The following is a 115,343-nucleotide window of genomic DNA, read 5'->3' as shown; positions in this document are numbered from 1 at the left end:
AGAGGTGGTGCCGGGCAGCCTGTTCGTCGCCTTCGTCGGCGAGCGCGCCGACGGCCACGACTACGCGCGGGCGGTTGTCGAGGCCGGCGCCGTCGCCGTACTGGCCTCCCGGCCCGTCGGGGTGCCCGCGATCGTCGTCGAGGACGTCCAGTCCGCCCTCGGCGCCCTCGCCCGCCACGTCGTACGGAGCCTCGGCGCGACCCTCGTGGCGCTGACCGGCTCCGCCGGCAAGACCAGCACCAAGGACCTCATCGCCCAGGTGCTGCGGCGCAAGGCGCCGACCGTGTTCACGCCCGGCTCGCTCAACAACGAGATCGGGCTGCCGCTGACCGCGCTCAGCGCCACCGACGAAACCCGTTTCCTCGTACTGGAGATGGGCGCCCGCGGCATCGGGCACATCCGCTACCTCGCCGGCCTCACCCCGCCGCGGATCGGCCTGGTGCTCAACGTCGGCTCCGCCCACATCGGCGAGTTCGGCGGCCGCGAGCAGATCGCCCAGGCCAAGGGCGAACTCGTGGAGGCCCTGCCGGAGGACGGCGCGGCGATCCTCAACGCCGACGACCCGCTGGTGCGGGCCATGGCCTCCCGTACCAAGGCGAAGGTGGTCCTTTTCGGAGAGTCGGCCGAAGCGGACGTACGCGCCGAGAACGTGCGACTCACGGACAGCGGACAGCCCGCGTTCAGGCTTCACACACCCTCCGGTGCAAGCGATGTGACCATGCGCCTGTACGGTGAGCATCACGTGTCGAACGCGCTCGCCGCGGCCGCCGTCGCCCATGAGCTGGGCATGTCCGCGCAGGAGATCGCCACCGCGCTCTCCGAGGCGGGCTCCCTCTCCCGCTGGCGCATGGAGGTCACGGAGCGCCCGGACGGCGTGACCATCGTCAACGACGCCTACAACGCCAACCCCGAGTCCATGCGGGCCGCCCTCAGGGCGCTCGCGGCCATGGGCAGGGGGCGCCGTACGTGGGCGGTGCTCGGCAAGATGGCCGAGCTGGGGGACGAGGCGCTCGCCGAGCACGACGCCGTCGGACGGCTCGCCGTCCGGCTCAACGTCAGCAAGCTCGTCGCGGTCGGGGGACTTGAGGCCTCCTGGCTGCAACTGGGCGCATATAACGAGGGTTCGTGGGGTGAGGAGTCGGTGCACGTGTCCGACGCACAGGCGGCGGTCGACCTGTTGCGCAGCGAGTTGCGCCCGGGGGACGTCGTGCTCGTGAAGGCGTCCCGTTCGGTGGGGCTCGAGGGTGTCGCCCAGGCGCTGCTCGAGACCGGTGCCGAGGGTGAGGTTGCCGCCCGATGATGAAGCAGATCCTGTTCTCAGGAGTCATTGGCCTCTTCCTGACGCTGGTCGGCACCCCGCTGCTGATCAAACTCCTCGCCCGCAAGGGCTACGGCCAGTACATCCGTGACGACGGCCCGCGCGAGCACGCCAGCAAGCGCGGTACGCCGACCATGGGCGGCATCGCCTTCATCCTGGCGACGATCGCCGCGTACTTCCTGAGCAAGCTCATCACCGGCTACCCCCCCACCTACTCCGGACTGCTGGTCCTCGGCCTGATGTTCGGCATGGGCCTGGTCGGCTTCCTGGACGACTACATCAAGATCGTCAAGCGGCGTTCGCTGGGTCTGCGGGCCAAGGCGAAGATGGCCGGCCAGCTCATCGTCGGCATCGGCTTCGCGGTGCTGTCGCTGATGTTCGCCGACGCGCGCGGCAACACCCCGGCGTCCACGAAGCTGTCGTTCATCACCGACTTCGGCTGGAGCATCGGCCCGGTGCTGTTCGTCGTCTGGGCGCTGTTCATGATCCTGGCGATGTCCAACGGCGTGAACCTCACCGACGGTCTGGACGGTCTGGCCACCGGCGCCTCCGTGCTCGTCTTCGGCGCCTACACGTTCATCGGCGTCTGGCAGTTCCAGGAGTCCTGCGCCAACGCGACGACGCTGACCAACCCGGGCGCCTGCTACGAGGTGCGCGACCCGCTGGACCTCGCCGTGGTCGCCTCCGCGCTGATGGGCGCGTGCCTGGGCTTCCTGTGGTGGAACACCTCGCCGGCCAAGATCTTCATGGGCGACACCGGTTCGCTCGCCCTCGGCGGCGTCCTCACCGGCCTGGCCATCCTCTCCCGCACCGAGCTGCTGGTGGCCATCATGGGCGGCCTGTTCGTCCTCATCACCATGTCGGTCGTCATCCAGGTCGGCTCCTTCCGGCTCACCGGCAAGCGCGTCTTCCGGATGGCGCCACTCCAGCACCACTTCGAACTCAAGGGCTGGTCCGAGGTCCTGGTGGTGGTCCGCTTCTGGATCATCCAAGGCATCTGTGTGATCGTCGGACTGGGCCTCTTCTACGCGGGATGGGCAGCGGACAAGTGACCTCCTCGGCGCCTACCGAATTCCAGGGCAAGCACGTCACCGTCGCAGGGCTCGGCGTCTCCGGCGTCCCGGCGGCCAGGGTTCTGCACGCGCGCGGCGCGGTCGTCACGGTCGTCAACGACGGCGACGACGCACGGGCGCGCGAGCAGGCCGCGGAGCTGGAGGCGCTCGGCGTCACCGTGCGCCTCGGCGACGGCGCGACCCTGCCGGAAGGCACCGAGCTCATCGTCACCGCGCCCGGCTGGAAGCCGGACAAGCCGCTGTTCCTCGCCGCGGAGAAGGCCGGGGTGCCGGTCTGGGGCGACGTGGAGCTGGCCTGGCGCCTCAGGGGGCCCGACGCGGCGCCCTGGCTGGCCGTGACGGGCACCAACGGCAAGACCACGACCGTGCAGATGCTCGCCTCCATCCTGGCGGCCGCAGGACTGCGCACCGCAGCCGTGGGCAACATCGGCGTCTCCCTGCTGGACGCGGTCCTCGGCGAGGAGCAGTACGACGTCCTCGCCGTGGAGCTGTCCAGCTACCAGCTCCACTGGGCGCCCTCCCTGCGCGCCCACTCCGCGGCCGTCCTGAACCTGGCGCCGGACCACCTCGACTGGCACGGCTCCATGGAGGCCTACGCGGCCGACAAGGGCCGTATCTACGAGGGCAACCGCGTCGCCTGCGTCTACAACGCGGCCGACAAGCTCACCGAGGACCTGGTGCGCGAGGCCGACGTCGAGGAGGGCTGCCGCGCCGTCGGCTTCACCCTCGGCACCCCCGCCCCCTCCCAACTCGGCGTCGTGGACGGCATCCTGGTCGACCGCGCCTTCGTGGAGAACCGGCAGAAGAACGCGCAGGAGCTGGCCGAGGTCTCCGACGTCAACCCGCCGGCCCCGCACAACATCGCCAACGCCCTTGCCGCCGCCGCACTCGCGCGCGCGTACGGCGTGCCCGCCACCGCCGTACGCGACGGCCTGCGGGCCTTCCGCCCGGACGCCCACCGCATCGCGCACGTCGCGGACGTCGACGGGGTGGCGTACGTGGACGACTCCAAGGCCACCAACACCCACGCCACGGAAGCGTCGTTGGCGTCATATGAGTCGATCGTATGGATTGCGGGCGGTCTGGCGAAGGGCGCCACCTTCGACGAGCTGGTCGCCAAGTCGGCGAAGCGGCTGCGCGGGGCCGTCCTGATCGGCGCCGATCGTGCCCTGATCCGCGAGGCCCTGGCGCGACACGCCCCGGAAGTACCCGTCGTCGACCTCGAACGGACCGACACTGGGGCGATGCTCCAGGCGGTGACGGAGGCGAAGCGGCTGGCCCGGCCCGGTGACACCGTGCTGCTGGCCCCGGCCTGCGCTTCCATGGACATGTTCACCAACTACAACCAGCGCGGCGACGCGTTCGCGGCGGCGGTCCGCGAACTCGGCGCCTGACCCGGCCGCCCGCCGGGCGGATCTTGGGAGGGACGCGTGGGACGGTCGACGTTCAGTGGAGGCGCCCATGCCCGGTAGCCGTACCGGCCGCCCGCCCGTCCAGCGGGCGTCGCGGCGCCCCGCGCTCCCCGGACCGCCGCGCGAGAACCCCGTGCAGCGGCTCTACACGCGCGCGCGGAAGGCCTGGGACCGGCCGCTGACCGCGTACTACCTGATCCTCGGCGGCAGCCTGCTGATCACGGTGCTGGGCCTGGTGATGGTCTACTCGGCCTCCCAGATCACCGCGCTGCAGCTCTCGCTGCCGGGCTCGTACTTCTTCCGCAAGCAGTTCCTCGCCGCGGCCATCGGCGGCGCGCTGATGTTCGTCGCCTCCCGCATGCCGGTGAAGCTGCACCGGGCGCTGGCCTATCCGATCCTGGCCGGCGCCGTCTTCCTGATGGTCCTGGTGCAGGTGCCGGGGATAGGGATGGCGGTCAACGGCAACCAGAACTGGATCTCGCTCGGCGGCTCCTTCCAGATCCAGCCCAGCGAGTTCGGCAAGCTCGCCCTGGTGCTGTGGGGCGCGGACCTGATCGCGCGGAAGCAGGAGCGCAAGCTGCTGACCCAGTGGAAGCACATGCTGGTGCCGCTGGTGCCGGCCTCCTTCATGCTGCTGGGCCTGATCATGCTCGGCGGCGACATGGGCACCGCGATCATTCTCACAGCGATCCTGTTCGGCCTGCTGTGGCTGGCGGGGGCGCCGACCCGGCTGTTCGCCGGGGTGCTCTCGGTCGCCGGCCTGATCGGTGTCGTGCTCATCAAGACCAGCCCCAACCGGATGGCCCGGCTGGCCTGCATCGGCGCCACCGAGCCCAAGTCCGGGGTGGCCGACTGCTGGCAGGCCGTGCACGGGATCTACGCCCTCGCCTCCGGCGGACTGTTCGGTTCCGGCCTCGGTGCGAGTGTGGAGAAATGGGGCCAACTGCCCGAGGCCCACACCGACTTCATCTTCGCCGTGACCGGTGAGGAACTGGGTCTGGCGGGCACGCTGTCGGTGCTCGCCCTGTTCGCGGCTCTAGGCTATGCGGGTATCCGCGTGGCCGGACGCACGGAGGACCCCTTCGTGAGGTACGCCGCGGGAGGCGTGACCACCTGGATCACCGCCCAGGCGGTGATCAACATCGGTGCGGTGCTCGGCCTGCTGCCGATCGCCGGCGTCCCCCTCCCGCTGTTCTCCTACGGAGGGTCCGCCCTGCTGCCGACCATGTTCGCCATCGGGTTGCTGATCGCGTTCGCGCGCGACGACCCCGCTGCGCGGGCGGCGCTTGCGATGCGGCAACCTCGCTTTGGTAGAAAGCGGGCAGGAGGCTCCGGTGCCGAGCGGGGGCCTCGGAGATGGAACACGATGCGACGGCGCGCCGCGGTGGCGCGCTCGTCCGGAGAGCGGTGAATTTCGGTGCATGTCGTACTCGCCGGCGGAGGTACCGCGGGCCACATCGAGCCCGCGCTCGCCCTCGCGGACGCCCTGCGCAGGCAGGACCCGACCGTGGGCATCACGGCCCTTGGCACGGAGCGCGGCCTGGAGACCAGGCTGGTCCCGGAGCGCGGCTACGAGCTGGCGCTGATCCCCGCGGTGCCGCTGCCCCGCAAGCCCACTCCCGAGCTGATCACCGTCCCGGGCCGGCTGCGCGGCACCATCAAGGCCGCCGAGCAGGTCCTGGAGCGCACCAAGGCGGACGCCGTGGTCGGCTTCGGCGGCTATGTCGCGCTGCCCGCCTACCTGGCCGCCAAGCGCCTCGGTGTGCCCATCGTGATCCACGAGGCCAACGCCCGCCCCGGCCTGGCCAACAAGATCGGCTCCCGGTACGCCGCCCGGGTCGCCGTCTCCACCCCGGACAGCAAGCTGCGCGACGCCCGCTACATCGGCATCCCGCTGCGCCGCACGATCGCCACCCTGGACCGTGCCGCCGCCCGCCCCGAGGCGCGCGCCCGCTTCGGTCTGGACCCGAACCTGCCCACCCTGCTGGTCTCCGGCGGCTCCCAGGGCGCCCGGCGCCTCAACGAGGTGGTCCAGCAGGTCGCCCCGTGGCTGCAGCAGGCCGGCATCCAGATCCTGCACGCGGTCGGCCCGAAGAACGAACTGCCGCAGGTGCAGCAGATGCCGGGAATGCCGCCCTACATCCCGGTAAGTTACCTGGACCGGATGGACCTCGCGTACGCCGCGGCCGACTTGATGCTCTGCCGCGCGGGCGCGATGACCGTCGCCGAACTCTCCGCCGTCGGACTGCCGGCCGCCTACGTCCCGCTGCCCATCGGCAACGGCGAACAGCGGCTGAACGCCCAGCCGGTAGTGAAGGCGGGCGGCGGACTCCTCGTCGACGACGCGGAGCTCACTCCCGAGTGGGTGCAGCAGAACGTCCTGCCGGTGCTGGCGGACCCGCACCGGCTGTACGAGATGTCCCGTGCGGCAAGCGAGTTCGGCCGCCGGGACGCCGACGAGCTGCTCGTCGGGATGGTGTACGAGGCGATCGCCTCACGCCGATAGGACCATATGACGAAGGGGCAGTGAGGGTGGCCGGATCGACTACCGCCGAGCGCGGTGAACGCCAGCAGGAGTCGTCCGGCCCGCCGTCCGCGCGACGGCTGAGGAAGGCCCGCCTTCGCGCGCTCCTCGTCCTCGCCGTCGCCCTGGTACTCCTCGGGGCGGGCGCCACTTGGGTGTTGTACGGCTCCTCGTGGCTGCGCGTGCGGCACGTCTCGGTCTCCGGCACCCGGATGCTGACTCCGGCCGACGTGCGGGAGGTCGCCTCCGTGCCGGTGGGGGCGCCGCTGGCCTCCGTCGACACGGACGCCGTCGAGGCACGGCTGCGCCGGAAACTGCCCCGGATCGGCACCGTTTCGGTCGTTCGCGCCTGGCCCCACGGCATCGCCCTGAAGGTGACCGAGCGGACTCCGGTACTGCTGGTCCGCAAAGCCGGGAACTTCGTCGAAGTCGACGACGAGGGCGTCCGTTTCGCCACCGTTTCGCAGGCGCCGAAAGGCGTTCCGCTACTGGAGATGACCGCGTCCCGGTCGGACCAGGCGGCCGCGAGCTTCCGGCGCTTCGGCGCCGAGCGTCTGGTGCGCGAGGCGGTGGGGGTGGCCGGCGTCCTGCCGGCCGCCGTCGCGCGGGACACCCGGACCGTACAAGTCCGTTCCTACGACGACATCTCGGTGGAGCTGACCGGCGGCCGCACCGTCGCCTGGGGCAGCGGTGAGAACGGCCGCGCCAAGGCACGGGCCCTCACAGCACTCATGAAAGCAGCTCCCGGCGCACGGCACTTCGACGTCAGCGTGCCCACCGCCCCGGCGTCAGCGGGGAGTTGACGGGTATCAGCGCAGGCCAGCACCCTGGTTGGGCACCGCTACGGCTGATCACATAGGGTGAAAAGAAAAACGGGAGGTTCGGCGTGTTCGTTGAACGCGCGCCACTTGTCGACTTAGTGTCCTGTTCAGAAGACTTCAGGGAACAGACACACTGGTAACCCTAAACTTCAAGGTTAGGGTTCGGGTCGGCGTTACGGACCGTCCCATTCGGCATACGTCGTCCCGGTGCGGGGAACCGCCCGGCGGCGACAACGTAATTCGAGGCGAGAGGCCTTCGACGTGGCAGCACCGCAGAACTACCTCGCAGTCATCAAGGTCATCGGTGTCGGCGGCGGTGGTGTCAATGCCATCAACCGGATGATCGAGGTCGGTCTCAAGGGCGTCGAGTTCATCGCCATCAACACCGACGCGCAGGCGCTGTTGATGAGCGACGCCGACGTGAAGCTCGACGTCGGCCGCGAACTCACCCGCGGACTCGGCGCCGGCGCCAACCCGGCCGTCGGCCGCAAGGCCGCCGAGGACCACCGCGAGGAGATCGAGGAGGTCCTCAAGGGGGCCGACATGGTCTTCGTGACGGCCGGTGAGGGCGGCGGCACCGGCACCGGCGGCGCGCCCGTCGTGGCCAACATCGCGCGCTCGCTGGGCGCCCTCACCATCGGCGTGGTCACGCGCCCGTTCACCTTCGAGGGACGGCGCCGCGCGAACCAGGCCGAGGACGGCATCGCCGAACTGCGCGAAGAGGTCGACACCCTCATCGTCATCCCCAACGACCGGCTGCTGTCCATCTCGGACCGGCAGGTCTCGGTCCTGGACGCCTTCAAGTCGGCCGACCAGGTCCTGCTCTCCGGTGTGCAGGGCATCACCGACCTCATCACCACGCCCGGCCTGATCAACCTGGACTTCGCCGACGTGAAGTCGGTCATGTCCGAGGCCGGTTCGGCCCTGATGGGCATCGGCTCGGCCCGCGGCGACGACCGCGCGGTGGCCGCGGCCGAGATGGCGATCTCCTCGCCGCTGCTGGAGGCGTCCATCGACGGCGCCCGCGGCGTGCTGCTCTCCATCTCCGGCGGCTCCGACCTCGGTCTGTTCGAGATCAACGAGGCCGCCCAGCTGGTCAGCGAGGCCGCCCACCCGGAGGCCAACATCATCTTCGGCGCGGTCATCGACGACGCCCTCGGCGACGAGGTGCGGGTCACCGTGATCGCGGCCGGCTTCGACGGCGGTCAGCCGCCGGCCCGCCGGGACAACGTCCTCGGCTCCGCCTCCGCCTCCGGCTCGTCCGCGCCCCGCCGCGAGGAGCCCGCTCCGGCGCGGCAGCCCGAGAGCCGTCCGTCCTTCGGCTCGCTCGGCAGCGTGACGCCGAAGGAGGAGCCGGAGCCCGCGCCCGAGCCCGTGGCCGAGATCCCGGTCACCCCGTCGGTCCCGCCCGCGCCGCGCACCTACGCGGACAGCGCGGCCGAGGAACTGGACGTCCCGGACTTCCTGAAGTGATAGGTCAGCGCGAGAGCGTGAGCGGCGCGCACTTCGCCTTCACCGACCGGTGGGGCGGGGTGAGCGCCGCTCCGTATGAGGAGCTCAACCTCGGCGGCGCGGTCGGTGACGACCCCGGATCGGTCCGGGCGAACCGGGAACTGGCCGCGAAATCGCTCGGGTTCGACGCCGAATCGGTCGTTTGGATGAACCAGGTGCACGGGGCGGACGTGGCCGTGGTCGACGCGCCCTGGGGCGACCGTCCTGTGCCGGAGGTCGACGCGATCGTCACCGCTCGCCGGGGCCTCGCGCTCGCGGTCCTCACCGCCGACTGCGTGCCGGTGCTGCTGGCCGACCCGGTCGCCGGGGTCGTCGCCGCCGCCCACGCGGGCCGGCCGGGAATGACCAAGGGGATCGTCCCCGCCGCCGTCCGGGCCATGGTCGAACTCGGCGCCCGTGCCGAGCGGATCACCGCCCGCACCGGGCCGGCCGTCTGCGGCCGGTGCTACGAGGTGCCGGAGGCGATGCGCGCCGAGGTGGCCGCGGCCGAGCCGGCGGCGCACGCCGAGACGAGCTGGGGCACCCCGGCGGTCGACGTGAGCGCCGGAGTGCACGCCCAGCTCGAGCGGCTCGGAGTGCGCGACCGCGCACAGTCCCCGGTGTGCACCCTGGAATCGGGCGACCACTACTCGTACCGCCGCGACCGCACCACCGGGCGGCTCGCGGGCTATGTCTGGCTGGACTGATGGGGCATGACGGACCGTAAGACCGAACTCGCCGGGAACCTGGCGAACGTGGAGCGGCGCATCACCGCCGCGTGCGCCGCGGCCGGGCGCGAGCGGGACGAGGTGACCCTGATCGTGGTCACCAAGACCTACCCGGCGAGCGATGTGCGCATCCTGTCGGAACTCGGCGTGCGCCATGTCGCCGAGAACCGCGACCAGGACGCGGCGCCCAAGGCGGCAACCTGTGCGGATCTGCCGCTGAAATGGCATTTCGTCGGCCAGTTGCAGACCAACAAGGTCCGTTCCGTGGTCGGTTATGCCGATTTCGTGCAGTCCGTCGACCGGGACCGGCTCGTCACCGCCCTTTCGAGGGAGGCGGAGCGCGCCGGGCGGGAGGTCGGATGCCTCATCCAGGTCGCGCTGGACGCGGGGGCGAGCGGCCGGGGCGAGCGCGGAGGCGTGGCGCCCGGCGGGATCGAGGAGTTGGCCGGCCTCGTGGCCGGGGCGCCGGGACTGCGGCTCGACGGTCTGATGACCGTCGCGCCGCTCACCGGGGAGTACGCGGGACGCGAACAGGCGGCGTTCGACCGGCTCATGGATTTGTCGACTGACCTGCGCCGGGCCCATCCGGCTGCAACCATGGTGTCGGCAGGGATGAGTGCGGATCTCGAGCAGGCCGTGGCGGCCGGAGCGACACATGTGCGCGTCGGCACTGCGGTACTCGGAGTCCGCCCCAGGCTCGGGTAACGTCGCCAGGAAGTCGGACCACAGCAGAAAATATGGTCAATGTCCGTGAAAGCGGGCACAAAGACCACGTGGATCGCGGGCACTTGGCAGTCGCAGTCGATCCACCACAGAGCGGAGGACTCAGAGAATGGCCGGCGCGATGCGCAAGATGGCGGTCTACCTCGGCCTCGTGGAGGACGATGGGTACGACGGCCGCGGATTCGACCCCGACGACGACTTCGAGCCCGAGCTGGACCCGGAACTCGACCGGGACCACCGACGGCATGAGGTGTCACACCAGTCGCACGGTGCGCATCAGTCCCAAAGGGACGAAGAGGTGCGAATCGTGCAACCGCCCGCGCCGCGCGAGCCGGTGGCCCGTTCGACTTCGCTCGCCGCGGAATCCGGGCGCCCGGCGCGAATCGCGCCCGTGGCATCCATCACACAAGAACGTCAGTCCCTGGAGAAGAACGCACCCGTGATCATGCCCAAGGTCGTGTCCGAGCGGGAGCCTTACCGGATCACCACGCTGCACCCGCGGACGTACAACGAAGCCCGTACCATCGGGGAACACTTCCGTGAGGGCACTCCGGTGATCATGAATCTGACTGAGATGGATGACACAGACGCGAAGCGACTTGTCGACTTTGCGGCCGGTTTGGTGTTTGGTCTTCACGGCAGCATCGAGCGGGTGACGCAGAAGGTGTTCCTGTTGTCTCCTGCTAACGTCGATGTCACGGCGGAGGACAAGGCCCGCATCGCAGAGGGCGGGTTCTTCAACCAGAGCTGAGACGTACCACCGGGAAAAGCACGGAAACAGGGGAGAGGGAAAGCCAGGCCATGAGCGTGTTCGCGCAGGTGATCTACATCGCGCTGATGGTGTTCCTCGTCGTGCTGATCTTCCGGCTGGTCATGGACTATGTCTTCCAGTTCGCCCGCTCGTGGCAACCCGGCAAGGCGATGGTGGTCGTCCTGGAGGCCACCTACACTGTCACCGATCCACCGCTGAAGCTTCTGCGGCGGTTCATCCCGCCGCTGCGTCTCGGGGGCGTGGCGCTCGACCTGTCCTTCTTCGTACTGATGATCATCGTCTGGATCCTCATCTCCGTCGCACAGAGATTTGTGTGATGAGGATGGACGATACGGTCTTGCCGACTGCCGATGACTACGTTGAGGTGAAGAGATGCCGTTGACCCCCGAGGACGTGCGGAACAAGCAGTTCACGACCGTCCGCCTCCGAGAAGGCTATGACGAGGACGAGGTCGATGCCTTCCTCGACGAGGTCGAAGCCGAACTGACGCGCCTGCTGCGCGAGAACGAGGATCTGCGCGCCAAACTGGCCGCGGCCACGCGTGCTGCTGCCCAGAACCAGCAGAACATGCGCAAGCCCCCGGAGCAGGACCAGCAGCAGGGCGGCATGCCCCAGCAGGGCGGTATGCCTCAGCAGGGCGGCATGCCCCAGCAGGGTGGAATGCCTCAGCAGGGCGGTATGCCCCAGCAGGGCATGCGAGGTCCCGGCGCGCCGGTGCCCGCCGGCATATCGGGCCCGCCGCAGCAGCAGATGGGTGGCCCCATGGGTGGTCCGCCCCAGCTGCCGAGCGGTGCCCCGCAGCTGCCCGCCGGTCCCGGCGGTCAGGGCGGCCCGCAGGGTCCCGGCCCCATGGGCCAGGGTCCGATGGGTCAGGGCCCCATGGGCGGTCAGCCGCCCATGCAGCAGCAGATGGGCGGTCCGATGGGCGGCCCCATGGGCGGTCCGATGGGCGGCCCCGGTCAGGGCCCCGGTGGCGACAGCGCCGCCCGAGTCCTCTCGCTGGCCCAGCAGACCGCCGACCAGGCGATCGCCGAGGCCCGTTCCGAGGCCAACAAGATCGTCGGCGAGGCCCGCAGCCGCGCCGAGGGTCTGGAGCGTGACGCCCGTGCCAAGGCCGACGCGCTGGAGCGGGACGCGCAGGAGAAGCACCGCGTCGCGATGGGCTCCCTGGAGTCCGCCCGCGCCACGCTGGAGCGCAAGGTCGAGGACCTGCGCGGCTTCGAGCGCGAGTACCGCACGCGTCTGAAGTCGTACCTCGAGTCCCAGCTGCGTCAGCTGGAGACCCAGGCCGACGACTCCCTGGCGCCGCCGCGCACTCCGGCCACCGCCTCGCTTCCGCCGTCCCCGGCGCCCTCCATGGCACCGGCCGGCGCGAGCGCTCCGTCCTACGGAGGCAACCAGGGCATGGGCGGTCCTTCGGCGCCGTCCGCTCCGTCCTACGGCGGTCAGCAGCAGATGACCCCCGCGATGACCCAGCCCATGGCTCCGGTCCGTCCGCAGGGTCCGTCCCCGATGGGCCAGGCGCCCTCGCCGATGCGCGGGTTCCTGATCGACGAGGACGACAACTGACGGGCCGCGGCTCCTAGTACGACAACGGCGTCGGCAGCGTTCAGGGCGGGCCCTCGGACTTCGGTCCGGGGGCCCGCCCTTTTTACGCGTGTTGACGCACCCGTGCCGGTGTCGGGAGCGGCCGGTGACGCCGAAGGCCCGGCCCCCGCGACGGGGACCGGGCCTTCGTACTTCTCCCGCGGCTACGCCTTGCGGAGCCGGAAGGTGAGGGACAGGCCCTCGTCCGTGAACGGCTCGCCGTAGCCGGAGCCGGCCTCGCCCTGGGCGAAGTCGGTCGCCAGGACCTCCTCGGCGATCAGACCGGCGTGCTCCGAGAGTGCCGCCAGGACCGCCGGGTCGGTGGAGGTCCAGCGCAGCGCGATCCGGTCGGCGACGTCGAGGCCGCTGTTCTTGCGGGCCTCCTGGATCAGCCGGATCGCGTCACGGGCCAGGCCCGCCTGCCGCAGCTCCTCGGTGATCTCCAGGTCGAGCGCCACCGTGGCACCGGAGTCGGAGGCCACCGACCAGCCCTCGCGCGGGGTCTCCGTGATGATCACCTCGTCCGGGGCCAGCGTGACCGTCTCCCCGTCGACCTCGACCGACGCGGTGCCCGAGCGCAGGGCGAGGGACAGCGCGGCCGCGTCCGCGTTCGCGATCGCCTTGGCCACGTCCTGCACCCGCTTGCCGAACCGCTTGCCCAGGGCGCGGAAGTTGGCCTTGGCCGTCGTGTCGACCAGCGAGCCGCCGACCTCGGAGAGGGACGCCAGCGAGGAGACGTTCAGCTCCTCGGTGATCTGCGCGTGCAGTTCGCGGTCCAGGGTCTCGAAGCCGGTGGCGGCGATCAGCGCCCGGGACAGCGGCTGGCGGGTCTTGACGCCCGACTCCGCGCGCGTGGCACGGCCCAGCTCCACCAGGCGGCGGACCAGGACCATCTGCCTCGACAGCTCCGGGTCGATCGCGGACAGGTCCGCCTCGGGCCAGGTCGCCAGGTGCACCGACTCGGGGGCGCCCGGGCTCACCGGCACCACCAGGTCCTGCCACACCCGCTCGGTGATGAACGGGGTGATGGGCGCCATCAGCTTGGTGACCGTCTCCAGCACCTCGTGCAGCGTGCGCAGCGCGGCCTTGTCGCCCTGCCAGAAGCGGCGGCGCGAACGGCGGACGTACCAGTTCGACAGGTCGTCCACGAACGCGGACAGCAGCTTGCCGGCGCGCTGGGTGTCGTACGCCTCCAGGGACTGCGTCACCTGGTCGGTCAGCGCGTGCAGTTCGGACAGCAGCCAGCGGTCGAGCAGCGGGCGCTCGGCCGGGGCCGGGTCGGCGGCGGACGGCGCCCACTCGGACGTGCGGGCGTACAGGGCCTGGAAGGCGACCGTGTTCCAGTACGTGAGCAGCGTCTTGCGCACGACCTCCTGGATGGTCCCGTGGCCTACCCGGCGGGCCGCCCACGGAGAGCCGCCGGCCGCCATGAACCAGCGCACCGCGTCCGCGCCGTGCTGGTCCATGAGCGGGATCGGCTGCAGGATGTTGCCCAGGTGCTTGGACATCTTGCGGCCGTCCTCGGCGAGGATGTGGCCGAGGCAGACGACGTTCTCGTACGACGACTTGTCGAACACCAGCGTGCCGACGGCCATCAGCGTGTAGAACCAGCCGCGGGTCTGGTCGATGGCCTCGCAGATGAACTGCGCCGGGTAGCGGGCCTCGAACAGCTCCTTGTTCTTGTACGGGTAGCCCCACTGCGCGAACGGCATCGAACCCGAGTCGTACCAGGCGTCGATGACCTCCGGCACGCGCGTGGCCGTCAGGCCGCAGCCGTCGTGACGGCAGGCGAAGGTGACGTCGTCGATGTAGGGGCGGTGCGGGTCGAGGTTCGACTGGTCGGCGCCGGTCAGCTCGGACAGCTCCGTGCGCGAGCCGACGCAGGTGAGGTGTCCCTCCTCGCAGCGCCAGATGGGCAGCGGGGTGCCCCAGTAGCGGTTGCGGGACAGCGCCCAGTCGATGTTGTTGTTCAGCCAGTCGCCGTACCGGCCGTGCTTGACCGTGTCCGGGAACCAGTTCGTCTTCTCGTTCTCCTGGAGCAGCCGGTCCTTGATCGCGGTGGTGCGGATGTACCAGGACGGCTGCGCGTAGTACAGCAGCGCGGTGTGGCAGCGCCAGCAGTGCGGGTAGCTGTGCTCGTACGGCAGGTGGCGGAAGAGCAGGCCGCGCTGCTGGAGGTCCTCGGTGAGCTTCTCGTCGGCCTTCTTGAAGAAGACGCCGCCGACGAGCGGGACGTCCTCCTCGAAGGTGCCGTCCGGGCGGACCGGGTTGACCACGGGCAGGCCGTAGGAGCGGCAGACCTTGAGGTCGTCCTCACCGAACGCGGGGGACTGGTGGACCAGACCCGTACCGTCCTCGGTGGTCACGTACTCGGCGTTCACCACGTAGTGCGCCGGCTCGGTGAACTCCACGAGCTCGAAGGGGCGCCGGTACGTCCAGCGCTCCATCTCGGCGCCGGTGAAGGACTGGCCGGTGGTCTCCCAGCCCTCGCCGAGCGCCTTGGCGACGAGCGGCTCGGCGACGACGATCTTCTCCTGGCCGTCGGTGGCGACGACGTAGGTGACCTCGGGGTGTGCGGCGACCGCGGTGTTGGACACCAGGGTCCAGGGGGTCGTCGTCCACACCAGGAGCGCGGCCTCGCCGGCCAGCGGACCGGAGGTGAGCGGGAAGCGGACGTACACGGACGGGTCCACGACCGTCTCGTAGCCCTGCGCGAGCTCGTGGTCGGACAGGCCGGTGCCGCAGCGCGGGCACCAGGGGGCCACGCGGTGGTCCTGGACCAGCAGGCCCTTGTCGAAGATCTCCTTCAGCGACCACCACACGGACTCGATGTACTCGGGGTCCATCGTGCGGTACGGGTCCTGGAGGTCGGCCCAGTAACCCATGCGGGTCGTGAGCTCCTCGAAGGCGTCCGTGTGCCGGGTGACCGACTCACGGCACCTGGCGTTGAACTCGGCGATGCCGTACGCCTCGATGTCCTGCTTGCCGGAGAAGCCGAGCTCCTTCTCGACGGCCAGCTCCACCGGGAGGCCGTGGCAGTCCCAGCCGGCCTTGCGGGCCACGTGGTAGCCGCGCATGGTGCGGAAGCGCGGGAAGACGTCCTTGAAGACGCGGGCCTCGATGTGGTGGGCGCCGGGCATGCCGTTCGCGGTGGGCGGGCCCTCGTAGAACACCCACTCGGGGCGTCCCTCGGACTGCTCCAGGCTCTTGGCGAAGATCTTCTGCTCGCGCCAGAAGTCGAGCACGGCGTGCTCAAGCGCGGGCAGGTCGACCTGGGCGGGCACCTGGCGGTACGTCGGCGCTGTCATCTGCGAGCATCCTCCAACGGACTTGCTGCCTTCCGTCGGAGGGACGAGAGCTCTTTCCTGTCCACGCCGTGTGCGGCGCGCTCCCGCGGTACCACCCTCCTTGGCCCCCCGCCGCGCCGTCCGCGCCGGTGAGCCCCCTCATTGGGGTCGCGAAGCCGGTTCTACTCGCCGTGGCGGCTGCCACGGCTTTCCTCCGGCGGCTCCGGGGTGATCTTCACGTCGCGCTCGCCCCCGGGCTCACACCGTCCCCGGGTCGCTCTGCGCTGCGTACGCCGCTACTCGTCCCCATCCATGCTTCTCGCTCCGCCCAGTGTACGGCTCCGCGCGGACAGCGGCCGACCGCTTTTCCCGCGCGCGTGGGGAGGCTGCGTGGGCAGGCCGCGTGGGCGGGCGCGGAGGGAGTGGGCGGGATGACCCGAATGGCGAGGGGGGAGGCGCTTGCGCCGTGGCGCGTTCCGCTTCGCGGATTACCCGGCGGGGAGCTGGGCACAACGGTTGCAGGTCCGCTGCTCGGGGGATGCGGGCGGGCGAATCGGGCGGTGTGCCCCGTTGCCGCGGGACTCAAGTCGATTTATCGTCCCAGCACGATTCGCGAGCAAGATCACAATATGTGAAGGGGCCGCGGCCATGGTGGCGAAGAAGACCGCCGTACAGCAGCCGGCGTCCGGCCGCTCCAGTGGCGCGGCCGCCTCCGGCGGCGGCTCCGAGGGAGCCGGCGGCAGGAGGACGGCCCGTGCCCCGGCGGCCACCGCGAAGAGACACCACCCGGCGACACCCGCCGGAACACCGGCGTCCCCGGAGCGGGCAGGCGCCGCGGCACGCGGCGGCGACGGGGCGAAGCACGGCGCGTCCACCGGGAGCCGGGCGCCGGCTGGGGCCCCGGCTGGGACGACGTCCCGGCGGAAGTCCTCGGCCGGGGCTGCTCCAGCCGGGGCTACACGGGCGTCGGCCGGAAGGACGTCGGCTGGGAAGGCAACGAAGGAGACGTCGGCCGGGAAGGCTTCCGTCGGCAGGGCCTCGGCCGGGAGGGCGTCGGCCGAAGTGACGCAGGCTGGGAAGGCGGCCGCGAGGTCGGCGGCCGAGGGCGCGGCCGCCGAGGACGGCGTCGCTGGAACGGCGGTCAGGAAGACCGCGGCGCGGACGGGGGGCGCCAAGGGAGGCGCCTCCGCGGAGGGAACCGCCAAGGAGGTCGCCGCCACGAGGAAGGCGGCGGTCAGGAAGCCTGCCGGTGCTGCCAAGGAGGCAGCGGGCAAGGAGACGGCCGGCGAGAAGGCAGCCGTGGACAAGGTGAGCGCGAAGACGACGAACGCGAAGGCGACGAGCGCCGGGAGCGGGACCGCGGGCCGACCGGCCCGGTCGGCCACGCCGACGAATGCCGCGGCCGACGAACCGGCCGGGAAGAAGCCGGCCCGCAAGCGCACGGCGGCCAAGGACGCGGTGGCGAAGAAGGCCCCCGAGGACACGGCTCCGGCGGACGTGGCCGGGTCGCGGCCGGCCCGGAAGCGCACGGCGGCCAAGGAGACAACCCTGAAGCGCACGGCTGCCGGGGGTGTGGCCGGGGAGGACTCGGCGGGCGGTGGGTCGGCGCGGAAGCACGCGGTGGCCAAGGAAGCGGCTTCTGCGGACGGTGCCGGCGGGAGGTCGGCTCGGAAGCTTGCGAGGGGCGGGGAGGCGGCCGCGAAGGGCAGGGCCTCGGCCGATGTGGCCGGGGAGGACGGGGGGTCGGCTCGGGGGCACGGTGCGGGCAACGGGAAGGCCCCGAAGGAGGCCGCCGGTGGGAAGGCGGCCGCGCACGCCGTGGCCGGCGAGAAGGCGGACGCCGGGAAAGTGGTGGGGAAGGGCGCGGGAGGGAAGGGATCAGCCGTCGAGGGGGCGGCCGGGCAAGACGCGGCCGCCGAGAAGACGGGTGACCGGAAGGCGGCCGCGCACGCGGTGGCCGGGAAGGACGCCGCCGGGAAGACGGCCGGCGGGAGAGCGGCCGCGCACGCGGTGGCCGGTGGAAAGGCGGGCGGGAAAGAGGCCGTTCCTGAGCGGACGGCCGCCGAGGGCCCCTCCTCGGAGGCGGCCGGCAAGAGCACGGCCAAGAAGGCGGGTGCGGCGCGGGCCGCGAAGCAGACGGGAGCCACGACAGTGGTTGCGAAGAAGACTCCTGGCACGGCCGCGGCGAAGCAGAGCGCCGTTCCGAAGGCGCGGCTCGCCGCGGCGGAACCCGGCGATCTCGCGGTACGCCCCGGCGAGGACCCCTGGACCCCTGAGGAGGTCGCCGAAGCCCGCGCCGAACTGTCGTCCGAGGTGGACCGGCTGCGCACCGAGATCAGCACGTCCGAGAGCGCCCTCGTCGGCCTGATGCGCGACTCCGGCGACGGCGCGGGCGACGACCAGGCCGACACCGGCACAAAGAACATCACGCGCGAGCACGAGATGGCGCTGGCCGCCAACGCGCGCGAGATGCTGACGCAGAACGAGCACGCCCTGGAACGGCTGGACGCGGGCACCTACGGACTGTGCGAGAACTGCGGCAATCCCATCGGCAAGGCCCGGATGCAGGCGTTCCCGAGGGCCACCCTCTGCGTGGAGTGCAAGCAGAAACAGGAACGCCGCTCCTGAGCGCCGGGGCCGGCGGGGGCGTGCCGTAGTCTCGTCCTCAGTCAGGCACCTAGGTTGAGGGACTCACGTGGCAGAGGCGGAGCGCGTCATCGGTACGCCGGACACCCCGGACGACAGCGGCGAGCACACGGCGGCGGCCGAGGCACCCGCCGGGTCCGGTGCGTCCGGCACCCCCGCGACCGGCGAGCGGACGGCGCCGGCGGGGCAGCGGAGCGGACGCGGGCGCCGGATCGCCGTGCTGTTCGCGGTGGCCGTGTTCGCCTACGCCCTCGACCTGGTCAGCAAGATGCTGGTGGTGGCGAAGCTGGAGCACCACGCGCCGATCCAGGTGGTCGGGGACTGGCTGGAGCTGCACGCCATCCGCAACCCGGGCGCGGCCTTCGGCTTCGGGGCCGCCTTCACGATCATCTTCACGCTGATCGCGGCCGCGGTGATCGTGGTGATCGTCCGCCTCGCCCGCAAGCTCTACAGCCTGCCCTGGGCGATCGCCCTCGGCCTGCTGCTCGGCGGTGCGCTCGGCAACCTCACCGACCGCGTCTTCCGGGCGCCCGGCGTCTTCCAGGGCGAGGTGGTGGACTTCATCGCGCCCAAGGGCTTCGCGGTGTTCAACCTGGCCGACTCGGCGATCGTGTGCGGCGGCATCCTGATCGTGCTGCTGTCGTTCCGCGGTCTGGACCCGGACGGCACCGTGCACAAGGACTGAGACCGCTTCACTGGGACCGGTCCTCGCGCGGGGCCGTTGTCCACAGGCCCGGTCGGGGCCGGCGGAGCCGTCCGGCATACTCGACGGGTGAGCACGATTCCCGAGATCCGTACCCTGCCCGTGCCCGACGGCCTGGAGGGCGAGCGCGTCGACGCCGCCATCTCCCGCATGTTCGGCTTCTCCCGTACGAAGGCGGCGGAACTCGCCGGGGCAGGCAAGGTGCAGGTCGACGGCACGGTGGTCGGCAAGTCCGAGCGGGTCCACGGCGGCGCCTGGCTCGAGGTCGAGATGCCGCAGGCGCCCGCGCCCGTGCAGGTGGTCGCCGAGCCGGTCGAGGGCATGGAGATCGTGCACGACGACGACGACGTGGTCGTGATCGTCAAGCCGGTCGGCGTGGCCGCGCACCCCTCGCCGGGCTGGAGCGGCCCGACCGTCATCGGCGGTCTCGCCGCCGCCGGCTACCGGATCTCCACCTCCGGCGCCGCCGAGCGCCAGGGCATCGTGCACCGCCTGGACGTCGGCACGTCCGGCCTGATGGTGGTCGCGAAGTCCGAGTACGCGTACACGTCGCTCAAGCGCCAGTTCAAGGAGCGCACGGTCGACAAGCGCTACCACACCCTCGTGCAGGGCCACCCGGACCCGACCAGCGGCACGATCGACGCCCCGATCGGCCGCCACCCCAACCACGACTACAAGTGGGCGGTGACCGCCGACGGCAAGCCCTCGGTGACCCACTACGACCTCATCGAGGCCTTCCGCGCCGCCTCCCTGCTCGACGTGAAGCTGGAGACCGGCCGCACCCACCAGATCCGCGTCCACATGTCGGCCCACCGCCATCCCTGCGTCGGCGACCTGATCTACGGCGCGGACCCGACGCTCGCCAAGCGGCTGGGCCTGACCCGCCAGTGGCTGCACGCCGTGCGGCTCGGCTTCGAGCACCCCGGTGACGGACGGTGGGTGGAGTTCGGCTGCGACTACCCCGAGGACCTGCAGCACGCCCTCGACCAGGTACGCGAGGAGACGTACGCGTGAGCACGCCCTACACCGTCCGGGTCGCGGAGGACCCCGCCGACCGGGAAGCCTGCTTCGCGGTGCGCAAGGAGGTGTTCGTCGTCGAGCAGGGCGTCGACCAGGACATCGAGTACGACGCCTACGACGCCGTGGCCGTCCATGTCCTCGCGGTCCGCGAGGACGGCGTGCCGCTCGGCACCGGACGCCTGCTGCACGGCGAGGCAGCCGCCGCCAAGACCGGCGGCGACGCCACGGTCGGCTCCCTCGGCCGGCTCGCCGTCGCCCGTCCGGCGCGCGGTCTCGGCGTCGGCGCGGCCCTGGTGCGGGCCGTCGAGGAGGCGGCACGCGCGCGCGGCCTGGCCGCGGTGGACCTGCACGCGCAGACCCACGCCCTGGGTTTCTACGAGCGTCTCGGGTACGAGGCGTACGGCCCGGAGTTCCCGGACGCGGGGATCCCGCACCGGGCCATGCGGCGCGTCCTGTAGACCCTCCGGTACGGCCGGGGCGCGAGCGTCGTGGCAGGCTGGAGACCTGCCGTGTGATCGTCGACTCCCGGAGCGCTTGCCGTGGACCAGCTGGCCCTGTTGTTCGTGGTGCTGCTCGGGGCCCTGCTGAGCGTTCCCGTCGGAAACCGGTTCGGGGTGCCGGCGCCGGTGCTGATGACCCTGCTCGGCGGCGTCCTCGCGGTGGCCGACTTCGTGCCCAACGTGGAGTTCCCGCCCGAGCTGATCCTGCCCGCACTGCTGCCGCCGCTGCTCTACGCCGCCGTACGCCGCACCTCCTGGCGGCAGTTCACGGCGAACAAGCGGCCGATCTTCCTGCTGGCCGTCGCCCTGGTCTTCGTGACGACGTTCTGCGTGGCCGCGGTCGCCCACACCATCGTGCCCGGGCTGCCCATCGCCGCCGCCGTGGTGCTGGGCGCGCTGATCGCCCCGCCGGACCCGGTCGCCGCCACCGCCGTCGCCGGGCAGCTCGGACTGCCGCGCCGCCTGGTGTCGATCCTGGAGGGCGAGGGGCTCTTCAACGACGTGACGGCCATCGTGCTGTACCACGTGGCCGTCGCCGCCGCCGTGAGCGGCGAGTTCTCCGCCTGGGACGCCGGACTCGACCTGGTGCTGTCCGCCGTGGTCGCGGTCGTCGTCGGGCTGGCGCTGGGCTGGTTCGCGAACAAGCTGATGGACTGGCTCGGCGACCCCACGCTGCAGATCGGGCTCACCCTGCTGGTGCCCTTCGCCTCCTACGTGCTCGCCGAGGAACTGCACGGTTCCGGGGTGCTCGCCGTGCTCACCACCGCGCTCTTCCTCTCCGAGTACGCCACCGACGCCGACGACGTGCTGACCCGGCTGGCCGGGCACACCTTCTGGGACATCATCGACACGCTCGTCACCGGCGTCGCCTTCGGGCTGATCGGGCTCGAGCTGCACAACGCCATCCGGACGGCGTCCGGGCGGTGGGGCGAACTCCTCGGCTGGGCGGCGGCGATCGCGGGCGTGGTGGTGGTCGTACGGCTGCTGTGGCTGCTGCCCGCCACCTGGCTGACCAAGCGGCTGCACGCCCGGCGGGACATCGAGGAGGAGATCCCCGTGAGCTGGCGGGAGACCGTCGTCATGTGGTGGTCGGGGATGCGCGGGGTGGCCTCGGTGGCCCTGGTGCTGGCCATCCCGCTCAAGACCGACGCCGGCAAGCCGTTCCCGGACCGGGACGAGCTCGTGTTCATCGCCTTCGGGGTCATCATCGTCACACTGGTGCTGCAGGGCCTGACGCTGCCGTGGCTGGTGCGGCGGCTGGGGGTGCAGGCCGACTCTGAGCGGGAGTCGGAGTTCGAGAAGGAGCTGGCGGTGCGGGCCGCCAAGGCCGCCAAGCGCAGGCTGCGGGAGATCGAGCAGGTGGAGGAGCTGCCCGAGGAGCTCTCCGAGCAGATGCTGCGCCGGGCCTTCGACATCGGCATCCGCATCAGCCCGGACATGGGCGAGGAGGACCGCCGGGAGGCGCATCACCAGCGGGCGCGGCGGCTGAAGCGGGTGCGGCGGATCCAGGGCGAGATGCTGAGCGCCGCGCGGCACGAGGTGCTGGCGGCGCGCAGCGAGCCCGGCGCCGATCCGGAGATCGTGGACCGGGTGCTGCGCCACCTCGACGTGCGCAGCCTGCGCTGACCGCTGCCGCCCCGCCGGACGGAACGCCCGGCGGGGCGGCAGCGGTAAGGGGCGAGCCGCCGCCGGCCGGCGGCGGGCACCGGTTCAGCCCCGGCCGGTGCGCGGGAACTCGTAGGCCTTGCGGAGCGTCGCGCGGTCCGGGGACGGGATGCGGTTCGGGGCGAGGACCGCGTCCGAGGTGTTGACCCGGGGAAGCGCGTAGGGGTGCTCGGCGGACAGCCAGGTGATCATCTGCTCGCGCACCGCGACCCGTACCGTCCAGATGTCGTCCGCGTCCTTTGCGGTGACCAGGGCGCGCACCTGGATGGTGTTCGGCGTGGTGTCGGTCACCACCAGGTTGTAGGCGCGGCCGTCCCAGGCCGGGCACTCGCGCAGGATGTCGCGGAGCTTCTCGCGCATCGCCTCGATCGGCGCGCTGTGGTCCAGGTGCCAGTAGACGATGCCCGTCATCTGCGGGGTGCCCCGCGACCAGTTCTCGAACGGGTTGGACGTGAAGTACGACACCGGCATCGTGATCCGCCGCTCGTCCCAGGTCCGCACCGTCAGGAAGGTGAGGGTGATCTCCTCGACCGTGCCCCACTCCCCGTTCACGACGACCGTGTCGCCGATCCGCACCATGTCGCCGAAGGCGATCTGCAGCCCGGCGAACATGTTGGACAGGGTCGACTGGGCGGCCACACCGGCGACGATGCCGAGGATGCCGGCCGAGGCCAGCAGCGAGGCGCCGGCCGCACGCATCGCCGGGAACGTCAGCAGCATCGAGGCGGCGGCCACGACGATGACGATCGCCGAGACCACCCGCATGATCAGCTCCACCTGGGTGCGCACCCGGCGCACCCGGGCCGCGTCCCGGTGGACGCGTGCGTAGCGGCTGTACGAGGTCTCGACGATCGCCGCCGCGATCCGGATCACCAGCCAGGCGGCGGACCCGATGAGGACCAGCGTCAGTGTCCGGCCGATGCCGGCCCGGTGCTGCTCCAGCAGCTCGGCCTGGTCGTAGGAGCCTCTGAGCAAGGCGGCGCAGAGGACCAGCTGGTAGGGGATGCGGCCGCGCCGCAACAGACCCCACAGCGGGGTCTCGGGGTTGCGGGCGTCGGCCTTGCACAGCAGCCGGTCCGTGGCCCAGCCGATGACGAGAGTGAGCAGGACGGAGCTGCCGATCACGATCAGGGGGCGGAGTACGTTCTCCATGCCTCCGCTCCTAACCGGTGGTCGGCGCGGATGAACATGTGAGTTCGGCACGCATCTGGGTACGGCGGTTCCGGTCCCGTACCGCCCGGCTGGCACCATGGCCCCATGAACATCATGCTTTTTCACTCGACCTACGGGCTCAGGCCGGCGGTGCGCGAGGCCGCGGACCGGCTGCGCGCGGCGGGCCACGAGGTGTGGACGCCGGACCTCTTCGAGGGGCGCACGTTCGAGACGGTCGAGGAGGGCATGGAGTTCAAGGAGCGGATCGGCAAGGACGAGCTGCTGAAGCGGGCCGTGCTGGCGGCGGCGCCGTACTCCGAGCGCGGTCTCGTCTACGCCGGGTTCTCGCTCGGCGCGTCCGTCGCCCAGACGCTGGCCCTCGGCGACGAGCGGGCGCGAGGCCTGCTGCTCCTGCACGGCACCTCGGACATCGCGCCGAACGCGCGGGTGGACGAGCTGCCGGTGCAGCTGCACGTGGCCGAGCCGGACCCGTTCGAGACGGACGACTGGCTGAGCGCCTGGTACCTGCAGATGGGCCGGGCGGGCGCGGACGTGGAGGTCTACCGGTACGCCGGGGCCGGTCACGTCTACACCGACCCCGGCCTGCCGGACTACGACGAGGAGGCCGCCGAGGCCACCTGGCGGGTGGCGCTCGGCTTCCTCGACAGTCTGTAGCCGTGCAGCGGGCGGACGGCTACACCGGGTCGTAGGTGCGCTCGACCTTCTGCGTCCCGCTGCGGGTGCGGTACGAACGCACCCAGGCGGAGGTCGCGTTCGCGTCGGTGCGGTCGGACAGGACGTAGTAGTCCATCTGCGCGCGGTCGGCGGTGATGTCGAGCACGCCGTAGCCGTGCCGGTCGGTGTCCACCCAGTGGACGTGCCGGTTGGCGGCCCTGATGACCGGTGAGGCGACGGCCGAGACGGTGCCCTCGGGCACCTTCACGATGTCGTCGAGGTTGTCGGAGGTGACCGACGTGACCACGAACTCGGTGGCCGCCGACGCCGACAGCGGGTAGGTGCCCGCGTCCACCGGCACGTCGTTCGCCCACGCCATGTGGATGTCACCGGTCAGGAAGACGGTGTTGCCGATGGCGTTCGAGCGCAGATGGGCGAGGAGTTCGCGCCGGTCGTCGGTGTAGCCGTCCCACTGGTCGGTGTTGACGGCGATGCCCTCCTGCGGCAGGCCCAGCAGCTTGGCGAGCGGCTTGAGCAGGTCCGCGGAGAGCGAGCCGACGGCGAACGGCGAGATCATCACGGAGTTGCCGACCAGCCGCCACCTGGTGTCGGAGGCCTTCAGGCCCGCCTTGAGCCAGTCGAGCTGCGCGCGGCCGGTGAGCGTACGGTCCGGGTCGTCCACCGAGCCGCTGGCCGTGGCCGCCTGCTGGGAGCGGAAGGAGCGCAGGTCCAGCAGGGAGAGGTCGGCGAGCTTTCCGAAGCGCAGCCGCCGGTAGGTGGTGCCGGCGATGGCGGGGCGGACCGGCATCCACTCGAAGTAGGCCTGCTTGGCGGCGGCCTGACGGGCCGACCAGGCGCCCTCGGCGCCCTCGGTGTGGTTCACGGCGCCGCCGGACCAGGCGTTGTCGGCGAACTCGTGGTCGTCCCAGATCGCGATGACCGGCGCCTTCACGTGCAGGGCCTGCAGGTCGGGGTCGGTCTTGTACTTGGCGTGCCGGATCCGGTAGTCGGCGAGGGTGAGGATCTCGTTCGCCGGCGCGTGCGGCCGTACGACCTTGCCCCGGGCCGCGTACTCGCCGGACTTGTACTCGTAGATGTAGTCGCCGAGATGCAGCCAGGCGTCCAGGTCGCCGCGGGCCGCGAGGTGGCGGTAGGCGGCAAAGTAGCCCGCCTCCCAGTTGGCGCAGGAGACCACGCCGAAGCGCAGGGAGGACACCGCGGCGTCCGCCGCCGGCGCGGTGCGGGTACGCGCCACCGGGGAGTCGGTGCCGCCGGCGGTGAAGCGGAACCAGTAGTCGGTGGCCGGGGCCAGGCCGCGGATGTCGGCCTTGACGGTGTGGTCGGCCGCCGCGGTGGCGGTGGTCGAGCCCTTGGCGACGACGTCGGTGAGCGCCTTGTCCCGGGCGACGACCCAGCCGACCTCGGTGTCCGGGCCGACCCCGGAGCCGGGAGTCGCCTCGGGCACTGGCGTCACCCGGGTCCACAGCAGGATGCCGTCGGGCAGCGGGTCGCCGGAGGCGACGCCGTGCAGGAAGGCGGGGGCCTGGTCGGCAGCGCGCGCCGGAAGGGTGGCGGCGAGCGGGCCGGCCAGCACAGCCGTCGCCGCCGCGGCCTTGACGACCGTACGGCGGCGGGGCGAAAGGGAGTTGAGGCCTTGGTGTGCCTCGGATGATCTGTATCGACTGGTCACGACCGATCAGGTTACTGATCGGTATGCGCGAGAGCGGGCGAACTCCGAAAGTTCGCCCGCTCTTCACGCGGTGCTCCGTTTCTGACGGAGGGTCAGTCCTTGAGGGCCGCGTCCAGCACCCGGTTGTAGTCGGCCACCGTCATGGGCGGGTTGCCCTGGCTGTCGGCGGTCAGCTTCTTGCCGTCCATGACGAAGCTCGGCGTGCCGGACACGCCGTCCTTGTTGTCGTCGAAGGACTTGGACATCGCCATCGCCCAGGCGTCGTACGTGCCCTTCTTGACCGCGTTCTGGAACTTGGCGTTGTTCTTGAGCGCGGGGACGGTGTCGGCGATCTTGATGAGGTAGTCGTCGCTCTTGAACTTGTCGGTCTGCTCGTCCGGGTGGAACTTCGCCGAGTAGAGGGCGCCCTTGTACTCGAGGAACGCCTCCGGGCTGACGTTGAGCGCGGCGCCGAGCGCGCTCAGCGCGTTCTTGGAGCCCACGCCGTTGTCGTGGGCGTCGATGAACGTCGCGCCCACGAACTGGATCTTGTACTTGCCGCCGTCGACGTCCTTCTTCACCGTCGAGCCGACCGTCTGCTCGAACTGGGCGCACACCGGGCAGCGCGGGTCCTCGTAGACCTTCAGGGTCTTCTTCGCGGTGTCCTTGCCGATGACGACCGTGGTGCCCTTGGCGCCCGTGGTGTTGGCCGGGGCGGCGACACTGGAGGCGTCCTTCAGACCCTCCCAGTAGCCGGGCTTGTTGGCCTGGACGACGGCGTAGCCGATGCCGCCCGCGGCGGCCAGTACGGCCACGACCGAGCCGGCCACGATGATCTGCCGCCTGGCCTTGTCGCGCCTGGCCTGCCGCTCGCGCTCCTGGCGCAGCCGCTCCCGGGCCGCAGTCTTCGCCGACTGGCTGTTCCGCTTGCTCATAGTGATGATCTCCATGTGGGACGCGCACACGTCGTACGCGGGATACGTGCGGGGGACTGGTCGTGCTCAGCGGTCGCCGCTCAGACGAGGGCGAGGGCGCGGCAGCACGGCGGTCCACGCCGTCCCAGGGAGTGCGTGAGGAGCCGGTCGCGGGCGACGGCCGGCCAGGGGGCCGGGCGCGGCAGCCGGCGGGCCGGCGGCAGCGATACGGCGCCCGCTGCCGCCGCCAGCAGCAGGAGCGGACGGAAGGTGGTGGCCGTGACCGCGCCCAGCAGCTGGGCCAGCGCCCGCTCGCCCCGGCGCAGCCAGGCGGCGGCCAGCAGCCCCACGCCGAGGTGCGCGGCGAGCAGCAGCCAGGCGGCGGCCGGGCCGGCGTCCGCGAACGGGACCACGGCGCCACGGCCGGGCGCGCCGGTGACCTGGGCCAGCGGCGTGCCCACGCTGCCGCCCCCGCACAGCACGTCGAAACCGAACGCGTGCAGGGGACCCGCGACCGGGCCGCCCGCCCTGCCGTAGCAGGACTGCTGGCCGGTGGTGAACACCGTGTCGGCGGCCAGCTCCAGCGGGATCAGCAGGGCCGCGATCCGGCCGAAGCCGCGCTCGCTGCCCGCCAGCGCGTACGCCGTGGCGAACACCGCGGCGGCGACCGCGCACACGGTCGCCGCCGGCAGCGGGGCCCTGGACAGCAGAACGTGCGACGCGGTGCTGAGCGTCACGACCACTGCCGTGAACAGCGCCGCGCGTACGGCTCTGAGCTGGGTCCCGGAGATGTCCATGGTGACTACAGAGTCTGTCACGTACGCCGGTAAGGGACTCCTAAAGGACGCCTGTGAGTCCCGAAGGTCACAGCCCCGGGATGCGGCCGTTGCGGAACAGGTCGAGGAAGATCTGGTGGTCGGCACGCGCGCGTGCGCCGTAGCCGTGCGCGAAGTCCACCAGGAGCGGCGCGAAGCCCTCCTCGTCGGCCGCGAGGGCCGCGTCGATGGCCCGCTCGGTCGAGAACGGCACCAGCGACTCGCCGGAGGTGTCGTCCGCCGCCGCGTGCATCGTCGCCGTGGCCCGGCCCAGGTCGGCGACGACGGCCGCGATCTCCTCCGGGTCGTCGATGTCGCCCCAGTCCAGGTCGACCGCGTACGGCGACACCTCGGCCACCAGCTGCCCCGCGCCGTCCAGCTCGGTCCAGCCCAGCCACGGGTCGGCGTGCGCCTGCAGGGCGCGCTGGGAGATCACCGTGCGGTGCCCCTCGTGCTGGAAGTACTCCGCGATCGCCGGGTCGGTGATGTGCCGGGAGACCGCCGGGGTCTGGGCCTGCTTGATGTAGATCACGACATCGTTCTCGAGGGCGTCGCTGTGCCCCTCCAGCAGGATGTTGTACGAGGGCAGGCCCGCCGAGCCGATGCCGATGCCCCGGCGCCCCACGACGTCCTTCACGCGGTAGGAGTCCGGGCGGGCCAGCGAGGTCTCCGGCAGCGTCTCCAGATAGCCGTCGAAGGCGGCCAGCACCTTGTAGCGGGTGGCGGCGTCCAGCTCGATCGAGCCGCCGCCCGGCGCGAACCGGCGTTCGAAGTCGCGGATCTCCGTCATCGACTCCAGCAGCCCGAAGCGGGTGAGCGAGCGGGCGTCGCGCAGCGCGTCCAGCAGCGGGCCCTGCGCGGTGTCCAGCGTGAACGGCGGCACCTCGTCGCTCTTGGCGCCCGTGGCCAGGGCGTGGATGCGCTCCCGGTAGGCCTCGGCGTAGACCGTCACCAGCTCGGTGATCTGCTCGTCGCTGAGCGCCTTCGCGTAGCCGACGAGCGCGACGGAGGCGGCGAAGCGCTTGAGGTCCCAGGTGAACGGGCCGACGTAGGCCTCGTCGAAGTCGTTGACGTTGAAGACCAGGCGCCCGTTGGAGTCCATGTAGGTGCCGAAGTTCTCCGCGTGCAGATCGCCGTGGATCCAGACGCGCGAGGTGCGGTCGTCCAGGTACGGGCCGCCGCGCTTCTCCGCGTCGAGATCGTGGTAGAAGAGGCACGCCGTGCCCCGGTAGAACGCGAAGGCCGAGGCCGCCATCTTCCGGAACTTCACCCGGAACGCGGCCGGGTCGGCGGCCAGGAGCCGGCCGAAGGCGGTGTCGAAGACGGCGAGGATCTCCTCGCCGCGCTGCTCGTCGTTGAGCTCGGGGACCGGCATCGCGAAGTGCCTCCTGGTGCGGGACGGTGGTGCGTGGATGTGCGTACGGGGAACGACGGCGTCTCCGCCGTCTTCAACGGGCGACGCCACGCGGGAGTGCCCGGTTCCCGCACGAAGGTACGCGGGGGATGCCCCTCGTGTGTCAGTGCCCGGGCATAGACTTCGACGCTGACCCCCCGACCGTCCGCCAGCCCGTCGCCGTGTTTTCCGTTGGAGGCCATACCGTGTCGAAGCCGCCCTTCACGCACCTGCACGTCCACACCCAGTACTCGCTGCTGGACGGTGCCGCGCGGCTCAAGGACATGTTCAACGCGTGCAACGAGATGGGCATGACGCACATCGCCATGTCCGACCACGGCAACCTGCACGGGGCGTACGACTTCTTCCATTCCGCGAAGAAGGCCGGAGTCACCCCGATCATCGGCATCGAGGCGTATGTCGCGCCCGAGTCCCGGCGCAACAAGCGCAAGATCCAGTGGGGCCAGCCGCACCAGAAGCGGGACGACGTCTCCGGTTCCGGCGGTTACACCCACAAGACGATCTGGGCGGCGAACTCGACGGGCCTGCACAACCTCTTCCGGCTCTCCTCGGACGCGTACGCCGAGGGCTGGCTCCAGAAGTGGCCCCGGATGGACAAGGAGACGATCTCCCAGTGGTCCGAGGGGCTGATCGCCTCCACCGGCTGCCCCTCCGGCGAGCTGCAGACCCGTCTGCGCCTCGGCCAGTTCGACGAGGCCCTGAAGGCGGCCGCCGACTACCAGGACATCTTCGGCAAGGACCGCTACTTCCTGGAGCTGATGGACCACGGCATCGAGATCGAGCACCGGGTCCGCGACGGCCTCCTGGAGATCGGCAAGAAGCTCGGCATCCCCCCGCTGGTCACCAACGACTCGCACTACACCTACGCGCACGAGGCGGCCGCCCACGACGCGCTGCTGTGCATCCAGACCGGGAAGAACCTCTCCGACCCGGACCGCTTCAAGTTCGACGGCACCGGCTACTACCTGAAGTCCACGGACGAGATGTACGCCATCGACTCCTCGGACGCCTGGCAGGAGGGCTGCCGCAACACCCTGCTGGTGGCCGAGCAGATCGACACCACCGGCATGTTCGAGGCGAAGAACCTCATGCCGAAGTTCGACATCCCGGACGGCTACACCGAGGTCACCTGGTTCAAGGAGGAGGTCCGCCGCGGCATGGAGCGGCGCTTCCCCGGCGGCATCCCCGAGGACCGCCAGAAGCAGGTCGAGTACGAGATGGACGTCATCATCCAGATGGGGTTCCCGGGCTACTTCCTCGTGGTCGCCGACTTCATCATGTGGGCGAAGAAGAACGGCATCGCCGTCGGCCCCGGGCGCGGATCGGCGGCCGGCTCGATCGTCGCCTACGCCATGGGCATCACCGACCTCGACCCCATCCCGCACGGACTGATCTTCGAGCGGTTCCTCAACCCCGAGCGCGTCTCCATGCCCGATGTCGACATCGACTTCGACGAGCGCAGGCGCGTCGAGGTGATCAGGTACGTGACCGAGAAGTACGGCGCCGACAAGGTCGCCATGATCGGCACCTACGGCAAGATCAAGGCGAAGAACGCCATCAAGGACTCCGCGCGCGTGCTGGGCTACCCGTACGCCATGGGCGACCGGCTCACCAAGGCCATGCCCGCCGACGTCCTCGGCAAGGGCATCGACCTCGACGGCATCACCAACCCCTCGCACCCGCGCTACAACGAGGCGGGCGAGATCCGCTCGATGTACGAGAACGAGCCGGACGTCAAGAAGGTCATCGACACCGCCAAGGGCGTCGAGGGCCTGGTCCGGCAGATGGGCGTGCACGCGGCCGGCGTGATCATGTCCAGCGAGCCCATCGTCGACCACGCCCCCATCTGGGTGCGGCACACGGACGGCGTGACCATCACGCAGTGGGACTACCCGCAGTGCGAGTCGCTCGGCCTGCTGAAGATGGACTTCCTGGGCCTGCGCAACCTGACGATCATGGACGACGCCGTCAAGATGGTGAAGTCCAACAAGGGGATCGACCTCGACCTGCTGTCCCTGCCGCTCGACGATCCGAAGACCTTCGAACTCCTCCAGCGCGGCGAGACCCTCGGCGTCTTCCAGTTCGACGGCGGCCCCATGCGCTCCCTGCTGCGCCTGATGAAGCCCGACAACTTCGAGGACATCTCCGCCGTCTCCGCGCTCTACCGTCCCGGCCCGATGGGCATGGACTCGCACACCAACTACGCGCTCCGCAAGAACGGGCTCCAGGAGATCACCCCGATCCACAAGGAGCTCGAGGAGCCGCTCGAAGAGGTCCTGGCCGTCACCTACGGCCTGATCGTCTACCAGGAGCAGGTGCAGAAGGCCGCCCAGATCATCGCCGGGTACTCGCTCGGCGAGGCCGACATCCTCCGCCGCGTGATGGGCAAGAAGAAGCCCGACGAGCTGGCGAAGAACTTCACCATCTTCCAGGCCGGCGCCAAGAAGAACGGCTACAGCGACGAGGCGATCCAGGCGCTGTGGGACGTGCTGGTCCCGTTCGCCGGCTACGCCTTCAACAAGGCGCACTCCGCCGCGTACGGGCTGGTCTCGTACTGGACCGCGTACCTGAAGGCGAACCACCCCGCCGAGTACATGGCCGGACTGCTCACCTCGGTCAAGGACGACAAGGACAAGTCGGCCGTCTACCTCAACGAGTGCCGCCGCATGGGCATCAAGGTGCTCCCGCCGAACGTCAACGAGTCGGTGCACAACTTCGCCGCCCAGGGCGACGACGTGATCCTCTTCGGCCTCGAAGCCGTGCGCAACGTCGGCACCAACGTGGTCGAGTCGATCATCAAGAGCCGCAAGGCCAAGGGGAAGTACGCCTCGTTCCCCGACTACCTCGACAAGGTCGACGCGGTCGCGTGCAACAAGCGCACCACGGAGTCGCTGATCAAGGCGGGCGCGTTCGACACCCTGGGGCACACCCGCAAGGGCCTCACCGCGCACTTCGAGCCGATGATCGACAACGTGGTCGCGGTCAAGCGCAAGGAGGCCGAGGGCCAGTTCGACCTCTTCGGCGGCATGGGCGAGGAGACCAGCAGCGAACCCGGCTTCGGACTCGACGTGCAGTTCACCGAGGACGAGTGGGACAAGACCTATCTGCTCGCCCAGGAGCGGGAGATGCTGGGGCTGTACGTCTCAGACCACCCGCTCTTCGGCCTGGAGCACGTGCTGTCCGACAAGGCCGACGCGGGCATCTCCCAGCTCACCGGCGGCGAGCACGCCGACGGCGCGGTCGTCACCATCGGCGGCATCATCTCGGGCCTGCAGCGCAAGATGACCAAGCAGGGCAACGCCTGGGCGATCGCCACGGTGGAGGACCTCGCAGGCTCCATCGAGTGCATGTTCTTCCCCGCCACCTACCAGCTGGTGTCGACCCAACTGGTCGAGGACGCCGTGGTGTTCGTCAAGGGCCGCCTCGACAAGCGCGAGGACGTGCCCCGGCTCGTCGCCATGGAGCTGATGGTCCCGGACCTGTCCAACGCGGGCACCAACGCGCCGGTGATCCTCACCATCCCGGCGACCAGGGTCACTCCGCCCATGGTCAGCCGCCTCGGCGAGATCCTCAGCCACCACAAGGGCGACAGCGAGGTCCGGATCAAGCTCCAGGGCCCGCGCAAGACCACCGTGCTGCGCCTGGACCGGCACCGGGTCAAGCCCGATCCGGCGCTCTTCGGCGACCTGAAGGTGCTGCTCGGCCCGTCCTGCCTGGCCGGCTGAGCCACGACGCGGGCCGCGACGCCGCGCCGATGACGAAGGGGCGCACCCTCAGCGGGTGCGCCCCTCCTGTGTGCCTGGGCTTCACATGCCCTTTAGTTGTGACCGAAGCTCTTCTGCTTCTTACGGGAAGCATCGGAGGGGCTGCCCGCGACGCCCGCCATGGAGGTATCGGGTTCCTCCGCCGCCGGACGCTGAGCTCGCTCCGCCGTGTGCTCGGCCTGCGAAGCGCGGTTCTGCGGGCCACCCTGCTTGCGGTTCTTGTTCTTGGCCATGGTGATCTGCCTCCTGAAGGGGATCTAGGGGCCAGGGCCGGGTTCAGATTCACATACGCTGACATCAGCCGCATGTCGGATAATTACCGTGTGTGACAGGGGAGGTGGGCGAACGGGCTCCCTAAACGCCACGCCGAAGATCGAGTTCCGGCCGTTAACGCCCGTCCGTTCGGGCAGACTCGAAGGAAGTCCGAAGCAAAGCCTCCCGGGAAGAGGGTGAGTCGCGTGGACCGTTGCATCGTCCTGGTGGACGCCGGGTATCTGCTGGGCGCCGCGGCCAGCCTCCTCGCGGGTGAGCCCTCGCGGTCCCGGATCACCGTCGACCACGCCGCGCTGATCCAGGCCCTGCGCGAACGGGCGGAGTCCGAGACCGAGCGCCCGCTGCTGCGCATCTACTGGTTCGACGGCGCCCCGGACCGGGTCCCGCAGCCGGAGCACCGGCGGCTGCGTGTGATGCCCCGGGTCACCGTCCGGCTGGGCGCGCTGACCCGCACCGACGGACGCTGGGCGCAGAAGGGCGTGGACGCCGCCATGCACGCCGAGCTGACCGAACTGGCCCGCAACCGCGCCTGTTCCGACATCGTCCTGGTCACCGGCGACGGCGACCTGCTGCCCGGGATGATGTCCGCCAAGGAGCACGGCGTCGCCGTCCACCTGTGGGCCGTGCAGGCCGCCGACGGCGACTACAACCAGTCCGAGGACCTGGTCGCCGAGGCCGACGAGCGGCGGGTGCTGGACCGGGCCTGGATCACCCAGGCCGTCCGCGCCAAGGAGCTGACCGGCGTCTGCGCCCCGCCGCCCGCGCCCCGCCCCGAGATCGCCGCGATCCTCTCCGCACCGCTGCCGGACTCCGCCCTCACCGCCGGCGCCGAACGCTCCGCCGAGGAGGGCGCCCACCCGCCGGCCGCCGCCGAGCACAGCACCCAGGGCCGGGCGGCCGCACCCAAGGGAGTGCCCACCCCCAAGGACCTCGCCGCACTGCGCGCACCCGGCGTGCAGGCCGTGCAGCACCCGACCACCGCGACCCTCAGATGGTCCTCCGACAAGGGCTGGGTGGACCGGCCGGGAGCGGTCGCCGAGCCGCCCGAGGTCGCCTCCATGCCGACCCTCGCCCAGCTCACCACCGCCGAGCAGCGCTGGGCCGACCGGGAGGAGGACATCACCACCGTCGGCGGCGATCCGTACGAGGTGGGCCAGGTCTTCGCGCGCCGCTGGATCTCCCGGCTCGGCGACCAGAACCACGTGCAGCGGCTGTCCACGATGTATCCGCGCATCCCGCACCGCATCGACGGCGAGCTGCTGCGCTACGCCGCGCGCTTCGGCCTGCTCGCCCACAAGGACGACCAGATCGACGAGCACGACCGTTACGCCATCCGGGCGGGCTTCTGGCGCGAGGTCGACGTCCCGGCGGCCACCGAGCAGCACGCGCCCGCCGCCGACTGAACCCCGGTGGCCGCCCCCAAGGACGAGTAAAGGCCTCGGACCCCGTAGTCTCGTCACTTGTGAGTACGCACGCGGCACAGGCACTTCGGTACGACGACGTCGTACGCGTGCGCGGGCTCACCAAGACCTATCCGCCCGTGAAGGGGCGGCGCGGGACGCCGGGCACGCCCGAGGTGCGGGCCACCGACGGGGTGGAACTCGAGGTGCGGCGCGGCGAGATCTTCGGGCTGCTCGGACCGAACGGCGCCGGCAAGTCGACCCTCGTGCGCCAGCTCACCGGGCTGCTGCGGCCGGACGCGGGCAGCGTCGAGATCCTCGGCCACGACATCGTCAGGCACCCCCGGCTGGCCTCCCGCATCCTCGCCTACCTGGGGCAGGAGTCCTCCGCCCTGGACGAGCTGACCGTCTCGCTCGCCGCCGAGACCACCGGCCGGCTGCGCGGACTGGACGCGGGACGGGCGCGCGCCGAGCGGGACGCCGTGCTCGACGAACTCGGACTCACCCCGATCGCGGGCCGCGCCCTGAAGAAGCTGTCCGGCGGCCAACGGCGGCTGGCCTGCCTCGCCGCGGCCCTCGTCGGCGAACGGCCGCTGCTCGTCCTCGACGAACCGACCACCGGCATGGACCCGGTGGCCCGGCGCGCGGTGTGGGCGGCCGTGGACCGCCGGCGGGCCGAACGCGGCACGACGGTGCTGCTGGTCACCCACAACGTCATCGAGGCGGAGACCGTGCTCGACCGGGTCGCCGTCCTGGACCAGGGCCGGGTCATCGCCTGCGACAGCCCCGCGGGCCTGAAGGAACAGGTCTCCGGCGAGGTACGGGTGGAGCTGGTGTGGCGGGAGCGGGCGCCGCTGGACGTGCCCGAGGTCGCCGGCCTGCGCGAGCGGGCCACCGAGTCCGGCCGGCGCTGGACACTGCGGCTGGCACCCGAGGAGGCCCGGGCCGCGGTCGCCACGGTCACCGGCGGAGCCGCCTTCGCCGCCCTGGACGACTTCACGCTCGCCACGCCCAGCCTGGAGGACGTGTACCTGTCCCTGGGCGGGGCCGCCCGGCAGGGGCTGGTGAAGGCGTGAGCGCGCGGGCCGCGGAATGCGTACGGGTGTGCGCCAGGGCCGTAGGGAAGAGGAGCAGCGCGTCGTGAGTGTCGTACCCGCGGAGGTCCTGCCCGGCGGCGCCCGGGCCGTTCCGGACGCGGCCCCGGGCGCGGCCGAGCTCGGTCCGCCCGCGCGGCTGTGGCCGTCGCTGGTGGCCGTCTACCGGGCGCAGCTCTCCCGGGCCCGCGTGGCCCGTATCCCGCTGCTGTTCGTGGCGACCTTCCAGTCCGTCGGCATCACCGTGATGATGCGGGGCGTCGTGGACAGCGGCAGCGAGGCCCAGTCCGTGGTCGCGGGGTCCTCGGTGCTGGTCGTCGCCTACGTGGCGCTGAACCTGCTGTCGCAGTACTTCGGGCAGCTGCGGGCCAGCGGCGGGCTCGACCACTACGCCACGCTGCCGGTGCCGCCGGCGGCGGTGGTGCTGGGCGCGGCCGGGGCGTACGCCTCCTTCACCGTGCCGGGGACGCTGGTGACCGCCGTCTTCGGCTGCCTGCTGTTCGGGCTGCCGCTGGCCAACCTGTGGATCCTGCTGGCCGTGATCCCGCTCGCCGGGGCCGCGCTCGCCGGGCTCGGCGCCGCCTGCGGCCTGCTCGCCCCGCGGCCCGAGCTGGCCACGCTGCTCGGGCAGCTCGGCATGTCCGCGGCCCTGCTGCTGGGGGTGCTGCCCGCCGACCGGATGCCGGAGATCATCCGTCTCGCCCGGGACCTGCTGCCGTCGACCTACGGTGTGGAGGCATACGCGCGCACCTTCGGGGCACACCCCGACTGGGCCGTCGTCCTGGCTGATCTGGGGGTGTGCGCCGGTGTCGGAGTGGTCTCGCTGGCGGCGGCGGCCTGGGCGTACCGCAGGGCGGCCGTCCGGTGACGCGGCTCACGGCACGACCTGGCACGATGTCAGGGTGACCGCACCGCTGACTCCGCCTCCGCCGCCGCACGACGACTCCGCGCACCAGGTCCGGCAGGCCCCGCCCGCCGCGGCCCCGTTCGCGGGCATGTACGAACAGGACGGCCCCGGTATGAAGACCGAAGTGCGGGAGGCCGCGGTGGTCACCGTGGCGGTGACCCTGGGCGGGGTGCTGCTCGGGCTGCTGTGGTGGTGGCTGGCGCCGCACGTGCCGCTGATCGCCGACCAGGTCGACAAGAGCTGGGTCGTCTACATCAAGGACACCGAGGGCGAGCAGGCGGTCGGCGTGGACGGCACGTTCACGCTGCTGGGGCTGGCCTTCGGCCTGGTCAGCGCGGTCGTGGTGTTCCTATGGCGACGGCGTGGCGGCGTGCCGCTCGTGGTCGCGCTGGGCCTCGGCGGGCTGCTGGGCTCCCTGCTGGCGTGGCGGCTCGGCGTCTGGCTCGGCCCCGAGTCCGACGTCATAGCCCACGCCAAGGCGGTGGGCAAGGGCGTCACCTTCTCGGCCCCGCTGAAGCTGGGAGCGAAGGGCGCGCTGCTGGCCTGGCCCCTGGCCGCACTGCTGGTCCACCTGGGCCTCACGGCCCTGTTCGGCCCCCGGGACCCCGAAGAGGCGTACCCGGCCTGACACCCCTGGCTTGCGGCCCGACCTCTGTGAGTCGCGCCCGGCCTGATGCGCCGGGATGCCATGAGCCGTGCGCGGCCCGATGACGCCGGGCAGTCGGCGCGCCCCGAACCCGCCCGGCGTACCCGCGTCGCCCGGTCGGGTCAGTCGCGGCCGATCGGCGCCAGTACCGCTTCCGTGAGCGTGGCGAGGTCCGCCGGCGCGAGTTCGACCTCCAGCCCGCGGCGGCCCGCCGAGACGCAGATGGTGGCGTGGGCCCCGGCCGAGTCGTCCAGGACCGTGCGGAGCCTCTTGCGCTGGCCCAGCGGGGAGATGCCGCCCCGGACGTAGCCGGTGGTGCGTTCGGCGAGGGCCGGGTCGGCCATGGCGGCCCGCTTGCCGCCCACCGCCGCCGCCAGCGCCTTCAGGTTCAGCGTGCCGGAGACGGGGACCACCGCCACGGTGAGCGTGCCGTCGACGTCGGCCACCAGGGTCTTGAAGACCCGGTCCGGGGAGACGCCCATCGCCTCCGCCGCCTCCTCGCCGTAAGAAGGGTGGGAGGGGTCGTGGTCGTAGGCGTGCACGGTGTGGTCCACGCCGGCCGCGGTCAGCGCCACGGTCGCGGGCGTGCCGCCGGACTGCTGCTTCTTGGACTTCTTCGCCATTCGGGGTGCCGGGCCTCGGTTCGGTTCGCTCAGTTCATGCTGGTCGGCGTCCGCGTCAGCTCGAACGCGGGCAGGGACGGCAGACTACGGATGATCGCCGCCTCCGAGCGAAGGAGTTTCAGCTCGTCCCGGAGGCGGGACGCGGTGTCCGGAGCCTGGAGCAGCCGCTGCTTCGTCGGCGTGTCCAGCACCATGGCGGCGGCCACCAGATAGGAGACCACCGAGGGGTCGTCGGGCAGCTCCGTGCCCGCCAGCGAGCGCTCACGGGCGCCCGCCAGGCGCTTCTGGTACTGGCGGAACGAGCGCAGGACGCCCTCGGCCAGCGCGCCCGCCTCGTCGCCGGGATCCTCGGTCAGCTCCTCCAGCTCCGCCGTCAGGAACGGACCCGAGGCCTCCACGGAGAGCAGCCGCACCCGGGTCGTCCCGGTCGCGAGCACCTCGAAGGTGCCGTTGTCGCGCTCCCGGATGGTCGCCGCGTCGGCCACGCAGCCCACGCCGTGGAACGACGCGAGGGGGTCCGGGCCGAAGCCCGCGGCCGGGCCCCGTTCGGGCTGCGCCGTCGGATCCGGCATGCCCGGAGCGCTCGGTGCCACCTCGTGGCCGTCGCGGATCGCCACCGCGGCGAACCGGCGCGGCTCGTCCTCGGGGGTCTTCAGGAGCTCGCGCATCATGGCGCGGTACCGCTCCTCGAAGATGTTCAGGGGCAGCACGAGCCCCGGGAACAACACCGAGTTCAGCGGGAACAGGGGCAGACGGACGGTGGTCACGGCGACCCAGCCTAATGGTCGGCGGCGGCAGCCCGGCCCCGGTGCCCGTCCAGCGGCCGCGGCGGCGTCCGCACCAGCCCCGCCGGGAAGGCGGGGGGAGTGGGTCCGAGGAGCCCGTCGCGCAGCCGGAGGAACTGGCCGAGCGGGTCGTCGGAGAAGCGGTCCCAGGGGAACGAGGTGGCGTACGGGCCGATCAGGCCGAGCTGGGCGCGGGCGTCCTCCCACCGGCCCAGCCGGACGAGCACGTACAGCAGCTTGTTGCGCATCGGGGCCGGCCCCGGGGTGGCGGACGGGAAACGGGCTGACAGCGACACCGCACGGTCGGCGGCCGCGTCCAGCCGCTCGCGCGGCACCTCGGGCCCGCAGTCGTCGGTCAGGTAGCCGAAGGCCGCCCGGGCCGGCAGCGCCTGGACCAGGGACCCGGCCGGGGCGTCCTGCGCGGCGAGGTCGGCGAAGTCGAAGCACTCGCGGTGCGAGCCGTGCCAGAAGGTCGCCAGATACCGCAGGGCGGCCACATGGCAGCCGTAGTGGTGCGGGGCGCGCCGGATCGCCGCCTCCCACAGCTCCTCGAAGTAGCGGTGCCCGGCCCGGGAGCCGCGCGCGTGGTCGAGGGCGATCCGCCAGGGCACCGGGTCGCGGTCGTCGGCCCGGGCGGCGGCCGTGATCAGCGGGCTCACCTCGCGCAGCAGCTCGGCGCGGGCCGGCGACGGCCAGGCGCGGTCCACCGCGAGCTGGGCCGCGACCAGTGCCGCGTCGGCGTCGGCCGGGGCGGCCGCGCGCCATGCGTCGAACCACTCGGGGCGGGAGCGGGCGAAGGCCGCGAGCCCCCTGGTGTAGCGGTCGCGGTCCTCCCACCGGCCGGCCGCGCGCGTGGTGGCGAGCAGGGCTGAGGCGGCGCCGTACTCGCCCCGGCCGGCCGCGACCAGGGCGGGCGAGAGGAGGTCGTCGGGCGCGTCGAGGACCGCCTCGAAGCCGCCTTGGGGCAGGGCGGCGGGGTACGAGGCACGTCGTGTCGTCCGGGTGGGGCGGAGGAACGCCGGCAGCAGAGCCATGGTGTCGACCATTGAAAGACCGCAGGTCGGCGAGCGCCAGAGGGTCTGGCCAAGTCATGAAAGGTTGTACGACATAAGGTCAAGGACGGGCAAAGGGTGACGGTTCAACTATTGTGATGTACCTGCCCCCCCGGGCTGTGGGCTGGGAGCTGTGAGAGCTGTGGGCCGTCGCCCGCCCGCCGTCAGCTCCGCCGCAGCAGCCGGGTGGCCCCCGCCGCCACGGTGGTCGCCAGTATCCAGCCCATGATGATCATCGCGGCGGACAGCCACTGCCAGCCGCCGCTGAGCTGCCACTGCCCGACCTGGCCCAGGTCGATCACCGGAAGCAGCAGGTCCAGCGTGAACAGGGCGGGACTCCAGGAGGGGTGCTCGCCCGGGTCCACCGGCGGATGCCCGGCGTGCGCGAAGGCGAGCGTGCCCGCGGCCCACAGCACCGCCATCCACACCGCCGCCCGGCCCGGCCGGTAGCCGTAGGCCACGGCCCAGTCCTGCACGAAGCCCCACACCTTGCCCGCCGGCGGCAGCGTCTCGCGGCGCCGGCGCTGCTTGGCCAGCAGCACCTCGCGGGCGTCCTCGTCCTCCCCGGCGGCGCGCAGCACCGAGGCCAGCCGCTCGTACGGCTCCGGGTTGTACTCGGCGGTCGCCGCGGCCACCCAGTCCAGCCGCCGGGTCAGCGGGAACGGACCGCGCGGGACCAGGCTCTCGTAGGCGAAGCCGCCCATGTGCAGGTTGCCCGGGCCCGGCCAGCTCCCCGCCCGGTCCACCAGGTTGACGACTCGCGCGCCGGACAGCTTCACCTGCCCGCGCTGCGGCCCCTCGCCGAGGAAGCGCAGCTCCGGCGTCTGCACCCGGCGCAGCGACAGGTCCTGGTCGTCGGTGAGGACGAACCGGGCCCGCTCCAGGTCCACGGCGTCCCCGAACCGGCCGTCGTCCAGCCGCACCCCGCCCTGGCACTCGAAGCGCTGGATCCGCGTCCCGCGCGCGGGCGTCGTCCCGCTCAGCAGCGGATTGCCCACCCCCGCCGGGGTCAGGTACAGGGTGCGCTCCACCGTCAGCTGCGGCGCGTTCAGGGCGAGGCGGGCGTACGGATTGGCCAGTTTCGCCCCCCGCAGGCTCAGCGAGCCCCCGACCTGGGCGCCGCGCAGGCTCAGCTCGCCGTGCGACTCCAGCAGTTCCGCCTGCAGGTCCTGGCCGACGCTCATGCCGTCCGCGGCGATGGAGCGGCCGCTGCGGTCGGGGTGCACGACCGCCTGGTTCAGCAGCAGGTCGGTCCCGATGTGCGCGTCGGTGAGCCGCACCCCGTTCTGGAAGCGGCAGCGCGGCAGGTGCAGGTCGCCCTCGGTGGTGACCCGGGCCGCCTCCAGCCGGGGCAGCGCGCAGTTCACCATGCGGACGGTCGTGAACCGGGCCTCGGGCAGCAGGACCTGGTCGTCGAAGCGGCAGTCGCGCATCTCCACGTACGGCGTGACCGTGCCGCCCGCCAGCTCCAGCGTGCCGGTGATCCGCACACCGGCCAGCTTCAGCGCGGACACCCGCCCCGCGAGCGCGGGCGGTCCGTCCAGCAGCAGCCAGCAGACGGCGCGCGCCCTGACACTCCGCTCCGGGCCCCAGGGATGCCCGCCGTGCGGATCGTCCACCACCAGGTCCCCGCTGCTCAGGTCGTACGTGCTGCCGTTGCGGAAGGCCTGCCACATGCCGGCCTCGGTCGCCGTCAGGTCCTCCGGCAGATCTCCGGCGTCGCCGCCGGCCCCCTCGGTCACCGCTCCTGCCTTCTTCCCGCGCTACTCGCGTTCCGTCCGCCTCGTACACCCGTTCATGCCCGCTGGGTGACGCCCGGCACACCAGGCGTGCCGGCCTTTCCGGGGTGATACCCCTCAGGCAGCCCCGTGATCTTCCACGTTCCGGCCACGTTCTGTATCAGCCATTGATACGCGCGGACGGTCACGGACGCGGGTCTGAGAGAATTGAGTACGTGATCTCCCGAATCGATCTGCGCGGCGACGCCCTCCCCGAGGGCCCAGCCCTGCGCGACCTGCTGCCCCGAGCCGACTTCGACGTCTCGGCCGCCCTGGAGAAGGTGCGTCCGATCTGCGAGGCCGTGCATCATCGTGGCGACGCGGCGCTGATCGACTTCGCCGAGAAGTTCGACGGGGTACGGCTGGAGTCCGTGCGGGTCCCGGCCCAGGCGCTGACCGACGCGCTCGCGGCCCTCGACCCGGCCGTACGCGCCGCCCTGGAGGAGTCCATCCGCCGGGCCCGCCTGGTCCACCGCGCACAGCGCCGCACGACGCACACGACCGAGGTCGTGCCCGGCGGCTCCGTGACCGAGAAGTGGGTCCCGGTCGACCGCGTCGGGCTGTACGCGCCCGGCGGCCGGTCCGTCTACCCCTCGTCCGTGATCATGAACGTGGTGCCGGCGCAGGAGGCCGGCGTCGAGTCGATCGCGCTCGCCTCCCCGGCGCAGGCCGACTTCGGCGGACTGCCGCACCCGACGATCCTCGCCGCGTGCGAGCTGCTCGGCGTGGACGAGGTGTACGCGGCCGGCGGCGCCACCGCCGTCGCGATGTTCGCCCACGGCACCGAGTCCTGCCCGCCCGCCGACATGGTCACCGGCCCCGGCAACATCTGGGTGGCCGCGGCCAAGCGCTACTTCACCGGGAAGATCGGCATCGACGCCGAGGCCGGCCCGACCGAGATCGCGATCCTCGCGGACGACACGGCCGACCCGGTGCACGTCGCCTCGGACCTGATCAGCCAGGCCGAGCACGACCCGCTCGCGGCGGCCGTGCTGGTCACCGACTCCACCGAGCTGGCCGACGCGGTGGAGAAGGAGCTGGAGCCGCAGGTGGCGGCGACCAGGCACATCGAGGACCGGATCCGCCCGGCCCTGGCCGGCAGGCAGTCCGCGATCGTGCTCGTGGACGGCGTCGAGGAGGGCCTGAAGGTGGTCGACGCCTACGGCGCCGAGCACCTGGAGATCCAGACCGCCGACGCCCCCGCGGTCGCCGACCGGGTCAGGAACGCCGGCGCGATCTTCATCGGCCCCTGGGCGCCCGTCTCGCTCGGCGACTACGCCGCCGGGTCCAACCACGTCCTGCCCACCGGCGGCTGCGCCTGCCACTCCTCGGGCCTGTCCGTCCAGTCCTTCCTGCGCGGCATCCACATCGTCGACTACACGAAGGACGCGCTGGCCGAGGTCGCGCACCACGTGGTCACGCTGGCGGAGGCGGAGGACCTGCCCGCGCACGGCGCGGCGATCAAGGCACGGTTCGGCTGGAAGGTACCGACGAGCAAGTGACCGGCATCGACGATCTGCCCGTACGGGACGAGCTGCGGGGCAAGTCCCCCTACGGAGCGCCCCAGCTCGACGTCCCCGTACGGCTGAACACCAACGAGAACCCCTACCCGCTGCCCGAGCCGCTGGTCGAGCGGATCGTGGAGCGGGTCCGGGAGGCCGCCCGCGACCTGAACCGCTATCCCGACCGGGACGCGGTCCAGCTGCGCACCGAGCTGGCCAAGTACCTGACGAAGACCGGCAAGTACCCGCTCGGCATCGAGAACGTCTGGGCGGCCAACGGCTCCAACGAGGTCATCCAGCAACTGCTGCAGACCTTCGGCGGACCCGGCCGCACGGCCATCGGCTTCGAGCCGTCGTACTCCATGCACGCGCTCATCGCACGCGGCACGGGCACCGGCTGGATCTCCGGGCCCCGCGGCGAGGACTTCGGGATCGACCTCGACGCCGCCCGGCGCGCGATCGCCGAGCACCGGCCCGACGTCGTGTTCGTCACCACCCCCAACAACCCCACCGGCAACGCCGTTCCGCCCGAGACGGTCCTCGGGCTGTACGAGGCGGCCCAGGCGGCCAGGCCGTCCATGGTGATCGTGGACGAGGCCTACATCGAGTTCAGCCACGGCGAGTCGTTGCTGCCGCTGTTGGAGGGCCGGCCCAACCTGGTCGTCTCGCGCACCATGTCGAAGGCGTTCGGCGCCGCGGGACTGCGCCTCGGCTACCTCGCCGCCGACCCGGCGGTCGTCGACGCGGTACAGCTCGTCCGGCTGCCGTACCACCTCTCGGCGATCACCCAGGCGACCGCCCTGGCGGCCCTCGAGCACACCGACACCCTGCTGGGCTACGTCGAGCAGCTCAAGTCCGAGCGGGACCGGCTCGTCGCCGAACTGCGCTCGATCGGCTTCGAGGTGATCGGGTCCGACGCGAACTTCGTGCAGTTCGGCCGGTTCGACAGCGCCCACGAGGCCTGGCGGAAGATCCTCGACCGGGGCGTGCTGGTCCGGGACAACGGAGTACCGGGGTGGCTGCGGGTGTCCGCCGGCACCCCGGAGGAGAACGACGCGTTTCTCGACGCCGTCCGTGAGTTGCAGAAGGAGACCCAGTCATGAGCCGCGTCGGACGCGTGGAGCGCACCACCAAGGAGACCTCGGTACTGGTCGAGATCGACCTCGACGGCACCGGCAGGACCGACATCGCCACCGGGGTCGGCTTCTACGACCACATGCTCGACCAGCTCGGCCGGCACGGTCTGTTCGACCTGACCGTGAAGACCGACGGCGACCTGCACATCGACTCCCACCACACCATCGAGGACACCGCCCTCGCGCTCGGCGCCGCCTTCAGGCAGGCGCTCGGCGACAAGGTGGGCATCTACCGCTTCGGCAACTGCACGGTCCCGCTGGACGAGTCCCTCGCCCAGGTCACCGTCGACCTGTCCGGCCGCCCCTACCTCGTGCACACCGAGCCCGAGAACATGGCGCCGATGATCGGCGAGTACGACACCACGATGACCCGGCACATCCTGGAGTCCTTCGTCGCCCAGGCGCAGGTCGCCCTGCACGTGCACGTGCCCTACGGCCGCAACGCCCACCACATCGTGGAGTGCCAGTTCAAGGCGCTCGCCCGGGCGCTCCGCTACGCCTCCGAACGCGACCCGCGCGCGGCCGGCATCCTCCCCTCGACGAAGGGCGCGCTGTAACCCCATGACCGGTCTGTCCACCGTCCTGATCGTCGTCGGCCTCTTCCTGGTCGGCGGCATCATCTCCTTCGCCAAGCAGAAGATGCCCACCAGCCTCATCGTGCTGCTCTCGATCGGTGCCGCGATGTGCCTGGTCGCGGGCGTCATGCGGCTGGAGGTGTGGAATTGAGCGGCAAGAGGGTCGTCGTCTTCGACTACGGCTTCGGCAACGTCCGCTCCGCCGAGCGGGCCCTCGCGCGCGTGGGAGCCGACGTCGAGATCACCCGCGACTTCGACAAGGCGATGAACGCCGACGGCCTGCTGGTGCCGGGCGTCGGCGCGTTCGCCGCCTGCATGGACGGCCTGCGCGCGGCCCGCGGTGACTGGGTCGTCGACCGCCGGCTGTCCGGCGGCCGGCCGGTGATGGGCATCTGCGTCGGCATGCAGATCCTCTTCGCGCGCGGCATCGAGCACGGCGTGGAGGCCGAGGGCCTCGACGAGTGGCCCGGCACGGTCGCGCCGCTCGAGGCCGACGTGGTGCCCCACATGGGCTGGAACACGGTCGACGCGCCGGAGGACTCCGAGCTGTTCGCGGGCCTCGACGCGGACGCCCGCTACTACTTCGTGCACTCCTACGCCGTCCACGACTGGGCCCTGGAGACGCACAACCCGCTGATCGCGGCCCCCAAGGTCACCTGGTCGACGCACGGCAGGCCCTTCGTGGCGGCCGTGGAGAACGGCGCCCTGTGGGCCACCCAGTTCCACCCCGAGAAGTCCGGCGACGCCGGCGCCCAGCTCCTCACCAACTGGATCGGAACCCTGTAGACCATGGCCAAGCTCGAACTCCTCCCCGCCGTCGACGTCCGCGACGGCCAGGCCGTGCGCCTCGTGCACGGCGAGTCCGGGACCGAGACCTCCTACGGCTCCCCGCTGGAGGCCGCCCTCGCCTGGCAGCGCTCCGGCGCCGAGTGGCTGCACCTGGTCGACCTCGACGCCGCCTTCGGCACCGGCGACAACCGTGAGCTGATCGCCGAGGTCGCCAGGGCCATGGACATCAAGGTGGAGCTGTCCGGCGGCATCCGCGACGACGACACCCTCGCCGCCGCCCTCGCCACCGGCTGCACCCGCGTCAACCTCGGCACGGCCGCCCTGGAGACCCCGGAGTGGGTCGCCAAGGTCATCGCCGAGCACGGCGACAAGATCGCGGTCGGTCTGGACGTGCGCGGCACGACCCTGCGCGGCCGCGGCTGGACCCGGGACGGCGGCGACCTCTACGAGACGCTGGCGCGCCTCGACAAGGAGGGCTGCGCCCGCTACGTCGTCACCGACATCGCCAAGGACGGCACCCTGCAGGGCCCGAACCTGGAGCTGCTGAGGAACGTCTGCGCCGCCACCGACCGCCCGGTCGTGGCCTCCGGCGGCGTGTCGTCCCTGGACGACCTCCGCGCCATCGCCGAGCTGGTACCCCTCGGTGTCGAGGGTTCCATCGTCGGCAAGGCCCTGTACGCGAAGGCGTTCACCCTGGAAGAGGCACTGGAGGCAGTGGCGTCATGACATCCGAGGCCGTACGGCGCGTGCAGAGCGGAAGTCCCTGGGAAGAGAGCTTCGGATTCGCGCGCGCCGTCGCGGCGGGTGACCGGGTGCTGGTGGCCGGCACGACGTCCTTCAAGGGCACCGTGCTGTACGGGGAGGGCGACCCCTACGAACAGGCCAAGGTGGCCTTCACCAGCGCCCTCGAGGCGATCGGTGAGTTCGGCCTCGGCATCGGGTCCGTGCTGCGCACCCGGATGTACCTGACCCATGTGCGGGACGTGGACGCGGCGGGCCGCGCCCACAAGGAGCTCTTCGACTCCGTCCGCCCTGCCTCGACCCTGCTGGTCGTGCAGGGCTTCGTCGACCCGCGCATCCTGGTCGAAGTGGAACTAGAGGCATTCAGAGGAGACGTGACCTCATGACCCTGGCGGTCCGAGTCATCCCCTGCCTGGACGTGGACAACGGCCGGGTCGTCAAGGGCGTCAACTTCCAGAACCTGCGCGACGCGGGCGACCCCGTCGAGATGGCCAAGGTGTACGACGCCGAGGGCGCGGACGAGTTGACCTTCCTGGACATCACCGCGTCCTCGGGCGACCGGGAGACGACCTACGACGTGGTGCGGCGCACCGCGGAGCAGGTCTTCATCCCGCTCACGGTCGGCGGCGGCGTCCGCACCGCCGAGGACGTCGACCGGCTGCTGCGGGCCGGCGCCGACAAGGTGGGCGTGAACACCGCCGCCATCGCCCGCCCCGAGCTGATCCGGGAGATCGCGGAGCGGTTCGGCCGGCAGGTCCTGGTGCTGTCGGTGGACGCGCGCCGCACCGAGGGCGGCGCCTTCGAGGTGACGACCCACGGCGGCCGCAAGGGCACCGGCATCGACGCCGTCGAGTGGGCCCACCGCGCGGCCGACCTGGGCGCCGGGGAGATCCTGCTCAACTCCATGGACGCCGACGGCACCAAGGACGGCTACGACCTGGAGATGATCGCGGCCGTCCGCAAGCACGTCACCGTCCCCGTGATCGCCTCCGGCGGCGCGGGCCGGCTGGCGGACTTCCCGCCGGCCGTCGACGCGGGCGCGGACGCGGTTCTGGCCGCCTCCGTCTTCCACTTCGGCGACCTGCGCATCGGCGAGGTCAAGCAGACCCTGCGGGAGGCGGGCCACCCCGTGCGGTGACACCGTCCCACAGCTGCCGGCCCCGGCCGCCCGACCAGGGCGGCCGGGGCCTTCTCAGGTCCGGACGTCCTCGCCGCAAGATGCGAAAGGAAAGTTGCGCAACATCTGTTGTGCAATTTTTCTTTCGCATCTAGGGTCGGGGGCATGACAGCCAAGGGAAGCCGTCCCATCACGGACGTGGGGACGCTCAAAGCGCTCGCCCACCCGCTGCGGATGAAGCTGTACCGAGCCCTGTGCGTGGCCGACAAGGCGACCGCCTCGCACCTCGCCGACCAGGTCGACGAGGCCGTGTCGCTGGTCAGCTACCACCTGCGCAAACTCGCCGAGCACGGCCTCGTCGAGGAGGCCCGGCCGCAGAGCGCGGACGGCCGGGAACGCTGGTGGCAGCCGTCCTCCGAGGGCGTGAGCATCCGGGACCAGGACTTTCGGGACGCCCCCGAGAAGGCGGCCGCGCACCTCGCGGCGACCCGGCTCTTCCACGACCAGCGCACCGACCTCTACCGCCGCTACCTCGACGAGCGGCCCACGTGGAGCGCCGAGTGGAACACGGCCGCGGCCGACAGCGAGTCCCTGCTCCGCCTCACCGCACCCGAACTGCGCGCGCTGAAGGACGAGATGCTCGCCCTGATCCGCAGGTACGACGAGCTGGGCCGGTCCGCCGAAGCCGAGGGCGGCACCGAAGGGCGCGAGCACGTCGCGCTGCACGTGTACGGATTCCCGTTCCGCGTCTGAGAAGGGCCCGACGTGACCGACACCCTCATGGCCCCGGCGACCGCCGCCGAGGACCGCGCCGCCCACCGCGACCCCAACGTGCTGCGCTGGCTCGGCGCCTACACCGCCTCCATGCTCGGCGACAGCGTCTACTACATCGCCCTGTCCTGGGCCGCCGTCCAGGCCGGCACCCCCACCGAGGCCGGCGTCGTGATGTCCGTCAGCGCACTGCCCAGGGCCGTGCTGATGCTCGGCGGGGGAGTGCTCGCCGACCGGCTCGGCCCGCGCCGCGTCGTCATCGGCAGCGACGCCGTGCGCTGCGCGGCCGTCCTGGCGGTGGCCGCCCTGCTGTTCCTCACCGGTCCGGGACTGTGGCCGCTCGCGCTGCTGGCCCTGCTCTTCGGCACCGTCGACGCCGTCTTCATGCCGGCCGTGGGCGCCCTCCCGGCCAGGATCACCGGCAAGGGGCAGCTCGCCCGCGTGCAGGGCATGCGCGGCCTCGCCATCCGCTGCGCGGGCGTGGCCGGCGCCCCGCTCGGCGGGCTCGGCGTGGCCCTGGGCGGCGCACCGGCCGCCTTCGCCCTCGCCGGGCTGCTGATCGCCGTCTCCGTGCCGCTGCTGATCTCCGTGCGCCTGCTCCCCCTGCCCGGCGACGACAGGCCCGGCGCCCCGCGCACCACCGCCTGGGCCGACCTGGCCTGCGGCCTGCGCTACATCCGCGGCCACCGCGTCCTCGCCCCGCTCATGCTCGCCATCGCCCTCGGCGACTTCGGCTTCGTCGGCCCGCTCAACGTCGGCCTGACCCTGCTCGCCGACCGGCGCGGCTGGGGCGCCGCCGGCATGGGCTGGGTGCTCGCCGGATTCGGCGCCGGAGCGGGCGCCGCCTCGCTGCTGCTCGCCGTCCGGGGCCGGGTGCCGCGCGCCGGGCTGGTCGCCGCCTGGGCGATCCTCGCCGGCTCCGTCGCCATCGGCACCCTGGCCTACGTGCCCCGGCTCGTCGGCGCCGTCGGCGTCGCCCTGCTCATCGGGCTGCTCGCCGGGCTCAGCGGAGTGCTGTGCGGGGCCCTGCTGCAGACCCTGTCCGACCCCGCCTACCTCGGCCGGGTGACCGCCGTCGCCAGTGTGGTCAGCCTCGGCCTCGCTCCGCTGAGCATGCCCTTCGCGGCCGCCGCCGTCGGGGCCTTCGGCCTCGGCCCGGTGTTCGTGACCAGCGCGGCCGTCTGCGGGCTCGGCGGGGTGGTCGCCCTGTGCGTCCCCGGGCTCCGCCGCGCCGAACTTCCCCGCTGACGCTCACACCCCCGGCTGGGTGAGCTGCACCAGGTTGCCGACCGAGTCGTCGAACACCGCCGCGAGCACCGGGCCCTGCCTCCGCGGGGGATGCGGGAACCGCACACCCAGCCCGCGCAGCCGCTCGTACTCCGCCGGCAGGTCGTCCACGGAGAAGACGATGCACGGGATGCCCGCCTCGTACAGCGCCGTGCGGTACGGCTCCGCGATCGGGCCCTGCCCGGGCTCCAGCAGCAACTGGAGATCCGGCTGGGCCCCCTCGCGCGCCCCCACCGTGACGAACGGCGTGGCGTCGCCCGGATCCAGGTGCTGCCGGGTCTCGAACCCGAGGACCTCCGTGTAGAACGCGTGCGCCTTCGCCACGTCGTCCACGAACACGCTGGTCATCGCGACCTTGATCATGCGGCGCCTCCCGGCTGCCCGGTCCCGGCGGCCCGGTCTCCCGGAACCCCGGTCAGAAGCCGAGCTGCTTCGACTCGTGCAGGGTGGCGATCGCGTTCTCGTCGCCGTCCAGCTCCACCTTCGCCTCGTTCTGCCGGCCGAAGGCGAACATCAGCAGCTCCGAGGGCTCACCGGTCACCGTCACCACCGGAGTGCCCCGGTGCGCCACCGCCGTCTGGCCGTCCGGGCGGCGCAGCACCAGACCGGTCGGCACACCCCGGCCCAGCAGCCGGGCGGTGCGCTCCAGACGCGACCACAGCGCGTCCTGGAACACCGTGTCCAGCTCGCGCGGGCCCCAGTCCGGCTGGGCCCGGCGGACGTCCTCGGTGTGCACGTAGAACTCGACCGTGTTGGCGGCCTCGTCGACCTGCTTGAGCTGGAACGGCGAGAAGCGCGGCGGACCGGTCCTGATGAGCTGGATCAGCTCCTCGTACGGCTTCGCGGCGTACTCGCCCAGCACCTTCTCCAGCCGGGAGGCCAGCGGCTTGATCAGCGCTCCGCCCGCCGCGTCCGGGCGGCGCTCGCGCACCACCACGTGCGCGGCCAGGTCCCGGGTCCGCCAGCCCTCGCAGAGGGTGGGGGCGTCCGGCCCGACGGTTTCCAAGAGGTCGGCGAGCAGGAGCCGTTCACGCTTGGCGAAGGTCGACATGGAGTCAGCCTACGACTCCGTAACCGGTCCGCCCACCCGTCACCCGGCCACCCGGACCAGTCCCGGGTGGCGTCCACCCGGTGCCCATCCCCTGGACAGGAACCCGGAAGCGGCCGGCCCACGCGGCACAATGGCACCCATGACCAGCACTCTCGACCCCGAGATCGCCGCGCGCCTGAAGCGCAGCGCCGACGGACTCCTCCCGGCCATCGCCCAGCAGTACGACACCGGCGAGGTGCTCATGCTCGGCTGGATGGACGACGAGGCGCTGCACCGCACCCTGACCACCGGCCGCTGCACCTACTGGTCGCGCAGCCGCCAGGAGTACTGGGTCAAGGGAGACACCTCCGGCCACGTCCAGTGGGTGAAGTCCGTCGCCCTGGACTGCGACGCCGACACCGTGCTCGTCAAGGTGGACCAGGTCGGCGCCGCCTGCCACACCGGCGCCCGCACCTGCTTCGACGAGGACGTCCTGTTCCAGGACGACCCCGGCGCGAGCGTCCCGCGGGGCCGCCCGGCGTCCGCCGGTCAGTAAGGTCTGCCGCCATGGACCTCGAGACCTTCCGCAAGCTCGCCGCCGACCGGCGTGTCATCCCGGTCACCCGCAAGCTCCTCGCCGACGGCGACACCCCGGTCGCGCTCTACCGCAAGCTCGCCGCCGAACGCCCCGGCACATTTCTGCTGGAGTCGGCGGAGAACGGGCGCTCCTGGTCCCGCTACTCCTTCGTCGGCGTGCGCTCCGCGGCCACCCTCACCACCCGGGACGGCGAGGCGCACTGGCTCGGCACGCCGCCCGTCGGCGTCCCCGTCGAGGGCGATCCGCTCGCCGTCCTGCGCGCCACCGTCCAGACCCTGCACACCCCGCCGCAGGAGGGCATGCCGCCCTTCACCGGCGGCATGGTCGGCTACCTCGGCTACGACATCGTCCGCCGGCTGGAGAAGATCGGCCCCGGCGAGGTCGACGACCTCGGGCTGCCCGAGCTGACCATGCTCCTCACCAGCGACCTCGCCGTCATGGACCACTGGGAGGGGTCGGTCCTGCTGATCGCCAACGCGATCAACCACAACGACCTCGAGACCGGCGTGGACGAGGCGTACGCCGACGCGGTGGCCCGCCTCGACGCCATGGAGGCCGACCTCGGCCGCGCGGTCGCCCAGCCCCCGGCCGTGCTGCCGCCCTCCGAGCTGCCCGAGTACACCGCCCGCTGGGGCGGCCCCGACTTCCGCCGGGCCGTCGAGGACGTCAAGGAGCGCATCCGCGCGGGCGAGGCCTTCCAGGTCGTGCCGTCGCAGCGCTTCGAGACCCCGTGCACGGCGAGCGCGCTGGACGTCTACCGCGTGCTCAGGGCCACCAACCCCTCGCCGTACATGTACCTGTTCCGCTTCGACGGGTTCGACGTCGTCGGCTCGTCCCCCGAGGCGCTGGTGAAGGTCGAGGACGGGCGCGCGATGGTCCACCCCATCGCCGGCACCCGGCACCGCGGCGCCACCCCGCAGGAGGACCAGGCCCTCGCCGACGAACTGCTCGCCGACCCCAAGGAACGCGCCGAGCATCTGATGCTCGTCGACCTCGGCCGCAACGACCTCGGCCGGGTCTGCGAGCCCGGTTCGGTGGAGGTCGTCGACTTCATGTCCATCGAGCGCTACTCGCACGTCATGCACATCGTCTCCACGGTCACCGGCCGGGTCGCCGAGGGCCGTACCGCCTTCGACGTGCTGACCGCGTGCTTCCCCGCGGGCACCCTCTCCGGCGCCCCCAAGCCCCGCGCCATGCAGATCATCGACGAGCTCGAACCGTCCCGGCGCGGCCTGTACGGCGGCTGCGTCGGCTACCTCGACTTCGCCGGCGACTCCGACACCGCCATCGCCATCCGTACCGCCCTGCTCCGGGACGGCACCGCGTACGTGCAGGCGGGCGCGGGCATCGTCGCCGACTCCGACCCGGCCGCCGAGGACCAGGAGTGCCGCAACAAGGCCGCCGCCGTGCTGCGGGCGGTGCACACGGCCAACCGGCTGGGCGGCTAGCACGGCCCGTGCCGAACCCCGGGTGACGGTTCACCCGGGGTTCAGGCGATAGTGGAGTACGTGACTGCCGTACCTCAACCCCGTTCCGAAGCCGCCGCACCCAGCCGGTCCGGCCGGCGGAGCCTCGCCGTGGCCCTGCTGTGCGGTGCGCTCGGCGCGGCCGTGACCCTGCTCGCGACCCGGCAGCGCTGGTCGGAGGGCACCGCCACGGTGGCCGGCGGCGCGTTCCCGCTGACCGCGAAGGGCAGCGACGTCACGGGCGTCCCCGCGGCCCTCGCCATAGTGGGCCTGGCCGCGCTCGTCGCCGTCTTCGCCGTCCGCCGGGCCGGCCGCCTCGCCGTCGCCGCGCTGCTCGCGCTCAGCGGCGCCGGCATCGTCGCCGCCGCGTTCACCGGCGCCTCCGACGGCTCCGCGCTGGACGAGAAGGCCGCCGAGACCACCGGCGACACCTCGGCCGCGGTGACCGCACTCACGCACACCGGCTGGCCCTGGGTGGCCGCCGCAGGCGGCGTCCTGATCCTGCTCGCCGGACTGCTGGCGCTGCGCTACGGCACCCTGTGGCCCGCCATGTCCGGCCGCTACGAGCGCGGCTCGGAACGCCCGCGCCGCAAGGCGGCGCCCGCCGACCCCGACCGCCCCGAGGAGATCTGGAAGGCCCTCGACCGCGGCGAGGACCCCACCGGCGCCTGAGGCCGCGCCCGCCGCCCCCGCCGGATGTGGCGAACCAGACGCCACCCCCGCGTCCGGCACGCGTGTGCGTACGGGACAATGGAGTAAGAGCGCCCGGCACGGACGGTGACGCGCTCGGAACCGTACGGACACGTACTTCGACACGTACAAGCAACGAGGAGCAAGTCATGGCGGGCAGCAGCCACGGTCACACCCCGGCCGCCTGGACCGGCGTCATCATCGCCTTCATCGGTTTCTGCGTCGCGGGTGCCTTCATGGTGATGGCCCAGCCGGTCGGCTTCTGGGCGGGCATGGTGATCGTGCTCCTCGGCGGCGTCGTCGGCGCCGCCATGCGCGCCATGGGCCTCGGCCAGCCGAAGCAGTCGCACACCACGCCGCACGTGGCCCGCGCCGCGACCCGCGAGCCGGCCGGCGTCGAGGGCTGAGCCCCACCGCAGCGCATCCCGCGAGGGGCGGCCCCACCGGACGCGGTGGGGCCGCCCCTCGCGCGCGTGCCGCCGGCACGCGGGGCACAATGCCGACGTGAACCCCGACAGCGGCATCGCCCCGCGCACCACGCCCAGCACCCCCTGGAGCCGGCTCGCCGTCCCGGCCGGTGTCCTCGCGGCCGTCGCCGGGGCCTTCGCCTACGTCGGCACCGTCGACCCCAACGAGCCCGGCCACTACCCGGTGTGCCCGCTCTACTACCTGACCGGGCTGTACTGCCCCGGCTGCGGCGGACTGCGCAGCGCCCACGCCTTCGTCCACGGCGACTTCCTCACCGCACTGCAGGACAACGCGGCGGGGGTGGCCGCCTACCTGGGCTTCGCGGTGCTCTGGACCGTCTGGGCGGTGCGCGCGGCGCGCGGCCGGGCGGTGCGGTTCGAACCGGGGCGGGTCCGGATGTGGGCCGTCGGCGCGCTGCTGCTGGTGTTCACCGTTGTCCGGAACCTGCCGTTCGGCGGCTGGCTGCATCCTTGATCGACGGTGAACGTCCAGGTAATGGGACCGGCGTCCACCGGATGCGGGGCCTCGGCCGTCCTGCGGATACCATCGCAAGTGACCACAGGTTTCGGAACCTGAAGGAACGACCGTCTGAAAGGGGGCCGCTCGCGTGAGTGTGCTCGACGAGATCATCGACGGAGTCCGTGCCGACCTCGCGGAGCGGCAGGCGCGCGTCAGCCTCGACGAGCTCAAGGAGCGCGCGGCGAAGGCCCGCCCCGCCAAGGACGGAGTGGCCGCGCTCAAGGGCGACGGCGTCAAGGTCATCTGCGAGGTCAAGCGGTCCAGCCCCTCCAAGGGCGCGCTGGCGGCGATCGCCGACCCGGCCGGGCTCGCGGCGGACTACGAGGCGGGCGGCGCCGCCGTCATCTCTGTCCTCACCGAGCAGCGCCGCTTCGGCGGCTCGCTGGCCGACCTGGAGGCGGTCCGCGCCCGCGTGGACATCCCCGTCCTGCGCAAGGACTTCATCGTCACGTCGTACCAGCTCTGGGAGGCCCGGGCGTACGGCGCCGACCTCGCACTGCTGATCGTCGCCGCCCTGGACCAGCCGGCCCTCGAGTCGCTGATCGAGCGCGCCGTCTCCATCGGACTCACCCCGCTGGTCGAGGTGCACGACGAGGACGAGGTCGAGCGGGCGGTGGACGCGGGCGCCAAGGTCATCGGCGTCAACGCGCGCAACCTGAAGACCCTGCGCGTCGACCGCGGCACGTTCGAGCGGGTGGCCCCGGAGATCCCCGACCACCTCGTCAAGGTCGCCGAGTCCGGAGTGCGCGGTCCGCACGACCTCATCGCCTACGCCAACGCCGGCGCCGACGCGGTGCTGGTCGGCGAGTCGCTGGTCACCGGCCGCGACCCGAAGGCCGCCGTGTCCGACCTGGTCGCCGCCGGCGAGCACCCCGCGCTCCGGCACGGGCGGGGCTGACCTCCGGCTAAGCTGGTTCCGATGACGCTTCCGATCACCCCGGCGACGCGGGACCCCTATGCCCGCCTCGCCCGCGGCTGCCGGCCCCGTGGCTGCCGTGCCCCCGCGCGGCGGGTGCACGGGCGGCGGGTCCGCTATGTGATCGGCGACGAGCCCGGTCAGGTGAACGGCATGCGATGGCGTCCCTCCGCGTGCGCTTCACCTGCGGTGAGCTGAGCCGACGGTTCTTGTGAACGCCGTCTGATCCGCACCCTCGGTCGGGCGGACCGCCCGGGGGGCTCCGCCCCCCCGAACCCCGGCCTTCGCCCACCCACCACCCGACTCGGGCCCTTGAGGCAAGTGCCTCGCCGGCACCGACCGGCAGGCGCGGGTGTCGTGGGAGGCACCGCTGAGGGCAGCGCGCGCGTACTCGTACCCCAAGTCCAGCAACCCGGGGCCTGAGCCCCTGCGAGGTATCCGTATGCCCAGCGAGTTCTTCATTCCCGATCCCACCGGCCAGGTGCCCAGCGCCGAGGGCTACTTCGGGGCGTTCGGCGGCAAGTTCATCCCGGAGGCGCTCGTCGCCGCCGTGGACGAGGTCGCCGTCGAGTACGACAAGGCCAAGGCCGACCCCGAGTTCGCCCGCGAGCTCGACGACCTGATGGTGAACTACACCGGCCGGCCCAGCGCGCTGACCGAGGTGCCGAGGTTCGCCGAACACGCCGGCGGCGCCCGCGTCCTCCTCAAGCGGGAGGACCTGAACCACACCGGCTCGCACAAGATCAACAACGTGCTCGGCCAGGCCCTGCTCACCAAGCGCATGGGCAAGTCCCGCGTCATCGCCGAGACCGGCGCCGGCCAGCACGGTGTCGCCACCGCCACCGCCTGCGCGCTCTTCGGCCTCGAATGCACCATCTACATGGGCGAGGTCGACACCGAGCGGCAGGCCCTCAACGTCGCCCGCATGCGCATGCTCGGCGCCGAGGTCGTGGCCGTGAAGTCCGGCAGCCGCACCCTGAAGGACGCCATCAACGAGGCGTTCCGGGACTGGGTCGCCAACGTCGACCGCACCCACTACCTCTTCGGCACCGTGGCCGGCCCGCACCCCTTCCCGGCCATGGTCCGCGACTTCCACCGGGTCATCGGCGTGGAGGCGCGGCGGCAGATCCTGGAGCGCGCCGGGCGGCTGCCCGACGCCGCGATCGCCTGCGTCGGCGGCGGCTCCAACGCCATCGGCCTCTTCCACGCCTTCATCCCCGACGAGGACGTGCGCCTCATCGGCTGCGAGCCCGCCGGACACGGCATCGAGACCGGCGAGCACGCGGCCACCCTCACCGCCGGCGAGCCCGGCATCCTGCACGGCTCCCGCTCCTACGTCCTGCAGGACGACGAGGGCCAGATCACCGAGCCGTACTCCATCTCGGCCGGTCTGGACTACCCGGGCATCGGCCCCGAGCACTCCTACCTCAAGGACTCCGGCCGCGGCGAGTACCGCGCGGTCACCGACGACGCCGCCATGCAGGCGCTGCGCCTGCTGTCGCGCACCGAGGGCATCATCCCGGCCATCGAGAGCGCCCACGCCCTCGCCGGCGCCCTGGAGGTCGGCAGGGAGCTGGGTCCGGACGGCCTGATCGTCGTCAACCTGTCCGGCCGCGGCGACAAGGACATGGACACCGCGGCACGCTACTTCGGCCTCTACGACACCGACGCCGAGGTGGCCGCCAACGAAGCCGACACCGCAGAGATCGAGGGGGACGCCAAGTGAGCGGCAACATCCGGCTGTTGACGGACACCCTCGCCGCCGCGAAGGCGGAGGGCCGGTCCGCGCTCATCGCCTACCTGCCGGCCGGGTTCCCGACCGTGGACGGCGGCATCGAGGCGATCAGGGCCGCGTTCGACGGCGGCGCGGACGTCGTGGAGGTGGGCCTGCCGCACAGCGACCCCGTCCTGGACGGCCCGGTCATCCAGACCGCCGACGACATCGCCCTGCGCGGCGGGGTCAGGATCGCCGACGTCATGCGCACGGTCAGGGAGGCCCACGAGACCACCGGCAAGCCCGTGCTCGTGATGACGTACTGGAACCCCATCGACCGCTACGGCGTCGAGCGCTTCACCGCCGAGCTGGCCGAGGCGGGCGGCGCGGGCTGCATCCTGCCCGACCTGCCGGTCCAGGAGTCGGCCCTGTGGCGGGAGCACGCCGACAAGCACGGCCTCGCGACCGTCTTCGTCGTCGCCCCCAGCAGCAAGGACGAGCGTCTGGCGCGGATCACCGAGGCGGGCAGCGGCTTCGTCTACGCGGCCTCGCTGATGGGCGTCACCGGCACCCGCGCGTCCGTCGGCGCGCAGGCGCAGGACCTGGTGGAGCGCACCCGCGCCACCGGCACCGGGCTCCCGGTGTGCGTGGGACTCGGCGTCTCCAACGCGGCCCAGGCCGCCGAGGTCGCCGGGTTCGCCGACGGAGTCATCGTCGGCTCGGCGTTCGTCAAGCGGATGCTGGACGCCCCCGACCACGCGGCCGGGCTCGAAGCGGTGCGCGCGCTCGCCGGCGACCTGGCCAAGGGCGTGCGCGGACAGGCGTAAGCGTCCATAGGCGGAGTGATCCGTTCACAACGGAAGAATCGGTCACCCGAACGGGTGGACCTCGGGTCGGGGAGGCGCGCTGCGCCTCCCCGGTTCGTTCTGGGGGTGTGAGCGAGAAGAACCGTGACGGAAAGCGCACCGCCCGTGAGCGGATTGCGGCGGATCGCAAGAAGCAGAAGGCCGCCGAGCGGCGGCGCCGCACGCTGATCGTGGGCGCGAGCGTCGTCTGCGTCCTGGGGCTCGCGGCGGTGATCGGCGTGATCGCCGCCAACTCGGGCAAGGGCAAGAAGAGCAGCACCGCCTCCGGGCCCGTCGTGGTGCCCTCGGGCGCCCGGGGCCAGAACAGCCTCGCGATCCCGGTCGGCAAGGACGGCGCCAGATCGACGCTCACGGTCTGGGAGGACTTCCGCTGCCCCGCCTGCATGGCCTTCGAGGCGCGGTACCGGCCGACGCTGCACGAGCTGACCGACGCGAGCAAGCTCAAGGTCGACTACCACCTGGTCCGGCTGATCGACGGCAACCTCCGCGGCACGGGCTCGCTGCGCGCGGCGAACGCCGCGGCCTGCGCCCAGGACGCCGGGAAGTTCCGCGACTACCACGACGTGCTGTACGCGAACCAGCCCCAGGAGACCGACGACGCCTTCGGGAACAACGCCAAGCTGATCCAGCTCGCCGGAAAGGTGAAGGGCCTCGACACCCCGGCGTTCCGCGCGTGCGTCAACAAGGGCACCCACGACGGCTGGGTGAACAAGTCGCACCAGGCGTTCCAGACCGGCGGCTACGGCAGCACGCCCACCGTCCTGCTGGGCGGCAAGAACATCTACGCCGACCAGACGATGACCCCGGAGAAGCTGAAGCAGATGGTGGAACAGGAGAACAAGGGGTGAGTGTTTCCCACGCCCCCGTTATGGACCCGTAGCCCGTCCGCTTGCCGTCCGCCCGGGCCGGCACGGTAGCGTCGACCCTGCCATGGAACTTGCCTACATCCCCAGCCCGTCGCACGGGGTGCTGTATCTCGGCCCCATCCCGCTGCGCGGCTACGCCTTCTGCATCATCATCGGCGTCTTCATCGCCGTCTGGCTCGGCAACAAGCGCTGGGTCGCGCGGGGCGGACGGTCCGGCACGGTCGCCGACATCGCCGTCTGGGCCGTGCCCTTCGGCCTGGTCGGCGGCCGCCTCTACCACGTGATCACGGACTACGAGCTGTACTTCGGCGAGGGCCGTGACTGGGTGGACGCCTTCAAGGTGTGGGAGGGCGGCCTGGGCATCTGGGGCGCGATCGCACTGGGCGCGCTCGGTGCCTGGATCGGCGCGCGGCGCCGGGGCATCCCGCTGCCCGCCTACGCCGACGCCGTCGCGCCCGGCATCGCTCTCGCGCAGGCCATGGGCCGCTGGGGCAACTGGTTCAACCAGGAGCTGTACGGGCGTGAGACGCACGTCCCCTGGGCGCTGCACATCACCTCCTCCGAGGGCGGCCGGGTGCCGGGCTACTACCACCCGACCTTCCTCTACGAGTCCCTGTGGTGCATCGGCGTCGCCCTCCTGGTCATCTGGGCCGACCGGCGCTTCAGGATGGGCCACGGCCGGGCCTTCGCCCTGTACGTCGCCGCGTACTGCGTGGGCCGCGCCTGGATCGAGTACATGCGCGTCGACGACGCCCACCACATCCTGGGTCTGCGCCTCAACGACTGGACCGCGCTGATCGTCTTCCTGCTCGCGGTCGCGTACATGGTCGTGTCGGCCAGGAAGCGGCCCGGACGCGAAGCGGTGGTCGAGCCGGGCGTCTCCGACGGCGGGACCGCGGGCGCCGAGGCCGCGACCGGGGACGCCGCCGGCGAGGGCACCGTGGCCAGGGCCGCGGACGGGACGGGCGACGGCACCGGGCACAAGGCCGAGGGCACAGCCGAGGAGAAGGCCGGTGGCAAGGCCGCGGTCAAGGCCGCGGACGACCCCCGGGATCCCGCCGATGCGGATGCCGTGCCGGCGAAGGACGAGGCGGAGTCGGCGAAGAAGGGCTGACGGCCGATGGGCAGTCGCCGAAGGGCGCTCCGGATCTTCCGGAGCGCCCTTCGCCGTGTCCGGCCCGCGTGTGCCGCCGGACCGGCGGCGGTCAGTCCCGGCGCGCCAGCGACAGCGTCCGCCGCGCGGCGGCCACCACCGCCGCGTCGACGAAGCGGCCGTCGGGCAGGGCCTGGGCGCCCTGGTCCGCGGCCGCCGCCTTGATGATCGTCTCCGCGTGCTCCAGCTCCGCCGGGGTGGGGAGGTAGGCCCGCTCGATGACCGGGAGCTGCCGCGGGTGGATCGCCGCGCGGCCGAGGAAGCCCAGGGCCCGGCCCCGGGCGCAGGAGGCGGCGAGGCCGTCCAGGTCGCGGATGTCGGGGTGGACGGACTGCGGCGGCGGGGGCAGCCCGGCGGCCCGGGCGGCGACCACCACCCGGGAACGCGGCCAGTCGAGGCCCGCGTCGGCCCGTACGCCCAGGTCGGCGCGGAGATCGGACTCGCCGAGCGAGATGCCCCGCAGGGACGGGTGGGCGGCGGCGATGGCGTAGGCGTGCTCGATGGCCAGGGCCGACTCCAGCAGCGCGTACAGCGGGCGGGCGGCGGCCACGGCGACCTGTCTGACCTGCCCGGCGCAGCTCACCTTCGGCAGCCGCAGCCCGGTCACGCCCGGCAGCGCGGCCAGGGCCGCGAGATCCGCGGCCGCCCAGGGGCCGTCCAGGGCGTTGACCCGGACGTGGACCGGGACCCGCTGCGGCTCGGCCAGCCGCTCGGCCGTGGCCGCCCGGGCGTACTCCTTGCGGTCGGGGGCGACCGCGTCCTCCAGGTCGATCACCACCACGTCGGCGCCCCAGGCCAGCGCCTTGGTCACGACGTGCGGACGGTCGCCGGGGGCGTACAGCCAGGTCAGCGGGAACGCTGTCACAGCGCGCCCTCCTCACGCAGGGCGCGCAGCTCGTCCGGGCCGAGGCCCAGCTCGCCGAGGACCGCGTCGGTGTCGGCGCCGTGCGGGCGGCCGGCCCAGCGGATCGCCCCGGGCGTGCCGGACAACCGGAAGAGGACGTTCTGCATGCGCAGCGGACCGAGCTCCGGGTCGTCGACCGTGGTGACGGTGTCCAGGGCCTGGTACTGGGGGTCGGCCAGGACGTCCCGGACGTCCTGGACCGGAGCCACCGCCGCCTCCGCCTTCTCGAAGGCCGCGAGCACCTCGGCGCGGTCGCGGACCGCGATCCAGCTCCCGACCGCCTCGTCCAGCACGTCGGCGTGCGCGGCCCGCTGCACGCCCGTGGCGAACCACGGCTCCTCGATCAGCTCCGGGCGGCCCACCAGCCGCATCACCCGCTCCGCCACCGACTGGGCGGAGGTGGAGACGGCGACCCAGGCGCCGTCGGCGGTGCGGTAGGTGTTGCGCGGGGCGTTGTTCGCGGACCGGTTGCCGGTGCGCTCCTGGACGTAGCCGAGCTGGTCGTACCAGGTGGGCTGGGGGCCGAGGACCGCGAGGATCGGCTCGATGATCGCCATGTCCACGACCTGGCCCTCACCGGTGCGGTCCCGGCCGGCCAGCGCTGTCAGCACCGCGTAGGCCGTGGCGAGGGCCGCGATCGAGTCGGCGAGGCCGAAGGGCGGGAGCGTCGGCGGTGCGTCGGGTTCGCCGGTGAGCGCGGCGAAGCCGCTCATCGCCTCGGCGAGCGTGCCGAAGCCGGGCCGGTGCGCGTACGGGCCGAACTGGCCGAAGGCCGTGACCCGGGCGAGGACCAGCCGCGGATTGGCGGCGGACAGCTCAGGCCAGCCCAGGTCCCACTTCTCCAGGGTGCCGGGGCGGAAGTTCTCGATCACCACGTCGGCGGTGGCCGCCAGCCGCAGCAGGGTGGCGCGGCCGCCGGGCCGGGACAGGTCGAGGGTGATCGCGCGCTTGTTGCGCCCGAGCACCTTCCACCACAGGCCGACGCCGTGCTTCGCCGGGCCGTGGCCCCGGGACGGATCGGGCCGCCCCGGATGCTCCACCTTGATCACCTCGGCGCCGAAGTCGCCGAGCAGGGTGGCCGCCATGGGGCCGGCGAAGAGGGTGGCCAGGTCCAGGACCCGCAGGCCGTCGAGGGGACGGGGGCGCTTGTTCTCGGGGTGCGTGCTCATGCGTGGTACTGCGCCTCGATCTCCGGGCGGTACGGCATCGACGCCGACGCGCCCTCCCGCTGCACGGACAGGGACGCGGCGGCCGCCGCCCAGGACAGTGCCTCGCGCACCGGTTTCTCCTCGGCCAGGGCCACCGCGAGCGTTCCGGCGAAGGTGTCGCCCGCCCCGGTGGTGTCGACGGCCCTCACCTGCGGCGCCGGCACCACCAGCGGCTCGGCGCCCCGGGCCAGGTACAGGCAGCCGGTCGCGCCCAGCGTGACGACGACCTCCGGGATCAGCTCCGTCAGCGCGGCCGCGGCCGCCTGGGGGTCGGTACGGCCGGTGAGGGTGACGGCCTCGTACTCGTTGGCGACCAGCAGGTCGGTGGCCTCCAGGAGATCGGGAGGCAGCGGCTGGGCGGGGGAGGGGGTGAGGACCGTGCGGACCCCGTGCCGTCGTGCCGCCTCCGCCCCGGCGACCACCGCGGCCAGCGGGATCTCCAGTTGGAGCAGCAGGGCGTCGGCGGAGGCGATGACGCCCTCGTCGCCGGGGGCGAGGTGGTCGACGGTGCCGTTCGCGCCGGGGATGACGACGATGGAGTTGCCGCCCTCGTCGTCCACCACGATGTGCGCGGTGCCGGACGGGCCCTCCACGGTGCGCAGGAAGTCGGTGTCCGCGCCCGAGTGTTCCAGCGTCTCGCGCAGGCGGACGCCGAAGGCGTCGTTGCCGACCGCGCCGATCATCGAGACGGTGGCGCCGGCCCGCGCCGCGGCGATGGCCTGGTTGGCGCCCTTGCCGCCGGGGACGGTGCGGAACTCCCGGCCCGTCACGGTCTCGCCGCGCTGCGGGGCCTTGTCCACATAGGTGACGAGGTCCATGTTCGTGCTGCCGAGGACGGCGATGTGGGTCATGGGCGGGTCGCCTCCAGATGCGTGAGCCGGGCGAGGGTGTCGAAGCCGGTGCCGTCGAAGTCGCCGACGGTGGTGGCGAGCCGGTTCTTCAGCGGGGCCCGCCAGCGGTCGGGGAGCGCCTCCGGGGTGCCGGCCAGGAGGCCGGCGACGCTGCCGGCGGCCGCCCCGTTGGAGTCCGTGTCCCAGCCGCCGGACACGGCACGGCACACGGAGCCGCCGAAGTCGCCGTCCGCGTGGCTGAGGGCGGCGACGGTCAGGGCGGTGTTGGGGATGGCGTGGACCCAGTGGTGGGTGGCCGCGTAGGCGGCGTGCAGTTCGTCCACCACGTCGTCGAAGTCCTCGTGCCGCGCGGCCAGCCCGAGCGCGTGGTCGATGGCCCTCGCCAGCCGTGAGCGCTCCGGCACCACCGTGCGGCCGGTGCGCAGGCAGGCGTGCACGTCCGTGTCGCCGCCGGCCGCCGCGGCGAGGGTGGCGGCCGTGAACATCGCCGCGTACACGCCGTTGGCGGTGTGGGTGAGCAGCGCGTCGCGGTGCGCCTGTTCGGCGGCGGCCGCGGGGTCGCCGGGGTTGGTCCAGCCGTGGACGTCGGCGCGGATCAGGGCGCCGATCCACTCGCGGAAGGGGTTGCGGTGCCGCGCGGTGTGCGGGGGCTCGATGCCGCTGAGCAGGTTGCGGAAGGCGACGCGCTCGGCGGTGAAGGCGCGGCCGGGCGGGAGTTCGTCCAGCCAGAGCGCCGCCACGTCGGCGGTGCTGAAGCCCCGGCCGTGGCGGCGCAGCAGGAGGAGCCCCAGCAGCGGATAGTTGAGGTCGTCGTCCTCGGGCATGCCGTCGATGTTCTCGGCGAGGGACGTCGGCGCCGAGCGGCGGTTCCACGGGTACTGGGCGAGCAGGTCCGCGGGGACGCCGCGGGCGGTGAACCAGGTGGTCAGCGGCCAGTTGCCGGTGGCCCTCGCGAGGGCCCGGATGCCGTCGAGGGGGAGTTTCTCGACGGGCTTGCCGAGGAGGCAGCCGGCCGCCCTGCCCAGCCAGGCCGCCTCCAGGGCGAGGGGCGTGGTCCGCCCGCGGGGCCGCGCGGCGGGCCAGTCGGGGCAGGCGGCCCGGATGCCGGCCAGGTCCGTCGGCTCGTCCTCGGCCAGCCTGCTCGGCAGGTCGGCCAGCTCGTCCAGCAGGTCCTCCGCCAGGAGGCGCAGATAACGCGAGGCGCGCTGCGGCGAGGCCCCCGCCCGCTCCGGGGCCGCCGGGCCCCCGGCCGCCCGCCACCGCGCCTCGATCCGCGCCGGCTCCCGCCCGTCCAGGCGGGCCTGGACGAGTTCGTGGCCCAGCAGGTCCTCGGGCTGCACCCAGGTCAGTCGGAGCACGAGGTGCCTCCCAGCGCCGCGAACGCCCGCTCGTGCGCCCGCCTGCGGTCCACGTCCCGCCGGAAGATCTCGCGGGCGACCCCGGCGAGCGTGCGGGCCGGTTCCCACAGGTCCAGGCGGCTGGCCTCCGCCACCGTCTTCGCCCAGTCCTCGGGGACCGGCGAGCCCAGCGCTCCGGCGAGCGCGCCGGCCATCGTGGCGATCGAGTCGCAGTCGCGCCCGTAGTTGACCGAGCCCAGCACCGCGTGGCGGTAGTCCCCGCCGGCGACCAGCAGCATGCCGAGGGCCACCGGGAGTTCCTCGATGGAGTGCAGCCGGGAGGGACGCCGGGCGCCGAGGGAGGGGGAGCGGTAGTCGGGGCCGACCGTGTCGTACGGGGCCACCGCCGCCCGCAGCGGGGCCAGCGCCGACTCGAAGTCCCGGTGCCCGCGCGCCGCTTCGCAGACCTTCTCGATCGCCGCGCGCGTGCCGTCCTTCGCCAGGCCGAGACAGGCGGTCACCACGGAGTCCGGGGTGGCGTCCGGAGCGACGGCGGCGGCGACCGCGGCGGCGAAGACCCCGGCCGCCTCGCGGCCGTACGACGACTGGTGCGCACCCGCGACGTCCAGCGCCTCGGCGTACGCGGCGGCCGGGTCGGCCGCGTTGACCAGGCCGACGGGGGCCATGTACATCGCCGCTCCGCAGTTGACGATGTTGCCGACGCCCGCCTCCCGCGGATCCACGTGGCCGTACGCCAGCCGGGCCACCAGCCACTTCTCGGCGAGGAAGAGGCGGTGCAGCGGCAGCGTCTCGGTCTCCAGCTCCGGGATCCAGCGCGGGTTCGTCATCAGGTCCGGGACGAGGTGGTCGGCGACCGCGTACGCGTCGAGGTGGTCGCGGACCCGGGCGTAGACCCGGACCAGCGCGTGGGTCATCAGGGTGTCGTCGGTGACGTGGCCGTCGCCCTTGTGGTACGGGGCGATGGGGCGGGCGGTGCGCCAGTCCTCGCCGTGCCAGGGGCCGACGACGCCGTGGACGCGGCCGCCGTGGCGGTCGGTGATCTGTTCCGGGGAGTAGCCCTCGACGGGGCCGCCGAGCGCGTCGCCGACGGCCGCCCCGACCAGGGCGCCGGTGATCCGGTCGTCGAGGCCGCTCAGCCGCGCCGGACCCGGCCCGCTGCTTTCTTCTCCTTTGGGCGTCATGCCCGAATCATCCTCCCGGTCGGGCCCGGTGCGCGGCTTCCAGGAGCCCGGCGAGTTCCACCAGGTCGGTGCCGGTGAGCCGGGGCAGGGCGCAGCCGGACAGGGTGCGGCAGGCCTCCCGCCAGGCGGCCGGGACGGCCGCGCCGCCCTCCAGGGCCCCGGTGAGCGCGCCGGCGAGGGCCGGGGCGGAGTCGGCGACCCGGGACAGGCACGCGGCGGTGGGGACGGCCTCGGCGATACGGCCGCGGGCGGCGGTGGCGAGGGCGAGCGCGACGGGGACCGTCTCGGCGGCGGCGATGCCGTAGCTGTAGACGTGGTCGACGATCTGGTGCTCCAGGAGCGGGACGAGGGCGAAGGCGCCGTCGCTGTCCCGGGCCAGGGCGAGGGCGTGCCGGGCGTTGCGGCCGATCTCCGTCCCCTCGGGGAGCTCGGCGAGCGCGGCCGCGACGCAGGCGTCCGTGTCCGCTCCGGCGAGGGCGAGGGCCACGGCCGCCGCCATCGCGCGGGCGCCGTGCACCCCGTCGCCGTCCTGGGTGTAGCGGGCGTCGAACTCGGCCAGGTCCGCCGCGCGTTCCGGGTCGCCGGGATGGGCCACGGCGAGCACGCAGGCGCGCACACAGGCCGCGTCGTCGAAGTAGTGCGGGTTGTCGTGGCCGGTGGCGGGCGGGCGCAGCCCGGTGGCGAGGTTGCCGAGACCGGCCCGGACGGAGATACGGGCGCGCAACGGGAGCACGGCCGACTCGATCTCGGGGGCGCGTTCCGCCGCCGCGGCGACCTCGGCGGCGACCGCGGTCCAGGTGAGGTCGATCGCGGCGCGCATCCGGCGCTCCCGGCTGAGGTCCCCGAGCACGTCGTCGTCACCGGCCCGCAGGACGGCCTCCGCGGCGAACGCCGCCCACTCGGCGTCGTCGGAGGGGCCGAGGCGGAGGGGTTCCGGCGGCTGGTTGAGGGCGATCGGCACCGGCAGGGTGGTGGTGGCGTTCTGCTCGGCGAACGTGTCCAGCTCGCGGGTGAGGCGCCGGGTCCACTCGGGCATACGGGCAGCCCGGTGCCGCGCGGCGGGCCAGCCGGCGGCGTCCCCGGCGGCGAGCCCCAGCAGCAGCCCTTCGACACGGCGCCCGGTCATGCCCGGCCCTCGCCGTCTGGCTGCCCGGGGTTCCCGGCCGTCCGCGCGGTGACGGCCTGCGGCGCCGTCGCCGCCGTCCCGGTACCGGCGGTCTCGCGTGGTGCGGCCACGCGCACGGCCGCCGGGCCGGCCCCCGCCGGGGCCGGCGGGAGGGCGGGCGCGGTGTCGCCCGCGTCCCGCGTCGCCGTCACCCGCACCACCTCCCGGATCGCCGTCGGAAGGGAGCCCGGCAGTACCAGCCCCGCCCCCCACTTGCCGCCCTCCTCAGGTACCAGCAGCTCGGCCACGTCCAGCACGTGGTGCCCCGCCATCGAGGGCAGGCAACGGCCGCGGGCCGGGCCGATGGCGGCGGCCCAGTCGGCCGGGATCGCGGCGATGCCCTGGGTGGCGCCGGCGAGGGCGCCCGCCACCGCCGCCGTCGTGTCCGCGTCGCGCCCCATGTTCACCGCCGTGAGCACCGCCGTGCGGAAGTCGCCGTCGGCCGCCGCGTACGCGCCGAAGGCGAGGGCGACCGCCTCGGGGGCCAGGTCGGTCCACGGATAGCCGCCGACGACCACCGCCGAGCGCACCGCCCGTTCGCCGCGGTGGGCGACGGTCACCGCGCGGCGCAGCGAGCGGGCGGTCCAGGAGTCCTCGGGGACGACGGCGAGCGCCGAGGCGATGACCACCGCGGGCGTGGCCCCCGCCATCGCGGCCGCCACGCCCCCCGCGACCGCCTGGCCGCCGTAGATGCCCTCGCCGTCATGGCTGACCGAGCCGTCGATCGCCACCAGCCGGGCCGCCTCGCCGGGGCGCCCGGCGGCGAAGACGCCGAACGGCGCCGCGCGCATCGCGAGGCCGTCGCTCCAGGCGTGCCGGTGCTGGGCGGAGATCGGCGCGGCCAGGCCGCGGCGGAGGTTCTCCAGCGTGCCGCGCTCACTGAAGCCGGCGCCCCGGAACGGGCCCTCGGCCCGGTCGGCGATCCACTCGTGCCAGGCGCTCTCCACGTGGGCCGGGGTGAGCGCCGAGCCGTGCCGGGCCAGCAGCAGACCCGAGAACAGGGCGTACTCGGTGTCGTCCGTGCCGCTCGGCCGCTCGCTCACGTACCCGGTGATCCGGCCCCAGCGGGCGCGGATCTCGGAGGGCTTCAGGTTCTCCGCCGGCGCCCCGAGCGCGTCGCCGACGGCCAGGCCGAGCAGCGCGCCGCGGGCCCGTTCGCGCGGCCCGGGGGCGTCCCCCGGCGCCGGGGACGGGGGAGTGCAGGCGATCGACGCCATGGGCGGCCTCTCCTTCCGCAGGGCCACGGGCCGTCCGCGGGGCCACGGCCTCGTCGCGGATTCCCGTGCGGATGCCCTTTGCGGATGTCTGCCACGGTGACGCCGCGCACGAGCCTGGGACGCCTCCCTGTCACCCGCTCGGCAACTGAGCACTCTTGATCACTGATGAGCGATTTTCGGGGAAAGCGCAGGTAAGCCCAGCCTTTCCTTGCTGGCGCCCGGGAAATTACCGGCGTACGTTCGGTGTTGTCGAAAAATAGAACTCATCCAAAGTTAGCTTTGGCTAAGCTACCTGGGGGACCCCGCGATGGCGATCATCGAGACCGAGGCCGCGCTGCACGAGGCGCACCGCGACAACCACACGCACCGCGACGTCAACGGCGGCTGGCTGCGCCCCGCCGTCTTCGGCGCGATGGACGGCCTGGTCTCCAACCTGGCCCTGCTGACCGGCGTCGCGGGCGGCTCCGTCGGCCACCAGACGATCGTCATCACCGGTCTCGCGGGCCTCGCGGCCGGCGCCTTCTCCATGGCCGCCGGCGAGTACACCTCCGTCGCCTCCCAGCGTGAGCTGGTCGAGGCCGAGCTCGACGTCGAGCGGCGCGAGCTGCGCAAGCACCCGCAGGACGAGGAGGACGAGCTGGCCGCGCTCTACGCGGCCCGCGGCGTCGAGCCGGAACTGGCCCGCGAGGTCGCCCGGCAGCTCTCGAAGGACCCCGAGCAGGCGCTGGAGATACACGCCCGCGAGGAGCTGGGCATCGACCCCGGCGACCTGCCGTCGCCGCTGGTGGCGGCGGTCTCGTCGTTCGGGTCGTTCGCGCTGGGCGCCCTGCTCCCGGTCCTGCCGTACCTGCTCGGCGCGACCGCGCTCTGGCCCGCCGTGCTCCTCGCGCTCGCCGGACTGTTCGCCTGCGGCGCGGTCGTGGCCCGGGTGACCGCGCGCAGCTGGTGGTACAGCGGCCTGCGGCAGCTCGCCCTGGGCGGCGCGGCCGCCGGTGTGACGTACGCCCTGGGCAGCCTGTTCGGAACGGCCGTAGGATGACCCGACTGGAACTTATGCGTCGGACCGCATAAGTAGCCGTTACTCGCTGGTTTCGAACGCTTAACCACCGGGCATGAGCCGTAAGCGCTGGGGGCAATGACGCCTGCGGCGCACTCACGGGACGGGTGAAGACGCTCGCTCCCGTCCCCCAGGGCCGATGGACGCCGATCTGATCGATCTTGTCCCGTTCGGTCCCCACACACTTTCCGTCGCCGGTGCGCGGTACCCGCCGTGACCCCGCGACACCCCCGCCGCAATCCGTGGCGTCCGCATGTTGGAACGGAGTATCCGATTCCCGGGAACCGCTCCATCATGTAACCTGCACGAAATTTCGCACTCCGCAGAGGGCCAACGTCGTCCCTCGGCACCATCACATGCCACATGACGACGACGGGAGAGCCGATGCGTACGCCGCGCCAGCCGTCCCAGCATTCCGCGAATGGCCAGAACTGGTCCTTCATGGATGCTCGCCCTGCTGCGCAGGGTATGTACGACCCCCGCAACGAGCACGACGCCTGCGGCGTCGGCTTCGTCGCCACCCTCACCGGCGAGGCGAGCCATGCGCTGGTCGAGCAGGCGCTGACTGTTCTGCGCAACCTCGAGCACCGCGGCGCCACCGGCTCCGAGCCCGACTCCGGCGACGGCGCGGGCATCCTCTCCCAGGTCCCCGACGCCTTCTTCCGCGAAGTGGCCGGTTTCGACCTTCCCGCGGCGGGCTCCTACGCGGTGGGCATCGCCTTCCTGCCGGAGGACGGCACCGCGGACGTCGTCTCACGGATCGAGACGATCGCGGCCGACGAGGGCCTGACCGTCCTCGGCTGGCGCGAGGTCCCCGTCGCCCCCGAACTGCTCGGCGCGACCGCCCGGTCCACCATGCCGGTCTTCCGCCAGCTCTTCGTCGCCGCCGGCGACGCCGAGGGCATCGCGCTCGACCGCCGGGCCTTCGTGCTGCGCAAGCGCGCCGAGCGGGAGGCCGGTGTCTACTTCCCGTCCCTCTCCGCCCGCACCATCGTCTACAAGGGCATGCTGACCACCGGCCAGCTCGAGCCCTTCTTCCCGGACCTGTCCGACCGCCGCTTCGCCTCCGCGATCGCGCTCGTGCACTCCCGGTTCTCCACCAACACCTTCCCGTCGTGGCCCCTCGCGCACCCCTACCGGTTCGTCGCGCACAACGGTGAGATCAACACCGTCAAGGGCAACCGCAACTGGATGCGCGCCCGCGAGTCCCAGCTCTTCTCCGACCTGTTCGGCTCGGACGAGAAGGCGATCGAGCGCATCTTCCCGGTGTGTACGCCGGACGCCTCCGACTCCGCCTCCTTCGACGAGGTGCTGGAACTGCTGCACCTCGGCGGCCGCTCGCTCCCGCACTCCGTGCTGATGATGATCCCGGAGGCGTGGGAGAACCACGACTCCATGGACCCGGCCCGGCGCGCCTTCTACCAGTTCCACTCCACGATGATGGAGCCCTGGGACGGCCCCGCCTGCGTCACCTTCACCGACGGCACCCAGGTCGGCGCCGTGCTCGACCGCAACGGCCTGCGCCCCGGCCGCTACTGGGTCACCGACGACGGCCTCGTCGTCCTCGGCTCCGAGGTCGGCGTCCTCGACATCGACCCGGCCAAGGTCGTCCGCAAGGGCCGGCTCCAGCCCGGCCGCATGTTCCTCGTCGACACCGCCGAGCACCGCATCATCGAGGACGACGAGATCAAGGCGTCCCTCGCCGCCGAGAAGCCGTACGCCGAGTGGCTGGAGGCCGGCGAGATCGAGCTGGCCGACCTGCCCGAGCGCGAGCACATCGTCCACACCCACGCCTCGGTCACCCGCCGCCAGCAGACCTTCGGCTACACCGAGGAGGAGCTGCGCGTCATCCTCGCGCCGATGGCCCGCACCGCGGCCGAGCCGATCGGCTCCATGGGCACCGACAGCCCGATCGCGGCCCTGTCCGAGCGCCCGCGGCTGCTCTTCGACTACTTCACCCAGCTGTTCGCGCAGGTCACCAACCCGCCGCTGGACGCGATCCGCGAGGAGCTGGTCACCTCGCTGCGCTCGTCGCTGGGGCCGGAGGGCAACCTGCTCGAGCCGACCGCCGCGTCCTGCCGCAGCGTCCTGCTGCCCTTCCCGGTGATCGACAACGACGAGCTGGCCAAGCTCATCCACATCAACGCCGACGGCGACATGCCCGGCTTCAAGGCCGCGACCCTCTCCGGCCTGTACCGGGTCTCCGGCGGCGGTGACGCCCTCGCCGCGCGCATCGAGGAGATCTGCGCCGAGGCCGACGCGGCCATCGAGAACGGCGCCCGGCTGATCGTCCTCTCGGACCGCCACTCGGACGCCGAGCACGCGCCGATCCCGTCGCTGCTGCTCACCGCGGCCGTCCACCACCACCTCATCCGCACCAAGCAGCGCACCCAGGTGGGCCTGCTGGTTGAGGCCGGCGACGTCCGCGAGGTCCACCACGTCGCCCTGCTCATCGGCTACGGCGCCGCCGCCGTCAACCCGTACCTGGCGATGGAGTCGGTCGAGGACCTGGTCCGCGCCGGCACCTTCCTGTCGGACATCGAGGCCGAGCAGGCCATCCGCAACCTGATCTACGCCCTCGGCAAGGGCGTGCTGAAGGTCATGTCCAAGATGGGCATCTCCACCGTCGCCTCCTACCGCGGCGCCCAGGTCTTCGAGGCCGTCGGCCTCGACGACGCCTTCGTCGAGAAGTACTTCAACGGCACCGCCACCAAGATCGGCGGCGTCGGCATCGACGTCATCGCCAAGGAGGTCGCCGCCCGCCACGCCAAGGCCTACCCGGCCTCCGGCATCGCTCCCGCGCACCGCGCGCTGGAGATCGGCGGCGAGTACCAGTGGCGCCGCGAGGGCGAGCCGCACCTGTTCGACCCGGAGACGGTCTTCCGGCTGCAGCACTCCACCCGCAGCGGCCGCTACGACATCTTCAAGAAGTACACCGACCGCGTGAACGAGCAGTCCGAGCGCCTGATGACGCTGCGCGGCCTGTTCGGGTTCGACTCCGGCCGGGCCCCGATCCCGGTCGACGAGGTCGAGCCCGTGAGCGAGATCGTCAAGCGCTTCTCCACCGGCGCCATGTCGTACGGCTCCATCTCCAAGGAGGCGCACGAGACCCTCGCCATCGCCATGAACCAGCTGGGCGGCAAGTCCAACACCGGTGAGGGCGGCGAGGACCCGGACCGTCTGTACGACCCGGCGCGCCGCTCGGCGATCAAGCAGGTCGCCTCCGGCCGCTTCGGCGTGACCTCGGAGTACCTGGTCAACGCCGACGACATCCAGATCAAGATGGCCCAGGGCGCCAAGCCCGGCGAGGGCGGCCAGCTGCCCGGCCACAAGGTCTACCCGTGGGTCGCCAAGACGCGTCACTCGACGCCGGGCGTGGGCCTCATCTCCCCGCCGCCGCACCACGACATCTACTCCATCGAGGACCTGGCCCAGCTCATCCACGACCTGAAGAACGCGAATCCGCAGGCGCGGATCCACGTGAAGCTGGTCTCCGAGGTCGGCGTCGGCACCGTCGCCGCCGGCGTCTCCAAGGCGCACGCGGACGTGGTGCTGATCTCCGGCCACGACGGCGGCACCGGAGCCTCCCCGCTGACCTCCCTGAAGCACGCGGGCGGCCCCTGGGAGCTCGGCCTCGCCGAGACCCAGCAGACCCTGCTGCTCAACGGCCTGCGCGACCGCATCGTCGTGCAGACCGACGGCCAGCTCAAGACCGGCCGCGACGTGGTCATCGCCGCGCTGCTCGGCGCCGAGGAGTTCGGTTTCGCGACCGCGCCGCTCGTCGTCTCCGGCTGCGTCATGATGCGCGTCTGCCACCTGGACACCTGCCCGGTCGGCATCGCCACCCAGAACCCGGTGCTGCGCGACCGCTTCGCCGGCAAGGCCGAGTACGTCGTGAACTTCTTCCGGTTCATCGCCGAGGAGGTCCGCGAGATCCTCGCCGAGCTGGGCTTCCGCTCCATCGAGGAGGCCGTCGGCCACGCCGAGGCGCTCGACGTCACCCGGGCCGTCGACCACTGGAAGGCGCAGGGCCTGGACCTGGAGCCGCTGTTCCACGTGCCGGAGCTGCCCGAGGGCGCCGTCCGCCACCAGATCGTCGGCCAGGACCACGGCCTGGAGAAGGCCCTGGACAACGAGCTGATCAAGCTCGCCGCCGACGCGCTCGCCGCCTCGGACGCCACCGAGGCGCAGCCGGTGCGCGCCCAGGTCGCCATCCGCAACATCAACCGCACGGTCGGCACCATGCTCGGCCACGAGGTGACGAAGAAGTTCGGCGGCGCGGGCCTGCCCGAGGACACCGTCGACATCACCTTCACCGGCTCCGCCGGCCAGTCCTTCGGCGCGTTCCTGCCGCGCGGTGTCACGCTCCGCCTGGAGGGCGACGCCAACGACTACGTCGGCAAGGGCCTCTCCGGCGGCCGGATCATCGTCCGCCCGGACCGCGCGGCCGACCACCTCGCCGAGTACTCGACCATCGCGGGCAACACCATCGGCTACGGCGCCACCGGCGGCGAGCTGTTCCTGCGCGGCCGCACCGGCGAGCGGTTCTGCGTCCGCAACTCCGGCGCGCTGGTCGTCTCCGAGGGCGTGGGCGACCACGGCTGCGAGTACATGACCGGCGGTCACGCGGTCGTCCTCGGCCCGACCGGCCGCAACTTCGCCGCGGGCATGTCCGGCGGCATCGCCTACGTCATCGACCTCGACAGCGACAACGTCAACGCCGGCAACGCCGCGGCGGTCGAGGCGCTGGACGACACGGACAGGCAGTGGCTGCACGACGTGGTGCGCCGCCACGCCGAGGAGACCGGCTCCACCGTCGCCGGGAAGCTGCTCGCCGACTGGGACACGGCCGTGCAGCGGTTCAGCAAGATCATCCCCAGCACGTACAAGGCAGTGCTCGCCGCCAAGGACGCCGCCGAGCGAGCCGGTCTCTCCGAGACCGAGACCACCGAGAAGATGATGGAGGCGGCGACCAATGGCTGACCCGAAGGGCTTCCTGAACCACGGCCGCGAGGTCGCCAAGACCCGTCCTGTCGGTGAGCGCGTCAAGGACTGGAACGAGGTCTACGTCCCCGGCTCCCTGCTGCCGATCATCAGCAAGCAGGCCAGCCGGTGCATGGACTGCGGCATCCCGTTCTGCCACAACGGCTGTCCGCTGGGGAACCTGATCCCCGAGTGGAACGACTACGCCTACCGCGAGGACTGGGCGGCCGCCTCCGACCGCCTGCACGCGACCAACAACTTCCCGGAGTTCACCGGTCGCCTCTGCCCCGCCCCCTGCGAGTCGGCGTGCGTGCTCGGCATCAACCAGCCGCCGGTCACCATCAAGAACGTCGAGGTCTCCATCATCGACAAGGCGTGGGAGACCGGGGACGTCGCCCCGCGGATCCCCGAGCGCCTGTCCGGCAAGACCGTCGCGGTCATCGGCTCGGGCCCGGCGGGCCTCGCCGCCGCCCAGCAGCTCACCCGGGCCGGCCACACGGTCGCCGTCTACGAGCGCGCCGACCGCGTCGGCGGACTCCTGCGGTACGGCATCCCCGAGTTCAAGATGGAGAAGCGGCACATCAACCGCCGCATCGAGCAGATGCGCGCGGAGGGCACCCGCTTCCGCACCGGCGTGGAGATCGGCCGCGACCTCGGCGCCCGCGACCTCAAGAAGCGGTACGACGCGATCGTCATCGCCGCCGGCGCCACCACCGCCCGCGACCTGCCGGTTCCCGGCCGCGAGCTCAAGGGCGTCCACCAGGCGATGGAGTACCTGCCCCTGGCCAACAAGGTCCAGGAGGGCGACTACGTCACCACGCCGATCTCGGCCGAGGGCAAGCACGTCGTCGTCATCGGCGGCGGCGACACCGGCGCCGACTGCGTGGGCACCGCCCACCGCCAGGGCGCCGCCTCGGTCACCCAGCTCGAGATCATGCCCCGCCCGAACGACGAGCGGCACGCGATCAACCAGCCCTGGCCGACCTTCCCGATCCTCTACAAGGTCACCTCGGCGCACGAGGAGGGCGGCGAGCGGATCTACGCCGCCTCCACCACCCACTTCGAGGGCGACGAGGAGGGCAACGTCCAGTGGCTGCACCTGGCCGAGGTCGAGTTCGTCGACGGCAAGCTGACCTCCAAGCCGGGCACCGAGCGCAAGATCCCGGCCCAGCTGGTCACCCTCGCGATGGGCTTCACCGGCACGGACCGGGAGAACGGCCTGGTCGAGCAGTTCGGCCTGGAGCTGGACGAGCGCGGCAACATCGCCCGCGACGCCGACTTCCAGACCAACGTGCCGGGCGTCTTCGTCGCCGGTGACGCGGGCCGCGGGCAGTCCCTGATCGTCTGGGCGATCGCGGAGGGCCGCTCGGCCGCCCGCGGCGTGGACCGCTTCCTGACCGGCGCCAGCGAACTGCCGGCCCCGATCCGCCCGACCGACCGCGCGCTGGCGGTCTGACGGGCCCCGAGAAACGTCCCGTACAAAGGCGTACGGAACACCTGACGGCGCCCGCCCCGTCCCCGACCGGACATGGGGCGGGCGCCGTCGCACGTCCGCCCGCGCCGGCTACGGCACCGTGTACGTCTCCCCGTACACCTGCCAGGTCAGCGGGGTGCGCAGCCCCAGGTTCCCCTCGTCGAGGAACCGCCGCTGGGCCGTGTCGACGCGCGTGGTGTCGATGGTGGCCTCCCGGTCCTTCATCGCCGCGCGGCGGATGTCCAGGAAGACGCCGAGGTACTTCTTCTCGCTGCCGCCCAGGGACGGGGAGCCGGCCTTCTCCAGCGCGCGTTCGCGCAGGCCGTAGAAGCCGTCGCGACCGGTGCCGGGGCCGTGGAAGACCATCGCGTCGTAGTAGACGAACTGGCCCAGCGTGCCCAGCCCGTCGAGCTTGGCGAGGCGGACGGCCGGGTCGAAGTAGACGCGGTCGCGCTCCGCGTCCTGCGCCTCGCGGAACGCCGGGAGCCTCGCCTCCGCCTTCCAGGCCGCGGTGAAACCGGGGTCCAGGCCCCGGTGGGAGCCGGTGCCGTCGACCTTTCGCAAGGCCGGCAGATACGGCGCGAGGCCGTTGCCGGGGTGGGCCTTCGTGTACCGCTCGACCAGGGTGAGCAGGTCGTGGGTGCCGGTGCAGAACCCGATGATGCCGGCGGTGTAACCCCGCCCGTCGCCGATGTCCTCGATGTAGCCGTACGCGCTGCGCCAGTCGAGCGTGGAGTTCTCCGCGCTCGCCACGATCTTCTGCGCCAGCTCCTTCGCCGCCGGCGCCGCGAGCCCCGGCGGCGCGTCCGCGATGACCTCCTCGTCCCGGGCCCGCTCCGACTCCGCCCGGGACTTGGCGTCCTCCGGCTCCCGCTGCACGGCGGAGACCCGCTTGTCGACCGCGTCCGCGTCCGAGGAGCCGGAGGAGCCGGCGCCGAGGGCGTAGACCACCGCCGCGAGGGCGACCGGAACGGCCGCGAGCAGCAGGATTCCGGCTCGTCTCATGACAGGTCCCGTCTCTCCATGGCAGTCACCGTACGGCCCGGATCAGACCGCCCCTCCCGTGAGCGCCGGTTCCACCGCCAGCGACGACACCCTGACCGCGGTCAGCGCCACCAGCAGCACCAGCAGCGCCACGCACACGCCCGCCTGGACGAGCGTGCGCCGGCCGTCCCGGGGCGCGTAGGCGTACGCCAGCGTCACCGTGCCGCCGGCCAGCAGGCCGCCGAGGTGCCCCTGCCAGGAGGTCATCCAGGCGGAGACCACCAGCCACACCAGCAGGCCCGTCATGTACTGGTTGACCGCCCGCCGGTCGTAGCCGAGCCGGCGGCCCATGATGTAGTACGCGGCGCCCAGCCCGAAGACGGCGCCGGACGCGCCGACCGTGCGGGTCTCCGGGGCGAGCAGCAGCACCAGCACCGAGCCGCCCAGCGCCGACAGCAGGTACAGGGCGAGGTAGCGGACCCGGCCGAGCTGCGCCTCCACCACCCGGCCGACGTTCCACAGCGCCAGCATGTTGAACAGGATGTGCGTGATGCCGAACGCGCCCTCGGCGGGCGTCAGATGCAGGAACGCGCCGGTCAGCAGCCGGTACCACTCGCCGTGCGCGACGCCCTCGGGCAGATAGCCCGGCGGCACCGAGCCCAGCATGTCGAACCGGTACTCGACCGAGGGCCGGGCCAGCTCGGCGAGATAGGCGAGCACGTTCAGGCCGATCAGGACGTACGTCACCACCGGCACCGCGCTGATCCGGCCGCCGAACGCCGTCCGCGCCTGCCGTACCGAGCGCGTCCCCTCCTTCACGCACTCCACGCACTGGTGACCGACGGCGGCCTCCCGCATACAGGAGGGGCAGATGAAACGGTCGCAGCGGGTGCAGCGGACGTGCGACTCGACCTTGGGGTGACGGAAGCACGTGGTCACGGCGGACTCGGCGGTCACGGCCGGCTCCTCGGGGGTTCACGGGGACAGGGTGAGCCGGTGGGGACGGCGGCGAACAAAATAGCGAACGGCTGTGACGTGAGTGACACCAGGGGGCGGTGATCACGTAGGCTCGGCGGCCTGCCGGAGCCGAGGGGGGACACCATGGCCGTGATCAGCCTGCGCAAGGTGGAGGAGACCGCGCCCGCGCTCGTCGAGCAGTACCGCACGGCCGGCATCTCGCTGCGCAAACACGGACTGGACGGTCTCACCGCCGCCGTCTACCTGGTGATCGACCACTCGGGCTCGATGCGGCCCTACTACCAGGACGGCAGCGTGCAGGCGCTCGCCGACCGGGTGCTCGGCCTGTCCGCGCACCTCGACGACGACGGCCGGGTGCCGGTGGTCTTCTTCTCCACCGACGTCGACGCCGTCACCGACATCGCCCTCGACGGCCACGAGGGCCGCATCGCACGGATCGCGGCCGGACTCGGGCACATGGGCAGGACCAGCTACCACGTGGCCATGGACGCCGTCATCGACCACTACCTCGACAGCGGCGCCACCGACCCCGCCCTGGTCGTCTTCCAGACCGACGGCGGCCCCACCAGCAGGCCCGCCGCCGAACGCCACCTCTGCAAGGCCGCCCGGCTCCCGCTCTTCTGGCAGTTCGTCGGCTTCGGCGACCCGGACAGCCGGCAGTTCGACTTCCTGCGCCGGCTCGACGAACTGCCCGTGCCCGCGAAGCGGGCCGTGGACAACGCCGGCTTCTTCCACGCCGGGAAGGACCCGCGCGAGGTCCCCGACGCCGAACTGTACGACCGCCTCGTCGGCGAGTTCCCGCGGTGGCTGGCGGCCGCACGCGCCGCGGGCATCGTGACCGGCTAGCTCCCGGCACCGCGCCGCCTTCTACGTGTCGCACTCCAGCACCGTCCGGCACAGCCCGCACCGGGCCCGCACCCGGCCCTTGACCGGCAACCGGATCCGCTGCAGACACGTGGGGCACGGAAAGGACACCCGGAGGTCACCGCCCGGACCGGGACCGGCACTGAAGACGTACCCCGCGGCCGGCCGGCCCCCGGACGGATGACGCCGGTCATGGGCGTAGCGGCGCCGGCCCGCCCAGCCCGCCCCGGTCAGCGGCGGCTGCTGCCCGTCCCGCAGCGCCAGCTCCCGGCCCCTGACGTACGCCGAGTACGCCTGCGCACTGGTGAACCACACCCGGGGATCCTCGTCGAACAGCAGCGCCCGCTTCGCGAGGACGTACCCGAATTCCTCCGGCGTGAGATAGCCCAGCTTCTGCGAGGACACCCCGTCCTCGCGGAACGCGTCCAGCAGCAGCCAGCCCGCGCCCAGATAGGCCGCCACCGTGTCCGTCAGGATCTCGTTCTCCGCCGTGGTCGGGAACGCGAGATCCAGACGGTGCAGATACACATGGGTCACCTCGTGGGCGAGCGCCGCTCCGATGTCCCCGCGATGCGTACGGAACCGGTCGTTCAGCTCCACGAAGTACTCCGGGCCCGCCGCCAGTTCGACGTTCGCGGCGTGCGTCATCTCCCGGAAGCCCACCACCAGCCGCGCGTCCGGCAGCCTGAAGTGCCGCACGATCTCCCGCGCCACCCGCTGCGCGCCCAGATGCAGATCGTCGGTGTCGCAGAAGGCCACGTCGGCCGGCGGCACGCTCGCCGAGAACGTCCGCACGGTCTCGTACGACAGCCGCCTGTACAGCGCGGTCACGGCGGCCCGCACCGTCTCCAGATGCGGGTAACCGTGCTCGACCGGTCCGCCGTCCGCCACCTGCGACCCCCAAAGACGCCCGGAACTCCCTCCCACTGTATGCGGGCGCCCACCGCACCGCCCCGCCCGCGACACGCCGTCCCGGCACGGACTGATCGCATGCTGGTCACGCACGATCGCCGGACCGCGCGGCCCTTAGGGTTGACCGCCATGACCATCAGCAACACCGGTACCGGTGACGTCGACCCCGCGGTCCGCCAGGAGCTGGAGCGGCTGCGCGACAGCATCGACAACATCGACGCGGCCGTCGTCCACATGCTCGCCGAGCGCTTCAAGTGCACCCAGCAGGTCGGCCGGCTCAAGGCACGGCACCAGCTCCCGCCCGCCGACCCCGCCCGCGAGGCCCGGCAGATCGAACGCCTGCGCCGCCTCGCCGAGAACGCCAAGCTCGACCCGGCCTTCGCCGAGAAGTTCCTGGGCTTCATCATCGCCGAGGTGATCCGGCACCACGAGTCCATCGCCGGGGACACGGTCGGCGGTCCGTCCGCCACGGCCGGCTGACCCTCCCCGGCGCCGGCCCGCGGGCGCACGGAGCGTGGCCACGGCGGCACGGGGCGCGACACCGGACATATGCCGTGTACCGATCCGCCCCTGTCCGCTGTGGATGCCATCAGGCAGCATGACGTCCATGTCCGTCATCACGCGCGACGAAGCGCAGCTCCGAGCACAGCTCCTCGACGTCCACCGCTACACGGTCGAACTCGATCTCACCACAGGGGACGAGACCTTCGACTCCCGCACCGTGATCAGGTTCACCGCGCGGTCCGCCGGGGACACGTTCGTCGAGCTGAAGCCCGCCTCCTTGCGCACCGTCACCCTCGACGGGCAGCCCCTCGATCCGGAGACCCTCGACGGCAACCGGCTGCCGCTGCGCGGCCTCACCGCCGGCGAGCACGAACTGCGCGTCGACGCCGCCATGCGCTACTCCCGCACCGGCGAGGGCATGCACCGCTTCACCGACCCCACCGACGGCGAGACCTACGTCTACACCCAGATGTTCCTGGACGACGTCCAGCGCGTCTTCGCCGCCTTCGACCAGCCCGACCTCAAGGCCGTCTTCGAACTCACCGTCACCGCCCCCGACGGCTGGAGCGTCCTCGCCAACGGCATCACCGAACACCTCGGCCAGGGCCGCTGGCGCGCCGCCGCCACCCCGCTGATCTCCACCTACCTCGTCGCCGTCGCCGCCGGCCCCTGGCACTCGCTGCACACCGAACACCGCGGCCTGCCCTTCGGCATCCACTGCCGCCGCTCCCTCGCCGCGCACCTCGACACCGACGCCGAGGAGATCTTCGACGTCACCCGCGCCTGCTTCGACCGCTACCACGAGAAGTTCGAGGAGCCCTACCCCTTCGACTCCTACGACCAGGCGTTCGTCCCCGAGTTCAACGCCGGCGCCATGGAGAACCCCGGCCTGGTCACCTTCCGCGACGACTTCGTCTTCCGCTCCGCCGTCACCGACACCGAACGGCAGACCCGCGCCATGGTCATCGCCCACGAGATGGCCCACATGTGGTTCGGCGACCTCGTCACCCTCAAGTGGTGGGACGACATCTGGCTCAACGAGTCCTTCGCCGAGTACATGGGCTACCAGACCACCCTCGAAGCGACCCGCTTCACCCAGCCGTGGGTCGAGTTCGGCGTCACCCGCAAGGCCTGGGGCTACGACGCCGACCAGCGCCCCTCCACCCACCCGGTCGCCCCCGAAGCCGTCGACGACACCGCCGCAGCCCTGCTCAACTTCGACGGCATCTCCTACGCCAAGGGCGCCTCCGCACTGCGCCAGCTCGTGACCTGGCTCGGCGAGAAGAACTTCCTCGCCGGCATCAACATCCACTTCGAACGGCACCGGTTCGCCAACGCCACCCTCGCCGACTTCATCGACTCCCTCGCCGCCGCCACCGACCGCGACGTGCACGCCTGGGCCGAGGCCTGGCTGCGCACCACCGGAGTCGACACCCTCAGCCCGCGCGTCGCCGCCGCCGACGGCACCCTCGCCCTCACCGTCGACCGCGCCGGCAGCCGCCCGCACCGGATCACCGTCGGCCTCTACGACCACGACCTCACCGACGAGGGCCGCCTCACCCCGCGCGAGCACGTCAGCCTCGACGTCCCGCAGAGCGCACCGCAGCCCATCGGCAAGCGCCCCGCGCTGATCCTCACCAACGACGGCGACCTCACCTACGCCAAGATCCGCTTCGACGACGAGTCCTTCGAAGCGGTCCGCACCGGCCTGTCCGGACTGCCCGAGCCCCTCACCCGCGCCGTGGTCTGGAACGCCCTCCGGGACGCCGTACGCGACGGCGAACTCCCGCCCGCCGCCTACCTCGAGACGGCCCGCACCCACCTCCCGCGCGAGACCGACCTCGCCGTCGCCGAAGGCGTCCTCGCCTTCGCCGCCCACGAGGTCACCGACCGCTACCTGCGCCCCGAGGACCGCCCCGCGGCCCTCGCCACCCTCGGCTCCCTCTGCCGCGACCTGCTGCGCCGCACCGAGGACGGCGACAACCCCGGCCTGCGCCTGATCGCCGTACGCCACTTCATCGACGTCGCCGCCCACCCCGACACCATCGCCGCCTGGCTCGCCGACGACACGGTCCCCGGCGGACCCGAACTCGACCCCGAACTGCGCTGGCGCATCCTCGGCCGGCTCGCCGTCCTCGGCGCCACCGACGAGGCCGCCATCGCCGCCGAACTCGACCGCGACCCCTCCGCCAACGGCCAGGAAGGCGCCGCGACCTGCCGCGCCGCCCTCCCCGACCCGGAGGCCAAACGCGCCGCCTGGGACGCGATGTTCGCCTCCGACGACCTCTCCAACTACCTCTTCACGGCCACCGCGCGCGGCTTCTGGCAGCCCGAACAGGCCGACCTCGTCCGCGCCTACGTACCCCGCTACTACCAGGACGTCGTCCCGCTCGCCGCCCGCCGCGGCCCCGCCATCGCCGCGGCCGCCGGACGCTGGGCCTTCCCGTACCACGCGGTCGACGCCGAGAACCTCGCCCTCGGCGAGGCCTGCCTGCGCGAGGCGGAACCCGTCGCCGCGCTGCGCCGCAAACTGGTCGACGAACTCGACGACCTGGCCCGCGCCCTGCGCGTCCGGGACGCATAGCACCGAAGTCCCGGACGGCGTGGTGCCCCCGCTCCCCTCCCTCGGGAGGGGAGCGGGGGCACCACGCCGTCCGGGAGGCAGCCCCTAGCCGTTCCCCACCCGCAACTCCGCCCGGCGCACGCCCCCTTCACGCGGGCCCGCCCGCCGGTTGCCCACCGCCTCACGCGCCGGAACGGCCGCACCCAGCAGGAAACCGAGCCGCTCCAGGAAAGCCTCCCCGGAGCGCCAGCCGGCCGGCACCGACGCCGTCACCAGGGACACCGAGCCCGCCCGGGCCAGCAGGGACTCCGCCAGCGCCCGGCCCAGCCCCCGTCCCCGCGCCCAGGGCGCCAGCAGGAACAGGCCCACCGCCACCGCACCCGGCTCCGGATGGTCCAGCACCGCGTCCACCAGACCCGCGACCACGCCGTCCCGCTCCAGCACCAGCAGCACCTTGTCCTCCGGACTCGCCCCCTCCGGCAGCGCGTAGAACAGGCTCTGCACATCACCCGGCCCCGACGGCAGCCCCGTCGCCGCCACGAACCAGTCCTCGCACTCCTCGAACAGCGTCAGCAGCGGCACCTCGTCCCGCGGACCGGGCTCACGCACCACCACCCGCTCACCGGGCACCTCGATCATCCACGCGTCAACCATCCGAACGACGGTAGCCGCGGCGCCACCACGGCTCCACCGCTCCAACGCGTTTTCCCCGTACGGCAGTACCCACGACCGGGTCCCGATCGTTGAACCTCCCGGACGGGTGGACCCCCGCCACGGCCGCCCCCCTCCCCGCGCCCCGGAGGACAGCCCATGAGCACCCCGCCCCTCGCCTCAGGACCCGGCGGACCCACAGCCCTCCGTCCCCTCCTGGACACCGTCCTCGACGCCCTCGCCACCGGCCGCCGGGCCCGCGGCGGCCCCCTGCCGGCCGGCGGCCCCGAAGCCGTCACCGCCCGCATGACCACGGCCCTCGGAAACGGCGTCCTCCCCGACGCCCCGGACCCCGACGCCCTGCGCACCCTCGTCCACGCCCTGGCCGAAGGCGCCGCCGACCCCGCCGACCCGCTCTGCGCCGCCCACCTGCACTGCCCGCCGCTCGCCCTCGCCACCGCCGCCGACCTCGCCGCCAGCGCCCTCAACCCCTCACTCGACTCCTGGGACCAGGCCCCCGCCGCCTCCGCCCTGGAAACCGAGGTCACACGCGCCCTCGCCCGGCTCATCGGCCTCCGCGACGCCCTCGTCACCACCGGCGGCACCGAATCCAACCAACTCGCCCTGCTCCTCGCCCGCGAGACGCACGGCCCCCGCCTCCGGCTGGTGCACGGCGCCAACGCCCACCACTCCCTGCCCCGCGCCGCCTGGCTGCTCGGCCTGCCCCACCCGATCGTCCTGCCCACCCCGCGCGGCACCCTCGACCCCGCAACCCTCCACCACACCCTCAGCACCGAGCCCGGCCCCCTGCTCGTCGCCGCCACCGCCGGCACCACCGACGCCGGACTCATCGACCCGCTGCCTGAGGCCGCCCGCCTGTGCGCCACCCACGGCGCCCGCCTGCACGTCGACGCCGCCTACGGCGCCGGCCTCGCCTTCAGCGACCGGCACCGCCACAAACTCGCCGGACTCGAAACCGCCCACACCGTCACCCTCGACCTGCACAAACTCGGCTGGCAGCCGGCCGCCGCCGGACTCCTCGCCGTCGCCGCGCCCGGCGAACTCACCGCACTCCACCACCACGCCGACTACCTCAACGCCGACGACGACACCGAAGCAGGCCTCCCCGACCTGCTCGGCCGCTCACTGCGCACCACCCGCCGGCCCGACATCCTCAAGATCGCCGTCACCCTGAAGACCCTCGGCCGCACCGGACTCGGCGCCCTCGTCGACCAGGTCTGCGCCCACGCCGACGAGTTCGCCGACCTCGTCCACCGCCACCCCGGCCACGACCTCTACGACCGGCCCGTCATCAGCACCGTCCTGTTCCGGCCCGCCGGCGCCCCCGACACCGCCGTCGCCGCCGTACGCCGCCGCCTGCTGCACGAAGGCCGGGCCGTCCTCGGACGAGCCCGCCCCGACGGACGGCTCTGGCTCAAGGCCACCTTCCTCAACCCCCACACCCGGCCCCACGAACTGGCCGCACTCCTCGAACTCGCCGAAGGAGCCACCCCCGCATGACCAACCCCCCACACCACCGGCCCGGCGCCCCCCGCGACCTCGTCGGCATCGGCATCGGCCCCAGCAACCTCTCCCTCGCCGCCCTCGCCCACCCCCTCGCCGAACTCGACGCCGTCTTCTACGAACGACGCCCCCGCTTCGACTGGCACCCCGGCCTGCTCATCGAAGGCGCCACCATCCAGGTCCCCTTCCTCGCCGACCTGGTCACCCTCGCCGACCCCACCAGCCCCTGGAGCTTCCCCAACTACCTGAAGACCCACGAACGGCTCTTCCCCTTCTACTTCGCCGAGCGCTTCCACATCCAGCGCGCCGAATACGACGCCTACTGCCGCTGGGTCTGCGAGCACCTGCCCGGACTCCGCTTCCACCACCAGGTCGACGCCGTCCGCTGGAACCCCGAACACGACGTCTTCGAGATCGACCACACCCGCCACGACCCCCACGGCGGCACCCCCGCCCACGGCCGCACCCACACCCGCAACATCGTCCTCGGCATCGGCACCACCCCCCATGTGCCCGACGCCCTGCGGCCACTCGTCGAAGCACCCGGCGTCCCCGTCATCCACGCCGCCGACTACCTCGACCACCGCGCCACCCTCCTCACCGCGGGCCACATCACGGTCGTCGGCTCGGGACAGTCCGGCGCCGAGGTCTTCCTCGACCTGCTGCGCCACCGCCCCGCCGGCCACGAGAAACTGCACTGGATCGGCCGCACCGAAGCGTTCGCACCGATGGAGTACTCCAAACTCGGCCTCGAACACTTCACCCCCGACTACACCCGCTACTTCCACGCCCTCGCCGAACCCGTCCGCGACCGGCTCACCACCGCCCAGTGGCAACTGCACAAAGGCATCGACGCGGACACCCTCGCCGCCATCCACGACGAGCTGTACCGGCGCACCCTGAACGGCGGCTGGCCCGACACCGTCCTCACCCCCGGCGTCCGCGTCCGCACCGCCGGCCGCATCGCCGCCGGCCAGGTCGAACTCCACCTCGAACACCTCCAGCAGGGCGCCCGCAGCCGGCTCACCACCGACGCCGTCGTCCTCGCCACCGGCTACCGCGAACGCCCCCTCGGCGGCCTCCTCGCCGGACTCGACCCCTACATGCGCCGCGACGGCAGCGAACGCCCCCGCATCGACGAGAACTACCGCCTCGTCCTCGACCCCGCCGTCACCGGCTCCGTCTACGTCCAGAACGCCGAACTGCACACCCACGGCGTCGGCGCCCCCGACCTGGGCCTCACCGCCTGGCGCAGCGCCACCATCCTCAACTCCCTCACCGGCAAGGAGCAGTACCCCCTGCCCACCCGCACCGCCTTCACCACCTTCGGACTCCAGGACCTCGCCCCCCGCATGCCGCACGCCAGACAAGCCGGGCAACTGGTCCCCCTCCTCGAATAGGCCCCACGCACGACGGCGGCGCCGGTGCGGGAACCCGCACCGACGCCGCCGACACACCTCGACCGGAGACTCAGAACACCGGGGTGCCGTCCCGCGTCAGCTTCCAGTCCACCGACGCGAAGTCCTTCGGGTCCAGCACACCCTTCGCCGTCACCCACTCCGCGATCCGGGTGCGGATCTCCGTCGACTCCGACCACAGCTCCTTCGCCGACGCCACGTGCGGGAAGGCGCCACCGCCGTTGGCGCGGTAGTTGTTCACCGCCAGCACGAACTGCTGCGCGTCGTCCAGCGCCGCACCACCGAACGTCAGGTTCCTGATTCGCGAACCCGCCGGCTGCGCCACGTCGATGTCGTACGACAGACCCGACACGTAGTCGTAGTTGTAGTCCGGACGGCCACCCGCGTTCGTCAGCTTCTCCACGTCGACCGCCGCGCCCGCCGCCGTCTGCACGTAGTACGCCGCCGAGTACTCCAGGTACGCCCGCACCTGCGCGCCCGTCATCAGCTTCGCGACCAGCGTGTTGTCGTACACGTACAGACCCGACAGGTCCCGGATCGTCACATCGCCGGCCGGGATCTGCGACGTCCGCGAGAACGGCGACGCCTGCGCGATCACCGGCAGCGACGCGTACTCCGTGCCCGCCAGCGCCGCCTTCACCACGTCCTCCTGGACCTTGGTGATCAGATCGATGATCGGGGCGTCCTTGTACCGCGCCTCGACCGTCGTCAGGGTCTGCGTCGCCCGACCCACCACCTGGTTGACGTACGCCACGACCTTGTCGTGCTCGTCCTTCAGCAGCTTCGTGATCCGCGGGTCGTCCGCCACCGTCCTCGAGTCACGCAGCGAAGCGGACACCGACTCCACCTCCCACCGGCCCTTGCCGAACACCAGCTCGATGTCGAAGACGCTCAGCCGCTCCGCGAAGCACAGCGGCTCCGACAGCACGACCGTCCGGCCCGACTTCTCGTTGACGACCTTCAGCTCCGGAATCTCCAGATGCGCGTGCCCCACCAGGATCGCGTCGATACCCGGCACCTGCCGCGCCACGTTCGCCGCCGCGTCCTCCACGTACGGCAGCTGGTCACCGTACGACGAGTTCCCCGACGTACCCGAGTGCGCCGACACCACGACCACGTCCGCGCCCATCGCCCGCAGCTTCGGCACCCACTTCGCGGCCTGCTCCTCCAGACCCGGGAACGCCAGCTTGCCCTGCACGTACGCCTTGTCCCAGATCGCGATGCCCGGGTTGGTCAGACCCAGCACGGCCACCTTCACCGGCGGAGCGCCCGGCACGTGGAACTTCTTCATGAAGTAGGGCGGGAAGGCCGGCTTCAGCGTCTTCGCGTCCACCGCGTTGGCGCCCAGCAGCGGGAAGTCGAGCTGGTCCTCGAACTTCCGCAGCGTCTCGATGCCGTAGTTGAACTCGTGGTTGCCGAGCGCCGCCGCGTCGTACCCGATCGCGTTCATCGCCTGCGCCATCGGGTGCACCGGACCGCCCTTGGCGGTGATCGGGTCGACCTTCGCGTAGTAGTACGTCAGCGGCGTGCCCTGGATCGTGTCACCGGCGTCCAGCAGCAGCGTGTTGCAGCGGCCCTTCTCCTCGCGGATCGACTCGACCAGCGTCGAGACACGCGCCAGGCCCTGCGCGTTGCCCGCCTTGTCGGAGTACTCCGCGTCCTTGAAGTAGTCCCAGTTGAAGACGTGACCGTGCAGATCCGTGGTGCCCATGACGGTCAGCGAGTACCGCTTCGGGTGCTTCCCCGGCCCCTTCGCCTCCGCGGCCTCGGCCGCCGGAGCCGCTCCCGCACCGGCGATCGCCACCCCCGCCCCGGTCACGGCGGACTTCTTCAGGAACTTCCGGCGGTTCAACGGCATCTCTCGGTCTCCTCGGGGAAACAGCCAACAACGCGCGTAGATTCTGACCCGGGCATGACCGAAAGCAACAGGTCCATTCGGTTTCGATCTGGTGACCTGTCGCCCCAACTCCGGCCACAGAAGCGGAAACCCCATGACACAGTGGGACGTATGACCCCACCGGCGACCTCACCCCACGGCACCCCCGACGCCCCCCTCCTCACCGTCCGCGGCGAGGCCGAGATCGACGCCGAACCCGAGATCGCCCGCATCGGCGTCACCGTCACCGCCCGCGGCCGCGACCGCCGCACCACCCTCGACGACCTCACCCGCCGCAACACCGCCGCCCTCGACCTCGTCAAGTCCTACGGCGACGCGGTGGAACACGTGACCACCGGCAGCATCTCGATCACCCCCGAACTCACCCCCCACGGCCGCGGCGAACGCGTACGCGGCCACCACGGCCGCGTCCACCTCACCGCCGAACTCACCGACTTCACCGCCCTCGCCGAACTCACCACCCGACTGGCCGACTTGGAACTCACCCGGATCGACGGCCCCTGGTGGTCCCTGCGCCCCGACTCACCCGTGCCCGCCCAGGCCCGCCGCCAGGCCGTCCACGAGGCCCTCCGCCGGGCCCGCGAATACGCCGACGCCCTCGGCACCACCGTCGCCGCCCTCGTCGAACTCACCGACACCGGCGACGACCACACCCGCCCCGGACGCACCCCCCAGGAACGCGGTGCACGCCGCACCGCACTCGCCCAACCGGAGGAACCACCCCGGCCCCTCGACCTCGAACCCCCGCGACTGCGCGTCGGCGCACAGGTCACCGCCCAATTCACGATGCGGCCCCCGCGGGTCTGAAGACCGAAAACCCACGACGTGAAGATTTCGCTCAAAGGAGCGGGCCTTCGCACAATTCAACAGTTGTCAATATCCCTTTACCCAACGGTTGTTGGGCAGTCATGAACCCCGGATTCACTACCCGTGGGTAAGGCCTAGGCTCGACCTATGCGCCGAGCAAAGATCGTCTGCACTCTGGGCCCCGCCACCGACTCGTACGACCAGATCAAAGCACTCGTCGAAGCCGGAATGGACGTCGCCCGCTTCAACCTCAGCCACGGCACCCAGACCGAGCACGAGGTGCGATACCAGCACGTCAGAAAAGCCGCCGACGAAACCGGCCGCAGCGTCGGAATCCTCGCCGACCTTCAAGGCCCGAAGATCCGCCTCGGCCGATTCAGCGAAGGCCCCGTACTCCTTGAACGCGGCGACACCTTCACGATCACCGTCGAGGAAGGCGTCGAAGGCGACCGCCACATCTGCGGCACCACCTACGCCGGCCTCGCCGCCGACGTCACCCCCGGCGAACGCATCCTCGTCGACGACGGCAAGGTCGGCCTCGAAGTCACCGCCGTCGACGGCCCCCGGGTCCACACCCGAGTGGCCGAAGGCGGCGTCATCTCCGACCACAAGGGACTCAACCTCCCCGGCGTCGCCGTCTCCGTACCCGCCCTGTCCAAGAAGGACGAGGACGACCTGCGCTGGGCCCTGCGCACCGGCTTCGACGTCGTGGCCCTCTCCTTCGTCCGCAGCGGCAAGGACGCCCACGACGTCCACCGCATCATGGACGAGGAAGGCCGCCGCCTCCCCGTCATCGCCAAGGTCGAGAAACCCCAGGCCGTCGAGAACATCGACGACATCGTCGCCTCCTTCGACGGAATCATGGTCGCCCGCGGCGACCTCGGCGTCGAAATGCCCCTCGAACAGGTGCCCATCGTCCAGAAGCGCGCCATCAAACTCGCCCGGCGCAACGCCAAACCCGTCATCGTCGCCACCCAGATGCTCGACTCGATGATCGAGAACTCACGCCCCACCCGCGCCGAGGCCTCCGACGTCGCCAACGCCGTCATCGACGGCACCGACGCCGTGATGCTCTCCGGCGAGACCAGCGTCGGCAACTACCCCGTCGAGACCGTGCGCACCATGGCCAAGATCGTCGCCGCCGCGGAGGAGGACATCCTCGCCAGGGGCCTGCCGCCGCTCACCGAACGCAACAAACCCCGCACCCAGGGCGGAGCCGTCGCCCGCGCCGCCGCCGAGATGGGCGACTTCCTCGGGGCCAAGTTCCTCGTCGCGTTCACCCAGTCCGGCGACACCGCCCGCCGGCTCTCCCGCTACCGCTCGCCGATCCCCCTGATGGCCTTCACCCCCGAGCCGGCCACCCGCTCCCAGCTCAGCCTCACCTGGGGCGTGGAGACCTTCCTCGGCCCGGAGGCGGACTCCACGGACGCGATGGTCGCCCAGGTGGACGAACTCCTCCTGCGGTACGGCCGCTGCGAGAAGGGCGACATCGTGGTCATCACGGCCGGCTCACCCCCCGGCGTCCCCGGCGCGACCAACATGGTCCGCGTACACCACATCGGCGAGGACGACAGCCCCAAGTAGCGAAGGCTCAGTACTTGGGGCCCACGTGCACGTCCATGAGGGCTACGGAGGCTTTTCGGGCGACGGAGATGTTGTACGGGTCGCCGTTGCGGGTGCAGTGGGTCCACGTGATCCCGAGCCTGTCGAGTGTGTCCGTGTAGAGCCGCCGGATGTCGTCGGAGACGTTGGTGAAGAAGTAGCGGGGATACTCGTAGCGCCTGCGCTCACCGCCGACCAGGCGAGTCGTCCAGTTGGTGACACGGCATCCGTCGGAGTGGATCAGGCCGCGGACGAACTCCCAGGGGTACTCGTCGACGATGTCCTGCTGCCAGGGCTCCAGGACGATCCGTCGCTCGTGCTTCTTGCCGGGACCGTGCTGGGGGAACAGGACGGGCCAGTGCCGGTGGTAGCTGGTCACCATCGCACAGCCCTGTTTGTGGAGCGTATGGACGCGCACCCCGGGGCGTACACGTGCGATGGCCTCGCAGCACATCCGCATGAGCCCGGGCCATGTGTCGGCGCACGCGATCCTGAGGTAGTAACCGCCGCCCGGGTGCGGGCTGATGCACCCGTCGCCGAGATAGAGGCCCAGCAGGTACGCGTATGCGCGGGCGTCGGAAGGCGGCCCGGGCGGAGGCGCTGAGCGGGACAGCGGTTCGAGACGGACCTGCCATGAACGGATCGCAGCGCGCGAGATACCGGTCTCGCGGCTCACCGCGTTCAGGCTGCGGCCCTGCGCGACAAGCGCGAGAGCCTGCTTACGGGTGCTGACGTCGTACATGCGGCCACTCTGCGAAGGCGATCGCTGTGACACGCGGAGAAGAGCGGAGGTTCACGGGAATGTGGAAATCCGCTCGTGAATGGTGACCTTCGGATCGAAGGAAAAGTGCCCCGGGTCGGACTCGAACCGACACTGTATGGGTTTTGAATCCATTGCCTGCTGCCAATTGGGCTACCGGGGCCCGGTGAATCGAAGGTTTACCTCGACCCGCTGCCTGACCACCTTACCGCAGCTGGGTAGGCTCTTGTCAGCAGTACCGACCTGCCTCGTAACAAGGAGCCCGAGTGACCTCCCCCGAGTCGCCCCAGCCCGTAGACGTGCCCGACGACGACAAGTCGCACGTGCCTCCGCTGACGACCCGTGTCGTCATCGCCGAGGACGAGGCCCTGATCCGGCTCGATCTGAAAGAGATGCTGGAGGAGGAGGGCTACACCGTCGTCGGCGAGGCCGGGGACGGCGAGCAGGCCGTCGAACTGGCCCGCGAGCACCGCCCGGACCTGGTGATCCTCGATGTGAAGATGCCCAAGCTCGACGGCATCTCCGCGGCCGAGAAGATCGCCGAGGAGTCCATCGCCCCGGTCCTGATGCTCACCGCGTTCTCGCAGCGCGACCTGGTGGAGCGGGCCCGGGACGCCGGTGCCATGGCGTACCTGGTGAAGCCGTTCAGCAAGAGCGACGTCGTCCCGGCGATCGAGATGGCCGTGTCCCGGTTCACCGAGCTGCGGGAGCTGGAGAAGGAGGTCGCGGACCTCACCCAGCGGCTGGAGACGCGCAAGCTGGTGGACCGCGCGAAGTCCATCCTGCAGACGGAGTACGGGCTGACCGAGCCGGCCGCGTTCCGCTGGATCCAGAAGACGTCGATGGACCGGCGTCTGTCGATGCAGCAGGTCGCCGAGGCGGTCATCGCGGACAACGACGAGAAGAAGTCCGCGAAGAAGGGCTGAGCCCCCCCCGCGCACAGGACGAGGCCCGCGCCCCGGAGAAGGGGGACGCGGGCCTCGTCGTACCGGCGGTGCGCGGCGGGGTCAGTCCTCGCCGAGGTACGCCTTGCGCACGGACTCGTCGTGCAGCAGGTCCTGTCCGGTGCCGGAGAGGACGATGCTGCCGACCTCCATGACGTGGCCCTGGTCGGCGAGCGAGAGCGCCGCCTGGGCGTTCTGCTCGACCAGCAGGATCGTGGTGCCGGAAGCCTTCAGCTCGACGATCGTCGCCATGATCTTCTGCATCATGATCGGCGACAGGCCCATGGAGGGTTCGTCGAGCATCAGCAGCTTGGGCTGGGACATCAGCGCCCGGCCCATGGCCAGCATCTGCTGCTCACCGCCGGAGAGGGTGCCGGCGGCCTGCTTCCTGCGCTCTCCGAGGATGGGGAAGAGGTCGTAGGCGCGCTGGATGTCCTTCTCGATGCCTTCCTTGTCCTTGCGGAGGAAGGCGCCGAGCTGGAGGTTCTCGGCGATGGACAGGCGCGGGAAGATGTGCCGGCCCTCGGGGGAGTGGGCGAGTCCGAGGGCGACGATCTTGTGCGCGGGGACGCCGGCGAGTGGCTTGCCGTCGAAGAGGATCTTTCCGGAGCTGGGCTTGAGCAGTCCGGAGAGGGTGCGCAGGGTGGTCGTCTTGCCGGCGCCGTTGGTGCCGATGAGGGTGACGACCTGGCCGGCTTCGACGCTGAACGAGATGCCCTTGACGGCTTCGATCTTGCCGTAGGCGACCCTGAGGTCCTCGACCTCCAGCAGTGCGGTCACTGGGTGTCTCCCTTGGTGGTGCTGGTGCTCTCCGCGCCGCTCTCCGGGCCGCCGGTGGTGCCGGCGTCGGCGGGTGCGGCGTCGTCCGGGCCGGTGGACTCGGCCTGCGCGGGCTCGGGCTCGGCGTCGGTCTTCGGGGCCGCGGCCGGGGTTCCGGCGTCGGCGGCGGTCTCCGCCGCCTCGACCTCGGCGGCCTCGACCTCGGCCGCCTCGGCCTGGCCGGGGTCGCCCTCGAAGGGTTCGCCGAGGTAGGCGGCGACGACCCGGTCGTCGGCCTGGACGACGTCGGAGGTGCCCTCGACGAGCTTCTCGCCCTGGACGAGGACGGCGACGCGGTCGCAGAGGTTGAAGATGAAGCGCATGTCGTGCTCGATCACGAGGACGGCGATGCCCTTGTCCCGGATGGCGAAGACCAGTTCCTCGGTGGTCCGGGTCTCCTGCGGGTTCATGCCGGCCGTCGGCTCGTCGAGGAGCAGCAGGCCGGGCTCGCTGGCGAGTGCGCGGGCGATCTCCAGCTTGCGCTGTTCGCCGTAGGGCAGGTTGCGGGCGAGGTGGTCGCGCTTGGCGGCGAGGCCGACGAACTCGAGGAGTTCCATGGCCTTGGCCTCGGACTCCTTCTCGGCCTTGCGGAAGCCGGGGCCGCGCAGGAGGGCGGACCAGAGGCCCTCCTTGGTGCGGGTGTGGCGGCCGACGAGGACGTTCTCCAGGACCGTCATGTTGGCGAAGAGCCGGATGTTCTGGAAGGTCCGGGCGATCCCGGCCTGGGTGACCAGGTGCGGCTTGGGCGGGAGCACCTTGCCCCGGAAGGCGACGGTGCCCTCGGTGGGCACGTACAGGCCGGTGAGGCAGTTGAAGAATGTGGTCTTGCCGGCGCCGTTGGGGCCGATCAGGCCGACGATCTCGCCGCTGTTGACGGTGAAGTCGACGGATCGGACGGCGGTGAGGCCGCCGAAGCGCATGGTGACGTCACGGGCTTCGAGTACAGGTGTCGTCATGGTTCTTTACGCCCCTGCCTTGGTGGCGGCCGGTTCGTCGGTGAGCGTTCTCTGTTCGGGGACGTCGAGTTGGCCGATTTCGTGGAATTCGAGCTGGCGGCGGCGGTTGGCGATGATGCCCTCCGGCCGGAAGCGCATCAGCAGGACGAGCGCGATGCCGAAGGCCAGCAGTTCGTAGTTCTGCAGGAACTGGAGCTTCTCGGGGACCAGGTAGAGGACGCTGGCGCCGAGGAGGGGGCCGCTGACGGTGCCCATGCCGCCGAGGACGACGGCGGCGAGGAGGAAGGCGGAGTTGGGCGGGGCGGCGCCGGCGAACTGGTAGGGCTGCGGGTTGACGCTGTAGTTGACGTGGGCCATCACGGTGCCGGCGAGGCCGGCGAGGGAGGCGCCGAGGGCGAAGGCGATCAGCTTGACCCGGAAGCCGTTGATGCCCATGGCGGTGGCGGCGGTCTCGTCCTCGCGGATGGCGATCCAGGAGCGGCCGATGCGGGAGTCGGCGGCGCGGGTGAAGACGAGCACGACGATGGCCGTGACGATGAGCATCAGGAAGAGGTAGTTGGCGAAGCGGCCGAGTGTGAACCCGGCTATCTCGTGTGCTTCGCCGAACTTGAACCCGAGGATGTCCAGGTCCGGGATCTGGGTGATGCCGTTGGGGCCGCGGGTGATGTCGGGTCCGGAGTCGCCGTCGAGGTTGTTGACGGTGATGCGGAAGATCTCTCCGAAGCCGAGGGTGACGATGGCCAGGTAGTCGCCGCGCAGTCGCAGGGTGGGGGCGCCGATGAGGACGCCGAAGACGAGCGAGGCGGCCATGCCGGTGAGGGCGGCGGCCCAGAAGGGGAAGTGGACGCCGGAGAAGCGGGAGTACTCGGAGCCGGAGACGAGTGCGGCCGCGTAGGCGCCGACGCCGAGGAAGGCGACGTAGCCGAGGTCGAGGAGGCCGGTGAGGCCGACGACGATGTTCAGGCCGAGTGCGACGGTGGCGAAGATGAGGATGTTGACGCCGACGTTGGCGTTGTGGTCGTCGCTCTGGGTGAACGGGAAGATCACGGCGGCGAGGAAGGCCAGCGCGGAGGCGAAGCCCTTGTGCTGGGCGGCCATGGTCGCGTAGCGGTCGACGAGGCCGGTGTGCATCAGGCCCCAGGCGGCGAAGATGACGAGGAGGAGGAAGCCGATGAAGGTTTCGCTCGCGTCGTTGTCGATGCCGATGCCGTAGGTGAAGGCGATCAGGGCGATGGCGGTGCCGGCGGTGATGACGCCGCGCTCGAGGAGCGGGGACAGGGTGCCGGGGCGGGGCTGCTGGGGCTTGGTGAGGTAGCCGCGCAGTCCGGTGCCGGGGGCCGGGTGGGGCAGGGCGAGGGCGCCGACGACGGGCAGTGCGGAGGCGGCCATGGCGACGTAGGCGCCGGGGTCGAGGTTGACCAGGCCGTCGAGGTCGACGGCGATGGCGATGCCGGTGAACCAGCAGACGGTGAACGCCGACAGGGCGGTGAGGAACACGGGGGAGGTGGCGCCGGCGGGGTTGAGCCAGCGCAGGCCCTTGATGTTCCAGAGGGTGAGGGAGAACAGCAGGGTGAGGGCGCCGGCCACGAGGGCGAGGATCTGCAGGCCCGCGGGGTAGCCGTAGACGGTGAGGTCGCCGGGGAACGCGGGGGTCCAGGTCCAGCTCATGAAGGTGCTGGCGATGGTGCCCACGGCGCCGATGGCGATGAGCAGTCGGGCGGCGGCGGGCGGCAGCGGGACGGGCCCGTGCGTGGCCGTGGCCGGTGCTGCGGTGGTGGTGTCGGTCATGGTGCTCACGCCCTGTCCGCGACGCGCTCGCCGAGCAGGCCTTGTGGTCTGAAGAGGAGTACGAGGATCAGCAGGACGAAGGCCCAGACGGCGGCCCAGCCGCCTCCGCCGAGCTGCTGCATGCCGGGGATGTCGGCGATGTAGGCGGTGGCCATGGCTTCGGCGAGGCCGAGGACGAGGCCGCCGAGCATGGCGCCGTAGATGTTGCCGATGCCGCCGAGGACGGCCGCGGTGAAGGCCTTGAGGCCGGCGATGAAGCCCATGTCGTAGGAGACGGAGCCGTACTTGAGGCCGTAGGACAGGCCGGCGACGGCGGCGAAGAAGCCGCCGATGGCGAAGGCGATGACGATGATGCGGTTGGTGTCGATGCCCATGAGCTGTGCGGTGTCCGGGTCCTGGGCGGTGGCCTGCATGGCGCGGCCGGTGCGGGAGAGCCGGACGAAGAAGGCGAGGACGGCCATGCACAGCGGGGCGGCGATGATGAGGAAGACGTCGCCGCTCTGGACGGTCACGGAGCCGAGGTGGAGCGGGCCGAACGGCAGCTGGGGGAAGACGCGCGCGGACTTGGCGTCGGGGTACCAGTTGAAGACGGCCTGCTGCAGGGCCAGTGACAGGCCGATGGCGGTGATGAGTGGCGCGAGGCGTGGTGCTCCGCGCAGGGGGCGGTAGGCGAAGCGCTCGGCGCCGACGGCGATGAGCACGGCGACCAGTGCGCCGCCGATGAGCATCGCCGGCAGGGCTATCCACATGGATATGCCGTCCGGCAGGGCGAGGTAGACCGTGAGTGCGCCGAAGCCTCCGGTCATGAAGATCTCGCCGTGGGCGAAGTTGATGAGCTGGACGATGCCGTACACCATCGTGTAACCGATGGCGATCAGCCCGTACATCGAGCCGAGGAACAGCCCGTTGGCCAGCTGCTGCGGCAGGGTGTTCACCGCATGGCCTCCATGTGGTGGGGAGAGTCAAGGGGGGCGTAGAAGGCGGGCCGCGCGGTGACGGTGGTCTGCGCCGCGCGGCCCTGGTGGTGCGGTGTGTCCGGCTGGACTACTTCGGGTTGGCGACGCCGCTCTTGGCGGACTTCCACTCGCCGTTGGTGACCTTGTAGACGGTCAGCTGCTTGTTGGTGGTGTCGCCGTACTCGTCGAAGGAGATCTTGCCGGAGATGCCGTCGAAGGAGCTCTTCTGGACGGCGTCGACGACCTGCTGGCGGGCGTCGGAGGGCACCTTGCCGTCCTTCACGACCTGGCCGACGGCCTTGATGATGGCGGTGGTGGCGTCGTAGGAGTACGAGCCGTAGGTGCCGTAGTCGCCGGGGTACTTCTTGGCCTTGTAGGCGGCCACGAAGTCCTTGGCGGCGGGCAGGGTGTCGACGGGGACGCCGATGGAGGTGACGAGGTCGCCCTCGGCGGCCTTGCCGGCGGTCTTGATGTAGGTCGGGGTGAACATGCCGTCGCCGCCGAACAGCGGGATCTTGGCGCCGGCGTCCTTGAGCTGCTTGGTCAGCACCTGGGACTCGTCGTACTGGCCGCCGTAGTAGAGGATGTCGGCGCCCGAGTTCTTGATCTTGGTGGCGAGGGTGGAGAAGTCGCGGTCACCGGTGTTGACGTGGTCGGTGCCGACGACCTTGCCGCCCTGCTTGGCGAACTGGGCCTTGAAGATCTTGGAGAGGCCGGCGCCGTAGGTCTGCTTGTCGTCGACGACGAAGGCCTTCTTCTTCTTGAGGCCGTTGTACGCGTAGTCGGCGGCGAAGGCGCCCTGGAGGGCGTCGGTGGTGGCCGTACGGAAGTAGGACTTGAACGGGCGGGACTTGCTGGTCTGCCAGTTCTTGCCCTGGGTCAGCTCGGGCGCGGTGTTGGAGGGGGAGATCTCCACCAGGTTGGCCGAGGCGAGGGTCTGCTGCATCTGGGTGGCCACGCCCGAGTTGAGCGGGCCGACCACGCCGAGGACGTCCTTGTCGGCGACGAGCTGGGAGGCGTTCTGCTGGCCGGTGGCCGGGATCGCCTTGTCGTCCAGTGCCTTGATCTTGAAGGTGACGCCGGGGACGGTCTTGTTCTTGTTGGCGTCGTCGACGGCGATCTGGGCGCCGTACTGGATGCCGAGACCCGTCGCGGAGTTCTGGCCGGTCAGCGGGGCGTCGACGCCGATCGTGACCGTCACGTTGCCGCTGTCGCCGCCCTTGCTGTCGTCATTGCGGGAGCCGCAGGCGGTGAGGGTCAGAGCTCCGGTGGTCAGAACGGAGGTAAGAATCACCAGAGAACGCTGTCGCACAATCGATCCTTTCCGCAGGCACGTTCGCCCCGAGTGGTGGGGTGTTGGGTGCCGCGCCGGTACCGAACTCCCGATGGAGCGGTGACTGGCCGTGACTCTAGGCGTGTGTGGACAACGTGGAGGAGTGCTTGTCCAAGGCTGTGACGCTCTTGTTATGACACGAGGTAATGCAGAGCGGTACGGCGTGGGGGGAACGCATGAATTCAGGTCGATTCGCCCCGTCCGCATTCTGAGAACCCGCAGGACCGCGTCGGCGCGTTCAGGCGTCTCGACGGTTTTGGTAATTACACAACTCTGTTGCTGCAGGCGACTTTCGGGACTGCTGTGCGGCCCTGGGACGGGTGGACGCGATGGCCGAAACCGAGAATCTGGATTGCGCGCGTATTACATAGAGTTACTGCAAGGGAAAGGAGCTCGACGGCTTCGGCGCTTTTCCGCATTCCGCCCATGGGGACGGTTGTGGTGATCTTGCGGGGGAAGCGTCCCTTTGTCCCGGAAAGGGGCGGCGCGGTGTGGCGCGGCGCGGTGTGGCGCGGCGCCGTCCGGACGCGCTCGGGCGCGCGGGCGCGGAGGCCGGCGGGGGAGGGGCGGGGCGAGTGGGCCCGCGGCCTGCCGGGCTGTCAACTCGGCGGCGGAGAAAGGGCGGTGACGGGGTCCCGCTGTCGGGGCCGCGGGTGGGGGCAAGGGGCCGGCGGGGCCTCGGCGGCCCCGCCGGACAGCGGTCAGGCGCCGGTGTGCGGCACGTGCGCCTCGTCGCCCTTGCGGACGTCGCGCAGCAGGCAGGTGAGCCGGGCGGTGCAGACCCGGCGCTCCTCCTCGTCGCTGATGACGATCTCGTACGTCGCCGTGGAGCGCCCCCGGTGCACGGGGGTGGCCACGCCGGTCACCAGGCCCGAGCGGGCGCCGCGGTGGTGGGTGCAGTTGAGGTCCACGCCGACCGCGATCTTCGAGCTGCCGCCGTGCAGCATGGAGCCGACCGAGCCCAGGGTCTCCGCCAGCACCGCGGACGCGCCGCCGTGCAGCAGCCCGTAGGGCTGGGTGTTGCCCTCGACCGGCATGGTGCCGACGACCCGCTCCGCCGACGCCTCCAGGATCTGCACGCCCATACGGGTCCCGAGGTGGCCCGCGGAGAACAGCGCGGGCAGGTCGACGCCGAGCGCGGCGTACTCGTCGACGACCTCCTGCGGGAATGTCACCTGCTGCTGCTCACCCATGGGCGCGGCTCCGTTCTCGTACAGCTGTCACGTCGCTGAGCAAACGCTCAGTCGGTCGCCGATTGTTCCAGACGCCCTTCCGGGCGGGCCTGCGGGCGGCGCTCGCCCGCGACGCCCCCCGCCGCGCCCCCCAGGGCGTGCTCCAGCCGGACCACGACGGACTTGCTGGCCGGGGTGTTGCTGGTGTCGGCCGTGGCGTCCAGCGGCACCAGGACGTTGGTCTCCGGGTAGTAGGCGGCGGCGCAGCCCCGCGCCGTCGGGTAGTGCACGACGCGGAAGCCGGGCGCCCGCCGCTCCACGCCGTCCCGCCACTCGCTCACCAGGTCGACGTACGCCCCGTCGGCCACGCCCAGGGCGCGCGCGTCCTCGGCGTTCACCAGCACCACCCGGCGGCCGCCCGTGATGCCCCGGTAGCGGTCGTCCAGGCCGTAGATGGTGGTGTTGTACTGGTCGTGCGAGCGCAGCGTCTGCAACAGCAGCCGCCCGGCGGGGAGTTCCGGGTACTCCACGGGGGCCGCGGTGAAGTTCGCCTTCCCGGTCGCGGTCGGGAAGCGGCGCTCGTCGCGCGGGGCGTGCGGCAGCGCGAAGCCGCCGGGTCGGGCCACCCGCGCGTTGAAGTCCTCGAAGCCGGGGACCACGCGCGCGATGCGGTCCCGGATCGTCGCGTAGTCCTCCTCGAACTCCTCCCACGGCACCTTGCTGTCCGCGCCCAGCACCCGGCGCGCCAGCCGGCACACGATCGCCGGCTCGGACAGCAGGTGCCGGCTCGCCGGCTCCAGACGGCCCCGCGAGGCGTGCACCATGCCCATGGAGTCCTCGACGGTCACGAACTGCTCGCCGCCGCCCCGCACATCGCGCTCGGTGCGGCCCAGGGTGGGCAGGATCAGGGCACGCGCGCCCGTGACCACGTGCGAGCGGTTCAGCTTGGTCGACACGTGCACGGTCAGCCGCGCGCGCCGCATGGCCGCCTCGGTGACCTCCGTGTCGGGGGAGGCGGAGACGAAGTTGCCGCCCATGGCGAAGAACACCTTCGCCTCGCCGTCGCGCAGCGCCCGGATGGCCCGCACGACGTCGAAGCCGTGCTCGCGCGGCGGCGCGAACCCGAACTCCTTCTCCAGCGCGTCCAGAAAGGCCGGCGCGGGCCGCTCGAAGATGCCCATCGTGCGGTCGCCCTGCACGTTGGAGTGACCGCGCACCGGGCAGACGCCCGCGCCGGGACGGCCGATGTTCCCGCGCAGCAGGAGGAAGTTGACGACCTCGCGGATGGTCGGCACCGCATGCTTGTGCTGGGTGAGGCCCATGGCCCAGCAGACGATGGTCCGCCGCGAGGCGAGGACCATGCCGAGCGCCTGCTCGATCTCCGCGCGCGTGAGACCGGTGGCCGCGAGCGTTCCCTCCCAGTCGGCAGCGCGGGCGGCCTCGGCGAACTCCTCGTACCCGTGCGTGTGCTCCCGCACGAACTCGTCGTCGACCGCGCCCTCGGTCTCCAGGATCAGCTTGTTCAGGAGGCGGAACAGGGCCTGGTCGCCGCCGATGCGGATCTGCAGGAACAGATCGGTGAGCGCGGCGCCCTTCAGCATGCCCTGCGGGGTCTGCGGGTTCTTGAACCGCTCCAGTCCGGCCTCGGGCAGCGGGTTGACGCTGATGATCCGCGCGCCGTTCGCCTTGGCCTTCTCCAGCGCGGAGAGCATCCGCGGGTGGTTCGTCCCGGGGTTCTGCCCGGCCACGATGATCAGGTCGGCCCGGTGCAGGTCCTCCAGCAGGACGCTGCCCTTGCCGACGCCGATGGTCTCCGACAGCGCCGAACCGGACGACTCGTGGCACATGTTGGAGCAATCCGGCAGGTTGTTGGTGCCCAGTTCGCGCGCGAAGAGCTGGTAGAGGAACGCGGCCTCGTTGCTGGTGCGGCCGGAGGTGTAGAAGACCGCCTCGTCCGGGGAGGCCAGCGCGGAGATCTCCTCGGCGACGATGCCGAAGGCGCGCTCCCAGGTGACCGGCTCGTAGTGCGTGCCGTCCTCGGCGAGGTACATGGGATGGGTGAGCCGGCCCTGCTGGCCCAGCCAGTACCCGCTGCGCCCGGCGAGATCGGCGACGGGGTGCGCGGCGAAGAACTCCGGGGTGACCCGGCGCAGGGTGGCCTCCTCGGCCACCGCCTTGGCGCCGTTCTCGCAGAACTCCGCCCTGTGCCGGTGCTCCGGCTCCGGCCAGGCGCAGCCCGGGCAGTCGAAGCCGTCTTTCTGGTTCACGCGCAGCAGGGTCAGTGCGGTGCGCCGCACGCCCATCTGCCGCTGGGCGATGCGCAGGGTGTGGCCGACGGCCGGCAGGCCCGCCGCCGTGTGCCTGGGCTCCGCGACCTGCGGCGCGTCCTGGACCGGATCACCCTTGGGCGGCTTCGTCGCCATCGCCCGCTCCCCTTCGACTGCGTGTGAGACGTACGCCACCGATCCTCCCACGGGGCGCCGACAGGCCGCCGGGGCGGCCACAGCGGGCGCGCGGGCCCCCGGCCGCCGCCCGCGACGGCGGTGTGCCGGGTCGCCCCGGCGCCCGCCGCGGGGCGGACCGGTCCCGGCTGTCAGTGGGGCGTGGCAGGATCGGGGACGTGGCAGACACAGCATCGAAGAAGACCGACAGCACCCCCGGCGGCCGTCCCCGGCTGATGCTCATGGACGGGCACTCGCTGGCCTACCGCGCGTTCTTCGCGCTGCCCGCGGAGAACTTCACCACCGCGACGGGCCAGCCGACGAACGCGATCTACGGCTTCGCGTCGATGCTGGCCAACACCCTGCGTGACGAGGCGCCCACCCACTTCGCGGTGGCCTTCGACGTGTCCCGCAAGACCTGGCGCTCCGAGCGGTTCACCGAGTACAAGGCGAACCGCTCCAAGACCCCCGACGAGTTCAAGGGGCAGGTCGAGCTGATCGGCGAGCTGCTCGACGCCATGCACGCGCAGCGCTTCGCCGTCGAGGGCTTCGAGGCGGACGACGTCATCGCCACCCTCGCCACCCAGGCCGAGGCCGAGGGCTTCGAGGTGCTGATCGTCACCGGCGACCGGGACTCCTTCCAGCTCGTCACCGAGCACACGACCGTGCTGTACCCGACGAAGGGCGTCTCTGAGCTGACCCGGTTCACCCCGGAGAAGGTCTTCGAGAAGTACGGGCTGACGCCCGCCCAGTACCCGGACTTCGCCGCCCTGCGCGGCGACCCGTCCGACAACCTCCCCGGCATCCCCGGCGTCGGCGAGAAGACCGCCGCGAAGTGGATCAACCAGTTCGGCTCGTTCGCGGAACTGGTCGAGCGCGTCGACGAGGTCAAGGGCAAGGCGGGCCAGAACCTGCGCGACCACCTGGAGTCCGTCAAGCTCAACCGGCTGCTCACCGAGCTGGAGCGCGAGGTGGAGCTGCCGAAGACGGTCACCGACCTGGAGCGGGCGCCGTACGACCGCAAGACCGTCGCGATGGTCCTGGACACCCTGGAGATCCGCAACCCGTCGCTGCGCGAGCGGCTCTTCGCCGTCGACCCCGGCGGCGAGGAGGCCGAGGCCACCCCCATCGTGGCGGAGGGCGTGGAGCTGGACGGCGCCGTCCTGCGCACCGGCGAACTGGCCGGCTGGCTCACCGAGCACGGCACCGGAACCCTCGGCGTCGCCACCGTCGACACCTGGGCGCTGGGCACCGGCTCGGTCGCCGAGGTCGCCCTCGCCGCGGCCGGAGGAGCGGCCGCCTGGTTCGACCCGGCCGAGCTGGACGAGGCCGACGAGCGCGCCTTCGCCGGCTGGCTCGCCGACGCCGCCCGCCCGAAGGTGTTCCACAACGCCAAGGGCGCCATGCGGGTCCTCGCCGAGCACGGCTGGCGCGTCGACGGCGTCGCGATGGACACCGCGCTCGCCGCGTACCTGGTCAAGCCGGGCCGCCGCTCCTTCGACCTGGACGCCCTGTCCCTGGAGTACCTCCACCGCGAGCTGGCCCCCGCCGCCGCGGCCGACGGCCAGCTCGCCTTCGGCGCGGACGACGGAGCCGAGGCGGAGGCCCTGATGATCCAGGCCCGCGCCGTCCTCGACCTGGGCGAGGCCTTCGAGGGCCGCCTCCAGGAGGTCGGCGCCGCCGACCTGCTGCGGGACATGGAACTGCCCACCTCCGCCCTGCTCGCCCGCATGGAACGCGACGGCATCGCGGCCGACCGCGCCCACCTGGAGGCGATGGAGCAGACGTTCGCGGGCGCCGTGCAGCAGGCCGTGAAGGAGGCCCACGCCGCCGCCGGCCACGAGTTCAACCTCGGCTCGCCCAAGCAGCTCCAGGAAGTCCTCTTCGGCGAGCTGGCGCTGCCGAAGACGAAGAAGACCAAGACCGGCTACACCACCGACGCCGACGCCCTGGCCTGGCTCGCCACCCAGACCGACAACGAGCTGCCGGTCATCATGCTCCGGCACCGCGAGCAGGCGAAGCTCCGCGTCACCGTCGAGGGCCTGATCAAGACCATCGCCGCCGACGGCCGCATCCACACCACCTTCAACCAGACGGTGGCCGCGACCGGCCGGCTGTCGTCCACGGACCCGAACCTGCAGAACATCCCGGTCCGCACGGACGAGGGCCGGGCCATCCGCCGCGGCTTCGTCGTCGGCGAGGGCTTCGAGTCCCTGATGACCGCCGACTACAGCCAGATCGAGCTGCGCGTCATGGCCCACCTGTCCGAGGACGCGGGCCTGATCGAGGCGTTCACCACGGGTGAGGACCTGCACACCACGGTCGCCTCCCAGGTCTTCTCGGTCGGGCGGGACGCGGTGGACGCGGAGATGCGCCGCAAGATCAAGGCGATGTCGTACGGCCTGGCCTACGGACTGTCCGCCTTCGGCCTCTCCCAGCAGCTGAACATCGAGGCGGCCGAGGCCCGCGGCCTGATGGACACCTACTTCGAGCGCTTCGGCGGTGTCCGCGACTACCTGCGCCGCGTCGTCGACGAGGCACGGGCCACGGGCTACACGGCGACGCTCTTCGGACGCCGCCGCTACCTCCCCGACCTCAACAGCGACAACCGCCAGCGCCGCGAGGCCGCCGAACGCATGGCCCTCAACGCCCCCATCCAGGGCACGGCCGCCGACATCGTCAAGATCGCCATGCTCGACGTCGACCGGGCCCTGCGCGAGGCGGACCTGAAGTCCCGCCTGCTCCTGCAGGTGCACGACGAAATCGTGCTGGAGATCGCCCCCGGCGAGCGCGCGGCCGTGGAGGAACTGGTCCGCCGCGAGATGGCCGGCGCCGTCCAGCTGCGCGCCCCGCTGGACGTCTCGGTGGGCGTCGGCCGCGACTGGGAGTCGGCGGCACACTGACGCCGGTCCGGTGTCCCGGATGGGGCACCGCACCGGCGTAGGCACCCCTGACCGGTCCGACACCGGCAGGGGCGCCGCACCCCTGACCGGCGGAGCCCCGGCGGGGTTCTTCACTCACGTGGACCCCGCCAGAACGCAGCCCCGTGCCCGCAGCCGCAACACTGCGGGCATGGGTATACGCATGCTCCACCGCCGGACCCACGAGGTACGGGGCGGCGCCCGGGCCGAGACCGGCAGCGGTGCCGGCGCGCCCGCGGCCGCCTCACCGGTCCCGGCCCTCGCGCCCGGCGCAAGCACCGCCCGCATCCCCCTCGTCCGGACCGCGGCCGCCCGCGAAGCCGTCGCCGGCCTGCTGCGCCGGCCGCGCGCCCGACTCCGCCGCACCGCCGACCGGCGCGCCTGGGCCGACCTCGCCCGCGCCTACCTGGCGCTGCTGCTCACCGCGATCCCCCGGGCCCGCCCCAGACACACCCTCACCGTCTTCGTGGCCGCCCTCACCGAGCCGCCGACCGGTCCCGGCCCGCACCGACCACCCCGCCAGGACCGCCCGGAACCCGGACCGGACGCCACACCCTGACCCCGGCCGCGTACAGCAGCACCCCGAGCAGCAGCCCGGCCCCGACCCCGAAGCACAGGGTCGGCACCAGATCCAGCGGCCGCACCGACGTACCCCAGTACGCCCACCACCGCGCCGCCCGCTGCACCGCTCCTGCCAGGGCACAGCCCCCGATCACGGCCGCCGCCCACCACCGGTCCCGCACCGACAGCGCGGGCACCCCCGCCGGTGCCCCGGCGGGCGCCCGCCGCAGCGCCCCCACCAGGAACACGGCGATCACCACGGCCGCCAGCGCCGACGAGCCGTACTGCAGCCACGTGTACCGCGGCAGGCCCGCCACCACCCCGCCCAAACCGGCCAGTCGCGACCCCCACCGGTCGTGGTGCGTGAACGCGTCCCACACGACGTGCGTCAGGGCGCCGAGCACCGCCGAGACGTAACCCCACAGCAGCAAGCCCGCGCTGACACGCGCGCGTGGCGCGCCGCAGCGCAGCAGAGCCGCCACACGCCCCTGGCGGGCCCGGGGGAGCAGCGCCACCAGCGGCTCCCGCACGAACAGCCACAAGCCCACCAGCGCCCAGGCGATCAGGGCGTCCACGCCGACCACCCCGGGCAAGGAGTGCGTGACCGTCCCGAACCCCATCGCGTCCCGCCGGACGCTCGCCGCGTAATAGGTGACGTCCGGCGCGAAGGACCCCGCGACGAGCACCGAGGGCACCAGCCGGCCCCGTCCGCCGCCGTCCCGGCGGACGGCGGGCAGTACGGCCGCCGCGTGGCTGAGTGTGAACGGCAACAGGGCCCCCTCGGGCGGTCGTCGGCCGCGGCTTCGCGACCGGTGATCACGTCCGCTCCAGTATGCGTCGGCGCCCTTCGCGGTCCCCCCGGCCGGACAGTGTCGGCCAACCGGTGAAAAGCGGACGCGAACGGGTGCCCACGGCAAACAAGTTGTCGTAGGGTCACCTGGGTTGCCGTGTCCGGCGGCACGAGCGCACACCCGTCGCACGAACGGAATGTCGGAACAGGGGCAACCAGAGCACCGGGTCAACCGTCACACCAGAGCGAGGCGGACAGACGGAGACGGACGCGGCAGGCGTCCACGGGAGGGGTTCACTCTATGGCGGCGCACATCGGCAGGCGGCTGCGCAAGGGAGCGGCGAGCACCGCCGTGGCCGCGGCGGCGGTCGCGGCACTGTCCGCGTCCCAGGCTCCGGGAGCGGCCGGCGACGACCACGGCAGACCGGCCTCGGCCGGCTCCAGCAGCCCCGCACCCGATGCCGCGTCCGGCGGCGACGCCACCGGCAACTCGCCGTACTACACGGACCTTCCACCGCTGAAGAGCCCCAACCCCGGCCCCTCGTCGACCGTCGGCGACCCCGTCGCCCGGGGCGAGGCGGAGGCGGGCATCCCCGCGACCGTCCTCGACGCCTACAAGAAGGCCGAGGCCGAGCTGCGCTCGTCCAAGCCCGGCTGCAACCTGCCCTGGCAACTCCTCGCCGCCATCGGCAAGGTGGAGTCCGGCCAGGCCCGCGGCGGCCGCGTCGACGCCGACGGCACCACGATCGGCCGGATCCTCGGCCCGCAGCTCGACGGCAACGGCTTCGCGCTCATCAAGGACACCGACCACGGCGCGTACGACGGCAACAGCCACTACGACCAGGCCATCGGCCCGATGCAGTTCATCCCGTCCACCTGGGCCTGGGCCGGCCGCGACGGCAACGCCGACGGCAAGGCGGACCCGAACAACGTCTACGACGCCGCGCTCGCCGCGGGCCACTACCTGTGCCGCAACGACTGGGACATGTCCACCGACGCCGGTCTGCACAGCGCGATCCTCAGCTACAACAACTCGCAGGACTACCTGAACCTGGTCCTCAACTGGCTGCAGTACTACCGCAAGGGCACCCACTCCGTGCCCGACGGCACCGGCGGCGTCCCCAGCCACCGCAGCGACGACGGCGCCCCGCGCACCCACACCCCGGCGCCGTCCAGCCCGCCGGCGACGAACCCCGGGCACAAGCCGGACCACAAGCCCGACCCGAAGCCGACCCGGCCGGGCAGCGGCGGCGAGAGCCCCGAACCCCAGCCGCCGAAGCCGCCCGTCCCCCCGACGCAGCCCACCCCGTCCGAGACCGTGGACCACCTCGAGGACGCGGGCACCGCACAGCTCACCGCGATGGCCGGCGAGGCGTTCGGACAGCGGATCGGCACCCGCGCCGAGACCAAGGCGGGAGCGGCCGTCGCCAAGGTCAGGATCCGGTTCACCATCACCGGCGACACCGACGCCACCTTCGCCGGCGGCGAGAACGTCGCCACCGTCGCCACCGACGCCAAGGGCGTGGCGCTCGCACCGGCCCTCCAGGCGGGCGAGAAGACCGGCGACTTCAAGATCACCACGGCTGTCGTCGGCCACCAGGTCAAGAGCGTCGGCTACACCGCCACCGTCACGCCCCGGGCCGCCGACACCCTCACCCGCACCGGCGACACCGCGATGACCTGCACCCCGGGCGGCGAGTTCGCCGAGAAGATCCAGGTGAAGGCGACCTACAAGGGCGCCGCCGCCGACCGGGTCGCGGCCACCGCCACCCTGATCAAGGCCGCCGACGACGCCACCGAGAACGACAAGGGCCCCTACTTCAAGGACGCCGACGGCAAGGCCGTGCGCACCCTCACCGGGCTGCAGACCGACGCCGAGGGCCGGCTCACGCTGCCCGCGCTGTACGCGGACGACACCACCGGCACCTTCCTGCTCCGGGTCACCACCCCCGGCGGCGGCACCGTCACCGTCGAACTGAAGGTCGCCGCCGCCGACGCCTCGGCCGACCCCTCACCGAGCCCGTCCGCGACGTCCTGACACGACCGCCGGACAGCGCCGAGGGCGCCCCTCCGCTCCACCGGACGGGCGCCCTCGGGGCACCGGCGGTCAGCGCTCGAGTCGTGCGCTGGCGTGCGGGTCGGCCCGGCCGTCGCCCGGTCCTCGGGTCACGGGTGCTTCGGTCAACGCCCGCGCAGCCCGGGGCGGGAGGGCGGCACGGCATACGCGGCCGGTAGAGGACGGCGAGGGCGTCCCTCGGCTCCGGCGGGCGGTTCCCTTCGTGCACCGGCGGTCAGCGTCCAGGCCGTGCGTTGGTGTGCCGGGTCGGCTCCACGGTCGCCGGGTCCTCGGGTCACGGGTGCTTGAGGCAGCGGGCCCGCGTGGCTCGGCCCGCACGGCTCGGAAGGCCCGCACGGCTCGGAAGGCCGGCACAACCCGCCGAGGCCGTCCCTCCGCCTGGGCAGACGGGCGCCCTCGGCGCAGCAAAGGTCAGCGCTTGAGGCGTGCGTTGGTGTGCCGGGTGGGCTCCGCCGTCGCCGGGTCCTCGGGCCACGGGTGTTTCGGATAGCGCCCGCGCAGCTCGGCGCGCACGCCCCGGTAGCCGTCCCGCCAGAACGAGGCGAGGTCGGCCGTGACGGCGGCGGGCCGCCCGGCCGGCGAGAGCAGGTGCACCAGCAGCGGCACCCCCGCCACGGCCGGCGTCTCGCGCAGCCCGAACATCTCCTGCAGCTTCACGGCGAGCACCGGCCGCTCCGGATCCCGGTAGTCGATCCGGATCCTGGACCCGCTCGGCACGGTGATCCGCTCCGGCGCCAGCTCGTCCAGCCGGGCCGCTTCCCCGCTCGCCCACGGCAGCAGCCGCGTCAGCGCCTGCCCGGCGTCGATCCGCCCCAGGTCGGCCCGCCGCCGCGCCCGGCCCAGCTCCGGCTCCAGCCACTCGTCCACGCGCGCGTGCAGCGCCTCGTCCGAGACCTCCGGCCACGGCTCACCGGCATGCGCCCGCAGGAACGCCAGCCGCTGCCGCAGCGCCGCCGCGTCCGGCGACCAGCGCAGCAGCCCCAGCCCCTCGGCCCGCAGCCCGTCGAGCAGGGCCGCCCGCACCAGCGCGGGATCGGCCTCCTTCAGCGGCCGCACGGCCAGCTCCACGGCGCCGAGCCGTTCTACATGCCGGGCCACGACGTCCCCGCCGGCCCAGCGCACCTCGTCCCGTTCCTCGAGGAGCGCGCCCGCGGCGGCCCGGGCCACCTCCTCGGAGACGGCCGCGCCGAGCCGCACGCGCGCGTGCCCCTTCCCGGCGGCCCGGTCGGCCACGGCGACGACGATCCAGGGCGCACCGCTCAACGCCGACCCGTCGCCCAGCTCGGCCCGGGTCCCGGAGACCATGAGATAGGAGCCGCCGTCCAGCCTCGCGACCCGCTCCGGGAACGCCAGCGCGACGGTCGGCCCGACCAGCCCGTCCACCCCGCCCCCCGCGCCCGGGGCGGCCCCGCCCACCCGCGTCCGGCGATCGGCGGAGGCCGCGGGCGGGGAGTCCGCCGAGACGGCCCGCAGCCGCCGCACCTCCGCGGCCCACCGCCCCGCGTACGCGTCACCGCCCCGCCGGGCCCGCCGCAGCGCCCCGGCGAGATCGTCCCCGTACTCCCGCGGCACCTCCTCGGAGAGCAGGGCGACGGCCTCCGCGCCCCTGCCAGCCGTGTCCAGCAGGGCGCGTCCCAGCCGCGGATGCACCCCCACCCGGCCCAGCCGCACCCCGAGCCCGGTCGCCCGCCCCGCCGCGTCCACCGCGCCCACGGCGGTCAGCACCTCCCGCGCCGCAGCCATCGCGCCGCCCGGCGGCGGATCCAGCAACGCCAGTCCCGAGGCGTCGGGATCACCCCAGCAGGCGGCCTGGAGGGCGAACGCCGTCAGGTCCGCCACCTTGATCTCCGGCGCCGGGAAAGCCGTCAGCCGGCCGTCCTCCGCCTCCGTCCAGCACCGGTACACCACACCCGGCGCCTCACGCCCGGCCCGCCCCGCCCGCTGCCGCCCGGCGGCCCGCGACGCCCGCACCGTCACCAGAGCGCTCAGCCCGCGCGCGTGATCCACGCGCGGCTCCCGCGCCAGCCCCGAGTCCACCACCACCCGCACCCCGGGCACCGTCAGCGACGACTCCGCCACCGACGTCGTCAGCACCACCCGGCGGCGCTCCCCGGGCGCCAGCACCGCGTCCTGCACGGCGGCCGGCGCCCGGCCGTGCACCTGGAGCACGTCCACGCCGTCCAGGTCCCCGAGCTGCCCGGCCACGCGCGCGATCTCCCCGACGCCGGGCAGGAAGCACAGCACGTCCCCCGCCCGCTCGGCCAGCGCCCGCCGCACCACCGAGGCGACGTGGGCGAGCAGCGCCGGGTCGACCCGCATCCCGTGCGGCGGCCGCACAGGCCGCGCCGGAGGCGCCCACACGACCTCCACCGGATGCGCGACGCCCGCCGCCTCCACCACCGGCGCCCCGCCCAGCAGCCGCGCCCACCCCTGGGCGTCCGTGGTCGCGGAGGCGGCCACCAGGCGCAGCTCCGGACGCAACGCCTGCCGCACGTCCCACAGGAACGCGGCCACCGTGTCGGCGTCCAGATGCCGCTCGTGGCACTCGTCCAGCACCACCACGTCGACGCCCGACAGCTCCTGGTCCCGCTGCAGCCGCTGCAGCAGCACACCCGTGGTCACGACCTCCACACGCGTGTGCCGCCCCACGGCCCGCTCACCGCGCACCGTGTAGCCGACGCTGCCGCCGGTCCGCTCGCCGAGCAGCCACGCCATCCGGCGGGCCGCCGCCCGCGCCGCGATCCGCCGCGGCTCCGCCACCACGACACGCCGCGCCGGCCCGTCCCCGACCAGCCCCGCGAGCACAAGCGGCACCAGCGTCGTCTTGCCCGTGCCGGGCGGCGCCACCAGCACGGCCGTACCTTCCGCGTCCAGGGCGTCGGTCAGAGCGGGCAGAGCGGCCCGCACGGGCAGCACGTCCAGGGCGTCGTAACGGATCACGCCCCCAGTGTCGTACGGCGGCGGGAACGCCCTCCACGCGCGTACCTGCCGGGACGGCTGCCTCTCGCGCGGGCAGGGACACGCGCGCGCACGTAAGGAACGGAAACAGCGGAGACGAACGCCCCGCTCAGTCCCGCTCGCACACGAAGATCGCCGTGCCCGGGATCAGGTTCCCCCGCAACGGGGACCAGCCGCCCCACTCCGAGGTGTTCCACGCCGGCCACTCCGGCTCCACCAGGTCCACCAGGCGCAGGCCCGAGGCCACGATGTCCCGCACCCGGTCCCCGAGCGTCCGGTGGTGCTCGACGTACACCGCCCGGCCCTCCTCGTCCTGCTCCACGTACGGCGTGCGGTCGAAGTAGGACGCGGACACCGAGAGCCCCTCCGGGCCCGGCTCGTCCGGGAAGGCCCAGCGGACCGGGTGCGTCACCGAGAAGACGAACCGGCCGCCCGGCCGCAGCACCCGGCGCACCTCGCGCAGCACCAGCCGCGGATCGGCGACGAACGGCAGCGCCCCGTACGCCGAGCACGCCAGGTCGAAGGAACCGTCCGCGAACGGCAGCGCGCCGGCGTCGGCGCAGACGAGCGGGATCGATCCGCCGATCCGCAGCGAGTGCTGGAGCTGGCGGTGCGAGAGGTCCAGGGCCACCGGCCGGGCGCCCTGGGCGGCCAGCCAGCGCGAGCACTGGGCGGCGCCCGCGCCGATCTCCAGGATCTCCTTGCCCTTCAGCTCCTCCGGCGGTCCCAGCAGCTCCGCCTCCACCTCGTCCAGGCCCTCCGGACCCCATACGAAGCGGTCGTCGCCCAGGAACGTCCCGTGCTCGACCTGGTACTCGTCCGCGTTGCGGTCCCACCAGCCCCGGTTGGCGCGGCTGCTCTCCGCGACCCCGGCGTCACGCCGGGTGGCTTCCGCCTCGAACCCGTGGGGATCGGGCTGTTCCGGCTCTTGGATGATCGGCTCCCTCGTCGTACTCTTCCGTCCAACCCGCCGGGCGCGACACGGCGGGACGAAGGCCTGTGCGGCCTCGCGGGACGTTTCCTGTGCCGGTTATGCGGCGATCCGCCCCGGGTGTGCGCCTTCGCGCATTGACCATGCCCGGCTGCCCCCGTATGCTACAAGTTGCGCTGCGGGCCTGCGCACCTCAGACGTAGCAGGCTGCGCTCGCATCTGTTGTATGTCCCCTCGGTTGTCGAGGCGCCATCACCAGTTCCTGGTGGGGCGCTTCCTTGGCTGTCCGGCTTCTGCAGAGCGATACGGGCTCCCGGCGTAGCAGTACCTACGACTTCAATGTCCGTACCGGAGCCCTTTCCCACATGACGAGCAGCACCGAGACCACCGCCACCACCCCGCAGGTTGCGGTCAACGACATCGGTAACGAGGAAGCCTTCCTCGCCGCGATCGACGAGACGATCAAGTACTTCAACGACGGCGACATCGTCGACGGCGTCATCGTGAAGGTCGACCGGGACGAGGTCCTGCTCGACATCGGTTACAAGACCGAAGGTGTCATCCCGAGCCGCGAGCTCTCGATCAAGCACGACGTCGACCCCAACGAGGTCGTCGCCGTCGGTGACGAGATCGAGGCCCTTGTTCTCCAGAAGGAGGACAAGGAAGGCCGCCTGATCCTCTCGAAGAAGCGCGCCCAGTACGAGCGTGCCTGGGGCACCATCGAGAAGATCAAGGAAGAGGACGGCATCGTCACCGGTACCGTCATCGAGGTCGTCAAGGGTGGTCTCATCCTCGACATCGGCCTCCGCGGCTTCCTCCCGGCCTCCCTGGTCGAGATGCGCCGTGTCCGCGACCTCCAGCCCTACGTGGGCAAGGAGCTCGAGGCGAAGATCATCGAGCTGGACAAGAACCGCAACAACGTGGTCCTGTCCCGCCGTGCCTGGCTCGAGCAGACCCAGTCCGAGGTCCGCCAGACGTTCCTCACGACCCTCCAGAAGGGTCAGGTCCGCTCCGGCGTCGTCTCCTCGATCGTCAACTTCGGTGCCTTCGTGGACCTGGGTGGCGTCGACGGTCTGGTCCACGTTTCCGAGCTGTCCTGGAAGCACATCGACCACCCGTCCGAGGTCGTCGAGGTCGGCCAGGAGGTCACCGTCGAGGTCCTCGACGTCGACATGGACCGCGAGCGCGTCTCCCTGTCGCTGAAGGCGACCCAGGAAGACCCGTGGCAGCAGTTCGCCCGCACCCACCAGATCGGCCAGGTCGTGCCCGGCAAGGTCACGAAGCTGGTTCCGTTCGGTGCGTTCGTCCGCGTGGACGAGGGCATCGAGGGTCTGGTCCACATCTCCGAGCTGGCCGAGCGCCACGTGGAGATCCCGGAGCAGGTCGTCCAGGTCAACGACGAGATCTTCGTCAAGGTCATCGACATCGACCTCGAGCGTCGTCGCATCAGCCTCTCGCTGAAGCAGGCCAACGAGTCTTTCGGTGCCGACCCGGCCTCGGTCGAGTTTGACCCGACCCTGTACGGCATGGCCGCGTCCTACGACGACCAGGGCAACTACATCTACCCCGAGGGCTTCGACCCCGAGACCAACGACTGGCTCGAGGGCTACGAGAAGCAGCGGGAGGAGTGGGAGCGCCAGTACGCCGAGGCGCAGTCCCGCTTCGAGCAGCACCAGCAGCAGGTCATCAAGTCCCGCGAGGCCGACGCCGCCGCTGCCGCCGAGGGCGGCGAGGCTGCCGCTCCGGCCGCGTCGGGTGGCGGTTCGTACTCCTCCGAGGGTGCGGACACCTCCGGTGCCCTCGCCTCGGACGAGGCGCTGGCCGCGCTGCGCGAGAAGCTGGCCGGAGGCCAGAGCTGACCGCCAGCCGCTAGGGCTCGCTGATAGCCACTGAGGGGCCGCACCTTTCGAGGTGCGGCCCTTCGGGGTTTTCCGGGGCGGGCCGGCCGCTCTCCCACCGCGGCTGCTGACAGGGCGTCAAGTCGGCGTCCGGGACATGCCTGATCAGCGCGGTGACCCGGGAATGCCCACGCTCCAGGGCGCGTTGTCCAGGGGGAACACGAGGAGGAGCGGTCACAGTGCTTGATCCGCAGGGTTTGTACGCATGGGAGCCGAAGGGCCTCGCCGTGGTCGACATGGCGCTCGCCCAGGAGTCGGCCGGACTTGTCATGCTCTACCACTTCGACGGATACATCGACGCGGGTGAGACCGGCGACCAGATCGTCGACCGGCTCCTCGACTCTCTGCCCCACCAGCTCGTGGCACGCTTCGACCACGACCGGCTCGTGGACTACCGGGCCCGCAGGCCGCTGCTGACCTTCACCCGGGACCGCTGGACCGACTACGAGGTCCCGGCCATCGAGGTCCACCTCGTCCAGGACGCCACCGGCGCCCCCTTCCTGCTGCTGTCCGGGCCCGAACCGGACATCGAGTGGGAACGGTTCGCGGCGGCCGTACGGCAGATCGTGGAACGGCTCGGCGTCCGGCTGTCCGTGAACTTCCACGGCATCCCCATGGGCGTCCCCCACACCCGTCCCGTGGGCCTCACCCCCCACGGCAACCGCTCCGACCTGGTCCCGGGACACCGCAGCCCCTTCGAGGAGGCCCAGGTGCCCGGCAGCGCCGAAGCGCTGCTGGAGTACCGCCTCATGGAAGCCGGCCACGACGTGCTCGGCGTCGCCGCGCACGTCCCCCACTACATCGCCCGCTCGCCCTACCCGGACGCGGCGCTGACCGTACTGGAAGCCGTCACGGCCGCCACGGGCCTGGTACTGCCGGGCGTCGCGCACACGCTGCGCACCGAGGCCCACCGCACCCAGACCGAGATCGACCGGCAGATCCAGGAGGGCGACGAGGAGCTGACGGCGCTCGTCCAGGGACTCGAGCACCAGTACGACGCGGCGGCAGGCGCCGAGACCCGGGGCAACATGCTCGCCGAACCGGTCGACATCCCCTCCGCCGACGAGATCGGCCGCGAGTTCGAACGCTTCCTGGCGGAGCGCGAAGGCGAGAACTGAAGCCGCCGCCCCGTCGCACGGCCCACACCGGCCGTGGCGCCGTCACCGACAGGGCCTAGGCTTCCTCTCATGCTGAAAGTGGGCCTGACCGGCGGGATCGGCGCCGGCAAGAGCGAGGTGTCACGGCTGCTCGTGGAGCACGGGGCGGTACTGATCGACGCCGACCGCATCGCACGCGAGGCCGTGGCGCCCGGAACACCCGGGCTCGCCGCCGTGGTGGATGCCTTCGGCGCGGACATCCTCACCGCCGACGGCAGCCTGGACCGGCCCCGGCTCGGCTCCATCGTCTTCGCCGACCCCGGGAAACTGGCCGTGCTCAACGCGATCGTGCACCCCCTCGTCGGCGCCCGCTCCAGCGAACTGGAGGCGGCGGCGGCCGAGGACGCCGTCGTCGTCCACGACGTCCCGCTGCTCACCGAGAACGGGCTGGCCCCTCTGTACGACCTGGTCATCGTCGTCGACGCCAGCCCCGCCACCCAGCTCGACCGGCTGGTACGGCTGCGCGGCATGACCGAGGACGACGCACGCGCCCGCATGGCCGCGCAGGCGACCCGCGAACAGCGCCGGCAGATCGCGGACGTCGTGATCGACAACGACGTGCCCCTCGACGCCCTGAGGAAGCGCGTGGCGGAGGTCTGGGACGGCCTCGTACGCCGGGCACGCGGACCCCGCACGGCAGCCCCGGACGACGCACCGCGGACGGACGGCACGGAATAGCGGACCGCGCCCGCGCGTTGAACCCCTCCAGCAAGGGAAGGACTCAGCCGTGCCCGAGACCAGTGGTTCGTCCGGACGTACTCCGGAGACGCATGTCATCGACTTCCGCGCGGCCGAACAACTGCTCAACGCGCGGGACCCGCGGGGCGCGGTGAAACTGCTCGACGGCGTCGTCGCCGCACACCCCGAGAACACCGCGGCCCGGCTGCTGCGCGCGCGTGCCTTCTTCGCGGCCGCGCAACTGCGGCCCGCCGAGCTGGAGTTCACCATCGTGCTGGAGCGGGAACCGGACAACGCCTTCGCGCACTTCGCGCTCGCCCGCACCTACGAACGCCAGGGCCGCCCCGACCAGGCGAAACGACACTTCCGGCTGGCCGCCGCACTCGACCCCAACCCCGAGTACCTCAAGGCCGCCCGCTTCGACTCCTGATCCCGGCGACCGCCGGCTGCCGTCACGGGCGGCGGATCCCCGCCGTCAGCCGTGCCGGTACGGAGGGACGTCCGGCCCCGGCTGATAGTGCGGGCCCTGCCGCAGATGCCTGAGGATCACGGCCAAGTCCACCGTGGCCACCAGCCACAGCACCCCGCAGGCGGCGGCCCAGCCGGGACGCCCGACCAGCGAGAACACGGCCGTGCCGAAGATCGCCCAGACGATCCCCCACAGGC

Annotated in this window: 98 protein-coding genes, 1 tRNA gene and 1 pseudogene (2 of these 100 running past the window's edge); 62 read left to right on the top strand and 38 right to left on the bottom strand. The window is 72.1% G+C overall.

The window, feature by feature from the left end:
* The 12 genes from ACZ7JA_RS33970 to ACZ7JA_RS33915 all read left to right on the top strand — a co-directional run.
* On the top strand, positions 1 to 1,300 hold the 3' portion of the coding sequence (locus ACZ7JA_RS33970; protein WP_351670532.1) for a UDP-N-acetylmuramoyl-tripeptide--D-alanyl-D-alanine ligase. It extends 107 nt beyond the left edge of the window; only the last 1,300 of its 1,407 coding nucleotides appear in the window; its start codon lies beyond the left edge, outside the window; its stop codon occupies positions 1,298 to 1,300.
* Entirely contained in the window at positions 1,300 to 2,370 is a 1,071-nt protein-coding gene (mraY, locus tag ACZ7JA_RS33965; RefSeq protein ID WP_250404933.1) for a phospho-N-acetylmuramoyl-pentapeptide-transferase, read from the top strand. Before ACZ7JA_RS33970 ends, mraY begins: the two co-directional genes overlap by 1 nt.
* On the top strand, positions 2,352 to 3,785 hold the full coding sequence (murD, locus tag ACZ7JA_RS33960; RefSeq protein WP_351670530.1) for a UDP-N-acetylmuramoyl-L-alanine--D-glutamate ligase: 1,434 nt from the start codon (positions 2,352 to 2,354) through the stop codon (positions 3,783 to 3,785). Before mraY ends, murD begins: the two co-directional genes overlap by 19 nt.
* A 67-nt stretch (positions 3,786 to 3,852) precedes the next feature.
* A complete protein-coding gene (gene ftsW, locus ACZ7JA_RS33955; protein ID WP_351670527.1) occupies positions 3,853 to 5,214 on the top strand; it encodes a putative lipid II flippase FtsW in 1,362 nt (453 codons plus the stop codon).
* Positions 5,215 to 5,220: 6 nt separating this feature from the next.
* Positions 5,221 to 6,309 carry an undecaprenyldiphospho-muramoylpentapeptide beta-N-acetylglucosaminyltransferase gene (gene murG, locus ACZ7JA_RS33950; RefSeq protein WP_351670524.1) on the top strand — a complete coding sequence of 363 codons (1,089 nt, stop codon included), beginning with the start codon at positions 5,221 to 5,223 and terminating at the stop codon, positions 6,307 to 6,309.
* Positions 6,310 to 6,335: 26 nt separating this feature from the next.
* Positions 6,336 to 7,130, top strand: a complete 795-nt coding sequence (locus ACZ7JA_RS33945) for a cell division protein FtsQ/DivIB (RefSeq protein WP_389304209.1) — start codon at positions 6,336 to 6,338, stop codon at positions 7,128 to 7,130.
* A gap of 279 nt (positions 7,131 to 7,409) precedes the next feature.
* Complete coding sequence (gene ftsZ, locus ACZ7JA_RS33940) at positions 7,410 to 8,621, top strand: cell division protein FtsZ (RefSeq protein ID WP_351670518.1); 1,212 nt, start codon at positions 7,410 to 7,412, stop codon at positions 8,619 to 8,621.
* Positions 8,618 to 9,346, top strand: coding sequence for a peptidoglycan editing factor PgeF (gene pgeF / locus ACZ7JA_RS33935; RefSeq protein ID WP_351670515.1), 729 nt, complete (start codon positions 8,618 to 8,620; stop codon positions 9,344 to 9,346). Before ftsZ ends, pgeF begins: the two co-directional genes overlap by 4 nt.
* 6 nt (positions 9,347 to 9,352) lie before the next feature.
* Complete coding sequence (locus ACZ7JA_RS33930) at positions 9,353 to 10,072, top strand: YggS family pyridoxal phosphate-dependent enzyme (protein WP_450744518.1); 720 nt, start codon at positions 9,353 to 9,355, stop codon at positions 10,070 to 10,072.
* Between the two features lie 127 nt (positions 10,073 to 10,199).
* Positions 10,200 to 10,841 (top strand): cell division protein SepF, encoded by a 642-nt coding sequence (locus ACZ7JA_RS33925; protein WP_351670509.1) that lies wholly within the window; start codon positions 10,200 to 10,202, stop codon positions 10,839 to 10,841.
* 50 nt (positions 10,842 to 10,891) lie between these two features.
* Positions 10,892 to 11,179, top strand: coding sequence for a YggT family protein (locus ACZ7JA_RS33920; protein WP_143636437.1), 288 nt, complete (start codon positions 10,892 to 10,894; stop codon positions 11,177 to 11,179).
* A 55-nt stretch (positions 11,180 to 11,234) separates the two neighbouring features.
* Complete coding sequence (locus ACZ7JA_RS33915; protein ID WP_351670505.1) at positions 11,235 to 12,431, top strand: DivIVA domain-containing protein; 1,197 nt, start codon at positions 11,235 to 11,237, stop codon at positions 12,429 to 12,431.
* Between the two features lie 182 nt (positions 12,432 to 12,613).
* Here the strand turns inward: ACZ7JA_RS33915 and ileS are convergent, their stop codons facing one another.
* On the bottom strand, positions 12,614 to 15,757 hold the full coding sequence (gene ileS, locus ACZ7JA_RS33910; RefSeq protein ID WP_389452108.1) for an isoleucine--tRNA ligase: 3,144 nt from the start codon (positions 15,755 to 15,757) through the stop codon (positions 12,614 to 12,616).
* Positions 15,758 to 16,798: 1,041 nt separating this feature from the next.
* Between ileS and ACZ7JA_RS33905 the strand changes: the two genes are divergently transcribed.
* The 5 genes from ACZ7JA_RS33905 (at position 16,799) to ACZ7JA_RS33885 (ending at position 22,231) form a co-directional block, all read left to right on the top strand.
* Entirely contained in the window at positions 16,799 to 18,364 is a 1,566-nt protein-coding gene (locus ACZ7JA_RS33905) for a TraR/DksA C4-type zinc finger protein (protein WP_470812259.1), read from the top strand.
* A gap of 67 nt (positions 18,365 to 18,431) precedes the next feature.
* The gene (gene lspA, locus ACZ7JA_RS33900; protein WP_351670496.1) at positions 18,432 to 19,067 is read left to right on the top strand and encodes a signal peptidase II; all 636 of its coding nucleotides are present in this window, start codon (positions 18,432 to 18,434) and stop codon (positions 19,065 to 19,067) included.
* 87 nt (positions 19,068 to 19,154) lie between these two features.
* Positions 19,155 to 20,099, top strand: a complete 945-nt coding sequence (locus ACZ7JA_RS33895; RefSeq protein WP_470812257.1) for an RluA family pseudouridine synthase — start codon at positions 19,155 to 19,157, stop codon at positions 20,097 to 20,099.
* A complete protein-coding gene (locus ACZ7JA_RS33890; RefSeq protein WP_351670490.1) occupies positions 20,096 to 20,563 on the top strand; it encodes a GNAT family N-acetyltransferase in 468 nt (155 codons plus the stop codon). Before ACZ7JA_RS33895 ends, ACZ7JA_RS33890 begins: the two co-directional genes overlap by 4 nt.
* Positions 20,564 to 20,644: 81 nt before the next feature.
* Positions 20,645 to 22,231, top strand: coding sequence for a Na+/H+ antiporter (locus ACZ7JA_RS33885; RefSeq protein ID WP_389304220.1), 1,587 nt, complete (start codon positions 20,645 to 20,647; stop codon positions 22,229 to 22,231).
* Between the two features lie 84 nt (positions 22,232 to 22,315).
* On the opposite strand, the gene ACZ7JA_RS33880 is transcribed toward ACZ7JA_RS33885, so the two are convergent.
* A complete protein-coding gene (locus ACZ7JA_RS33880) occupies positions 22,316 to 23,422 on the bottom strand; it encodes a mechanosensitive ion channel family protein (protein WP_351670484.1) in 1,107 nt (368 codons plus the stop codon).
* 105 nt (positions 23,423 to 23,527) lie between these two features.
* On the opposite strand from ACZ7JA_RS33880, the gene ACZ7JA_RS33875 reads away from it, so the two are divergent.
* Positions 23,528 to 24,097, top strand: a complete 570-nt coding sequence (locus tag ACZ7JA_RS33875) for a dienelactone hydrolase family protein (RefSeq protein WP_351670481.1) — start codon at positions 23,528 to 23,530, stop codon at positions 24,095 to 24,097.
* Between the two features lie 19 nt (positions 24,098 to 24,116).
* On the opposite strand, the gene ACZ7JA_RS33870 is transcribed toward ACZ7JA_RS33875, so the two are convergent.
* The 4 genes from ACZ7JA_RS33870 to ACZ7JA_RS33855 all read right to left on the bottom strand — a co-directional run bounded on the left by ACZ7JA_RS33870 (position 24,117) and on the right by ACZ7JA_RS33855 (position 28,870).
* Positions 24,117 to 25,787, bottom strand: a complete 1,671-nt coding sequence (locus ACZ7JA_RS33870; protein WP_470812254.1) for an alkaline phosphatase D family protein — start codon at positions 25,785 to 25,787, stop codon at positions 24,117 to 24,119.
* A 92-nt stretch (positions 25,788 to 25,879) separates the two neighbouring features.
* Complete coding sequence (locus ACZ7JA_RS33865; RefSeq protein WP_470812252.1) at positions 25,880 to 26,701, bottom strand: thioredoxin domain-containing protein; 822 nt, start codon at positions 26,699 to 26,701, stop codon at positions 25,880 to 25,882.
* An 80-nt stretch (positions 26,702 to 26,781) separates the two neighbouring features.
* A complete protein-coding gene (locus ACZ7JA_RS33860) occupies positions 26,782 to 27,477 on the bottom strand; it encodes a hypothetical protein (RefSeq protein ID WP_470812300.1) in 696 nt (231 codons plus the stop codon).
* A 67-nt stretch (positions 27,478 to 27,544) separates the two neighbouring features.
* The gene (locus ACZ7JA_RS33855; protein ID WP_403678255.1) at positions 27,545 to 28,870 is read right to left on the bottom strand and encodes a DUF2252 domain-containing protein; all 1,326 of its coding nucleotides are present in this window, start codon (positions 28,868 to 28,870) and stop codon (positions 27,545 to 27,547) included.
* Between the two features lie 224 nt (positions 28,871 to 29,094).
* On the opposite strand from ACZ7JA_RS33855, the gene dnaE reads away from it, so the two are divergent.
* The gene (gene dnaE / locus ACZ7JA_RS33850; RefSeq protein WP_351670469.1) at positions 29,095 to 32,634 is read left to right on the top strand and encodes a DNA polymerase III subunit alpha; all 3,540 of its coding nucleotides are present in this window, start codon (positions 29,095 to 29,097) and stop codon (positions 32,632 to 32,634) included.
* A gap of 92 nt (positions 32,635 to 32,726) precedes the next feature.
* Here the strand turns inward: dnaE and ACZ7JA_RS33845 are convergent, their stop codons facing one another.
* Complete coding sequence (locus tag ACZ7JA_RS33845; protein WP_351670466.1) at positions 32,727 to 32,906, bottom strand: hypothetical protein; 180 nt, start codon at positions 32,904 to 32,906, stop codon at positions 32,727 to 32,729.
* A gap of 225 nt (positions 32,907 to 33,131) precedes the next feature.
* Here ACZ7JA_RS33845 and ACZ7JA_RS33840 point away from each other — a divergent pair, with 225 nt between their 5' ends.
* From ACZ7JA_RS33840 to ACZ7JA_RS33825, 4 genes are all read left to right on the top strand, one after another.
* On the top strand, positions 33,132 to 34,349 hold the full coding sequence (locus tag ACZ7JA_RS33840) for an NYN domain-containing protein (protein WP_389304227.1): 1,218 nt from the start codon (positions 33,132 to 33,134) through the stop codon (positions 34,347 to 34,349).
* Between the two features lie 59 nt (positions 34,350 to 34,408).
* Positions 34,409 to 35,422 (top strand): ABC transporter ATP-binding protein, encoded by a 1,014-nt coding sequence (locus ACZ7JA_RS33835; RefSeq protein WP_470812249.1) that lies wholly within the window; start codon positions 34,409 to 34,411, stop codon positions 35,420 to 35,422.
* A 64-nt stretch (positions 35,423 to 35,486) separates the two neighbouring features.
* A complete protein-coding gene (locus ACZ7JA_RS33830; RefSeq protein WP_450744509.1) occupies positions 35,487 to 36,308 on the top strand; it encodes an ABC transporter permease in 822 nt (273 codons plus the stop codon).
* Positions 36,309 to 36,342: 34 nt separating this feature from the next.
* Positions 36,343 to 36,975, top strand: a complete 633-nt coding sequence (locus tag ACZ7JA_RS33825; protein WP_351670455.1) for an AAA family ATPase — start codon at positions 36,343 to 36,345, stop codon at positions 36,973 to 36,975.
* 140 nt (positions 36,976 to 37,115) lie between these two features.
* Here ACZ7JA_RS33825 and ybaK read toward each other — a convergent pair whose 3' ends face one another.
* The 4 genes from ybaK to ACZ7JA_RS33805 all read right to left on the bottom strand — a co-directional run bounded on the left by ybaK (position 37,116) and on the right by ACZ7JA_RS33805 (position 41,195).
* Complete coding sequence (gene ybaK, locus ACZ7JA_RS33820) at positions 37,116 to 37,616, bottom strand: Cys-tRNA(Pro) deacylase (protein WP_351670452.1); 501 nt, start codon at positions 37,614 to 37,616, stop codon at positions 37,116 to 37,118.
* 29 nt (positions 37,617 to 37,645) lie between these two features.
* Entirely contained in the window at positions 37,646 to 38,383 is a 738-nt protein-coding gene (locus ACZ7JA_RS33815; RefSeq protein WP_351670449.1) for an LON peptidase substrate-binding domain-containing protein, read from the bottom strand.
* A gap of 11 nt (positions 38,384 to 38,394) precedes the next feature.
* The gene (locus ACZ7JA_RS33810) at positions 38,395 to 39,447 is read right to left on the bottom strand and encodes a hypothetical protein (protein WP_470812246.1); all 1,053 of its coding nucleotides are present in this window, start codon (positions 39,445 to 39,447) and stop codon (positions 38,395 to 38,397) included.
* A gap of 170 nt (positions 39,448 to 39,617) precedes the next feature.
* Positions 39,618 to 41,195: an oxidoreductase gene (locus ACZ7JA_RS33805; RefSeq protein WP_470812244.1), complete on the bottom strand. Its 1,578-nt coding sequence runs from the start codon at positions 41,193 to 41,195 to the stop codon at positions 39,618 to 39,620.
* 212 nt (positions 41,196 to 41,407) lie between these two features.
* Here ACZ7JA_RS33805 and hisD point away from each other — a divergent pair, with 212 nt between their 5' ends.
* The 10 genes from hisD to ACZ7JA_RS33755 all read left to right on the top strand — a co-directional run bounded on the left by hisD (position 41,408) and on the right by ACZ7JA_RS33755 (position 49,110).
* Positions 41,408 to 42,733, top strand: a complete 1,326-nt coding sequence (gene hisD / locus ACZ7JA_RS33800; RefSeq protein ID WP_389304234.1) for a histidinol dehydrogenase — start codon at positions 41,408 to 41,410, stop codon at positions 42,731 to 42,733.
* Positions 42,730 to 43,836 carry a histidinol-phosphate transaminase gene (locus tag ACZ7JA_RS33795; protein ID WP_389452089.1) on the top strand — a complete coding sequence of 369 codons (1,107 nt, stop codon included), beginning with the start codon at positions 42,730 to 42,732 and terminating at the stop codon, positions 43,834 to 43,836. Before hisD ends, ACZ7JA_RS33795 begins: the two co-directional genes overlap by 4 nt.
* Positions 43,833 to 44,426 (top strand): imidazoleglycerol-phosphate dehydratase HisB, encoded by a 594-nt coding sequence (hisB, locus tag ACZ7JA_RS33790; protein WP_143636382.1) that lies wholly within the window; start codon positions 43,833 to 43,835, stop codon positions 44,424 to 44,426. Before ACZ7JA_RS33795 ends, hisB begins: the two co-directional genes overlap by 4 nt.
* A 4-nt stretch (positions 44,427 to 44,430) precedes the next feature.
* The gene (locus ACZ7JA_RS33785) at positions 44,431 to 44,595 is read left to right on the top strand and encodes a hypothetical protein (protein WP_199210187.1); all 165 of its coding nucleotides are present in this window, start codon (positions 44,431 to 44,433) and stop codon (positions 44,593 to 44,595) included.
* Positions 44,586 to 45,230 (top strand): imidazole glycerol phosphate synthase subunit HisH, encoded by a 645-nt coding sequence (gene hisH / locus ACZ7JA_RS33780; protein WP_351670433.1) that lies wholly within the window; start codon positions 44,586 to 44,588, stop codon positions 45,228 to 45,230. Before ACZ7JA_RS33785 ends, hisH begins: the two co-directional genes overlap by 10 nt.
* A 3-nt stretch (positions 45,231 to 45,233) precedes the next feature.
* Entirely contained in the window at positions 45,234 to 45,959 is a 726-nt protein-coding gene (priA, locus tag ACZ7JA_RS33775) for a bifunctional 1-(5-phosphoribosyl)-5-((5-phosphoribosylamino)methylideneamino)imidazole-4-carboxamide isomerase/phosphoribosylanthranilate isomerase PriA (RefSeq protein WP_351670430.1), read from the top strand.
* Positions 45,956 to 46,360 (top strand): RidA family protein, encoded by a 405-nt coding sequence (locus ACZ7JA_RS33770; RefSeq protein ID WP_351670427.1) that lies wholly within the window; start codon positions 45,956 to 45,958, stop codon positions 46,358 to 46,360. Before priA ends, ACZ7JA_RS33770 begins: the two co-directional genes overlap by 4 nt.
* A complete protein-coding gene (hisF, locus tag ACZ7JA_RS33765; RefSeq protein WP_389304238.1) occupies positions 46,357 to 47,112 on the top strand; it encodes an imidazole glycerol phosphate synthase subunit HisF in 756 nt (251 codons plus the stop codon). The genes ACZ7JA_RS33770 and hisF overlap by 4 nt, the downstream gene beginning before the upstream one ends.
* Before the next feature lie 144 nt (positions 47,113 to 47,256).
* A complete protein-coding gene (locus tag ACZ7JA_RS33760; RefSeq protein ID WP_389304240.1) occupies positions 47,257 to 47,844 on the top strand; it encodes a helix-turn-helix domain-containing protein in 588 nt (195 codons plus the stop codon).
* Positions 47,845 to 47,856: 12 nt separating this feature from the next.
* A complete protein-coding gene (locus ACZ7JA_RS33755) occupies positions 47,857 to 49,110 on the top strand; it encodes an MFS transporter (protein ID WP_470812239.1) in 1,254 nt (417 codons plus the stop codon).
* 3 nt (positions 49,111 to 49,113) lie between these two features.
* Here ACZ7JA_RS33755 and ACZ7JA_RS33750 read toward each other — a convergent pair whose 3' ends face one another.
* Both ACZ7JA_RS33750 and ACZ7JA_RS33745 read right to left on the bottom strand, forming a co-directional pair.
* Entirely contained in the window at positions 49,114 to 49,512 is a 399-nt protein-coding gene (locus ACZ7JA_RS33750) for a VOC family protein (protein ID WP_351670418.1), read from the bottom strand.
* A gap of 52 nt (positions 49,513 to 49,564) precedes the next feature.
* Positions 49,565 to 50,200, bottom strand: a complete 636-nt coding sequence (locus ACZ7JA_RS33745) for a TIGR03085 family metal-binding protein (protein WP_351670415.1) — start codon at positions 50,198 to 50,200, stop codon at positions 49,565 to 49,567.
* Between the two features lie 139 nt (positions 50,201 to 50,339).
* Between ACZ7JA_RS33745 and hisI the strand changes: the two genes are divergently transcribed.
* The 11 genes from hisI (at position 50,340) to lgt (ending at position 59,396) form a co-directional block, all read left to right on the top strand.
* A complete protein-coding gene (gene hisI / locus ACZ7JA_RS33740) occupies positions 50,340 to 50,735 on the top strand; it encodes a phosphoribosyl-AMP cyclohydrolase (RefSeq protein ID WP_393431597.1) in 396 nt (131 codons plus the stop codon).
* A gap of 11 nt (positions 50,736 to 50,746) precedes the next feature.
* Positions 50,747 to 52,225 carry an anthranilate synthase component I gene (locus ACZ7JA_RS33735; protein ID WP_389304246.1) on the top strand — a complete coding sequence of 493 codons (1,479 nt, stop codon included), beginning with the start codon at positions 50,747 to 50,749 and terminating at the stop codon, positions 52,223 to 52,225.
* Positions 52,226 to 52,276: 51 nt separating this feature from the next.
* On the top strand, positions 52,277 to 52,915 hold the full coding sequence (locus ACZ7JA_RS33730; RefSeq protein ID WP_351670406.1) for a TIGR02234 family membrane protein: 639 nt from the start codon (positions 52,277 to 52,279) through the stop codon (positions 52,913 to 52,915).
* Positions 52,916 to 53,082: 167 nt separating this feature from the next.
* The gene (locus ACZ7JA_RS33725) at positions 53,083 to 53,340 is read left to right on the top strand and encodes an HGxxPAAW family protein (protein ID WP_351670403.1); all 258 of its coding nucleotides are present in this window, start codon (positions 53,083 to 53,085) and stop codon (positions 53,338 to 53,340) included.
* 97 nt (positions 53,341 to 53,437) lie between these two features.
* A complete protein-coding gene (locus ACZ7JA_RS33720) occupies positions 53,438 to 53,875 on the top strand; it encodes a DUF2752 domain-containing protein (RefSeq protein ID WP_351670400.1) in 438 nt (145 codons plus the stop codon).
* A gap of 133 nt (positions 53,876 to 54,008) precedes the next feature.
* The gene (trpC, locus tag ACZ7JA_RS33715) at positions 54,009 to 54,818 is read left to right on the top strand and encodes an indole-3-glycerol phosphate synthase TrpC (protein ID WP_351670397.1); all 810 of its coding nucleotides are present in this window, start codon (positions 54,009 to 54,011) and stop codon (positions 54,816 to 54,818) included.
* Between the two features lie 21 nt (positions 54,819 to 54,839).
* Positions 54,840 to 55,034 carry a tryptophan biosynthesis modulator TrpM gene (trpM, locus tag ACZ7JA_RS33710; RefSeq protein WP_470812236.1) on the top strand — a complete coding sequence of 65 codons (195 nt, stop codon included), beginning with the start codon at positions 54,840 to 54,842 and terminating at the stop codon, positions 55,032 to 55,034.
* A gap of 244 nt (positions 55,035 to 55,278) precedes the next feature.
* Complete coding sequence (gene trpB / locus ACZ7JA_RS33705) at positions 55,279 to 56,562, top strand: tryptophan synthase subunit beta (protein ID WP_351670391.1); 1,284 nt, start codon at positions 55,279 to 55,281, stop codon at positions 56,560 to 56,562.
* Positions 56,559 to 57,377, top strand: a complete 819-nt coding sequence (trpA, locus tag ACZ7JA_RS33700; protein ID WP_470812233.1) for a tryptophan synthase subunit alpha — start codon at positions 56,559 to 56,561, stop codon at positions 57,375 to 57,377. The genes trpB and trpA overlap by 4 nt, the downstream gene beginning before the upstream one ends.
* 107 nt (positions 57,378 to 57,484) lie before the next feature.
* Positions 57,485 to 58,264, top strand: coding sequence for a DsbA family protein (locus ACZ7JA_RS33695; protein ID WP_470812231.1), 780 nt, complete (start codon positions 57,485 to 57,487; stop codon positions 58,262 to 58,264).
* Between the two features lie 82 nt (positions 58,265 to 58,346).
* The gene (gene lgt / locus ACZ7JA_RS33690; RefSeq protein ID WP_470812229.1) at positions 58,347 to 59,396 is read left to right on the top strand and encodes a prolipoprotein diacylglyceryl transferase; all 1,050 of its coding nucleotides are present in this window, start codon (positions 58,347 to 58,349) and stop codon (positions 59,394 to 59,396) included.
* Positions 59,397 to 59,487: 91 nt separating this feature from the next.
* Here lgt and ACZ7JA_RS33685 read toward each other — a convergent pair whose 3' ends face one another.
* The 7 genes and pseudogenes from ACZ7JA_RS33685 to ACZ7JA_RS33655 all read right to left on the bottom strand — a co-directional run.
* Positions 59,488 to 60,300, bottom strand: coding sequence for an HpcH/HpaI aldolase/citrate lyase family protein (locus tag ACZ7JA_RS33685; RefSeq protein ID WP_351670379.1), 813 nt, complete (start codon positions 60,298 to 60,300; stop codon positions 59,488 to 59,490).
* Complete coding sequence (locus ACZ7JA_RS33680) at positions 60,297 to 61,508, bottom strand: CaiB/BaiF CoA transferase family protein (RefSeq protein ID WP_351670376.1); 1,212 nt, start codon at positions 61,506 to 61,508, stop codon at positions 60,297 to 60,299. Before ACZ7JA_RS33680 ends, ACZ7JA_RS33685 begins: the two co-directional genes overlap by 4 nt.
* On the bottom strand, positions 61,505 to 62,398 hold the full coding sequence (gene rbsK, locus ACZ7JA_RS33675; protein WP_351670373.1) for a ribokinase: 894 nt from the start codon (positions 62,396 to 62,398) through the stop codon (positions 61,505 to 61,507). Before rbsK ends, ACZ7JA_RS33680 begins: the two co-directional genes overlap by 4 nt.
* Entirely contained in the window at positions 62,395 to 63,756 is a 1,362-nt protein-coding gene (locus tag ACZ7JA_RS33670; RefSeq protein ID WP_351670370.1) for an ADP-ribosylglycohydrolase family protein, read from the bottom strand. Before ACZ7JA_RS33670 ends, rbsK begins: the two co-directional genes overlap by 4 nt.
* Positions 63,744 to 64,937, bottom strand: coding sequence for an ADP-ribosylglycohydrolase family protein (locus tag ACZ7JA_RS33665; protein ID WP_351670367.1), 1,194 nt, complete (start codon positions 64,935 to 64,937; stop codon positions 63,744 to 63,746). The genes ACZ7JA_RS33670 and ACZ7JA_RS33665 overlap by 13 nt, the downstream gene beginning before the upstream one ends.
* 7 nt (positions 64,938 to 64,944) lie before the next feature.
* Positions 64,945 to 66,315 carry an ADP-ribosylglycohydrolase family protein gene (locus ACZ7JA_RS33660; protein ID WP_470812226.1) on the bottom strand — a complete coding sequence of 457 codons (1,371 nt, stop codon included), beginning with the start codon at positions 66,313 to 66,315 and terminating at the stop codon, positions 64,945 to 64,947.
* Positions 66,291 to 67,319 (bottom strand): annotated as a pseudogene (locus tag ACZ7JA_RS33655) (ADP-ribosylglycohydrolase family protein); the annotation flags it as partial. The gene ACZ7JA_RS33660 and the pseudogene ACZ7JA_RS33655, both read right to left, overlap by 25 nt.
* Before the next feature lie 307 nt (positions 67,320 to 67,626).
* On the opposite strand from ACZ7JA_RS33655, the gene ACZ7JA_RS33650 reads away from it, so the two are divergent.
* The 3 genes from ACZ7JA_RS33650 (at position 67,627) to ACZ7JA_RS33640 (ending at position 74,815) form a co-directional block, all read left to right on the top strand.
* Positions 67,627 to 68,358, top strand: coding sequence for a VIT1/CCC1 transporter family protein (locus tag ACZ7JA_RS33650; protein WP_351670365.1), 732 nt, complete (start codon positions 67,627 to 67,629; stop codon positions 68,356 to 68,358).
* 402 nt (positions 68,359 to 68,760) lie between these two features.
* Complete coding sequence (gene gltB / locus ACZ7JA_RS33645; protein WP_470812298.1) at positions 68,761 to 73,359, top strand: glutamate synthase large subunit; 4,599 nt, start codon at positions 68,761 to 68,763, stop codon at positions 73,357 to 73,359.
* On the top strand, positions 73,352 to 74,815 hold the full coding sequence (locus ACZ7JA_RS33640; protein WP_351670362.1) for a glutamate synthase subunit beta: 1,464 nt from the start codon (positions 73,352 to 73,354) through the stop codon (positions 74,813 to 74,815). The genes gltB and ACZ7JA_RS33640 overlap by 8 nt, the downstream gene beginning before the upstream one ends.
* Before the next feature lie 108 nt (positions 74,816 to 74,923).
* On the opposite strand, the gene ACZ7JA_RS33635 is transcribed toward ACZ7JA_RS33640, so the two are convergent.
* A complete protein-coding gene (locus tag ACZ7JA_RS33635) occupies positions 74,924 to 75,838 on the bottom strand; it encodes a chitosanase (protein ID WP_393431632.1) in 915 nt (304 codons plus the stop codon).
* A gap of 42 nt (positions 75,839 to 75,880) precedes the next feature.
* Positions 75,881 to 76,774 carry a rhomboid family intramembrane serine protease gene (locus ACZ7JA_RS33630; protein WP_470812223.1) on the bottom strand — a complete coding sequence of 298 codons (894 nt, stop codon included), beginning with the start codon at positions 76,772 to 76,774 and terminating at the stop codon, positions 75,881 to 75,883.
* 144 nt (positions 76,775 to 76,918) lie between these two features.
* Here ACZ7JA_RS33630 and ACZ7JA_RS33625 point away from each other — a divergent pair, with 144 nt between their 5' ends.
* Entirely contained in the window at positions 76,919 to 77,641 is a 723-nt protein-coding gene (locus ACZ7JA_RS33625) for a vWA domain-containing protein (RefSeq protein ID WP_403678215.1), read from the top strand.
* A gap of 21 nt (positions 77,642 to 77,662) precedes the next feature.
* Here the strand turns inward: ACZ7JA_RS33625 and ACZ7JA_RS33620 are convergent, their stop codons facing one another.
* Positions 77,663 to 78,550 carry a hypothetical protein gene (locus ACZ7JA_RS33620; protein ID WP_351670350.1) on the bottom strand — a complete coding sequence of 296 codons (888 nt, stop codon included), beginning with the start codon at positions 78,548 to 78,550 and terminating at the stop codon, positions 77,663 to 77,665.
* 150 nt (positions 78,551 to 78,700) lie between these two features.
* Here ACZ7JA_RS33620 and ACZ7JA_RS33615 point away from each other — a divergent pair, with 150 nt between their 5' ends.
* Together ACZ7JA_RS33615 and pepN are read left to right on the top strand one after the other, a co-directional pair.
* On the top strand, positions 78,701 to 79,051 hold the full coding sequence (locus tag ACZ7JA_RS33615; protein ID WP_351670347.1) for a chorismate mutase: 351 nt from the start codon (positions 78,701 to 78,703) through the stop codon (positions 79,049 to 79,051).
* A gap of 127 nt (positions 79,052 to 79,178) precedes the next feature.
* A complete protein-coding gene (gene pepN, locus ACZ7JA_RS33610; RefSeq protein ID WP_470812220.1) occupies positions 79,179 to 81,659 on the top strand; it encodes an aminopeptidase N in 2,481 nt (826 codons plus the stop codon).
* Positions 81,660 to 81,743: 84 nt separating this feature from the next.
* On the opposite strand, the gene ACZ7JA_RS33605 is transcribed toward pepN, so the two are convergent.
* Positions 81,744 to 82,292 carry a GNAT family N-acetyltransferase gene (locus ACZ7JA_RS33605; RefSeq protein ID WP_351672376.1) on the bottom strand — a complete coding sequence of 183 codons (549 nt, stop codon included), beginning with the start codon at positions 82,290 to 82,292 and terminating at the stop codon, positions 81,744 to 81,746.
* 156 nt (positions 82,293 to 82,448) lie between these two features.
* On the opposite strand from ACZ7JA_RS33605, the gene ACZ7JA_RS33600 reads away from it, so the two are divergent.
* Both ACZ7JA_RS33600 and ACZ7JA_RS33595 read left to right on the top strand, forming a co-directional pair.
* On the top strand, positions 82,449 to 83,810 hold the full coding sequence (locus ACZ7JA_RS33600; protein ID WP_389304273.1) for a pyridoxal phosphate-dependent decarboxylase family protein: 1,362 nt from the start codon (positions 82,449 to 82,451) through the stop codon (positions 83,808 to 83,810).
* Positions 83,807 to 85,213, top strand: a complete 1,407-nt coding sequence (locus ACZ7JA_RS33595; protein ID WP_470812217.1) for a lysine N(6)-hydroxylase/L-ornithine N(5)-oxygenase family protein — start codon at positions 83,807 to 83,809, stop codon at positions 85,211 to 85,213. The genes ACZ7JA_RS33600 and ACZ7JA_RS33595 overlap by 4 nt, the downstream gene beginning before the upstream one ends.
* Before the next feature lie 70 nt (positions 85,214 to 85,283).
* On the opposite strand, the gene ACZ7JA_RS33590 is transcribed toward ACZ7JA_RS33595, so the two are convergent.
* Complete coding sequence (locus tag ACZ7JA_RS33590; protein ID WP_351672382.1) at positions 85,284 to 87,089, bottom strand: bifunctional metallophosphatase/5'-nucleotidase; 1,806 nt, start codon at positions 87,087 to 87,089, stop codon at positions 85,284 to 85,286.
* Positions 87,090 to 87,239: 150 nt separating this feature from the next.
* Between ACZ7JA_RS33590 and ACZ7JA_RS33585 the strand changes: the two genes are divergently transcribed.
* Both ACZ7JA_RS33585 and pyk read left to right on the top strand, forming a co-directional pair.
* A complete protein-coding gene (locus tag ACZ7JA_RS33585; protein WP_470812214.1) occupies positions 87,240 to 87,935 on the top strand; it encodes an SIMPL domain-containing protein in 696 nt (231 codons plus the stop codon).
* Between the two features lie 147 nt (positions 87,936 to 88,082).
* A complete protein-coding gene (gene pyk / locus ACZ7JA_RS33580) occupies positions 88,083 to 89,519 on the top strand; it encodes a pyruvate kinase (RefSeq protein WP_351672386.1) in 1,437 nt (478 codons plus the stop codon).
* Positions 89,520 to 89,526: 7 nt separating this feature from the next.
* On the opposite strand, the gene ACZ7JA_RS33575 is transcribed toward pyk, so the two are convergent.
* A complete protein-coding gene (locus ACZ7JA_RS33575; protein WP_470812212.1) occupies positions 89,527 to 90,279 on the bottom strand; it encodes a transcriptional regulator in 753 nt (250 codons plus the stop codon).
* A 106-nt stretch (positions 90,280 to 90,385) separates the two neighbouring features.
* Positions 90,386 to 90,460, bottom strand: a tRNA-Leu gene (locus ACZ7JA_RS33570).
* A gap of 103 nt (positions 90,461 to 90,563) precedes the next feature.
* Between ACZ7JA_RS33570 and ACZ7JA_RS33565 the strand changes: the two genes are divergently transcribed.
* Complete coding sequence (locus ACZ7JA_RS33565) at positions 90,564 to 91,223, top strand: ANTAR domain-containing response regulator (protein WP_401130766.1); 660 nt, start codon at positions 90,564 to 90,566, stop codon at positions 91,221 to 91,223.
* A gap of 81 nt (positions 91,224 to 91,304) precedes the next feature.
* On the opposite strand, the gene ACZ7JA_RS33560 is transcribed toward ACZ7JA_RS33565, so the two are convergent.
* The 7 genes from ACZ7JA_RS33560 to ACZ7JA_RS33530 form a co-directional block, all read right to left on the bottom strand.
* A complete protein-coding gene (locus tag ACZ7JA_RS33560; protein ID WP_351672390.1) occupies positions 91,305 to 92,021 on the bottom strand; it encodes an ABC transporter ATP-binding protein in 717 nt (238 codons plus the stop codon).
* On the bottom strand, positions 92,018 to 93,016 hold the full coding sequence (locus ACZ7JA_RS33555) for an ABC transporter ATP-binding protein (protein ID WP_351672392.1): 999 nt from the start codon (positions 93,014 to 93,016) through the stop codon (positions 92,018 to 92,020). Before ACZ7JA_RS33555 ends, ACZ7JA_RS33560 begins: the two co-directional genes overlap by 4 nt.
* A 6-nt stretch (positions 93,017 to 93,022) precedes the next feature.
* The gene (locus ACZ7JA_RS33550; RefSeq protein WP_389304539.1) at positions 93,023 to 94,804 is read right to left on the bottom strand and encodes a branched-chain amino acid ABC transporter permease; all 1,782 of its coding nucleotides are present in this window, start codon (positions 94,802 to 94,804) and stop codon (positions 93,023 to 93,025) included.
* A 5-nt stretch (positions 94,805 to 94,809) separates the two neighbouring features.
* Positions 94,810 to 95,739, bottom strand: coding sequence for a branched-chain amino acid ABC transporter permease (locus ACZ7JA_RS33545; RefSeq protein WP_199210157.1), 930 nt, complete (start codon positions 95,737 to 95,739; stop codon positions 94,810 to 94,812).
* Between the two features lie 109 nt (positions 95,740 to 95,848).
* Positions 95,849 to 97,057: a branched-chain amino acid ABC transporter substrate-binding protein gene (locus ACZ7JA_RS33540; RefSeq protein WP_389304541.1), complete on the bottom strand. Its 1,209-nt coding sequence runs from the start codon at positions 97,055 to 97,057 to the stop codon at positions 95,849 to 95,851.
* A gap of 737 nt (positions 97,058 to 97,794) precedes the next feature.
* Positions 97,795 to 98,286 carry a PaaI family thioesterase gene (locus tag ACZ7JA_RS33535; RefSeq protein WP_351672397.1) on the bottom strand — a complete coding sequence of 164 codons (492 nt, stop codon included), beginning with the start codon at positions 98,284 to 98,286 and terminating at the stop codon, positions 97,795 to 97,797.
* A 47-nt stretch (positions 98,287 to 98,333) separates the two neighbouring features.
* Positions 98,334 to 100,688: an FdhF/YdeP family oxidoreductase gene (locus ACZ7JA_RS33530; RefSeq protein ID WP_389452033.1), complete on the bottom strand. Its 2,355-nt coding sequence runs from the start codon at positions 100,686 to 100,688 to the stop codon at positions 98,334 to 98,336.
* Positions 100,689 to 100,885: 197 nt separating this feature from the next.
* On the opposite strand from ACZ7JA_RS33530, the gene polA reads away from it, so the two are divergent.
* Both polA and ACZ7JA_RS33520 read left to right on the top strand, forming a co-directional pair.
* Positions 100,886 to 103,609, top strand: coding sequence for a DNA polymerase I (gene polA / locus ACZ7JA_RS33525; RefSeq protein WP_389304284.1), 2,724 nt, complete (start codon positions 100,886 to 100,888; stop codon positions 103,607 to 103,609).
* Between the two features lie 169 nt (positions 103,610 to 103,778).
* A complete protein-coding gene (locus tag ACZ7JA_RS33520) occupies positions 103,779 to 104,186 on the top strand; it encodes a hypothetical protein (protein ID WP_389304286.1) in 408 nt (135 codons plus the stop codon).
* On the opposite strand, the gene ACZ7JA_RS33515 is transcribed toward ACZ7JA_RS33520, so the two are convergent.
* Positions 104,104 to 104,958 carry a DUF4184 family protein gene (locus ACZ7JA_RS33515; protein WP_389452030.1) on the bottom strand — a complete coding sequence of 285 codons (855 nt, stop codon included), beginning with the start codon at positions 104,956 to 104,958 and terminating at the stop codon, positions 104,104 to 104,106. The two genes, ACZ7JA_RS33520 and ACZ7JA_RS33515, sit on opposite strands and share 83 nt — an antisense overlap.
* 321 nt (positions 104,959 to 105,279) lie before the next feature.
* Between ACZ7JA_RS33515 and ACZ7JA_RS33510 the strand changes: the two genes are divergently transcribed.
* A complete protein-coding gene (locus tag ACZ7JA_RS33510; protein ID WP_389452027.1) occupies positions 105,280 to 107,016 on the top strand; it encodes a lytic transglycosylase domain-containing protein in 1,737 nt (578 codons plus the stop codon).
* A gap of 450 nt (positions 107,017 to 107,466) precedes the next feature.
* On the opposite strand, the gene hrpB is transcribed toward ACZ7JA_RS33510, so the two are convergent.
* Positions 107,467 to 109,995: an ATP-dependent helicase HrpB gene (gene hrpB / locus ACZ7JA_RS33505; protein WP_470812205.1), complete on the bottom strand. Its 2,529-nt coding sequence runs from the start codon at positions 109,993 to 109,995 to the stop codon at positions 107,467 to 107,469.
* A 127-nt stretch (positions 109,996 to 110,122) separates the two neighbouring features.
* Positions 110,123 to 110,947 (bottom strand): class I SAM-dependent methyltransferase, encoded by an 825-nt coding sequence (locus ACZ7JA_RS33500; RefSeq protein ID WP_351672457.1) that lies wholly within the window; start codon positions 110,945 to 110,947, stop codon positions 110,123 to 110,125.
* Positions 110,948 to 111,309: 362 nt separating this feature from the next.
* On the opposite strand from ACZ7JA_RS33500, the gene rpsA reads away from it, so the two are divergent.
* The 4 genes from rpsA to ACZ7JA_RS33480 all read left to right on the top strand — a co-directional run bounded on the left by rpsA (position 111,310) and on the right by ACZ7JA_RS33480 (position 115,107).
* Complete coding sequence (gene rpsA, locus ACZ7JA_RS33495; protein ID WP_009322963.1) at positions 111,310 to 112,803, top strand: 30S ribosomal protein S1; 1,494 nt, start codon at positions 111,310 to 111,312, stop codon at positions 112,801 to 112,803.
* A gap of 218 nt (positions 112,804 to 113,021) precedes the next feature.
* Positions 113,022 to 113,960, top strand: a complete 939-nt coding sequence (locus ACZ7JA_RS33490) for a PAC2 family protein (RefSeq protein ID WP_389304293.1) — start codon at positions 113,022 to 113,024, stop codon at positions 113,958 to 113,960.
* A 69-nt stretch (positions 113,961 to 114,029) separates the two neighbouring features.
* Positions 114,030 to 114,677, top strand: a complete 648-nt coding sequence (coaE, locus tag ACZ7JA_RS33485) for a dephospho-CoA kinase (protein ID WP_351672414.1) — start codon at positions 114,030 to 114,032, stop codon at positions 114,675 to 114,677.
* Positions 114,678 to 114,726: 49 nt separating this feature from the next.
* Entirely contained in the window at positions 114,727 to 115,107 is a 381-nt protein-coding gene (locus tag ACZ7JA_RS33480; RefSeq protein WP_351672416.1) for a tetratricopeptide repeat protein, read from the top strand.
* Between the two features lie 45 nt (positions 115,108 to 115,152).
* Here ACZ7JA_RS33480 and ACZ7JA_RS33475 read toward each other — a convergent pair whose 3' ends face one another.
* Positions 115,153 to 115,343 carry the 3' portion of a DUF6343 family protein gene (locus ACZ7JA_RS33475; protein WP_351672418.1) on the bottom strand. 61 nt of this gene lie beyond the right edge of the window, so only the last 191 of its 252 coding nucleotides appear in the window; its start codon lies off the right edge, out of view; the stop codon is at positions 115,153 to 115,155.

It is taken from the genome of Streptomyces sp. NPDC038135, assembly GCF_055601245.1.
Note: the sequence above shows the minus strand (reverse complement) of the source record. Positions and strands in the feature narration are given on the sequence as shown.

What these genes read in the sequence shown, in the direction of transcription:
- ACZ7JA_RS33735 (WP_389304246.1), top strand. Translation starts at nt 50,747, where the DNA reads ATGGACCTCGAGACCTTCCGCAAGCTCGCCGCCGACCGGCGTGTCATC.
- ACZ7JA_RS33635 (WP_393431632.1), bottom strand. Translation starts at nt 75,838, where the DNA reads ATGAGACGAGCCGGAATCCTGCTGCTCGCGGCCGTTCCGGTCGCCCTC.
- hisI (WP_393431597.1), top strand. Translation starts at nt 50,340, where the DNA reads ATGACCAGCACTCTCGACCCCGAGATCGCCGCGCGCCTGAAGCGCAGC.
- ACZ7JA_RS33575 (WP_470812212.1), bottom strand. Translation starts at nt 90,279, where the DNA reads ATGTACGACGTCAGCACCCGTAAGCAGGCTCTCGCGCTTGTCGCGCAG.
- ACZ7JA_RS33640 (WP_351670362.1), top strand. Translation starts at nt 73,352, where the DNA reads ATGGCTGACCCGAAGGGCTTCCTGAACCACGGCCGCGAGGTCGCCAAG.
- ACZ7JA_RS33595 (WP_470812217.1), top strand. Translation starts at nt 83,807, where the DNA reads ATGACCAACCCCCCACACCACCGGCCCGGCGCCCCCCGCGACCTCGTC.
- ACZ7JA_RS33930 (WP_450744518.1), top strand. Translation starts at nt 9,353, where the DNA reads ATGACGGACCGTAAGACCGAACTCGCCGGGAACCTGGCGAACGTGGAG.
- ACZ7JA_RS33875 (WP_351670481.1), top strand. Translation starts at nt 23,528, where the DNA reads ATGAACATCATGCTTTTTCACTCGACCTACGGGCTCAGGCCGGCGGTG.
- ACZ7JA_RS33860 (WP_470812300.1), bottom strand. Translation starts at nt 27,477, where the DNA reads ATGGACATCTCCGGGACCCAGCTCAGAGCCGTACGCGCGGCGCTGTTC.
- ACZ7JA_RS33725 (WP_351670403.1), top strand. Translation starts at nt 53,083, where the DNA reads ATGGCGGGCAGCAGCCACGGTCACACCCCGGCCGCCTGGACCGGCGTC.
- ACZ7JA_RS33550 (WP_389304539.1), bottom strand. Translation starts at nt 94,804, where the DNA reads ATGACCGACACCACCACCGCAGCACCGGCCACGGCCACGCACGGGCCC.
- rbsK (WP_351670373.1), bottom strand. Translation starts at nt 62,398, where the DNA reads ATGACCCACATCGCCGTCCTCGGCAGCACGAACATGGACCTCGTCACC.
- priA (WP_351670430.1), top strand. Translation starts at nt 45,234, where the DNA reads ATGGCCAAGCTCGAACTCCTCCCCGCCGTCGACGTCCGCGACGGCCAG.
- ACZ7JA_RS33600 (WP_389304273.1), top strand. Translation starts at nt 82,449, where the DNA reads ATGAGCACCCCGCCCCTCGCCTCAGGACCCGGCGGACCCACAGCCCTC.
- ACZ7JA_RS33810 (WP_470812246.1), bottom strand. Translation starts at nt 39,447, where the DNA reads ATGGTCGACACCATGGCTCTGCTGCCGGCGTTCCTCCGCCCCACCCGG.
- ACZ7JA_RS33760 (WP_389304240.1), top strand. Translation starts at nt 47,257, where the DNA reads ATGACAGCCAAGGGAAGCCGTCCCATCACGGACGTGGGGACGCTCAAA.
- coaE (WP_351672414.1), top strand. Translation starts at nt 114,030, where the DNA reads ATGCTGAAAGTGGGCCTGACCGGCGGGATCGGCGCCGGCAAGAGCGAG.
- ACZ7JA_RS33745 (WP_351670415.1), bottom strand. Translation starts at nt 50,200, where the DNA reads ATGTCGACCTTCGCCAAGCGTGAACGGCTCCTGCTCGCCGACCTCTTG.
- mraY (WP_250404933.1), top strand. Translation starts at nt 1,300, where the DNA reads ATGAAGCAGATCCTGTTCTCAGGAGTCATTGGCCTCTTCCTGACGCTG.
- ACZ7JA_RS33845 (WP_351670466.1), bottom strand. Translation starts at nt 32,906, where the DNA reads ATGGCCAAGAACAAGAACCGCAAGCAGGGTGGCCCGCAGAACCGCGCT.
- hisB (WP_143636382.1), top strand. Translation starts at nt 43,833, where the DNA reads ATGAGCCGCGTCGGACGCGTGGAGCGCACCACCAAGGAGACCTCGGTA.
- ACZ7JA_RS33665 (WP_351670367.1), bottom strand. Translation starts at nt 64,937, where the DNA reads ATGACGCCCAAAGGAGAAGAAAGCAGCGGGCCGGGTCCGGCGCGGCTG.
- ACZ7JA_RS33920 (WP_143636437.1), top strand. Translation starts at nt 10,892, where the DNA reads ATGAGCGTGTTCGCGCAGGTGATCTACATCGCGCTGATGGTGTTCCTC.
- pepN (WP_470812220.1), top strand. Translation starts at nt 79,179, where the DNA reads ATGTCCGTCATCACGCGCGACGAAGCGCAGCTCCGAGCACAGCTCCTC.
- ACZ7JA_RS33615 (WP_351670347.1), top strand. Translation starts at nt 78,701, where the DNA reads ATGACCATCAGCAACACCGGTACCGGTGACGTCGACCCCGCGGTCCGC.
- ileS (WP_389452108.1), bottom strand. Translation starts at nt 15,757, where the DNA reads ATGACAGCGCCGACGTACCGCCAGGTGCCCGCCCAGGTCGACCTGCCC.
- ACZ7JA_RS33585 (WP_470812214.1), top strand. Translation starts at nt 87,240, where the DNA reads ATGACCCCACCGGCGACCTCACCCCACGGCACCCCCGACGCCCCCCTC.
- ACZ7JA_RS33535 (WP_351672397.1), bottom strand. Translation starts at nt 98,286, where the DNA reads ATGGGTGAGCAGCAGCAGGTGACATTCCCGCAGGAGGTCGTCGACGAG.
- ACZ7JA_RS33650 (WP_351670365.1), top strand. Translation starts at nt 67,627, where the DNA reads ATGGCGATCATCGAGACCGAGGCCGCGCTGCACGAGGCGCACCGCGAC.
- ACZ7JA_RS33770 (WP_351670427.1), top strand. Translation starts at nt 45,956, where the DNA reads ATGACATCCGAGGCCGTACGGCGCGTGCAGAGCGGAAGTCCCTGGGAA.
- lgt (WP_470812229.1), top strand. Translation starts at nt 58,347, where the DNA reads ATGGAACTTGCCTACATCCCCAGCCCGTCGCACGGGGTGCTGTATCTC.
- murD (WP_351670530.1), top strand. Translation starts at nt 2,352, where the DNA reads ATGGGCAGCGGACAAGTGACCTCCTCGGCGCCTACCGAATTCCAGGGC.
- ftsW (WP_351670527.1), top strand. Translation starts at nt 3,853, where the DNA reads ATGCCCGGTAGCCGTACCGGCCGCCCGCCCGTCCAGCGGGCGTCGCGG.
- ACZ7JA_RS33625 (WP_403678215.1), top strand. Translation starts at nt 76,919, where the DNA reads ATGGCCGTGATCAGCCTGCGCAAGGTGGAGGAGACCGCGCCCGCGCTC.
- ACZ7JA_RS33880 (WP_351670484.1), bottom strand. Translation starts at nt 23,422, where the DNA reads ATGGAGAACGTACTCCGCCCCCTGATCGTGATCGGCAGCTCCGTCCTG.
- gltB (WP_470812298.1), top strand. Translation starts at nt 68,761, where the DNA reads ATGCGTACGCCGCGCCAGCCGTCCCAGCATTCCGCGAATGGCCAGAAC.
- ACZ7JA_RS33605 (WP_351672376.1), bottom strand. Translation starts at nt 82,292, where the DNA reads ATGGTTGACGCGTGGATGATCGAGGTGCCCGGTGAGCGGGTGGTGGTG.
- ACZ7JA_RS33855 (WP_403678255.1), bottom strand. Translation starts at nt 28,870, where the DNA reads ATGCCGGTCCCCGAGCTCAACGACGAGCAGCGCGGCGAGGAGATCCTC.
- trpB (WP_351670391.1), top strand. Translation starts at nt 55,279, where the DNA reads ATGCCCAGCGAGTTCTTCATTCCCGATCCCACCGGCCAGGTGCCCAGC.
- ACZ7JA_RS33865 (WP_470812252.1), bottom strand. Translation starts at nt 26,701, where the DNA reads ATGAGCAAGCGGAACAGCCAGTCGGCGAAGACTGCGGCCCGGGAGCGG.
- ACZ7JA_RS33555 (WP_351672392.1), bottom strand. Translation starts at nt 93,016, where the DNA reads ATGACGACACCTGTACTCGAAGCCCGTGACGTCACCATGCGCTTCGGC.
- ACZ7JA_RS33925 (WP_351670509.1), top strand. Translation starts at nt 10,200, where the DNA reads ATGGCCGGCGCGATGCGCAAGATGGCGGTCTACCTCGGCCTCGTGGAG.
- hisF (WP_389304238.1), top strand. Translation starts at nt 46,357, where the DNA reads ATGACCCTGGCGGTCCGAGTCATCCCCTGCCTGGACGTGGACAACGGC.
- ACZ7JA_RS33510 (WP_389452027.1), top strand. Translation starts at nt 105,280, where the DNA reads ATGGCGGCGCACATCGGCAGGCGGCTGCGCAAGGGAGCGGCGAGCACC.
- ACZ7JA_RS33785 (WP_199210187.1), top strand. Translation starts at nt 44,431, where the DNA reads ATGACCGGTCTGTCCACCGTCCTGATCGTCGTCGGCCTCTTCCTGGTC.
- ACZ7JA_RS33750 (WP_351670418.1), bottom strand. Translation starts at nt 49,512, where the DNA reads ATGATCAAGGTCGCGATGACCAGCGTGTTCGTGGACGACGTGGCGAAG.
- ACZ7JA_RS33680 (WP_351670376.1), bottom strand. Translation starts at nt 61,508, where the DNA reads ATGAGCACGCACCCCGAGAACAAGCGCCCCCGTCCCCTCGACGGCCTG.
- pyk (WP_351672386.1), top strand. Translation starts at nt 88,083, where the DNA reads ATGCGCCGAGCAAAGATCGTCTGCACTCTGGGCCCCGCCACCGACTCG.
- ACZ7JA_RS33915 (WP_351670505.1), top strand. Translation starts at nt 11,235, where the DNA reads ATGCCGTTGACCCCCGAGGACGTGCGGAACAAGCAGTTCACGACCGTC.
- rpsA (WP_009322963.1), top strand. Translation starts at nt 111,310, where the DNA reads ATGACGAGCAGCACCGAGACCACCGCCACCACCCCGCAGGTTGCGGTC.
- ybaK (WP_351670452.1), bottom strand. Translation starts at nt 37,616, where the DNA reads ATGGCGAAGAAGTCCAAGAAGCAGCAGTCCGGCGGCACGCCCGCGACC.
- ACZ7JA_RS33530 (WP_389452033.1), bottom strand. Translation starts at nt 100,688, where the DNA reads ATGGCGACGAAGCCGCCCAAGGGTGATCCGGTCCAGGACGCGCCGCAG.
- ACZ7JA_RS33520 (WP_389304286.1), top strand. Translation starts at nt 103,779, where the DNA reads ATGGGTATACGCATGCTCCACCGCCGGACCCACGAGGTACGGGGCGGC.
- trpM (WP_470812236.1), top strand. Translation starts at nt 54,840, where the DNA reads ATGACGCTTCCGATCACCCCGGCGACGCGGGACCCCTATGCCCGCCTC.
- ACZ7JA_RS33590 (WP_351672382.1), bottom strand. Translation starts at nt 87,089, where the DNA reads ATGCCGTTGAACCGCCGGAAGTTCCTGAAGAAGTCCGCCGTGACCGGG.